The 115343-nt window shown below is 42.2% G+C and carries 87 protein-coding genes, 1 tRNA gene and 5 pseudogenes (1 of these 93 running past the window's edge); 53 read left to right on the top strand and 40 right to left on the bottom strand.

What is annotated here, in order from left to right; all coding sequences use genetic code 11:
• Positions 1 to 1052, top strand: the 3' portion of a protein-coding gene (locus N0824_RS01940) for a DNA cytosine methyltransferase (RefSeq protein WP_002794406.1). The gene continues 94 nt to the left of window position 1, outside the view; only the last 1052 of its 1146 coding nucleotides appear in the window; its start codon lies off the left edge, out of view; the stop codon is at positions 1050 to 1052.
• Here the strand turns inward: N0824_RS01940 and N0824_RS01935 are convergent.
• Entirely contained in the window at positions 1027 to 1764 is a 738-nt protein-coding gene (locus N0824_RS01935; protein WP_002794405.1) for a hypothetical protein, read from the bottom strand. The two genes, N0824_RS01940 and N0824_RS01935, sit on opposite strands and share 26 nt — an antisense overlap.
• Positions 1742 to 1993, bottom strand: coding sequence for a helix-turn-helix domain-containing protein (locus N0824_RS01930; protein WP_002794404.1), 252 nt, complete (start codon positions 1991 to 1993; stop codon positions 1742 to 1744). Before N0824_RS01930 ends, N0824_RS01935 begins: the two co-directional genes overlap by 23 nt.
• Positions 1994 to 2145: 152 nt before the next feature.
• Between N0824_RS01930 and der the strand changes: the two genes are divergently transcribed.
• The 4 genes and pseudogenes from der (at position 2146) to N0824_RS01905 (ending at position 6662) form a co-directional block, all read left to right on the top strand.
• Positions 2146 to 3504 carry a ribosome biogenesis GTPase Der gene (gene der / locus N0824_RS01925; RefSeq protein ID WP_108935495.1) on the top strand — a complete coding sequence of 453 codons (1359 nt, stop codon included), beginning with the start codon at positions 2146 to 2148 and terminating at the stop codon, positions 3502 to 3504.
• A gap of 3 nt (positions 3505 to 3507) precedes the next feature.
• Entirely contained in the window at positions 3508 to 4383 is an 876-nt protein-coding gene (locus tag N0824_RS01920) for an energy-coupling factor transporter transmembrane protein EcfT (protein WP_046661350.1), read from the top strand.
• A 283-nt stretch (positions 4384 to 4666) separates the two neighbouring features.
• A pseudogene (locus N0824_RS21685) lies at positions 4667 to 4750 on the top strand (RNA polymerase sigma factor SigF); the annotation flags it as partial.
• 772 nt (positions 4751 to 5522) lie between these two features.
• Entirely contained in the window at positions 5523 to 6662 is a 1140-nt protein-coding gene (locus N0824_RS01905; RefSeq protein ID WP_108935493.1) for an ATP-binding protein, read from the top strand.
• A 208-nt stretch (positions 6663 to 6870) separates the two neighbouring features.
• On the opposite strand, the gene N0824_RS01900 is transcribed toward N0824_RS01905, so the two are convergent.
• Entirely contained in the window at positions 6871 to 7326 is a 456-nt protein-coding gene (locus N0824_RS01900) for a peroxiredoxin (RefSeq protein WP_108935492.1), read from the bottom strand.
• A 49-nt stretch (positions 7327 to 7375) separates the two neighbouring features.
• Positions 7376 to 9070 (bottom strand): ABC-F family ATP-binding cassette domain-containing protein, encoded by a 1695-nt coding sequence (locus N0824_RS01895; RefSeq protein WP_108935491.1) that lies wholly within the window; start codon positions 9068 to 9070, stop codon positions 7376 to 7378.
• 135 nt (positions 9071 to 9205) lie between these two features.
• Between N0824_RS01895 and N0824_RS01890 the strand changes: the two genes are divergently transcribed.
• A complete protein-coding gene (locus tag N0824_RS01890; protein ID WP_108935490.1) occupies positions 9206 to 10849 on the top strand; it encodes a CocE/NonD family hydrolase in 1644 nt (547 codons plus the stop codon).
• Here N0824_RS01890 and N0824_RS01885 read toward each other — a convergent pair.
• From N0824_RS01885 to N0824_RS01875, 3 genes are all read right to left on the bottom strand, one after another.
• On the bottom strand, positions 10832 to 11407 hold the full coding sequence (locus N0824_RS01885; RefSeq protein ID WP_108935489.1) for a hypothetical protein: 576 nt from the start codon (positions 11405 to 11407) through the stop codon (positions 10832 to 10834). The genes N0824_RS01890 and N0824_RS01885 overlap by 18 nt on opposite strands.
• A gap of 110 nt (positions 11408 to 11517) precedes the next feature.
• Complete coding sequence (locus tag N0824_RS01880; RefSeq protein WP_108935488.1) at positions 11518 to 12477, bottom strand: aldo/keto reductase; 960 nt, start codon at positions 12475 to 12477, stop codon at positions 11518 to 11520.
• A gap of 358 nt (positions 12478 to 12835) precedes the next feature.
• Entirely contained in the window at positions 12836 to 14335 is a 1500-nt protein-coding gene (locus tag N0824_RS01875; RefSeq protein WP_108935487.1) for an SLBB domain-containing protein, read from the bottom strand.
• Positions 14336 to 14465: 130 nt separating this feature from the next.
• On the opposite strand from N0824_RS01875, the gene N0824_RS01870 reads away from it, so the two are divergent.
• Positions 14466 to 16664, top strand: a complete 2199-nt coding sequence (locus tag N0824_RS01870; RefSeq protein ID WP_108935486.1) for a transketolase — start codon at positions 14466 to 14468, stop codon at positions 16662 to 16664.
• 74 nt (positions 16665 to 16738) lie between these two features.
• On the opposite strand, the gene N0824_RS01865 is transcribed toward N0824_RS01870, so the two are convergent.
• Entirely contained in the window at positions 16739 to 17668 is a 930-nt protein-coding gene (locus tag N0824_RS01865; RefSeq protein ID WP_108935485.1) for a 2OG-Fe(II) oxygenase, read from the bottom strand.
• Positions 17669 to 17752: 84 nt separating this feature from the next.
• Between N0824_RS01865 and N0824_RS01860 the strand changes: the two genes are divergently transcribed.
• The 3 genes from N0824_RS01860 to N0824_RS01850 all read left to right on the top strand — a co-directional run bounded on the left by N0824_RS01860 (position 17753) and on the right by N0824_RS01850 (position 23375).
• Positions 17753 to 18880: an ABC transporter permease gene (locus N0824_RS01860; protein ID WP_108935484.1), complete on the top strand. Its 1128-nt coding sequence runs from the start codon at positions 17753 to 17755 to the stop codon at positions 18878 to 18880.
• Between the two features lie 133 nt (positions 18881 to 19013).
• Positions 19014 to 20240 (top strand): glycoside hydrolase family 10 protein, encoded by a 1227-nt coding sequence (locus tag N0824_RS01855; RefSeq protein WP_108935483.1) that lies wholly within the window; start codon positions 19014 to 19016, stop codon positions 20238 to 20240.
• A gap of 255 nt (positions 20241 to 20495) precedes the next feature.
• On the top strand, positions 20496 to 23375 hold the full coding sequence (locus N0824_RS01850; RefSeq protein WP_108935482.1) for a UPF0182 family protein: 2880 nt from the start codon (positions 20496 to 20498) through the stop codon (positions 23373 to 23375).
• Positions 23376 to 23524: 149 nt separating this feature from the next.
• On the opposite strand, the gene N0824_RS01845 is transcribed toward N0824_RS01850, so the two are convergent.
• Both N0824_RS01845 and uvrB read right to left on the bottom strand, forming a co-directional pair.
• Positions 23525 to 24556 (bottom strand): flagellar assembly protein H, encoded by a 1032-nt coding sequence (locus N0824_RS01845; protein WP_108935526.1) that lies wholly within the window; start codon positions 24554 to 24556, stop codon positions 23525 to 23527.
• 4 nt (positions 24557 to 24560) lie between these two features.
• Positions 24561 to 26564, bottom strand: a complete 2004-nt coding sequence (gene uvrB, locus N0824_RS01840; RefSeq protein WP_108935481.1) for an excinuclease ABC subunit UvrB — start codon at positions 26562 to 26564, stop codon at positions 24561 to 24563.
• Positions 26565 to 26756: 192 nt separating this feature from the next.
• Between uvrB and N0824_RS01835 the strand changes: the two genes are divergently transcribed.
• Positions 26757 to 27248 (top strand): hypothetical protein, encoded by a 492-nt coding sequence (locus N0824_RS01835; protein ID WP_008197799.1) that lies wholly within the window; start codon positions 26757 to 26759, stop codon positions 27246 to 27248.
• Between the two features lie 80 nt (positions 27249 to 27328).
• On the top strand, positions 27329 to 28078 hold the full coding sequence (locus N0824_RS01830) for a class I SAM-dependent methyltransferase (RefSeq protein ID WP_108935480.1): 750 nt from the start codon (positions 27329 to 27331) through the stop codon (positions 28076 to 28078).
• A 156-nt stretch (positions 28079 to 28234) separates the two neighbouring features.
• On the opposite strand, the gene N0824_RS01825 is transcribed toward N0824_RS01830, so the two are convergent.
• Positions 28235 to 31348 carry a hybrid sensor histidine kinase/response regulator gene (locus N0824_RS01825; protein WP_108935479.1) on the bottom strand — a complete coding sequence of 1038 codons (3114 nt, stop codon included), beginning with the start codon at positions 31346 to 31348 and terminating at the stop codon, positions 28235 to 28237.
• A 106-nt stretch (positions 31349 to 31454) separates the two neighbouring features.
• On the opposite strand from N0824_RS01825, the gene N0824_RS01820 reads away from it, so the two are divergent.
• Entirely contained in the window at positions 31455 to 32117 is a 663-nt protein-coding gene (locus N0824_RS01820; RefSeq protein ID WP_108935478.1) for a class I SAM-dependent methyltransferase, read from the top strand.
• A gap of 104 nt (positions 32118 to 32221) precedes the next feature.
• Here the strand turns inward: N0824_RS01820 and N0824_RS01815 are convergent.
• Positions 32222 to 32308: transfer RNA gene (locus N0824_RS01815), tRNA-Ser, on the bottom strand.
• A 61-nt stretch (positions 32309 to 32369) separates the two neighbouring features.
• On the opposite strand from N0824_RS01815, the gene N0824_RS01810 reads away from it, so the two are divergent.
• The 7 genes from N0824_RS01810 (at position 32370) to N0824_RS01780 (ending at position 39874) form a co-directional block, all read left to right on the top strand.
• Complete coding sequence (locus N0824_RS01810; RefSeq protein ID WP_108935477.1) at positions 32370 to 33311, top strand: homogentisate phytyltransferase; 942 nt, start codon at positions 32370 to 32372, stop codon at positions 33309 to 33311.
• Positions 33308 to 35557 (top strand): hypothetical protein, encoded by a 2250-nt coding sequence (locus N0824_RS01805; protein ID WP_108935476.1) that lies wholly within the window; start codon positions 33308 to 33310, stop codon positions 35555 to 35557. Before N0824_RS01810 ends, N0824_RS01805 begins: the two co-directional genes overlap by 4 nt.
• Positions 35558 to 35722: 165 nt before the next feature.
• Positions 35723 to 36091 (top strand): 2Fe-2S iron-sulfur cluster-binding protein, encoded by a 369-nt coding sequence (locus tag N0824_RS01800; protein WP_108935475.1) that lies wholly within the window; start codon positions 35723 to 35725, stop codon positions 36089 to 36091.
• A 14-nt stretch (positions 36092 to 36105) separates the two neighbouring features.
• Positions 36106 to 36927 (top strand): inositol monophosphatase family protein, encoded by an 822-nt coding sequence (locus N0824_RS01795; protein WP_108935474.1) that lies wholly within the window; start codon positions 36106 to 36108, stop codon positions 36925 to 36927.
• 36 nt (positions 36928 to 36963) lie between these two features.
• Positions 36964 to 37905 (top strand): J domain-containing protein, encoded by a 942-nt coding sequence (locus N0824_RS01790; RefSeq protein ID WP_108935473.1) that lies wholly within the window; start codon positions 36964 to 36966, stop codon positions 37903 to 37905.
• A gap of 37 nt (positions 37906 to 37942) precedes the next feature.
• Positions 37943 to 39160 (top strand): ATP phosphoribosyltransferase regulatory subunit, encoded by a 1218-nt coding sequence (locus N0824_RS01785; protein ID WP_108935472.1) that lies wholly within the window; start codon positions 37943 to 37945, stop codon positions 39158 to 39160.
• Positions 39161 to 39379: 219 nt separating this feature from the next.
• Positions 39380 to 39874: a dihem cytochrome c family protein gene (locus tag N0824_RS01780; protein ID WP_108935471.1), complete on the top strand. Its 495-nt coding sequence runs from the start codon at positions 39380 to 39382 to the stop codon at positions 39872 to 39874.
• 222 nt (positions 39875 to 40096) lie between these two features.
• Here the strand turns inward: N0824_RS01780 and N0824_RS01775 are convergent, their stop codons facing one another.
• Positions 40097 to 40960: a RodZ domain-containing protein gene (locus tag N0824_RS01775; RefSeq protein ID WP_108935470.1), complete on the bottom strand. Its 864-nt coding sequence runs from the start codon at positions 40958 to 40960 to the stop codon at positions 40097 to 40099.
• A gap of 233 nt (positions 40961 to 41193) precedes the next feature.
• On the opposite strand from N0824_RS01775, the gene N0824_RS01770 reads away from it, so the two are divergent.
• Positions 41194 to 41697 (top strand): molybdenum cofactor biosynthesis protein B, encoded by a 504-nt coding sequence (locus N0824_RS01770; RefSeq protein ID WP_108935469.1) that lies wholly within the window; start codon positions 41194 to 41196, stop codon positions 41695 to 41697.
• Position 41698: 1 nt separating this feature from the next.
• Here the strand turns inward: N0824_RS01770 and N0824_RS01765 are convergent, their stop codons facing one another.
• Positions 41699 to 42310, bottom strand: coding sequence for a hypothetical protein (locus N0824_RS01765; protein ID WP_108935468.1), 612 nt, complete (start codon positions 42308 to 42310; stop codon positions 41699 to 41701).
• Positions 42311 to 42444: 134 nt separating this feature from the next.
• Here N0824_RS01765 and N0824_RS01760 point away from each other — a divergent pair, with 134 nt between their 5' ends.
• The 3 genes from N0824_RS01760 (at position 42445) to hpsU (ending at position 44876) form a co-directional block, all read left to right on the top strand.
• Positions 42445 to 43110, top strand: a complete 666-nt coding sequence (locus N0824_RS01760) for an urease accessory protein UreF (RefSeq protein ID WP_108935467.1) — start codon at positions 42445 to 42447, stop codon at positions 43108 to 43110.
• Positions 43111 to 43338: 228 nt separating this feature from the next.
• Positions 43339 to 44289, top strand: coding sequence for a glycosyltransferase family 2 protein (locus N0824_RS01755; protein WP_108935466.1), 951 nt, complete (start codon positions 43339 to 43341; stop codon positions 44287 to 44289).
• Positions 44290 to 44294: 5 nt separating this feature from the next.
• Positions 44295 to 44876 carry a hormogonium polysaccharide biosynthesis acetyltransferase HpsU gene (hpsU, locus tag N0824_RS01750; RefSeq protein ID WP_108935465.1) on the top strand — a complete coding sequence of 194 codons (582 nt, stop codon included), beginning with the start codon at positions 44295 to 44297 and terminating at the stop codon, positions 44874 to 44876.
• 148 nt (positions 44877 to 45024) lie between these two features.
• Here the strand turns inward: hpsU and N0824_RS01745 are convergent.
• A pseudogene (locus N0824_RS01745) lies at positions 45025 to 45090 on the bottom strand (hypothetical protein); the annotation flags it as partial.
• A gap of 245 nt (positions 45091 to 45335) precedes the next feature.
• On the opposite strand from N0824_RS01745, the gene N0824_RS20455 reads away from it, so the two are divergent.
• Positions 45336 to 45527 (top strand): hypothetical protein, encoded by a 192-nt coding sequence (locus N0824_RS20455; RefSeq protein WP_146184255.1) that lies wholly within the window; start codon positions 45336 to 45338, stop codon positions 45525 to 45527.
• Between the two features lie 55 nt (positions 45528 to 45582).
• Here the strand turns inward: N0824_RS20455 and N0824_RS01735 are convergent, their stop codons facing one another.
• Entirely contained in the window at positions 45583 to 46539 is a 957-nt protein-coding gene (locus N0824_RS01735) for a glycosyltransferase (RefSeq protein WP_108935464.1), read from the bottom strand.
• Positions 46540 to 46807: 268 nt separating this feature from the next.
• Between N0824_RS01735 and N0824_RS01730 the strand changes: the two genes are divergently transcribed.
• Positions 46808 to 46999 carry a DUF2949 domain-containing protein gene (locus N0824_RS01730; RefSeq protein ID WP_002758191.1) on the top strand — a complete coding sequence of 64 codons (192 nt, stop codon included), beginning with the start codon at positions 46808 to 46810 and terminating at the stop codon, positions 46997 to 46999.
• 283 nt (positions 47000 to 47282) lie between these two features.
• On the opposite strand, the gene N0824_RS01725 is transcribed toward N0824_RS01730, so the two are convergent.
• The 3 genes from N0824_RS01725 to N0824_RS01715 form a co-directional block, all read right to left on the bottom strand.
• Positions 47283 to 47741, bottom strand: coding sequence for a nitrate reductase associated protein (locus tag N0824_RS01725; protein WP_108935463.1), 459 nt, complete (start codon positions 47739 to 47741; stop codon positions 47283 to 47285).
• A 78-nt stretch (positions 47742 to 47819) separates the two neighbouring features.
• The gene (locus tag N0824_RS01720) at positions 47820 to 48656 is read right to left on the bottom strand and encodes a prephenate/arogenate dehydrogenase (protein WP_108935462.1); all 837 of its coding nucleotides are present in this window, start codon (positions 48654 to 48656) and stop codon (positions 47820 to 47822) included.
• A 5-nt stretch (positions 48657 to 48661) separates the two neighbouring features.
• Positions 48662 to 49024 (bottom strand): cupin domain-containing protein, encoded by a 363-nt coding sequence (locus tag N0824_RS01715; RefSeq protein WP_108935461.1) that lies wholly within the window; start codon positions 49022 to 49024, stop codon positions 48662 to 48664.
• A 104-nt stretch (positions 49025 to 49128) separates the two neighbouring features.
• On the opposite strand from N0824_RS01715, the gene N0824_RS01710 reads away from it, so the two are divergent.
• The 10 genes from N0824_RS01710 (at position 49129) to N0824_RS01660 (ending at position 58660) form a co-directional block, all read left to right on the top strand.
• Positions 49129 to 49581, top strand: a complete 453-nt coding sequence (locus N0824_RS01710) for an SRPBCC family protein (RefSeq protein WP_108935460.1) — start codon at positions 49129 to 49131, stop codon at positions 49579 to 49581.
• A gap of 337 nt (positions 49582 to 49918) precedes the next feature.
• Entirely contained in the window at positions 49919 to 50749 is an 831-nt protein-coding gene (rfbF, locus tag N0824_RS01700; protein ID WP_108935458.1) for a glucose-1-phosphate cytidylyltransferase, read from the top strand.
• A complete protein-coding gene (gene rfbG, locus N0824_RS01695; protein WP_108935457.1) occupies positions 50734 to 51861 on the top strand; it encodes a CDP-glucose 4,6-dehydratase in 1128 nt (375 codons plus the stop codon). Before rfbF ends, rfbG begins: the two co-directional genes overlap by 16 nt.
• A 211-nt stretch (positions 51862 to 52072) precedes the next feature.
• A complete protein-coding gene (locus N0824_RS01690) occupies positions 52073 to 53314 on the top strand; it encodes a class I SAM-dependent methyltransferase (RefSeq protein ID WP_108935456.1) in 1242 nt (413 codons plus the stop codon).
• The gene (locus N0824_RS01685; RefSeq protein WP_108935455.1) at positions 53314 to 54258 is read left to right on the top strand and encodes an NAD(P)-dependent oxidoreductase; all 945 of its coding nucleotides are present in this window, start codon (positions 53314 to 53316) and stop codon (positions 54256 to 54258) included. Before N0824_RS01690 ends, N0824_RS01685 begins: the two co-directional genes overlap by 1 nt.
• A 78-nt stretch (positions 54259 to 54336) precedes the next feature.
• On the top strand, positions 54337 to 55494 hold the full coding sequence (locus tag N0824_RS01680; RefSeq protein ID WP_108935454.1) for a class I SAM-dependent methyltransferase: 1158 nt from the start codon (positions 54337 to 54339) through the stop codon (positions 55492 to 55494).
• A gap of 51 nt (positions 55495 to 55545) precedes the next feature.
• Positions 55546 to 56364, top strand: coding sequence for a transketolase (locus tag N0824_RS01675; RefSeq protein WP_108935453.1), 819 nt, complete (start codon positions 55546 to 55548; stop codon positions 56362 to 56364).
• The gene (locus N0824_RS01670; RefSeq protein ID WP_108935452.1) at positions 56361 to 57284 is read left to right on the top strand and encodes a transketolase family protein; all 924 of its coding nucleotides are present in this window, start codon (positions 56361 to 56363) and stop codon (positions 57282 to 57284) included. Before N0824_RS01675 ends, N0824_RS01670 begins: the two co-directional genes overlap by 4 nt.
• A 66-nt stretch (positions 57285 to 57350) precedes the next feature.
• Positions 57351 to 57731 carry a GtrA family protein gene (locus N0824_RS01665; protein ID WP_108935451.1) on the top strand — a complete coding sequence of 127 codons (381 nt, stop codon included), beginning with the start codon at positions 57351 to 57353 and terminating at the stop codon, positions 57729 to 57731.
• Complete coding sequence (locus N0824_RS01660) at positions 57728 to 58660, top strand: glycosyltransferase family 2 protein (protein ID WP_108935450.1); 933 nt, start codon at positions 57728 to 57730, stop codon at positions 58658 to 58660. The genes N0824_RS01665 and N0824_RS01660 overlap by 4 nt, the downstream gene beginning before the upstream one ends.
• A 151-nt stretch (positions 58661 to 58811) precedes the next feature.
• Here the strand turns inward: N0824_RS01660 and N0824_RS20645 are convergent.
• Positions 58812 to 58961 (bottom strand): annotated as a pseudogene (locus N0824_RS20645) (ISKra4 family transposase); the annotation flags it as partial.
• Between the two features lie 185 nt (positions 58962 to 59146).
• Between N0824_RS20645 and N0824_RS21680 the strand changes: the two are divergent.
• Positions 59147 to 59328 (top strand): annotated as a pseudogene (locus N0824_RS21680) (hypothetical protein); the annotation flags it as partial.
• A 188-nt stretch (positions 59329 to 59516) separates the two neighbouring features.
• On the opposite strand, the gene N0824_RS01650 reads toward N0824_RS21680, so the two are convergent.
• Both N0824_RS01650 and N0824_RS01645 read right to left on the bottom strand, forming a co-directional pair.
• A complete protein-coding gene (locus N0824_RS01650) occupies positions 59517 to 59912 on the bottom strand; it encodes a hypothetical protein (protein WP_108935449.1) in 396 nt (131 codons plus the stop codon).
• A 282-nt stretch (positions 59913 to 60194) separates the two neighbouring features.
• Positions 60195 to 60509, bottom strand: a complete 315-nt coding sequence (locus tag N0824_RS01645) for a hypothetical protein (protein WP_002758945.1) — start codon at positions 60507 to 60509, stop codon at positions 60195 to 60197.
• Between the two features lie 290 nt (positions 60510 to 60799).
• Here N0824_RS01645 and N0824_RS01640 point away from each other — a divergent pair, with 290 nt between their 5' ends.
• From N0824_RS01640 to N0824_RS01630, 3 genes are all read left to right on the top strand, one after another.
• Positions 60800 to 61303: a hypothetical protein gene (locus tag N0824_RS01640; protein WP_002735260.1), complete on the top strand. Its 504-nt coding sequence runs from the start codon at positions 60800 to 60802 to the stop codon at positions 61301 to 61303.
• A 452-nt stretch (positions 61304 to 61755) separates the two neighbouring features.
• Entirely contained in the window at positions 61756 to 62970 is a 1215-nt protein-coding gene (locus tag N0824_RS01635; RefSeq protein ID WP_108935448.1) for a hypothetical protein, read from the top strand.
• A gap of 48 nt (positions 62971 to 63018) precedes the next feature.
• Positions 63019 to 63618: a hypothetical protein gene (locus N0824_RS01630; protein WP_108935447.1), complete on the top strand. Its 600-nt coding sequence runs from the start codon at positions 63019 to 63021 to the stop codon at positions 63616 to 63618.
• A 21-nt stretch (positions 63619 to 63639) separates the two neighbouring features.
• Here the strand turns inward: N0824_RS01630 and N0824_RS01625 are convergent, their stop codons facing one another.
• The 6 genes from N0824_RS01625 to N0824_RS01600 all read right to left on the bottom strand — a co-directional run bounded on the left by N0824_RS01625 (position 63640) and on the right by N0824_RS01600 (position 69093).
• Positions 63640 to 64845, bottom strand: a complete 1206-nt coding sequence (locus N0824_RS01625; RefSeq protein ID WP_066029973.1) for a tetratricopeptide repeat-containing serine protease family protein — start codon at positions 64843 to 64845, stop codon at positions 63640 to 63642.
• Between the two features lie 28 nt (positions 64846 to 64873).
• Complete coding sequence (locus tag N0824_RS01620) at positions 64874 to 65779, bottom strand: serine protease (RefSeq protein ID WP_108935446.1); 906 nt, start codon at positions 65777 to 65779, stop codon at positions 64874 to 64876.
• Positions 65780 to 65885: 106 nt separating this feature from the next.
• Positions 65886 to 66509, bottom strand: coding sequence for a COP23 domain-containing protein (locus N0824_RS01615; RefSeq protein WP_108935445.1), 624 nt, complete (start codon positions 66507 to 66509; stop codon positions 65886 to 65888).
• A 160-nt stretch (positions 66510 to 66669) separates the two neighbouring features.
• Positions 66670 to 67758 (bottom strand): isocitrate/isopropylmalate family dehydrogenase, encoded by a 1089-nt coding sequence (locus N0824_RS01610; RefSeq protein ID WP_002774283.1) that lies wholly within the window; start codon positions 67756 to 67758, stop codon positions 66670 to 66672.
• Between the two features lie 377 nt (positions 67759 to 68135).
• On the bottom strand, positions 68136 to 68372 hold the full coding sequence (locus N0824_RS01605) for a NifU family protein (protein ID WP_002735229.1): 237 nt from the start codon (positions 68370 to 68372) through the stop codon (positions 68136 to 68138).
• A 73-nt stretch (positions 68373 to 68445) separates the two neighbouring features.
• On the bottom strand, positions 68446 to 69093 hold the full coding sequence (locus tag N0824_RS01600) for a DUF3386 domain-containing protein (RefSeq protein WP_072927656.1): 648 nt from the start codon (positions 69091 to 69093) through the stop codon (positions 68446 to 68448).
• 340 nt (positions 69094 to 69433) lie between these two features.
• Here N0824_RS01600 and N0824_RS01590 point away from each other — a divergent pair, with 340 nt between their 5' ends.
• The 3 genes from N0824_RS01590 to N0824_RS01580 all read left to right on the top strand — a co-directional run bounded on the left by N0824_RS01590 (position 69434) and on the right by N0824_RS01580 (position 71994).
• Positions 69434 to 69670: a type II toxin-antitoxin system HicB family antitoxin gene (locus tag N0824_RS01590; protein ID WP_002753114.1), complete on the top strand. Its 237-nt coding sequence runs from the start codon at positions 69434 to 69436 to the stop codon at positions 69668 to 69670.
• Positions 69663 to 69905 carry a type II toxin-antitoxin system HicA family toxin gene (locus N0824_RS01585; RefSeq protein ID WP_072927660.1) on the top strand — a complete coding sequence of 81 codons (243 nt, stop codon included), beginning with the start codon at positions 69663 to 69665 and terminating at the stop codon, positions 69903 to 69905. Before N0824_RS01590 ends, N0824_RS01585 begins: the two co-directional genes overlap by 8 nt.
• 97 nt (positions 69906 to 70002) lie before the next feature.
• A complete protein-coding gene (locus tag N0824_RS01580) occupies positions 70003 to 71994 on the top strand; it encodes a formylglycine-generating enzyme family protein (protein ID WP_108935444.1) in 1992 nt (663 codons plus the stop codon).
• 653 nt (positions 71995 to 72647) lie between these two features.
• Here the strand turns inward: N0824_RS01580 and N0824_RS01575 are convergent.
• Together N0824_RS01575 and N0824_RS01570 are read right to left on the bottom strand one after the other, a co-directional pair.
• Positions 72648 to 72962: pseudogene (locus N0824_RS01575) on the bottom strand (Rpn family recombination-promoting nuclease/putative transposase); the annotation flags it as partial.
• 76 nt (positions 72963 to 73038) lie between these two features.
• Positions 73039 to 73551, bottom strand: coding sequence for a DUF29 domain-containing protein (locus N0824_RS01570; RefSeq protein WP_233256334.1), 513 nt, complete (start codon positions 73549 to 73551; stop codon positions 73039 to 73041).
• A 127-nt stretch (positions 73552 to 73678) separates the two neighbouring features.
• Here N0824_RS01570 and purL point away from each other — a divergent pair, with 127 nt between their 5' ends.
• On the top strand, positions 73679 to 75949 hold the full coding sequence (purL, locus tag N0824_RS01565; RefSeq protein ID WP_108935443.1) for a phosphoribosylformylglycinamidine synthase subunit PurL: 2271 nt from the start codon (positions 73679 to 73681) through the stop codon (positions 75947 to 75949).
• 137 nt (positions 75950 to 76086) lie between these two features.
• The gene (gene purF / locus N0824_RS01560) at positions 76087 to 77550 is read left to right on the top strand and encodes an amidophosphoribosyltransferase (protein ID WP_108935442.1); all 1464 of its coding nucleotides are present in this window, start codon (positions 76087 to 76089) and stop codon (positions 77548 to 77550) included.
• 8 nt (positions 77551 to 77558) lie between these two features.
• On the opposite strand, the gene N0824_RS01555 is transcribed toward purF, so the two are convergent.
• Both N0824_RS01555 and aroA read right to left on the bottom strand, forming a co-directional pair.
• Positions 77559 to 79274 carry an ABC transporter ATP-binding protein gene (locus N0824_RS01555; protein WP_108935441.1) on the bottom strand — a complete coding sequence of 572 codons (1716 nt, stop codon included), beginning with the start codon at positions 79272 to 79274 and terminating at the stop codon, positions 77559 to 77561.
• Positions 79275 to 79469: 195 nt separating this feature from the next.
• Complete coding sequence (gene aroA / locus N0824_RS01550; protein ID WP_108935440.1) at positions 79470 to 80810, bottom strand: 3-phosphoshikimate 1-carboxyvinyltransferase; 1341 nt, start codon at positions 80808 to 80810, stop codon at positions 79470 to 79472.
• Positions 80811 to 81203: 393 nt separating this feature from the next.
• On the opposite strand from aroA, the gene N0824_RS01545 reads away from it, so the two are divergent.
• Both N0824_RS01545 and N0824_RS01540 read left to right on the top strand, forming a co-directional pair.
• Positions 81204 to 81746 carry a peroxiredoxin gene (locus N0824_RS01545; RefSeq protein ID WP_108935439.1) on the top strand — a complete coding sequence of 181 codons (543 nt, stop codon included), beginning with the start codon at positions 81204 to 81206 and terminating at the stop codon, positions 81744 to 81746.
• 441 nt (positions 81747 to 82187) lie between these two features.
• Positions 82188 to 83528: an AAA-like domain-containing protein gene (locus tag N0824_RS01540; RefSeq protein ID WP_108935438.1), complete on the top strand. Its 1341-nt coding sequence runs from the start codon at positions 82188 to 82190 to the stop codon at positions 83526 to 83528.
• Positions 83529 to 83573: 45 nt separating this feature from the next.
• On the opposite strand, the gene N0824_RS01535 is transcribed toward N0824_RS01540, so the two are convergent.
• Positions 83574 to 84671, bottom strand: a complete 1098-nt coding sequence (locus N0824_RS01535; RefSeq protein ID WP_108935437.1) for a WD40 repeat domain-containing protein — start codon at positions 84669 to 84671, stop codon at positions 83574 to 83576.
• Positions 84672 to 85134: 463 nt separating this feature from the next.
• Here N0824_RS01535 and N0824_RS01530 point away from each other — a divergent pair, with 463 nt between their 5' ends.
• Positions 85135 to 86265 (top strand): glycosyltransferase family 1 protein, encoded by a 1131-nt coding sequence (locus N0824_RS01530; protein ID WP_108935436.1) that lies wholly within the window; start codon positions 85135 to 85137, stop codon positions 86263 to 86265.
• A gap of 16 nt (positions 86266 to 86281) precedes the next feature.
• Positions 86282 to 87352, top strand: a complete 1071-nt coding sequence (locus N0824_RS01525; RefSeq protein WP_108935435.1) for a glycosyltransferase family 1 protein — start codon at positions 86282 to 86284, stop codon at positions 87350 to 87352.
• A 119-nt stretch (positions 87353 to 87471) separates the two neighbouring features.
• Here the strand turns inward: N0824_RS01525 and N0824_RS01520 are convergent, their stop codons facing one another.
• Together N0824_RS01520 and N0824_RS01515 are read right to left on the bottom strand one after the other, a co-directional pair.
• Entirely contained in the window at positions 87472 to 88425 is a 954-nt protein-coding gene (locus N0824_RS01520; RefSeq protein WP_108935434.1) for a site-specific DNA-methyltransferase, read from the bottom strand.
• A gap of 243 nt (positions 88426 to 88668) precedes the next feature.
• Entirely contained in the window at positions 88669 to 89451 is a 783-nt protein-coding gene (locus N0824_RS01515; RefSeq protein WP_108935433.1) for an MBL fold metallo-hydrolase, read from the bottom strand.
• Positions 89452 to 89728: 277 nt separating this feature from the next.
• On the opposite strand from N0824_RS01515, the gene gnd reads away from it, so the two are divergent.
• Entirely contained in the window at positions 89729 to 91150 is a 1422-nt protein-coding gene (gene gnd / locus N0824_RS01510; RefSeq protein ID WP_108935432.1) for a decarboxylating NADP(+)-dependent phosphogluconate dehydrogenase, read from the top strand.
• A 238-nt stretch (positions 91151 to 91388) separates the two neighbouring features.
• Here gnd and N0824_RS01505 read toward each other — a convergent pair whose 3' ends face one another.
• The 5 genes from N0824_RS01505 to N0824_RS01485 all read right to left on the bottom strand — a co-directional run bounded on the left by N0824_RS01505 (position 91389) and on the right by N0824_RS01485 (position 99377).
• A complete protein-coding gene (locus N0824_RS01505) occupies positions 91389 to 93050 on the bottom strand; it encodes a GUN4 domain-containing protein (protein ID WP_108935431.1) in 1662 nt (553 codons plus the stop codon).
• Positions 93051 to 93161: 111 nt separating this feature from the next.
• Positions 93162 to 93647, bottom strand: coding sequence for a hypothetical protein (locus N0824_RS01500; protein WP_108935430.1), 486 nt, complete (start codon positions 93645 to 93647; stop codon positions 93162 to 93164).
• Between the two features lie 51 nt (positions 93648 to 93698).
• A complete protein-coding gene (locus N0824_RS01495; RefSeq protein ID WP_108935429.1) occupies positions 93699 to 95711 on the bottom strand; it encodes a phospholipase effector Tle1 domain-containing protein in 2013 nt (670 codons plus the stop codon).
• Positions 95712 to 96076: 365 nt separating this feature from the next.
• Positions 96077 to 97246 (bottom strand): DUF6014 family protein, encoded by a 1170-nt coding sequence (locus tag N0824_RS01490; protein ID WP_046662632.1) that lies wholly within the window; start codon positions 97244 to 97246, stop codon positions 96077 to 96079.
• A 61-nt stretch (positions 97247 to 97307) separates the two neighbouring features.
• The gene (locus N0824_RS01485; protein ID WP_066029983.1) at positions 97308 to 99377 is read right to left on the bottom strand and encodes an ABC transporter ATP-binding protein/permease; all 2070 of its coding nucleotides are present in this window, start codon (positions 99375 to 99377) and stop codon (positions 97308 to 97310) included.
• Between the two features lie 463 nt (positions 99378 to 99840).
• Here N0824_RS01485 and N0824_RS01480 point away from each other — a divergent pair, with 463 nt between their 5' ends.
• The 3 genes from N0824_RS01480 to N0824_RS01470 form a co-directional block, all read left to right on the top strand.
• The gene (locus N0824_RS01480; RefSeq protein ID WP_108935428.1) at positions 99841 to 100494 is read left to right on the top strand and encodes a sulfotransferase family 2 domain-containing protein; all 654 of its coding nucleotides are present in this window, start codon (positions 99841 to 99843) and stop codon (positions 100492 to 100494) included.
• Between the two features lie 78 nt (positions 100495 to 100572).
• Positions 100573 to 106968: a non-ribosomal peptide synthetase gene (locus N0824_RS01475; protein ID WP_108935427.1), complete on the top strand. Its 6396-nt coding sequence runs from the start codon at positions 100573 to 100575 to the stop codon at positions 106966 to 106968.
• On the top strand, positions 106965 to 115343 hold an 8379-nt coding region (locus tag N0824_RS01470; RefSeq protein ID WP_146184253.1), incomplete at its 3' end, for a non-ribosomal peptide synthetase. The genes N0824_RS01475 and N0824_RS01470, both read left to right, overlap by 4 nt.

Genomic DNA, 115343 nt, shown 5'->3' with positions numbered 1-115343 from the left:
TAAATGCGAAAGCATTAGCAACCTATCAACATAATTATCCTAAAACACGCACTTTTCAGGAAGACATCCGCAAAGTTAATCCATCAGAACTGCGCTTATACTTAGGTTTACAAAGAGAAGAATTAACCGCCCTTATCGGGGGTCCACCCTGTCAAGGATTTTCACGAAATATCCCGGCTGGGTATCGCTATCTTAATGATTCTCGCAATCATTTATATAAGTCTTTCTTAGGATTTGTTCAAGAGTTTCGTCCTCTTCATGTAGTCATGGAAAATGTTCCTGAAATTTTGAAAGCTTATGGCGGTATCATCAGAGATGAAATTGTAGCACATTTAGAATCTTGGGGTTATCAAGTAGTTACTACTTCCCTAAACGCCGCTTATTATGGAGTGCCACAAACTCGCTCAAGAGCCTTTTTTTTAGCTAGTCTAGATCGTTTACCATCCCTTCCCCAAGCAACTCATTCTGGTGATATCAGAAGTGATTATAAAGCTGTAAAATCTTGGACACAGCTTACTTTACTAGAACCAAATATTGCCCCAGTTACTACTGTTAAAGATGCCATTAGTGATTTACCTACTTTAGAAGCAGGACAAGCTTATGATCACGAAATTTATACTAGGGAACCCGAGACCATATATCAACAGAAGATGCGTGAGCAAAGTCAAAAAATTGTTAATCACATTGCCCGTGCTTTAACACCAATTCAAATGTCAAGAGTGCAAATTCTGGCGGAAGGACAAGATGCGAGAGATTTACCTGCTGAATTAGCACCGAAAAAACACTATAGCGGGGCCTATGGTCGACTTTCTTGGGATAAACCAGCAAGAACAATTACAAGGTGGTTTTTTCATCCCGGTTCTGGCAGATTTTTTCATCCGACGCAGAATCGGACAATCACAATTCGTGAAGCAGCAAGATTACATTCTTATCCCGATCATTTTCACTTTTTAGGGACTTATACTGATATGGCCTCTCAAATTGGAGAATCTGTGCCACCACTGTTAGGCAAAGTGGTAGCAGACTCTATGGGACAAAATCTTGAGTATTAGTTTGGGTTTGTAGCGCTGCAAAAATTGTCTCCACATATCGATCTATTGTCAGACGAGTTCTCTCAATTTTCAGACGAATAGCGGCAGCGGGGATTGTTCTGCTTCTAAACAACTGTTTCTGATTTTTGTACCAAACTAACTGAGTTTTGCCAGCGATGCTTCCCTGTAAACCTGCCCCTACTTCTCCAGTTTTTTTATCTATTGCCCATGCCCAAGAAAAAACATTAGGATCAAGAGGATTAAGGGGGTATTCACAGTAAACATATTCATTGCCCTCTCGGTTTTTTAGCAATATTCCCTCATAGCTGTTGATGACATTTTGAGCAGTTTGACTGGAGTGAATCTTCTCGTTCCAGTGTTGAATAATGGCGGTTCCCAGTTGTACGGGGGAAGATTGCAGATTCAAAGAGGGAACCCCAAGTTGAATGGCTTTTTTGATAATATCTGCTCGTTGAATTACGAACAAAAAGGTATTATCTGTAGTTAAACTATTCATTTGTAGAGATTTGAGCGACCAACCACTGGCAGTTTTACTGTCCACTGCATCGTAGAGTAGTTTGCTTCTGCCTAGGGCAGGATCGGATAAAGGAATATTCTTGATATAATGAAAAATTGCTTCCCAGCTATAATCCTCGATCGAGCCAATCAATGGTGAGGCAATTGCGGCTAGAATGGCCTGCTTTAGTCTTTTAGTCTCGTCGTTCGTTAACACTTAGGGATTCCTCTACGGAAGAAAAAAATTCACTCATCCTCAGACCTAAAGCATTAGTAATATGACTAAGCACTCTCACCGATGGACTTTTTAATCCTCGCTCTAGTTGACTTATGTAAGTTCTATGCAGACCTGTTACTTCCGCCAAATACTCTTGCGACCACCCTTTTTCTTGGCGATAACGCTGTAGCTCTCGTCCTAAAATTTGCTCTAGTTGACCAGATTGCATAACCTGAATTCTAGTCTTTTGTATACCAAAGTTCTACAGACTAAAGTATTCAATGTCTCAGTGCCGAACAGAAACAGATAAATCAACCAAGGTCGATCGCAAATCGCTATGATAGAATATTGGGTCTTTAATTTCCGTCCCCTCCCCCTCTTATGAAACTGCCTGTCGTCGCTATTATCGGTCGTCCCAATGTGGGCAAATCTACCCTCGTCAATCGTATCGCTGGAGATCAACAGGCGATCGTTTTTGATCAACCCGGGATTACCAGAGATCGCACCTATCAACCAGCTTTCTGGTGCGATCGAGATTTTCAAATTGTCGATACAGGAGGGCTAGTTTTTAACGATGACAGCGAATTTCTCCCTTTAATCCGCGAACAGGCTTTAATCGCCCTAGCAGAGGCAAGTGTGGCGATTTTTGTCGTCGATGGCCAGGCAGGAATTACCGCCGGCGATCGAGAAATTGCCGCTTGGTTACGACAGCAAAATGTGCCGATACTTTTGGCAGTTAATAAATGTGAATCGGTGGAACAGGGTATCCTGCAAGCGACGGAATTCTGGGAATTAGCCATCGGTGAACCCTTCCCCATCTCGGCCATTCACGGTTCAGGTACAGGTGAACTACTTGATACTCTGATTAAATATTTGCCACCCGGGGCGGAAATTCCCGAAAATGAAGAGATTAAAGTGGCAATTATCGGTCGTCCTAACGTGGGTAAATCCAGTCTTCTCAATGCTTTAACCGGACAGCAACGGGCGATCGTTAGTCCGATTTCGGGAACCACCAGAGACTCGATCGATACTTTAATTGAACGAGAAGGACAGGTGTATCGGTTAATTGACACCGCCGGTATTCGCCGTAAGAAGAATGTGGACTATGGAGCCGAATTTTTCAGCATTAACCGTGCTTTTAAGGCAATTCGCCGGTCTGACGTGGTGCTATTCGTCATCGATGTGCTAGATGGTGTCACCGAACAGGATTTAAAATTAGCGGGGCGAATCATTGAAGAAGGGCGTGCGGTGGTGCTAGTGGTCAATAAATGGGATGCGGTGGAGAAAGACACCTACACCATCAATACTTATACCAAAATGCTCCAAGATCGGCTGTATTTTATGGATTGGGCAGAAATGATCTTTGTCAGCGCCATGACGGGGCAAAGAGTCACTAAAATCCTCGAATTAGTCGATATTGCCGCCGAATCTCACCGTCGTCGCGTCAGTACCTCGGTAATCAACGATGTGATCGAAGATGCGGTTAAATGGCACAATCCCCCCACCACCAGGGGCGGAAAACAGGGGAAACTATACTATGGCACGCAAGTATCGAGTCAACCCCCCACGATCGCCCTTTTTGTTAACGATCCCCAGCGCTTTAATGATAACTATCGCCGTTACATCGAAGGGCAATTCCGGCAACAGTTAGGCTTTAAAGGAACCCCGATCCGCTTAATCTGGCGCGGCAAACCGGCGCGAGAAGTGGAAAAAACGGTTAATAGAGCCACCAAGGTCTAATTTATGGATTTATTGCGAAGTTTGCCCATCGGTCTTTATCTCGATCAACCGATTACCCGACTACATCAACTGGATGCACGGGTAAAATTTATCTGGTTAATGGCTTTTTTAGCAGCACCTTTATTGGCTAATCCTTGGTGGCGTTTAGCTTTGGTGGGATTGTTAATGTTTTTAACCCTGCTTGCACCTATTCCCCCCCGCGTCTGGCGGCAACAGATGGGCTGGCTGATATTTTTGGCGATTATCGTCTTTCTGATTACTGCTATCACTCCCGATGGTTTAGCGGTGAGTATTCAGCCGCGTTTACCGGAGGAAGGGCTGAATTTACCGCCAGCAAGTGATTATCAGTATGTTTTATGGGATAGAGGCCGTTTATTTGTTACCCGACGTTCTTTGGAATTAGCAGTGAGAATTAGTACGTTAGTTTTTACTTTAATTTATAGCACTAATCTCTTTTTGTTGACGACGGCCCCGGAAGAAATTACCGAAGGGTTAGAGAATTTAATGAGTCCTTTACGGCGATTTAATGTGCCGGTGACGGAAATTTCTCTGACTCTTACCCTGTCTTTGCGCTTTATTCCTCTGGTTTTAGAAGAAGTGCAAAATCTAGCCAGGGCAGTGCGAACTAGGGCGATAGATTGGCAAAAATTAGGGATTAAAAGAAGTTTAAATGTCTGGTTAACAGTAGTGGAAAAATTACTAGATAATTTGCTTTTACGCGCGGAACAAATAGCGATCGCTATGGAGGTTCGCGGTTTTACCAGTCCCAATCAGCATCAAGTGCGCTGGCACCAATTACAGTTAAGATGGGCTGATTTTATCGCTTTATTTTTGTTAATTCCCTTTTGGGCAGCCCGATTAGTTTGGGGTGGTTTATAGCAGTTATCAGTTATCAGTTCACTCATTACTGTTCACTGTTCACTGAAAATACTTCCCATTGCCCTTGATTGACTGGGTTTTAGCCTACTTGTGTCTTGAAATACTTCCTTTGCTGTCTGAAATCACACAAGTCCTGATATAAAGACTGTATGATCATAGTCGGAGTAAATTACATTGTGGCGATTGCTTCCCGGCTCTAATCTAGACTGTATCGGGATTTGTCATCGCTAATTGTAATGGTGATCTTTGACAGCCAATGATTTTTTAAGTCTGTTAGCACGCTATGTCTATTCTAAATCAAGAAAATCCTCAGCTAAAAACTCTCAGCCTGTTTCAAAAATACCAAAAAACAGGGGATAATAAGTTATATTATCGGATAAAGGTAGAGGCTAGTACACTGTCTGTCACAACTAAAGAAAAAAGGTATTAGCCTTGCAAATTAGGGCATTCTCAAAACCGACAGGCTCAAGAATAACAACGAAGGGAAAAGGGTTCTTCTGGTTTCTCTGTGAAAACGAGGTCTATACTGATAGTCTCTTCGGCAAAATAGTCCTAAAAGTATTGCCCGATAAGCATTTCACGATTCCCTAAGCAAAAACGATTACACAAAGTCGAGAAGAGCCGCAATTTCCTACTAAAGATAGATATTTAAACACATCAAAAATACTATTTATAAAGGTAAGTTACAGCGTTTCTTATCAGGATGGAGTATGACGGGATTTGGCATTGGGCAAGGCGCATCTAATTTTTGTAAATCCACTAAGTTGGGATTTTTAAAGGGAAACTCCCCGCTAAAATTGGGTGTTAATTCTAATTTTATCACTCAATCCAAGCCTTTGGGCGGTTCTACCTCCCCTAAACCCCCCCCTCCGTGGACGAAGTGCCTCCCCCGAACGCCAAATTAGATCGGTTGTATTATTTTTTCCGGGAAATGCTTACAAGCAGTTGTTGAGGTGTTTGTAATCATTTCAGGGTCACTGATAATTGCTGATTGTCGATGTTCCTGCAAATCTCCGATGCACCCATTTGGCATCATCTCCAGAGGACTGCTACTGTTCCGACGTTCCCCAAAACTAGAGATTTCCTCCCTAACCATCAAGATAACCGCTATAGCTACAGCAACTAACAACTAAACAACTATGATCAATCCAGATATTCGCCATAGTGCCTATTCACCCTCATTCACGACTAAACAGCATCCGCGAAAAGTAAATCAGCAATTAGAAGCCCGAATGAGGCAAAACAATCAGGAGTTAGCAGAGGGATTACAAAAGCTACAATCCTACCCAGAAAAGCAGACTTTAGCTGTAGAAGTGGCAAATGTGGGACTATGGGATTGGGATCTAACCACTGCCCCAGAATACCCCCCCCTAGACGGGGAAAAACTAGCAGACCTAATCCAGGGCGCTTGTACTCCCTACAAAAAAGAATATATAAGACCCGATGGTAATATAGTTCCCGTGATCATGGGTTACGATTTGGTAGCTACAAAAAGAGGGGAAATGGTGGCGATTCCCCTTAATTTAATCCCTGTTAAAGATACAGGGCTACAAATGCAGATTTTGAATGCGACTTTGACTAAAATTAGCCAACTTTTAGTCAAAAGAAACCAAGAATTAGAAAGTTTTGCCTATGTGGTTTCCCACGATTTGAAAGCACCTTTACGAGCGATCGCCAATCTTTCCCAGTGGCTAGAAGAAGACTTAGAAGAAAATCTCACCGAAGAGACGCGCCACAATCTGCGGCTACTTCAGCGGCGAGTTTATCGTCTCAAAACCATGATTGAAGGTTTGTTAGACTATTCTCGCATCGGTTTAAATTCTCTACCAGAAGAAACGGTAAACCTGACAGAATTAATCGAGGAAATTATCGCAAGTTTAGCAGTACCTCCTGATTTTACTATCGAAGTCAAGTCACCTTTACCAACTCTTGTCACTAAACGTTTATTGTTATCTCAAGTATTTTCTAATCTAATTAGTAACGCCATTAAACACCATCAGGGCCATCAAGGACACGTTGAAATTCAAGCTATCGATCGAGGTGATTATTACGAGTTTAGCGTCAAAGATGATGGGCCGGGTATCGCCCCCGAACATCAAGAAAAAATTTTCCAGGTTTTCCAGATACTAAATTCGCGAGATCAAAAAGAAAATACAGGGATAGGTCTATCAATTGTCAAAAAAATTCTTGATAATCAAGGAGGGAGAATTTGGATAGAATCCCAAGCAGGTGAAGGGGCAACTTTTTATTTTACTTGGCATAAAAATTATCCTAGTTAAACCCCAACTAAGTGGAGAAACGTGGTTTTTCCTCCTCTGTTTTAAAATGAGTTTTGACCCATAAGCTCTCAGCTAAAACCAGAGGAAAAGTGCCAATTCAGACTTGAATTGGCGTATTTTTAATTCAGAATCAGCACAATTACTGGATAGATGTTGTAATTTCTTTCCAGGTAATTATCTGATCGGGATTTCTTTCATAATCATCAACTTAAAAAGATTTAATCGTGTTTAAAGATTCGGTAACGTGAGCTTTAAAATCTAACATAGAATCAAAAATATGTCTGACGATTCCCTCTTTATCAATGATATAGGTAACTCGTCCGGGGAGGACGAATAAGGTAGAGGGAACACCGAATAATTTCCGCACTCGGTTATCGCTATCACTTAAAAGAGTGAAGGGAAGATTATATTTTTGGGCAAATTGTTGATGAGATTGGGGACTATCGGCACTAATACCAATAACTTCCGCACCCGCATCGGTAAACACTTCATAACTATCGCGGAAAGCGCAGGATTCTGCGGTACAACCCGGAGTGTCATCTTTGGGATAGAAATAAATTACTAGGGATTTTTTACCGATTAAATCGCCGATATTAACCGTTGCCCCTGTTTGGGAAGGGAGAGAAAAATTGGGAACTTGATCGCCTACTTTTATAGCTGCCATAAGATTAATTAATCGATAGATAATTGTGGATAGGTTGATACTTTACATTCTAACCTTTTTTGGCCTTTTGTTTAGCGCGTTTAGCGGCAGCTTTGGCCGCTTTTTCCGCTTCAATGCGTTTTTGTTCGGCTTTTTGTTTTTCTTCGTCTAGTTTTTCTAGATAATAGTGATAATCTCCAGCATAGGCAATTAATTCGCCATCCCGAATCTCGACAATTTTGTTAGCTACCTGGGAGATAAAATAACGATCATGGGAAACAATTAAAACCGTGCCTTCATAAACTTTTAAAGCCGATTCTAACATTTCCTTGGCGGGAATATCGAGGTGATTGGTGGGTTCATCGAGAATTAATAAGTTAGCGGGAGCAAGTAACATCTTGGCTAAAGCAAGACGCGCTTTTTCCCCACCACTCAAAGATTCTACTTTTTTTAATACCGTTTCCCCACTGAATAAAAATCGCCCTAAAAGACTGCGAACTTCCACATCTTTCCAATCGGGAACTTCATCATGAATGGTATTTAAAACAGTTTTAGTTAGGTCTAAAGCTTCCGCTTGGTTCTGCTCAAAATAACTAGGAATAACGTTATGTTTACCGATTTCGATCGAGCCTTCTGTGGGTGGTTCTAAACCAACAATTAAGCGTAAAAGCGTCGATTTTCCCGCCCCATTCGGACCTAAAAACGCTACTCGATCGCCCCTTTCTATTTCCAGATTTGCTCCCAAAAAGAGAATTTTATCATCGTAAATGTGAACAAGATTTTTGATAGTTACCACTTCTCGACCACTACGCACTGCTGGAGGAAACTGGAATTTTAAGGTACGCACATCGGCGATTGGTGCTTCAATTTTTTCTACCTTTTCTAATTGTTTTTCCCGGCTTTTTGCTTGGGTGCTACGGGTGGCACTGGCCCGGAACCGATCCACGAAAGCCTGCTGTTTTTCTAGTTCTTTTTGTTGACGTTCGTAGGCACTTAACTGAGCGGATTGTTGTTCGTATTTTTGCTGTAGGTAGGCAGAATAATTACCTAAATAAGTGGTAGAAACTCCCCTTTCAGTTTCGACAATTTTGGTACAGAGGCGATCGAGAAATTCCCGGTCGTGGGACACTATGACCATGGGAGTGGTTAAATCCTTGAGGAATTTTTCTAACCATTCAATGGTTTCTAAGTCTAAATGGTTAGTGGGTTCATCGAGGAGTAAAATATCGGGAGTTTGTAGGAGAATTTTGCCTAAACTCATCCGCATTTGCCAACCACCACTAAAGGAACTTACCAAGCGATCGCCGTCATCAATAGTAAAGCCCATTTCTGGTAAAATTTTCTCGATGCGTGCTTCTAATCCGTAACCATCTAACCCTTCAAATTGTCTTTGTAAGCGATCCAATTGATGAATTAAGCGATCTAATTCTTCAGGATCGGCTTTTTCCATGTGCTGGGGAATTTCTATTAGTTGATGGTGGACTTGATTCGCTTCTTGAAACACCGTCCAAAATTCCTCGCGTACCGTCCGACGGGGATCCACTTCAAATTCTTGGGTAAGATAGCCGATATGGAGACTGGTAGGACGGATGATCTCTCCGGCGGTGGGTTCCACTTCCCCCATAATAATCTTTAGTTGGGTGGATTTTCCGGCCCCATTGACTCCCACCAACCCGATGCGATCGCCAGTTTTTACTTCCCAAGTGACATCTTTTAACACTTCTCCCGTCGGGTAAATCTTACTAATTCTCTCTAGTCGTAGCATCGCTGATTTTTCTCCAGTCCTAGGCCGGTGAGGCAGTCCGCCTTTATTGTAACATTTAGTTAAGCTTTATCTGGTCTTTGTCAAGTTTTCTCGATTGAGCCACCCGACAGTATTTTTGATCTGAAAGAGATAATAATGCTTAATCCCTATCCCATAAAAAAAGAAACGGCTAGTTTAATCACCAGAGATGGAATTAGTTTAGCTGCCGATATTTATCGTCCCGATAGTAGGGAATCTTTGCCCATTTTACTAATGCGACAACCCTACGGAAAAGCGATCGCTTCTACGGTGGTTTATGCCCATCCTAGCTGGTATGCACGTCAGGGTTATATTGTAGTAATTCAGGATGTCCGGGGCCGGGGAAACTCGACGGGAAATTTTAATTTATTTGCCCATGAAATTAGGGACGGATTAGAAACCATTGAATGGGTTTTAACTATTCCTAATAATACGGGTGTGGTGGGAATGTATGGTTTTTCCTATCAGGGAATGACCCAATTATATGCCGCTGCCAATGGTCATAGCGCTTTAAAAACTATTTGTCCGGCGATGATTGCTCATGATTTATATCGAGATTGGGCCTATGAAAATGAAGCATTTAATTTACAATATAATCTCGCTTGGGCAATACAATTAGCGGCGGAAACAGCTAGATTAAAAGGGGACGAAATAGCCTATCAAAAACTCTGGGTAGCTTCCCGAAATTTACCCCTTTTTGATCCTATTGCAGCCTCTCCCCAAATTCTACAAGATTTAGCCGCCGATTCCTTTTATCACGATTGGATTACTCGTTATCTTCCCGATGACTATTGGCAAAAATTATCACCGCAAAACCTTTTAAAAAATATCGATTTACCGATGTTACATATCGGGGGTTGGTTCGATCCTCATCTCCGGGGAACTTTGAGTTTATACCAAGAAATGCAAAGTCGTTCTATTTATCCCCAACGGCTAATTATTGGTCCTTGGACTCATCTACCCTGGGGGAGAAAAGTAGGAGAGATAGATTATGGTCAAGAGGCAATTAGTCCTGTGGATAAAATGCAGCTGCAATGGTTTGATTATTTCTTAAAAGGTCAGGAAACGGAGTTATTTAAAAATCCTTCCGTGTATCTATTTCAAATGGGATCTAATCAATGGCGATATCTGGAGAAGTTTCCAGGAGAAAATCAGCAAATTTATTATCTTGCTAGTCAGGGTTTAGCCAATCTGCGCGAGGATGAGGGGAAATTAAGCGCGATTTTGTTAGAACCTGCGATCGAGGATACCATCGTTCACGATCCTTGGCGACCGGTCCCATCTTTAGGAGGTCATAGCGCCCTACCGGGGGGAATATTCGACCGCACCATGCTAGACTGTCGCAGTGATGTGATTACCTACACTTCTCCCCCCCTAGAGAAGGATTTAACGATTTTGGGTAGTCCCCGTCTGGATTGTTATTGTCAAGCAGACGCGGTTAGTTTCGATATCTGCGCGGTGGTTTCTCAAGTTACCCCCGATGGTCGAGTTTTTAATATCACTCAGGGTTATAAACGGGTAAATAATCCCGAATCATCCCTAAATATGGCCATGCAGGCCACTTTTATCACTATTCCTCAAGGTCATAGCTTGCGTTTGAGTCTCAGTGCCTCTTGCTTTCCTGCACATCCCGTCAATGCGGGGACCGGCAGCTATCCCCACCAGAGTCGAGCGATCAATTTTTCTATTATCACAATTAAGGTTTTTTGTCAAGGAAATTTTCCTGCAAAATTGCTATTACCTTTAGTCGGGGAAAGCTAAACCGCTGCGAGGATCGCGAATATATAAACCTAACACCAGGGAGGAGATAACCGTATCCCAGACGGGGGTGAATTTTTCCGCATCATTGACCCAATAATCCATAGTAATTAAACATTGAACCCCAGAACCAATACCCACAGCAATGCGCGAATAAGCTGGCCGATTTTCTTGGGGATCGATGAATTGAATTTCCACCCAAACAATGCGGACAGTTTGGCGTTTTTCTTGGATAACTTCGCCAATTTCGTGAGGATTGCGGCTATCTTCGCGAGCTAATTTTTTGACCATTCCTTTTAGGGGTAATTCTTTCCAATCTCCGGGGGGAAGTAAATTATAGGAAACCTCTAAACGACAATCATCATCGGGGGGTTTTCTATCTAAAAAACGAAAGGAATTATCATCGGGTTCAAAATGCCAATCCTGAGGAACTTCAAAGCGCACTGCACCGCGACCAGCTACAAAAATACTGTTACCCGGACTAGATTTCCAGTTATGATCTGGATTTAAGTCGAGGGTTTCTTTGATCCATTGCAGATTGTGTTTTTTCGATTTAGCCATAGCTATAATCCTGCGGTAAGAATCGGACTATAGCTATTATTATACAGGCTTTTTCCTGAGAAGTAACCAAAACTTCTATCTTCACCCTTAGGATAACTGCTGCATAATTTTTAGAAATTCCACAGCACAGGATTATCATCTAGGAAATCAGTTACCTGTTTACCAATATTATCAATTAATTTTAGGTCTTCTGGGGTTAAATTAATTGTCATTGCTTGAGCGTTATTAACTGCTTGAGCGGCATTTCTTACCCCAGCTATTGCATTAGTTTGGGGTTGTTTAATTAACCAAGCAAGAGATAATTGAGCTAGGGAACAATTATAGCGGTTAGCAATCGGTTCTAATTGATTTAAAGCCGCTTGTACTCTCTGAAAGTTTTCGCCATGAAAGAGTTTATTTTTAATTCTATGATCCTCGGATGCCAACTGATAACCATTTCTAAATTTTCCTGTTAATAAACCTTGGGCAAGGGGAGAATAGGCCAAAATAGAAATATTATTTTCTATACAATAGGGCATAATTTCCTTTTCTACCGAGCGCCAAAAGAGAGAATAGGGAGGTTGAATACTCTCAATTCTGCCGTATTGACCAGCTTCTTCCAGTTGAGAGCGGGAGAAATTGGAAACCCCAATAGCGCGAATTTTTCCCTCTGCTTTTAGATAATTAAGAGCGGCCATAGTTTCAGAAATAGGCACTATTTCCGTGTTCCATGAGCCACTAGGCCAATGAATTTGGTAAAGATCTATATAATCGGTTTGGAGGTTTTTTAAAGAGCGATGACAAGCGGCGATAACTTGCTCATATTTGAGGTGATTAGCAAAGACTTTGGTGGCATAAATTACCCGTTCTCGCACATCGGCCAAAGCTTGAGCGACAATCAATTCTGAGTGACCTTCCCCGTAGATTTCGGCTGTATCTATAGTGGTAATTCCTGCCTCAAAAGCGGCACGAATGGCTTTAATGCTTTCCTCATCTTCAATACCTGCCCACATCCTTTTTCCTGCTTGCCAAGTACCCACGAGAAGGGGAGTAATTTCTATATTTGTCTGACCGAGATAGCGTTTTTGCATAACAGTTTTTTTGATAGGTGAGGTATGCTCGGGGTTTTAGTCGAGTTTAGGGCTGAAAATCTCAGCTAAAGAGGACTAAGGTGACAAGAATAAAAACTTTTACCAGTAGGGGTGTAAAGAACAAACTTAATAAGCCACAAAAAAGACCCAATAAGCGGGTACTGAGGCTAATTATTTCGCCGTGAACATTGTAGCTAATCGACAGGGAGATTAGGGCTAGAGTAAGGAGAAAAATCATAGTTTTCTTTCCTGAGTCTATCGAGCAGAAAAGCCGTGACCGCTCACGACTTTTCGCCGTTTCTATATCTATTATTAGCTCGATTACTTAGCTAATGACATCGGGTTAAAGTTAACTTTTTTAACGGAAAAGATTTAAAAATCCGTTGAAGAGGCCTGTCAGACCGGTAAAGGGACTTAAAACCGTGCCGAGGGTGTCGGTGGCAGAGGCCAGATTGCTACGATGAACCACAACCACATCATTATTGCGGAGAATCGGGTTAGTTTTCTCGTTGATACCTTGGGAAAAATCGATGTTAATTGAGGTTTTGGTGACGGTTCCGTTAGGATTGAGACGAATTAATTCCACTGTGGACTGATTGGCCCGACGCTTATCAAAGTCTCCTGCGGTTAAAATTGCCTGATTGAGAGGGGTATTGGGAGGAACTTCAATTATCCCCGGTTTTTTCACCTCCCCGACCACTTTCACGTTAATGGTTTTAGGGGCAAAACTGGCCGATGCTAGGGTTTCTGATTCCTTGGCCGAGATTTCAGTCGCGGTGGGGATAATTACCGTATCCCCTTCTTGAAGAAAGATATCGCCGGTCATATCACCTTTATCGAGCAAACTCCACAGATCTACCGGGATTTTCTGCTGGGAACCGTCACGAGTATAACGCAGCACTTGCACCTGTCGGATATCGGCGAGGGGTTTGATGCCTCCCGCTTGTTGGATAGCTTGGGTTAGTCGGGCCGGTTTCCTGGTGCCGCCGCGATCTTGGTCATTATTATTGTTATTGTTATTATTGGCAGTGGGGACAATACGATGGGACCCCGGACGATAAACTTCTCCCACCACAGTAACATTAATTTCTCGATCGCTATCTAGTCCAAAATTGGCATCGGCCAATTGATTGACTTCCCCGACGCTAAGGGTCGTTTTAGTGGGAATAACGATGCTATCGCCATCTCTAAGGCTAATATCCTGGGTTGTATCGCCTTTTTGGATTAATTGCCAGAGATTGGCTTGTATTAGCTGTTCTTGTCCCTTGAGGTTGCGTCGGATTTGAACTTGACCAATATCGGCCACCGTAGTCACTCCCCCCGCTTGCCGGATTATTTCGGTCAATAGGGGCGTTTTTTGGCTTTGTTCGGGGTTAATTGTATAGGTCCCCGGACGATTGACTTCCCCCGCGATGGCGATTTGCAGGGGCCGGGGGGTGAGAACGCTAACAGTAACCACGGGACGCTTGAGATAGGTGGTGTAACGTTTGGCGAGGGTTTGGCCGGCTTCGGTGACGGTCATTCCTTCCACTTTGACGCTACCAATCAGAGGTAAAGTTAGGGTTCCATCGGCTAAAACGAGGAAATCGCCGCTTAAATCCGCCACTTGGTAGATGGTGACGCGCACTTTATCCCCTTCTCCTAGGGTGTACTCTTTGCTTTCTGCGACAATAGGAGCAATCGCTTCTTTAGGGGGGGCAGCACTGCTCGGAGGAGTGGCTTGGACTGGGCGGGCTTCTAAGGAAGTTAGGGGGGCAATAGTGCCGATAATTAATAGATAACGCAGTGATTTGCTGATTAAATCCTGTAATTGGCTGCTATTTAACATTATCAATAGGACTAATTTTATCGTTGACATTGGCGATCAGTGTAGCACAAATAGTCGATCGCCTATGGAAACCCCTTGTAATATCGTATCTATCGAGAGTTACCGCTAACTGTAAGATGGTTTTAACGATTGCCTGTATGTAAAGGGGTATATTAATTTTATGACAGCTACTAGCACAATTCCCGATTTTTGTCAAGGGATAAAATATTTTGGGGCTTCCTTACCCGAATTTGATAAATATGCAGGAAAAGCCGCTATCGCTGAGGGAAAAACCGCTATTATTGCCGCTAATGACCCAAATGCTATCTATCAAACCCTCCTAGCCGCCGATGCTTTGCGTTACCTCACCCTACAAATCACCGCTACCAAAGAATCGGGACACCCCGGCGGTTTTGCCAGCGCTGCCGATGTGATTGCCTCTTTGATGATGTTAGGCCAGAAAAATATCTTCACCGAAGTGGGCCATCATGCCCCCGGTTTTTATAGTAACGTCTTTCTCGATCGCTCTCTCGAAGCCATGGGCATCAGCAACGTCAGGGAATTGGGAGAACGTTTTCGGGAAAAACACGGACTTTTAGGGCATCTTTCTGGACAAATCCCCGGACTTCTTGGGCCGGCCGGTCCTCTGGGCCAAGGACAACATTTCGCCATGGCGGCGGCCAAATTACACCCTAATACCCTTTTCCCTGTGACTATCGGGGATGGTGGTTTAGGAGAACCCTACATTATGAGTAGTTTTGGTCATTTTCACACTGCTTATCCAGAAATTACCAATTTTCTGCCGATTTTAGTCTGGAATGGCTATTCCCAAGAACACCATAGCATGGTTTCCCTGAAAACTAACGCCGAAATGGAAGCCTATTGGCGCGGTAATGGTTTCGAGGAAGTGATTCTCATTAATGCTAAAGACTTCGATGATGCTAATCAAAAAGGGGAATATGTAGATAGCACCAAATTCTCTTTTAACCAGCGTCTGGAGTTCATGAAAGCGGTGTTAATGGCCACGGATAAAGCCACCCAATTGGCTCTAGGTGGTAACCTAACGGTGATCATTATTAAACAACTTAAAGGGGCGGGAGTTCACAAACGGGGAGCGGCTTCCCATAATCTTTATCCAGGAGATTCTTTAGAAAAAGATTATATCGTTACTGCCTTACAGGAACGCGCTTTACCCCCTGAAGCTTGGGCAATTGTTCGTACTAATTTTGATCGCTCTGGAGGCGGTCCGGCAGTGGAAACAGTGGTAACGGAAAAAGTCTTCCCGCTGCCGGATTTAGGAACCTTACCGATGACCGAATATACTGTGGGTGGTGATAAAAAAGTGGCCACCACTGCCATGGGGGAATTAGTGGTAGCTGTGGGTAAAGCTGACCCCAATTTTGTTGTCACTAATGCTGATGGTAATGCCGCTTCGGGAATTAATAATATTAACGTCGGTTTAAAGATTATTCACCCCACCACCGATGATGCCTATTTCCAAGCACCTAACGGTCAAGTTTATGAGCCTTTAAGCGAGGATGCCTGTGCTGGGTTAGCCGTCGGTTTATCTCTCTTGGGAGGGCGGACTTTATGGTGTTCCTACGAGTCTTTTGCTATCAATGGTTTACCGATTTGGCAGACTGTAACCCAAGCGATGGCCGAGTTACGTCGTCCCACCCCTTCTACTATTACTTTATTCACCGCCGGAGCCTTAGAGCAAGGGCGTAATGGTTGGACACACCAACGCCCAGAGATTGAAAATTATTTCGCCGCTATGATGCGAAATGGTAATATTTTTCCTCTCTTTCCCTGCGATGCTAACAGTATTCAAGTCTGTTATGAATGGGCGTTAGGAACCAGCAATAAAGGCATTACAATCACCGCTAGTAAATCGCCTTTACCGGTGCGAACCACCTTTGAGCAAACTCGTCAAGCTTTGGAAAAAGGCGGCGTAATTCTCCACGAATCGGAAGGCAGCAAAAAAGTCGTTTTTGCCGTCATTGGTGATATGACTTTATTACCCGTCTTTGAGTCTGCACAACAGTTAGAAGCGGCGGGAATCGGGGTAAAAATCGTCTCGGTAATTAATCCCCGTCGTCTCTACCGTCCTAGCGATGTGATGAGTGAAACTAGCTCGGAAGCTGATAATAATTTCCTTGATGATGCTGGTTTTGACAGTCTCTTTGCCGGTGATGCTTTAATCGGAGTAACCGGTGGTACAAGCGCCATGTTAGAACCGATTATGTTACGCAGTAATGCGCGTCGGGATGTCTTCGCTTGGAAACGGGGAGAAACCACCGCCAGTGCTGGGGAAATTATGGCCTATAATGGCTTAACTGCCAATGCTTTAACTGCGCGTGCTACCCAGTTATTAGGTTAAGTTCCCAGTTAGTTTTTTTGATTATTCCCTACTCTCTCTGATTGGAAAGTAGGGATTTTTTTCTCAGGTCACTTTTACCAACGAGGTAAACTTTTAATAATTTTCCATAGGCGAGGGTATTGGAGAGATAGATAGCGCTTAATATGGGATTTTAAACTAACTAAATCCTGAGATTCTTTCAGTTCTCTATCTTGATAAAAACGAATTAAATCATCCCGTCTTTTCAGTAAAATTTTAATTTGTTGGTAATCTTCCGAGCTTAAAACTTGATGGGGTTGAATATTTTCTGGCAGCGGGCGCGGGATGTAAAAAGTTGTATGAGATGGTGATAATTCTTCGATAGGACGTTCTTTGGTATAGAGATAGATAGAAAGAGATTTCCGGGATAAATGCCGTTGATTTTCTGGTAAATTAATCTGAGAAAATCCATGCCATGAATGTTCATTGGTTTCAAAAATAAGACAACGATTAAAGATAGGTACAAAAGATTTAATCCTATTTTCTTCTGGTTGACGGGGATTGGAATGTAACTCTAGATTCCCCCCCCAATCTGCTTGCCATTGGGGATTTAAATAGATTAATAAATTCAAGCGGCGATGATACCAGTGACGCTCATCGAGGTTAAAATCAATGTGAGGGTCTAATTCTTGACCGTGTAAATTTTCGTGGGTTCCACCCCCATAAAAACTAGGGTCTGGAATTAAATTATCGATACCAGTTAATTGGGAAATTAACTCTAAAAACTCTTGAGCTTGAACGTAGCGGCCAAACTGTTGATAAACACCCCCTAAACCGATTAAATCCTCATTAACTGCCTTCCCGCCAACTTTTCCTAACTCACTAATGGCTTTTTGCGGATTAAAACTGGGAAAATTTTCCAGCAAAATTTGCGCTTGCTCCCTCACTAAAAAATTATCGATGACCAAATGCTTAAACGGTTGCGCTGTCTCAAAATCTTGACGATAGACAGGAGATTTCTCATAAACAAGGGGATTAATAAACATTAGACAGCTTTTTTGTTGGTATGATGAATTGTAGCAATCAAACTGACAAAATAAAGATTAACTCTCCTATTGACCTCATCGCCTATGGACTGGTGGCACAAACTCAAAGATAATCCTCTCGCTCGTTGGGGAGCAGTTTTACTGTTAATCTTCTATTTAAGCGTAATGGCGGCGGATTTTGTCGCTCCCTACTCTCCCTACTCCTCCCAACCCGGTCAGTCTCTCCTACCCCCCACCGAAATCTTTTGGCGCTCGCAGTCGGGAAGTAATAAGGGTGAGTGGATTGGCCCCCACGTCTATCCCACCACTCAAAGTGCTATTAATATAGAAACTGGTGAGCGGAAGCTAATGAGAGATTTTAACAACCCCTTGCCGCTGAGTCTCTTTGTTCAGGGTGAAACCTATAATTTCGGTCAAATTCGCCTACCTTTGCCGCCAAAATGGGAGGAAGTAACTTTATTCCCCGGTATCCCTCTTGATCTCCATCTGTTCGGGGTGATCGGCGATGGTAGAATCAATATATTGGGAACTGACGAATCGGGACGCGATAGTTTTAGTCGCCTGATTTTCGGAGGCAGAATTAGTTTATTTATCGGTTTGGTCGGGATTTTAATTTCTTTCCCTATCGGTTTATTTGTCGGTGGCGTTTCTGGCTATTTTGGCGGTTGGTTAGATGCGATTTTAATGCGTTTTGTGGAAGTTTTAATGACTATCCCCGGCATATATTTACTCGTGGCCCTAGCGGCCGTTTTACCCGCAGGATTAACCAGCACCCAGCGCTTTTTATTAATCGTCCTGATTACTTCTTTTATCAGTTGGTCGGGATTAGCGCGGGTAATTCGCGGTCAAGTTTTATCCCTGAAAGAACAGGAATTTATTCAGGCCGCCAAAGCTATGGGAGCAAAACCCCTTTATATTATTCTGCGTCATGTGCTGCCCCAAACTGCCAGTTATATCATTATTTCTGCTACGTTAGCCGTGCCGGGATTTATCGTGGCCGAATCGGTTTTAAGTTTAATTGGTTTGGGAATTCAACAACCGGATCCTAGTTGGGGAAATATGCTTTCTTTGGCTACCAATGCCTCAATTATTGTTCTACAACCCTGGTTAATTTGGCCAGCTGCTTTGTTAATTATTCTCACCGTTTTAGCTTTTAATTTACTCGGTGATGGTTTACGCGATGCCCTAGATCCTCGCAATTTAGAGAGATAATTTAGTTATTTTAACAGTCAGGAGGCGGTCGGCATGAGTCAGGAGATTATTTTTATTTATTCTCCCTTCTCCCTTCTCCCTTCTCCCCAATTCATAATTCATAATTGATAATTTATAATTCCCACTTCCCATTATGAATAAAATCAGTAAAACCTTTAATAATTTCGCCGATAGTTTGGTGATTTATAGTCAAAGATACGGAAAAATAAGCTGGTTAATATTTTTAATTATCTTTGCTTGTATCATGACGATAACCTTTAATTATCCAGCACAATCGACCAATAAAACCCAAGAAAAACCCGAAATTCGTGGAGTTTGGTTAACTAATATCGATAGTGAGGTATTATTTAAACCAGAAATCCTAAAAGATGCCCTTGATAGGTTGGCCGATTTAAACTTTAATACTATTTATCCCACGGTCTGGAATTGGGGTTATACACTCTATCCTTCTAAGGTAGCAGAAAAAGTGACGGGACGAGCGCTCGATCCCCATGAATCTTTAAAAAATCGCGACTTTTTAAAGGAAATAATTAGCCAAGGTCATCGGAAAAAATTAAGAATTATTCCCTGGTTTGAATTTGGTTTTATGGCTCCTGCGGATTCAGAATTAGCCAAACGACATCCCGATTGGTTAACCCAAAGACAGGATAAAAGCGTAATTTGGTGGGAAGGAAAAGTGCATCAACGTGTGTGGTTAAATCCCTTACATCCGCAGGTACAAAACTTTATTACAGATTTAGTCAGCGAGATTATTACTAACTACGATATAGAAGGAATTCAGTTTGATGACCATTTTGGTTATCCCGCCGATTTTGGCTATGATGAAACTACAATTAAACTCTATCAAAGGGAACATTCTGGACAATTACCACCGCAAGATTACCAAGATAAAGCATGGATTCAATGGCGGGCCGATAAAATTACTGACTATATGAATAGTTTAGCCCAGACGATTAAAAAGCAGCAACCTAGAGCGATTATTTCCCTATCTCCTAATCCTTACACTTTCTCCCTAGAATCCTATCTTTTAGATTGGCAAAAATGGCAACAAAAAAACTTGATTGATGAGTTGATAGTGCAAGTGTATCGCACAGATATGAACGCCTTTGATTGGGAATTATCCCAACCAGAATTACAGCAAGCTAGGCAATCTATCCCCGTAGCTATTGGGATTTTATCTGGTTTAAAAGGTCGTCCGATTCCGATGGTTAATATTACTCAACAAGTGAAAAAATCGAGACAAGAAAATTTTGGTGTTTCTTTCTTTTTCTACGAAACTTTATGGAATATGAGTAACGAATCTCCTTCCTATCGACGCAGGATTTTTCGGGAAATACTCCAGTCTGCTAATCCTCGCTAAAATTGCTGACTTTAAGCGAAATTATTGCCCTAACCTGGCTATAGTTTCTTAAGTTTATCTTTAAATTAAGTAGGGAGGCACAATTATTTGTAGGATGGGTTAGCAGTAGCGTAAACCATGCAGGCGTTGGGTTTCATGCTTCAACCCAACCTACGTTCATCTTATATTTAATTCTACCCACCTACTTAAGAAAAAGCAGCAGGGAGAAACTAAAATCGCTAGAATGAAAAAAGACTCTCCCTTATCACTTTATTTATGCTGATCAGACATAACCGAAGCTCGATCGCTAAACCTATTTTACTGTTTCTTGGCTGCCTTGTGATCGGGCAGTTGGGGGTATTAGTGGTAGCCAATAGCCTCTGGTTTACCGAGATGGGTTATTTAAACACTTTCCTGAAACAATTATCTTGGCAACTAGGATTAGGTTGGGGAAGTGCGATTCTTTCTCTACTCTTTATTTTTACTAATTTACGTTTAGCCCAGCGTTTTCGTTGGCAAAAACCCCAGGAAGATAGTTATCCTCTTAGTCCTCAATCTCCTAGTATTAATTTACTCGGTCTTTTGATTATCGCAACGGGAATTGGAGCTTGGATTGGGTCAATGTTATTGTATTACAGTAAACTAGCCCTCAGTCTCTGGACACCAGATTTTAATCTCCCTAACCTTAGTTCTTCCCTCAATTCTCCTCTGCAAATAGCTTGGATTAGGCAAGTATTAACCGATATTTCCAGTAATCTTTGGCAAGGGTTAATTATCTCTCTTTTAGTCTTGGGATTATTAATTAAAACCGAGTATTTTTTGCGAATAATATCTATAGTATTCACTGTAATGCTATCTTTTATTATTGCTGGGCAGTGGGCGAATTTTTTAAAATATTTTTATGGTGTTCCTTTCAATATTAACGATCCTCAATACGGGAATGATTTAGGTTTTTACATCTTTCAATTACCCCTGTGGCAGTTACTAGAATTATGGCTCAGTGGTGTGGGAATATATACTCTTTTTGCCGTTAGTTTAACCTATCTTTTTTCAGGTGATAGTCTTTCTCAGGGAAAATTCCAGGGGTTTTCCCGTCCGCAACTGCGTCATTTATACGCTCTGTGGAGTGGGTTAATGGGGCTGCTAGTATTACACCATATTATTCAGCGTTACCTGCTACTTTATTCTCCCGAAGGAGTAGTTTATGGTGCGGGTTATATCGATGCTCATGTTGGTCAATTTATTGAAATTATTCTGGGAATTATTGCAGCAATAACCTCTATATGGTTAGGAGAAAAAGCATTATTTGGTAAAAGAAACCGTCGCAAATTACACAAAACCGCCAAGAAAAAGTTGTTATTTTTCCCCTACTTAGTTCCTGTATTTCTATATTTAATTGTTTGGAGCAGTGGCACAATTATCAGTGGAGGATTACAAAGAATAATCGTACAACCGAATGAATTAGTGAGAGAAAGACCCTATATTGAAAGAAGTATTCAATCCACAAGAGCGGCTTTTTCCTTAGATAGAATTGATGCCCAAGTTTTCGATCCACAGGCCGAATTAAATGCCGAAGTTTTAGAGAGAAATCATCTAACTATCGATAATATTCGTCTTTGGGACACCAAACCACTGCTAGAAACTAACCGACAATTACAGCAAATTCGCTTATATTATAAATTCCCCGATGCTGATATCGATCGCTATCAAGTGCGATTAGGAGTGCCTGAAAAAATCGAGGAACGTCAAATATCTGAAAAACAACAGACCATTATTGCCGCTAGAGAATTAGATTATAGTGCGGTTCCCACTTCTGCTAACACTTGGGTGAATAAACATCTCGTTTATACCCACGGTTATGGGTTCACTCTTTCCCCGGTTAATTTAGTAGCTGCCGGGGGTTTACCCTACTATTTTGTCAAAGATATCGGCACAAATAAAGACGAAGGAGCCCTACAAACCTCTAGCGAATTAATTGATTATAGTATTCCCATTGGTAAACCCCGCATTTACTACGGGGAATTAACTAATAATTATGTGATGACTCCCACCACCGCAGAAGAATTGGATTTTCCTAGCGGGGATGGAAATGTCTATAATACCTACGATGGTAAGGGAGGAATCCTAGTGGGGACGGGGTGGAGACGTTGGCTATTTGCCCTTTATCTGCGGGATTGGCAAATGTTATTTAGCCAAGATTTTACTCCCGAAACTCGCTTATTAATGCGTCGTGATGTCCAAAATCGTGTGCAAACTATTGCCCCTTTTTTAAGTTATGATCGCAACCCCTATTTAGTAGCGGCAGATGTGGGCGATAGTAGTAGTAAATTACATTGGATTATTGATGCTTATACTATCAGCGATCGCTATCCCTATTCTGACCCGGGGAAAGATAAATTTAACTATATTCGCAATTCGGTCAAAGTGGTAGTGGATGCCTATCATGGAACGGTGAATTTCTATGTTGCCGATGAAAATGATCCAATTATTCAGACGTGGAGTAAAATCTTTCCTCATCTTTTTAAATCTTTAGCAGAAATGCCGAAAACTCTCCGCAGTCATATCCGTTATCCCGAAGATTTATTTAGTACCCAAGCGGAAAGATTATTAACCTATCACATGACCGATCCGCAAGTATTTTATAATCGGGAGGATCAATGGGAAATTCCCCTAGAAATTTACGGCACAGAACCCCAGGCCGTATCACCCTATTATTTAATCATGAAACTGCCAGATTCCGACAAAGAAGAATTTATTCTCCTCCATCCCTATACTCCCTCTAGTCGGCAAAATTTAATCGCTTGGTTGGCAGCTCGTTCAGATGATAGAGAGTATGGTAAGTTATTACTCTATCAATTTCCTAAACAAAGGTTAGTGTACGGACCGAATCAAATTGAGGCTTTAATTAACCAAGATCCAGATATTTCTCAACAGATTTCCCTTTGGAATCGGGACGGTTCTAAAGTTTTGCAAGGACACCTATTAATTATTCCCATTGAACAATCGCTGCTTTATGTAGAACCTTTGTATCTAGTGGCAGACCAAAATAGTGTCCCTACAATCGCTAGAGTAACAGTTGCTTATCAAAATAAAATTGTCATGGAACCAACCTTGAAGGAAGCTTTAGAAAAGCTATTTCAAGGTGATCATAGCTAAATTGCCGCTAATTTGTGGCCAATTAGCAAGAAAGCTGATGCTGGTTCCAGAACAATCCTCAATATCCCCAAATTCGCCCAGAAAATTGCCTGCTCTGGTTAATCAGCCAATTTTAAAATCCACTATCATCAAAGGATTGAGTTATTCTTTTAATTAGAAAATTGGGCAATTAATTCTGTGCGAGATGAATTAATTATTAAAGGGGTAAACTCCTCCACCGGTAATAATAAAATGCGATCGATAATTACGGATAAATCTGGGTCTAAACTACCAAAACGAGCTTTCAATAAATTTTCTATCACCAGACGTTCTCCCTGTTGAAGACCCTGTTGAAGACCCTGTTGAAGACCCTGTTGAAGACCCTGTTGAAGACCCTGTTGAAGACCCTGTTGAAGACCCTGTTGAAGACCCTGTTGAAGACCCTGTTGAAGACCCTGTTGAAGACCCTGTTGAAGACCCTGTTGACGGCCAGCATCCAGTTCTTCCTGAAGACGGGAAGTGTATAAAGGTGATAATCTCATAATTAACTCTCTGTCCTCCTGTTCAAGCTCTTGATCGTTAGTTAAAGAGGTTCTCAAGTTTAATAATAATTCTAGAGCATTTACCCGAAAAGGATGATCCTCTGGTAACGATTCTAGCTCATCGATCGCCCTTGCTTGTACTTTTCCCCGGCCTAAAATTCTTAACCAGAGAGTTGCTTCTGTTGGGGGTAATTGATGGATAACGGTGATTGCCGTGCGTAAAGAGGGAGCTAAAAAATAGATACCCTCCCCCCAATTCTCCTCATCTAATTTAGCTCCGAATCCTCCTAACAGTTGCGCGGAAGCGGTGGGAGTCAAAATCCAGAGACGGGGGATTTCCCCATCGTTAACATTCGTTTTCTGACGATTTGCTTGACGATTAATTTCCCCTTCCACTTGCAACAATTTTAACAGACAAGTCCTAATTTCTGCAGGGGTAACAGGATTGCGAAAGGGTTCAAATAAACAGGGATTAATCGCCATTTTTCCCAGTAATCCCAGCAGCTCTCTAGGATTATTATCGAGAATATTCGGTGAAAACCAGACATCGATTTCTCGTACTTCTCCGCGTACAACCCGTGCCGATTTTACCTCTCCCAGAGAAGATAATAATTCTTCGAGATAATCTTTAGCAAACTGGTCATGAATAAATCTAGTCATAGGTTTATCTAACATGATTTAATAACTTATCTCGCAATTGCTTAATCCGATCACGATATTTAGCCGCTGCCTCGAATTCTAGATTTTTAGCCGCTTCTTTCATTTGCGCTTCTAGTTGTTGAATTAACTCGGGAATTTGTTCCAAAGAAAGTTCTTCTATATTCTCACAAACCTGCTCTAATTGTTGGGAATTTAGACGACGGGAAATATCCAGAAAAGCCAAAATTGAATTACTCGACCTTTTAACAATCGGTTGCGGAATAATCCCATGTTTTTGGTTATATTCCTCTTGAATAGCTCGTCGTCTCTTGGTTTCTTCGATCGCATTAATCATACTATCGGTGAGATTATCTCCGTAAAGAATTGCCTGACCGCGAATATTACGAGCGGCCCGGCCGATAGTTTGAATTAAAGAGCGGGTAGCCCTTAAAAATCCTTCCTTATCTGCGTCTAAAATCGCCACTAAAGACACTTCCGGCAGGTCTAACCCCTCGCGAAGCAAATTCACCCCGATCAGCACGTCAAAGACCCCTTCTCGCAGGTCTTGAATAATTTCAATCCGTTGAATTGATTGAATTTCTGAATGTAGATATCTAACTTTAATTTCCCTTTCTTGCAAGTATTCGGTTAAATCTTCCGCCATGCGTTTAGTTAAAGTGGTAATCAAAACCCGTTCATTTAACCGCACTCGCTCCTTAATTTCCCCTAATAAATCATCCACTTGTCCCTCGGTTGGTCGCACAAAAATCTCCGGGTCTAAAACTCCCGTCGGTCGGATAATTTGTTCGACAATGCGATTTTCTGACTGTGCTAATTCCCAATCTCCTGGAGTGGCCGAAACAAAAATACATTGATTAACTTTCTGCCAAAATTCTTCCGACTTCAAAGGACGATTATCCGCAGCGCTGGCTAAACGAAACCCGTGATCGATCAAAACTTTTTTTCGTGATTGATCGCCATTATACATCCCGCGAATCTGCGGCACACTAACATGAGATTCATCTACAACTAATAACCAATCTTGGGGAAAATAATCCACCAAACATTCCGGTGGTTCCCCCGCTAACCTACCCGCTAAATGCCGCGAATAATTTTCCACGCCATTACAATAACCCACTTCCTGCAACATTTCTAAATCATAACGAGTCCGCTGATCCAAACGTTGCGCTTCCAGTAATTTGCCCGCTTTTTCTAACTCCAATAAACGGTTATCTAACTCGGTTTTAATATCCCGACAAGCCACCTCTAAACGTTCCTCTGGGGTAACAAAGTGACGGGCCGGATAAATACTAATTCGCTCTAATTTTTGCAAAACTTCCCCCGTCAGGGGATCGAGATAACGAATACTTTCAATCTCATCGCCAAAAAAATCAATTTTAATAACCCGATCCTCGTAAGCGGGAACAATTTCCAAAATATCGCCCTTGAGACGAAAACGACCGCGAGTTAACTCCAAATCATTGCGATTGTACTGCACTGACACCAAGGCCCGTAATAATTGCCTTTGGTCGAACTCTTGACCAACTGTTAAGGAAATCGCCGCTTTTAGGTATTCCGCCGGCATTCCCAAACCATAAATACAACTAATGGAAGCGACGACGATCACATCCCTGCGTTCAAACAGCGATCGCGTGGCCGAATGGCGCAGCATATCGATCTCATCATTAATCGAAGAACTCTTTTCGATGTAGGTATCGCTGACGGGAATATAAGCCTCCGGTTGATAGTAGTCGTAATAGCTGATAAAGTATTCCACGGCGTTATTGGGGAAAAATTGCCGCAATTCGTTGCATAATTGGGCCGCCAGGGTCTTATTATGGGCAAGGACGAGGGTAGGCCTGCCGATTTTCTCGATCACAGCGGCAATGGTGAAGGTTTTGCCGGTGCCGGTTGCCCCTAGGAGGGTTTGGAAACGCTGCCGGTTTTGCAGGAAATCTACCAATTTATTGATCGCTGCCGGTTGATCCCCGGTGGGTTGAAAGGGTGCTTGTAGTTGAAAAGCGGTCATTAGCGGCTAGGTGTAGAGAACAGGCAAAATAAATTATCAATCAAATTACCAACACTGATAGGGTTTTGGGGAAAGAAAGATGTATCTTAATATTAGAGAGGATTTTAAAAAAAGATTAAAAGTCTTCGAGAATACCCTAAACTTAAATCTTATCGTTTCCCCGAAGCTATTAACGGAAAGGAGTATCAGGTTATGACGGTGGAAAATCTAGAAACGAACGGGACTCAAACCCCAGCAACCACAGAAGAAAAGACCAGCAGCTCACGCGGTAAAGCTACTACGGCTAAAACCGCCAAAGATAAAGAAGTGGTCGCCCTTTCGGTGAAAAACAACGCTGAATCGGCTTCCAAAGCCTTAAAATTCTATCAACCTGAACATCGCTTACCCGAAAATCGTCCTGTTGGTACTAGCCATCTTCACTTCACGGAAGATGAAATGTTACCAGGGGGCCGTCCCGTGGAAGTTAGCCATCTGAAAGTGGTTAGTACCTATTCTTCCGTCGGTGGATTGCGTCCTGTCGGCTCTAGTGGTATGGAAGTCAGTAGCACTCTAGCGATTTCTGGCAATCGTCCGATCGCTCTCAGTCATCTGCACATTAGCGAAACCTATACAGTCATGGGTAATCGTCCCGTTGCTTCCAATGAAATCGATGATCCCGAAACTTTAATGGGATTTTTGGATTAATTGTTTTGTTGATCAAGATAGATTTTTTCCCTGTCCCGGACGGGGAATTTATTTTTTTTAGCCCACCGTTTTTAATCCCGATGCTGTTTAAGCAAAAATTGTTCTTAATTGTCTCGTTTCTAATAGTGGTTTTTTGCGGTTTCGGATTATTAAATCTTACCTACGATGCTTCAGTTTTAGCACCGCAGCAATATTATCAGATTCGATCGCTTCATAGTCGCGATGGTATCGGTAAATTTTATCTAGGACGGGAAATCGCTAAAGTCATGGGACACCAAGAAATGTTATGGTTAGAACGTCCTAGTCGCCGTTTCACAGAAAAACCCGATGATCTGATCACCGCACTACATCTAAAACCCACAGATCTAGTGGCAGATATCGGAGCGGGGACAGGTTATTTTAGTTTTCCTCTGGCGAATTTAGTAGAACAAGTTTTTGCCGTCGATGTGCAACCGGAAATGTTAGGGGCAATTGATTTTTTAGCCGAGGAAAATCAAGTAAAGAATATAACCACAATTCTCGCCACAGAAACCGATCCCAAATTGCCTATAAATGCGATCGATTTAGCTTTAATGGTCGATGCTTATCACGAGTTTTCCTGTCCCCGCGAGATGATGGAAAATCTGGTCAAATCCTTAAAACCCGCTGGTAGGGTGGTATTAGTAGAATACCGTCGTGAAAACCCTCTGATTGCCATCAAGGCCCTTCATAAAATGACCCGCAGACAGGTAGAAAAAGAAATGGCCGCCGTCGGTTTAGTGCCGGAAGAAATCATCGAGACTTTGCCCCAACAACATTTAATGATTTTTCAGAAAACAAATTCAAATTAGCGAGTTAAGTAGGTAGGCGTTAAAAACTATCAGATGCCCCCCTTATTAAGGGGGGACTAAGGGGGGATCGGCAACCCCCTTATTAAGGGGGGACTAAGGGGGGATCGAACCTAAAATCCATTTTTAATTTAATTATAACCAGCTACTTAACCTCAGCTAATCCACGGAATTTTCTTTTTGGATTAATACTTCACCAGCGATTAAACGTTGGGCTGCCGACAGTAAAACATCCTCAATACAGGGCTTGACAAAATAACCTTTTGCTCCTTTAGCGGCGGCGAGATGCTCCATTTTTTGCGTCCCTCGCGAGGTAATCATCGCCACTGGTATCCCCTGAAGTTGTTCATTCTCTTGCAGACGAGAGAGCAATTCTAACCCATTCAGGCGAGGCATTTCGATATCGCAGAGAATCAGATCACAAGCCAAACCGGCCCGTAATTTTTCCCATGCTTCTAAACCGTCCCGGGCCTGTTCAATGCGATAACCAGCTTTAACCAAAGAAATCGCTAACATTTCCCGCACTATTAACGAATCATCGACAATCAAGACGAGAGGACTCAATTGTGCCAACAAATTAGCTGGATTACTATCAATAATCGTTGTATCGGAGGATAAAGACTGATTAAGAGTCGCTTTAATACTATTAGCTAGTAATACTTCCCCCGCAATCATTCTTTCAGCTGCCGAGAGTAAATCTCTTTCCGTGTAGGGCTTGGTAAAATAACCACTAGCCCCTAATTTCGCCGCCACCTGACGATGACGTTCCGAGCCTCGGGAAGTCAATAAAGCCACGGGAATCGCCGCTAATCGGGGGGATTTTTGCAAATTAGACAGTAATTCTAGTCCATTCATGCGGGGCATCTCGATATCGCAGAAAACGATATCACAGGGCAAACCACCGCGTAATTTTTCCCAAGCTTCTTGACCATCCCGGGCCTGTTCCACACGATAACCGGCTTTAATAAAGCTTAAAGAGAGCAATTCCCGAACAGTAATCGAATCATCGACAATCAGAACCATAGCCTCGGATTTTTGGCTAGTTTCCACCGCTACGGGGGGGGCAGGTTGGCGCCAAAGACCACCGTTATCGATCCGCAGACGACCCCTGGCGATGTCGATTAACTCTAACACATCGCCGACGGGCATCACCGTACCATCGCCTAAAACCGTCGCCCCAGCAATCCCAGCCGTTTTCGGAATCGGTCCTTCGATCTGTTTGATGACGATTTCCACTTCACCGATCACTTGATCCACCTGTACCGCGAGAAGATTATTGCCACCGCGCAGGATCACGATCGAAAAAGAGTCTTCCTCCCGTTTGCCGGTGTAAAAACTACCGCGACTTAGTTGCCGATTGCAAGAAAGCAATTCGCTCAAGGGTTGGAAGGGTAGTAAAGTGTTTTGCCAGAAAACACAGGGCCGTCCCTCCCCATCTATTTGGATATCGCTGGCCCGGAAATCCTTCATATCTTCCACTCCGTCCATGGAGAAACCGATGCGAGCATGATTACTAACGCAACAGAGGGCCTTACAGATACTCAGGGTTAGGGGTAAACGGAGCGTAAAAGTGCTTCCTTTGCCCAGTACCGAGTCAATAGTAACGGTCCCGCACACATCGATTAAACTGGTACGCACCACATCTAAACCCACCCCACGACCGGAAAAATCATCGGCCTGATCTTTGGTAGTAAAACCGGGGTGAAGAAGAATTTCATAGACTTCTTGGGTACTGAGGTTTTGAGCTTCCCGATGGCTGATCAGGCCTTTTTCGATCGCCTTAAGTTTAATCAGATTAGCATCAATACCAGCCCCATCATCACTAACGGTGATCACGGTTTGATTTCCCTGTAGGAATGCCCCCACAGAGATCTTACCGAGGGCGGGTTTGCCTTTGGCCATGCGTTCTTGGGGTGATTCAATGCCGTGGGTGATCGCATTGTTGACCAGATGGATCATGGGACTATTGAGATGTTCAAGGATCATCTTATCGATGAGAACATCACCCCCTTCCACTTTTAATTTGGCTTGTTTGTGCAGTTTCAGGGAAATATCGTGAATTGCCCGGGGTAGATGATCGGCAGTTTGACTAAAGGGAACCATGCGTGATTTGGTCATCCCTTCCTGTAGTTGGGTGGTAGCCTGTCGCAGACTGCGCGTCACCTGATCGGTTTCATCGACGACAAATTGAATATCAGAGGCCGATTCTCGCACTCGCACGATCAATTCGATCATCTCTTGGGATAATAAGTGGAAATCGGTAAAACGGTCGATCTCTAGGGCATCTAGTTCCCCGGTCATGGCCGAATCGCCCTGATTTTCTCCCTTAACTCCACCGTAACCGATGGCACCGCTAGAATTGCCACTAGCCAGTAAAGCCCCTTCTAGGAGGGTTCTTTCATAGAGATCCTGCATCCGAGCGCCCACATCGCTGAGATTTTGAACTTGGTTAAGCAAATTATCTAAAAAGAGACGCAGGCGATCCTGTTCCTCTTCCAGGCGATTGCGTTTAATCACCAGTTCCCCGATCAGATTGCTGAGGTTATCCAATTGTTTGATCGGCACCCGCATGGTCTGTTCAAAAGCTTTACTGACAAGGGGACGCAGGTTATTTAACCCGACCGGTGGACTGAAACTAGCAGCCGGAGTCGCTGCCATCACCTGATTGCTTTCTTCGAGGAGTTTTTCTAAATCCTTGAATTCATCCTCTAGGAGGCTTTCTGGGGTAATTTCCAGTGATTCTAACCATTGGACAGGTTCCGCCGCCGCCACCAAGTCCCCTGCTGTGGATTTCGAGAGGAAGACCTCTAGGGATTCAAAGATGTCCGGCAGTGGCGATTGCTCTGGTGGAGTCGGTTTTTCCAGAAAAGCTTCTAAGTCTTCGAGGCTGTCGTAAAAATTCGGGTTGCTGATGGTTATAATTGCTTCTGAGTCTGGGATCGCTGCATTTCCTAGCAGCAGCGATTCCAGATCATCCCAATCTTCTGGTTCTGACTTGGGAGCGGTCCCACGGGTAGAATAAAAATCATTAGTGGCGGCTTCTTCCCAATTGATGCTATCGCCAAAAAGTTCCTCTAATTCCTGTTCTAAGGGCAAGAAAGACAGGGTTTGGTCAAGAGAAGCCCCATACCTGGCCGCTGGGGGGGAACTCTGCTCAAATAAAAAGCTGAGTTCGTCTAGGGTCTCGTCACCGTCGGTGTCTTTGTCTTCTAAACTCTCTAACAACTGTTCGAGATCTTCGTTAAAGAAATGATCCGAGTCCGGTTTCATCATGATTTGCTTCCTGCCAAGTCTTCCTTTTTGGTCAACCAATGCGCTCTCTCTGGCTTCAGATTACCGAGAATTTTACCCGATAACTCCATCCACTAGGAATTTTTTTATGGCCAATCAAACTCTTGGACTCGATCAACAATTTTATACCTATTATCAATCTATCTGTCTGCGAGAACCCCCGATTTTAGCTCAATTACGTCAAGAAACTGCCTCTCAACCCCTGGCAGTCATGCAGATTGCCCCCGAACAAGGACAGTTTATGGCTTTTTTGGTACAGGCGATCGGGGCGAGAAAAACCCTAGAAATAGGGGTTTTTACCGGTTATAGTGCGCTAGTGGTGGCCTTAGCTTTACCCCCCCAAGGCAAGTTGATCGCCTGTGATCTAAGGGAAGAATATACCAGTATAGCCCGCCGTTATTGGCAGCGGGCCGGTGTCGCCGCTAAAATCGATTTAAGAATTGCCCCGGCCCTGGAGACTTTAGATCAATTAATCGCCGGGGGAGAAGGTAATAGTTTTGATTTTGTCTTTATCGATGCCGATAAAAGTAATTATGATTGCTACTACGAACGGGCGTTACAATTGGTCAGAAGGGGCGGAATTATCGCTATCGATAATGTTTTTTGGTCGGGACGGGTAGCGGCGGCCGATAGCACCGATAATCGCACCAAAATTATCCGTTCCCTTAATGCCAAAATTCAGCAGGATGAACGGGTCAATATCAGTATTATTCCTATTGGTGATGGTTTGACCCTGGCCATGAAAAAGTGAAGAAGTTAAGGGGTATTAGAAAAGCTTTTGCTCTTGCGGAAACCACCCAGGACAACGCTATCTCCCTTAAAATCGTTAACGACACCACTAATTTATCAGTTCCACGGAGAGGGTGGGATTTGAACCCACGTTAGGTGTGACCCTAAAGCAGATTTCGAGTCTGCCGCATTCAACCACTCTGCCACCTCTCCACAGGGTTTGAGTCTGGATTATCATTCTAACAGATTACTTGCCCTAGGATTGATTTTTTTTATGAATCAAGCTCCTTTTCTTCCAGTTAACCATCCCCGGCCTAACTTTCTTGACCGGTTAGGGAGTCTCTGGAAATTTTCCCGTCCCCATACGATTATCGGCACTTCTTTCAGTGTTTTAAGTCTGTATTTAATTGCTTTGGGCAATATTAGCGATTTTTTTAGCCATTGGTCGGTTTTATTGCTCACTTGGCTTGCTTGTCTCGCGGGTAATGTCTATATCGTCGGTTTAAATCAGTTGGAAGACATCGACATCGATAAAATCAATAAACCCCAGCTTCCCCTAGCCAAGGGCGAATTTTCTCGGTTAACAGGACAGTTGATCGTGGGTTTTACTGGTATTTTAGCAATTATACTGGCTTTTATCGGGGGTTTTTGGCTGTTAATCACCGTGGGGATTAGTTTACTCATCGGTACTGCCTATTCCTTGCCACCAGTGCGTTTAAAACGCTTTCCCCTCTGGTCCGCCTTCTGTATTTTTACCGTCCGGGGTGTCATCGTCAATTTAGGTCTTTTTCGCCACTACAACACAGTTATTAATCAAAATCAGTCTATCTATCCCTCAGTCTGGGTTTTAACAGCTTTTGTTCTCGTTTTCACCGTTGCGATCGCTATTTTTAAGGATGTTCCTGACCTAGAAGGCGATCGCATTTACCAGATTACCACTTTTACCCTCCTTCTCGGCCCCGAAAAAATCTTAACAATTACCCTATTGACAATTTCCCTGTGTTATGCTGGTATGATTGCCGTCGGTCTCTTGGGGATAAGGGGAATTAATTCTCCTCTGGCCATTGTCGCCCATCTGCTCCTACTTGTTCTTCTTTGGTGGCGTAGTCGCAGGGTAAATTTAGAAGATAAAAGCGAAATCAGCCGATTTTACCAATTTATTTGGAAATTATTCTTCCTAGAATACCTGATATTTCCCCTAGCTTGTTTACTATGAAAATATCTCCTTTTTTAGCGGCGATTCCCTTACTTTTGCTAGGTGGTACAAGCGCACCTAGTCAGGAAACCATCGATCCGCAATTATTAACCGGCAACCTTCGTTTAACACTGAAAAATGGCGTTTGGAAACTGTGGCAAGATAAACCCGTTTATCAAAATCTTACCCTAGATTTAAGCTGCGATCGATCTGTTTGTCAGCCGTCGGTGTGGGGATACGCGCCGAAATTCAATAAAGAACTGGATCACCAAGGCACGGTAAAAGCGATTAAATTAGACAATGCTTGGCGATTACAGGTGAAAATGAACATTCAAACTCACCCTTGGCAAGCGGAAGTCAGGGAAGCTATCTATAATATCGAAATTGTCCCCTACCAAGACCAACTTATCGGCAGTTATCAAGGCACTTTAGGGGGAAGAAGACTACAAAACCAAGTTAATGGCACAATTTCCCCTTTATGGCCTAATCCTGTCCCTAATTACCAACCCCTACAAGCGCGAGAACATCCCCGTTTAATCTTTCGCAAGTCAGAATTAACTAATCTCAGAGAAAAAGCGAAAACTCCCATCGGTCAAACTATTATCGCTCAATTAAACAACAGTTTACAGCAAAAAATTTATTACGATGGTTATGTTCCTAATGGGGGTTATCATGCCACAGGTCATTGTTTTTTAGCAATTTTAAATCAAGATAGAAAATCAGCAGAAACCGCCTGGGAAATTCTCGAAAAAACCCGTAAAAATCGGGGCAGGAGAATCTTAGAACAATCCCCAATTGTCGCTGGAGTCGCTCTCGCCTACGATCTTTGTTATGATTTTTGGGGAGAAAAGCGCCAACAGGAAATTACTCGCTGGTTATCTAGTGAAAGTAAAAAACTTCTCAAAGGCGATTCACCCAAAAATGGCTGGAATGGAGACACAGTTAGTAACTGGAATGCGCGGGCCAGAGGTGCGGCAGGATTAGCCAGTTTAGCGATTCTCAAGGAAGATGTACCGCCCGATCCTCTCTATTCTCCCTCGGCACAGGTAGAAATGGCCAAACGTCACATCGAACGCTATTTTATCACAGCTATCGGCGATCGAGGATTTGGCACGGAAGGAGATCATTACACCACCGAACCCATGGTTCTCGCTGTTTTTCCCTTTTTGCAAGGGTATCGAAATAGTCTTGGACTAGACTTAGTAACTGGTTCTTCGGCAGCCCAATTGATCCCCCATTATTTAACCAGAATTGTCCCTAAAAATGGTCAATTATTGATTCCTGCTTATGGCAGACATCAGAGTTTTTTAGGAGTGTCTTTATTAACTATCGGATTGGGAATTACCGATAAATCATTGCTACCAGCAATAAAATGGCGATTACAAGGACAGGAAAAACAACTTTTTCACCCCCATTATCCCCATATTGCCCCTTTTCTTCTCGCTGCTTATCCATCTAATCTTATTCCAGAAAATCCCGAACGCCAACTTTCCAGGGTTTTAGTTGATCAACAAAAGGGATTTTATGCTTTTCGTAATCGCTGGCAAAATGAAGAGGATTTTGTCGCTAGTATCTATCTCAAACAGCAACCTTTTGTGAGGGGATGGTCTTTTCCCGATGTCGCTAGTGTGAGAATTTGGGGATTAGGAGGACATTGGGCGAGTTTTGAGGGGTCAGAAGGTGACTGGAACTCGGAAAATACGGTTATTTTCCCGAGAACACCGCCTTGGCGACAGGCAAAACCTATATCTTTTCAATCTAGTCCCGATGGTTCGGGAGTAATTACGTTAAAAACTGATAAAATTATGGTTAAAGGGGCTAATCCACCAGCAGGAGTCGCTCTAGTTCGCTCTTTCGCCGTCGATTACGGCCTGTCCTCCGGTTCCCCCGGATTATTCGTCTTGATGGATAAATTATTAGGTAAAGTCGATGAACCAGAATTTATTAATAAGACTTGGGTGATGAATACACAGGGAAATGTCACTCTCGGAAAAAATAGTTTTACTATCACTCAAAATGGGGCAAATATGCAGGGAACTTTTATCACTCCCGTGACTTTAAAAGTCGAGAAAACTAATACAGGTGAGCGCATTTTAGCCACAGGTAGTGAGGAGTTTTTTCTGGTGATGACCGTGCAGAAAAGTCGTCCCCCAGCAGTTAAAATTATCGGGAAGGGACTAGATGCGATCGTGCAAATTGGCTCCCAGGAAATCTCAATTATCGACGGTGCAGTTAGATTAAAAGAGATGAAGTTTCAAGAGCCATAAAAATTGACAAGTGACCCAAGAAAAGTTAACAGTTATCAAGTAGAATTTGTCAAGATGATGACTATTTGAGCAATGATTTATGATATAATCGAGATGGCTGATCAAAATAGACCCTAAATTTAGAACTATCTAGAATTGCATCGATAATTTCTGCCTAACTAAACTATGACTAAATATTATCAAATCACCGTTAACAATCGTCAGACGGGCGAAAAAATTACCACCACCGTTGCCGAGGATAACTATATACTACACAGCCTGGAAAAACAGGGCTATCAATTACCCTTTTCCTGTCGCAATGGAGCTTGTACCAGCTGCGCGGTCAGGGTATTATCAGGAGATATCCATCAACCAGAAGCGATCGGACTATCGCCGGAATTAAAAGCCAGAGGTTATGCTTTACTTTGTGTCAGTTATGCTCGTAGCGATATGGAAGTGGCCACCCAAGACGAAGATGAAGTCTACGAACTGCAATTTGGTCGCTTTTTTGCTCGTGGAAAAGTGCGTTTTGGTTTACCCTTAGATGAAGAATAGATTAGGGATTAATCGTGCCAGATACCAGCAGCCAATTAGAAAAATACCTAGACATTGCCAGCGAAGCCGCCCTAACGGCGGGAACAATTATCCTCGATAATTGGTGTAAAATCGAGACAATAGAAGAAAAAGGGCGATCAGGCGATTTAGTGACGGAAATAGATCGTCGAGCAGAAAGAGAAATTCTCAAAATTATTAGCCGTCACTTTCCCAAACACGGGATTTTAGCGGAAGAATCGGGAAAACGGCCAGGGACCGATAGCGAGTATCTTTGGGCGATCGATCCTCTCGATGGAACCACCAACTATGCCCACGGTTATCCCGTATCCGTCGTCTCCATCGGACTACTGATCGCAGGGAAAGCAGCAGTGGGAGTCATCTATAACCCCTTTAGAAAGGAACTATTTCGGGCAGCCCGGGGTTTAGGGGCCACCCTGAACCGTCGTCCCATCCATGTCTCCCGAACCAGTGAACTAGAAAAAAGTTTACTGGTGACGGGTTTTGCCTACGATCGCTGTCAAACCCCCGATAATAATTATGCCGAATTCTGTTATCTGACCCATCTGACCCAAGGGGTACGCCGCAGCGGTTCCGCTGCCAAAGACTTAACCGATGTGGCCTGTGGGCGCTTAGATGGTTATTGGGAACGAGGGATTAATTCTTGGGATATGGCCGCAGGAGTTATTCTAATCGAAGAAGCTGGCGGTAAAATTAGCGCCTACGATGAGAGTCCTTTTTTGATAGAAACGGGGCGAATCCTGGCTACTAACGGACAGATTCACACCCCCTTAAGCCAAGCTCTGCAAAAAGCTGCCTCTTGGAGTTTTCAGTTTTAATGCGATTATTATTTTAATTAGAGCAGGATACTCTCTATGACTTTTCCAATTTCCCAGGGATTATTTCAATATGATTTAATCGATCATTTCGCTATTTTAGGAGTCTCGATCGATGCCGAACAGGAGGAGATTCGCGAGCGTTACTTAAAAATCGCCTATAAACTCCATCCTGATACCTGTCGCACTCACACTCCCGATGAAAAGAAACTGGCTAATCAGTTACTTTCAAAATTAGTTAACCCCGCCTACGAACATCTGGGCCACGACCTATCTCGCGAAGAATTTCGGCTGGTTTTAGGACAAATGGGCAAGGCAATGGGGAAAGATTTGAGTAAAATCACCATCAGTAGCGAACCAGCTAGAAAACTAGCCCAATCTAGCGCTAACTATGAATTAGCCTATCAAAAAATCCTGAAATCTTTGGCGATCGATCAATATACTGCCCTGGAAAATACCTATCAGAAAATCGGCCAACTCAGTGAACTGAATCTGGTTTATCTGATCTTAACCGAAGGTCGGGGCAACAAGAAAACCAGCCCGAAAGTCTTTATCTCCCAGGGCAATACTAACCAGTCCGAGTTAGTGGGAACAGCTGTCACCACGGCAGCCCGGACTAGAGCCAAGGAATCGCCCCTAGAAGCCTATATTCGCCGCGCCCAAGCCTCTCTTGACCAAAATAACCCCGCCCAAGCTTTGCGAGAATTGCGCGATGCCCTGCGGCAAGAACCGGATAATGGCATCTGTCACGCCCTGCTCGGTTTAGCCTACCTGCGACAAAATCAACTGTCCATGGCCCGGGTTCATATCAACCGGGCCTGGAAAACCAGCCCCCAAGATGCGACGGTGATTAAGTGCAAACGGGAACTAGATAAAGTAGTTAATTCTAAGATTGAAATGCCAGACCAGAAAGAACAAAAAGAGGAAGGAGAGCGCAAGGGCGGTTTTTGGTCTCGATTTGGTGGTAAAAAGAATAAATAGGACTACCAGTGCCACCGATTTTGATTAGCAAACTCCCATGATTCATCAACCCCCGGCGGGGACAAGGGATTTATTACCCCTAGAAGTTACCCAAAAAGGCTGGATTAACGATCGCCTTCAGTCTGTCTTTCAGCGTTGGGGCTATCAAAGGATCGTCACCTCCACCATTGAATGGCTCGATACCCTCACCGCAGGCGGTACGATCGATCCCAGCACCGTGATCCAACTGCACGGGGATAGTCAAGGACTATCGGGATTACGCCCCGAATTAACCGCTTCCATTGCGCGTAGTGCCGTCACCCGCATGAGTGGGGAGTCCTATCCCCAACGTCTCTGTTATCGGGCTAACGTTTTTCGTCGCCCTAGCGCCAGTTATCACGGTCGTCAAGTGGAATTCTATCAAGCAGGGGTAGAACTGCTCTTTTCTGGCGGTTTACTAGCTGATGCCGAGATTTTACTGCTCCTGGCTGACTGTTTCGATGGTTTGGCCGTCCCTAACTGGCAGATTATTCTAGGAGAAGCGGGTTTGACTCGTTCCCTACTTTCCCCTTTTCCGGGTCCCTTGGGGGAACAGGTGAAACGCTGTTTAGCCCTCCTTGACTACGTTAGCCTCGAAAATCTTCCCTATCCCAATGAAACCCTCCGGCAGCAAGCCCGACAATTATTTCACCTGCGCGGTAATCCTCACGATGTCCTCGCACGAGTGGCAGTATTGGCCCGGGAAGAATCGGCCCAAAAAGCCGTTAATAACCTTAAATCCCTAGTAGAGCTGCTTAATGCCGATCGCTCTGAACCCTTTCCCCTAATTCTCGATTTAAGTCTGATTCAAACCTTTGATTACTACACCGGCATCGTTTTTAAAGCGGTTAGTGATCACCAACAAAATCTCAGTATTTTAGGCCAGGGCGGACGCTACGATCAATTATTGGGCGTTTTTCATCCCCAGGGTCAATCGGCTCCGGGTATCGGTTTTTCCCTGAATATCGAAGAACTGCACGAAAGTTTATTATCGGGGCAGACTTTACCCAGTCAAGCTCCCCCCCTCGACTGGTTACTTATCCCTTTGGGTAATAACGCCCAGATAGCGACTTTTAGTAAAGCTCGCTCCCTTCGCACCAGTGATCCGAATCTGAGGGTGGCGATCGATTTAGGTGGTCGCAGCGAGGCAGAAATTCGCACCTATGCCCGCGATCGAATGATTAAAAATCTCGCCTGGGTGCAAGAAGATGGTTCCGTGAGCGAAGAATCTCTCTAAAAAGGGTCAAAAGCGGCGAAAATACTGCCGCCCCCTGCTATAGGACTCTATAATTGTCTTCAATTACCCGTCATCCCAGTCATGCCTTCCAGCGGTCAAGTGATACTAAATCCGTTGAGTAACGCACAGAAAACGGGTTTCTCGGAGAAACCCGTTTTCTGATCATGCACTCATGCAAAAAGGGGAATAAATAATCAGTCTTTAATAACCAGATTTAGTATGAAATCGATTTTTTTTCTGATCCTCTTTCTCCTCAGTATTCTAGGGGGTATTCTACTGGCCTCGCTACTTCAACAACCAGCGATCGCCCAATCTCCTGCCTCGGATACAGTGCTGAATCGTTATCAAATTGGACAGCAAACCTATCTAGAAAATTGTGCCACCTGCCATATTGCCATTCCTCCCAGCATCCTACCGAGTCAAACTTGGAAAAAAATCCTAGAAAATCCTAATTCTCACTATGGTATCCGTTTAAAACCAATTGTCGGCATTAGTCAGCGTCTTATCTGGGATTATCTCAGTTATTCTTCCCGCCCTCTTAGCGAGACTACTTTTGTTCCCCTCCTAATTGAACAGTCCAGCTATGTAAAGGTTTTGCACCCTAGGGTCAATTTACCCACTCCTCTCGGTCACACCACCTGTGTCACCTGTCATCCCAACGCTTCCCGCTACGATTATCAAACCCTTACCCCCATCTGGGATGATGCAGCCTAATCAGTTATCAGTTATCAGTTATCAGTTATCAGTTTTCAGTTTTCAGCTTCTGAAGGCAAGGGGCAACAGGCAAGAGGCAAAAGACAGAATCTGACAATTCTCCTACCTAAAAAGAAGGTTAGAAACTAAGCACATCAAAGCTTTTAGCTTAACCAATTAGGTCTTAGATTCGGCCCTTGTTTTCAGATGTGAGTTTTTAGTTCACTGATTACTGATTACTGTTTACTGATCACTGAGAGGGGGTGCAGTGAGGGTGATTTCGCCGATTTGGCCCGCTTTACCCATTAATTGGGCAGGTTTTTCGTTAAGAGAGATTTTAACACCGCCGGCATTGCCCGATCGAATATTTAAACTCTTTTGGGCTGTCCAAGTTCGTTTGGTCCCGGGTTGGAGATTGCCTTCATGGACTTTTTTGCCATCGGCAATTACGCGTACCCAAGCGGCCTGTTCAATAGTTACTTCGGCTGAGAGAGGAACTTTTGGCTGAGGAGAAGGGGAAGGAGAGGCTACCAGTGGGGGAGGGACTACCGGCGCGGGGGAAACTACAGGGGAAGGAGAGGGAGTAACGGCAGGGGGGTTAGAGAGAGGGGGACGGAGGAAAAGATAGCCAATACCACAAAATATGCCCGCCAGCAAGCCTAACCAGAGATAAATCCCGAAAACGCCTGATTTAGCCGGTTGGGGGCTAGTCTCTGAGGCCGGTTTTTCTGGTTCCACCCGTTCCGCTTTTGGGGCAGCGGGTTCAGCCTTGGGGAGAGGGGTAGCTTTTGTGGGCAGTTTTTTGGGGATAGTTAGCTCTTGAGCTAATTGTTCCGCACTAGGAGACAAGCGATCGGCTAAAGCTTTACCATCAATTTTTAGGGCATCACCGTAGCGTTTGATAAATCCCTTGACATAAATTAATTCTGGTAATTTCTCCCAATTCCCCGTTTCCAACGCTTCTAGCATTGGTACTCTAATCATCGTCAGGGCGGCGATATCGTCCATGCTCAGGCAGCTTTCTTCTCGTTTTTGACGTAAATAAGTCCCGATTTCCTTGATTTGTTCGGCTTGTAGGGGACTGAGTTGACTCATAATTCCAGTCATAATCTATACCAACTTAGATGATAATCTCGATTTTGTTATTTTGGGATAATCTCTTCTCTAGAAGATCCTTATACCTTGTCATCATTACCAGGGAAAAGGTTCCAAAAACTGGCAAAAATCGGCAATACTTGCCAAAGTTAAGTTTTTTATTCCAGTGTGACTGCACTGACCAGATAATACATACATTTGTTCTTAATGCTTGTTTTTCTCGAACTCTCATCTGATCGCTAATTATGACCTTTATTCCCCATCCCGACACCACCCCCCTTCACCTTAGCTGTGCCGTAGTCACGGTGAGCGATACTCGTACCCCAGAGACGGATAGAAGTGGCCAAATAATTCAAGAGTTACTAACTCGATCGGGTCATGATATCGGTCTATACTTAATTATCCCCGATGAACCCTTACAAATTCAAGCAATCTTATCAGAGATTAGCAATCAAAATCGGATAAAAGTCTTAATTCTCAATGGGGGTACGGGTATTGCTCCCAGAGACACTACCTACGATGCTTTAGTACCTTTATTAAGGATTACTTTGCCCGGTTTTGGCGAATTATTTCGTTATCTCAGTTATCAGGAAATCGGCTCCCGTGCCATGGCATCGAGGGCAATAGCTGGGGTTTATCAAAACCTATTAGTCTTTTCTCTCCCCGGTTCCACTAATGCCGTTAAATTAGCCCTAGAAAAACTGATTCTTCCCGAAATCTTACATCTGGTTAAACAGATAAATGGGTAATTTATTGGGATTTGATCTTAGCTGAAATTTCTTGAAAACAGACATCCCCAAAATAGCTGGCTAGATTAACTGCGCTCAAAAGTTTAGGAATTCCTTCACTTAGACTGGCAAAACCTAGATTCTTAATTTGGAGAAAATCGATAGTAATCGCCAAAGTTAAAAGTGCTAAAGCGATGATTAAAATTTGGTAAGAAGTTTGTTTTATTCGCCGCCAAAATACTAAACCATAAATCAGAATTGCTAGACCATAAACAGAGATAGTCAAAAATTTGGGAATATTAAAATAGAGGAGAATGATATGAATTCTGAAGATTTCATTGATGGCAATTAGTCCCGTTATTATGCCAGAAAAAAGTAAAAACTGGCGAGAATTATTGAAACTTGCCTCCTGGCACAATAAAGCATAACTAAAAAGGCAAACAATCGGAGGTAAACAACAAAGCAATTGAAAAGAATGGGTTAGTAAACCAGCGATCGGAGTTGGGGGAGTAGCGGGAGGATAAAATAAAAGACTAGAGGGTAATTCTGCCCGATCAACCCCAGCAATCAAAGCTAAAACTAAGAGGAGAACGACAAGATTTATTCTCAGAAAATGCTGTTCTCGTGAGGACATAAGTAGAGTAGTTTATAATTGTGGCTATTAATCACGGTATAATTCAGAGACTGCCGCTTTCTACTGGCTCGATCTACATACCGAAGCTCCAAGCATTTCCCCAATTGTGTTAAGGACAATTTTCTCGGTTTTCTATGCTCGATCAAAAAGAACTTTTGTGTTTATTACAATTGGCTAGTCCCATTTTACCCGTGGGGGCCTATAGTTATTCCGAAGGGCTAGAAACCCTGGTCGAAAAGGGGATTATCTCTAATAGTGCCAGCTTAAATGATTGGTTAGAGCGATCGCTTTGTCAAGGCTCGATTCGCTTAGAAACGGCGGTTTTGCTAAGGGTATATCGTTGTTTTTGTCAAGAAGATTTTACAAAACTTAATTATTGGGATAACTGGTTATCGGCAACGCGGGAAACGGCCGAATTAAGACAGCAAAGCTGGCAAATGGGGCGATCGCTGTTAAACTTATTGCGGGAGTTAGCACCAGTCCGAGATAATCTACCAGAACAGGCTAATTATGCCACCGCCTTTGCGATCGCGGCAAGTCATTGGCAAATTGGGGAAGAATTAGCGGTTTTAGGCTATTTACACAGTTGGGCAAGTAATTTAATCAATGCAGGACTGCGTTTAATTCCTCTAGGACAAACCCTAGGACAATCGCTTCTGATCGGTTTACAGCCCAGTTTATTAACAGCAACAGCAGATATTATCAGTTTAGCCGATGAAAACCTGAGTAGTTGGAGTTGGGGGCTAAGTTTTGCCAGTATGAACCACGAAACCCAGTATAGTCGTCTATTTCGCAGTTAGAAGTTTAGATAGTAGAACATATGTATTGTTGTCGAATTTTTTGCTATTTTCCGGGGGAATATGCAAGTCTCTAGGGGTCACACTCTTGGGTTCAGGCTTAGGAATAGCGCAAAAAACCGAATAAGGTATAGTAAGATAAAAAAAAATCTTAAGTCCTAGTTCTCGCTTTCTGAGTAACTAAGGGTTTTAAGGAAAGGTGCGAACACCCTACCTAGCCACAGTGTACCAATGTTTAGTCAATCAGAAAAAATTCCCGTTTCGGTGTTGATTCCCGCCAAAAACGAGGAATCTAATCTTCCCGCTTGTTTAGAGAGTGTTGCTAGGGCTGATGAAGTGTTTGTCGTCGATTCCCAAAGTAGCGATCGCTCGATCGAAATATCTACCAACTATGGGGCTAATGTAGTCCAATTTCATTTTAATGGTCGTTGGCCGAAAAAGAAAAACTGGTCCCTCGATAACCTGCCTTTTCGCAATGAATGGGTATTAATCGTCGATTGTGATGAGAGAATCACCCCCGAACTATGGGACGAAATCGCCACCGTGATCCAAGCTCCCAACTATAACGGTTATTATCTCAATCGTCGCGTCTTCTTCCTCGGACAATGGATCCGTTATGGTGGCAAGTATCCCGACTGGAATCTGCGCTTATTTAAACATAAGTCGGGCAGATACGAGAATTTAAACACGGAAGATATCCCCAACACGGGAGATAACGAAGTTCACGAACACGTTATCCTCGATGGCAAAGTGGGATATCTGAAAAATGATATGCTGCACATCGATTTCCGCGATATCTATCATTGGTTAGAAAGACATAATCGTTATTCCAACTGGGAGGCGCGGGTTTATTACAATATTCTCACGGGTAATGACGAAAGCGGCACGATCGGAGCCAACCTGTTCGGTGACGCGGTGCAGAGAAAACGCTTTTTAAAGAAAATTTGGGTAAAACTGCCCTTTAAACCGCTGCTGCGCTTTATTCTCTTTTATTTTATCCGTCTCGGTTTCTTGGATGGCAAAGCTGGTTATATCTACGGTCGTCTTTTGAGTCAGTACGAATACCAAATAGGGGTTAAATTGTACGAATTACGGCAATTTGGCGGTAAATTAAACGTTAATGCCCATGATAATCCCCCGATTAACCCCTCGGAACCTCAACCGGTAGAAATGATTAAATAAGTCCTATGTCCCCAGAAATCCGCACCGATGAGGAAGCATGGCTAGATCTGCGTACCTACGATCAATCGTGGTTTGATCGCGGTCGTTCTAATCCAATTATCCTACTTTGGTGGTTAGTACAGGGGATTCTTTTCCCCCTCAGTTTGCACCAGATGGATAGCTTTCGCTGCGCTGTTTTGCGGCTATTCGGGGCTAAAATCGGCCTTGGGGTGAAAATTCGCCCGACGGTAAGGGTGACTTATCCTTGGAAAGTGGCGATCGGAGATTATACTTGGATCGGCGATGATGTGGTGATTTATAGTTTAGATAACGTTACCATCGGCAGTCATTGTGTGATTTCTCAAAAATGCTATCTTTGCACTGGCAGTCACGATCCAGGCGATCGCTCTTTTGGCTTAAAAACCACTCCCATCCTCATCGGTAATGGTACATGGATCGCGGCCGATTGTTTTTTGGCTCCGGGGGTAAAAATTGGCTCTAATGTCGTTATCGGGGCAAGAAGCAGCGTATTTGCCGATATTCCCGCTCAAAAGGTCGCTTGGGGCAGTCCCTGTCGTCCTCAATACGATAGAAATATGAATTCTTAATTGATCCAGAGGGTTCTTGACCCCAGAATCCTGAATCCTGACTCCCAACCAACCAGTACAGCCGATCGGGCTTTTAAAGATAATTCGCCCTATTCCCTAGGATCAAAATCTGGCGGCGTCCCCAGCTTGCGAATGGTCACTTTAACATCCATAGAGCGGCGGCTTTGGTTATACTTCCCCCATTCTCTACATAATCAATTACTTTTTTTCTCAAGTCTAGGCCCTAAGACATTTTTCTGTATGGGTTGCTCGTTTCTCCTTATTTTACCCTATTTTTTACTTGTATCATACTTATTTGAAATGACTATAGACCCGGATTTTTTCGATAACTCACCAAATGGGGGAATTCTTTCCCCCAGTTAGGTAGCACTTGCTTGAGGTAAAATTCCTTGAAGGTTTTGTATCCTGATCCCTGAAAGGCGATCACTATAGTCATTACCTGACTGAGACGCAGACGAGATGAACAGGGCTTTTGTTGGTTATCTGAGGGCAATTTCTTCTGATAATCGCTATTTCTGGCGAGATCTAATGTTGGTCATGGCTGAGATGGTCTTTGTTATTAGCATTCTGAAGTTTACCTCTCAGCCTCTTCTTTGGCTAGTTTTACCCGGTCAAACTCACGTTGATGAGCCTTTCTCTGTCAACTCTTAAGGCTGATGCGTTTCATTTTTGAATTGGCGAACAAACACTGAATCATGGATGGAAATCAGGAATAAATTGGGTCTTTTTCCAGCAATCCTAGCAATTTTTGCATTTTAATCCAAGCCCTTCTCATTTGCCAGAATTTACTTTTTTCCATGGCGGCTATTTTACTGTCAGCTTCTCGATAATCCAATTGGGTTTTTTGCAATTCTTGTTGCAATTCTTGTTCATGAATTTCTAATTGTTTAATTCGTTCTCTAGCCTGTTCCAACTGAGCGAATATATCGACTTTTAAGGTGACTAAAGCGGCAAAAATGGCTTGGATATTTTGGGAGTAAAGTTGGGGATGATTATAGAAAAGCTGCGTATAGGAATAAATATAGTGTTCTGCGGTCATTGAGCGACTCATAGAATCAGCTTTTTGTCGATAGAAAAATAACACTTCTGGGATACGATAGACTTCTCGACCTAATTCGATCAGAGATAACCAAAAATCGTGATCTTCCCAACCATAAATTAAATTAGTATTATAGCCCCCCACAGTTTCCCAGTCGGATTTCCGAAACAAACCGGAGCAAAATATCATATTATCTACTAATATATCTGGAAATTTATACTCAGGCAGCGGCCAAATTCCTTGTCTATCCCCAAAATACTCCGCTTCGCAATAAACTATCCCTAATTGCTCATTACTTTCTAGCAAAGTAACCGCTTTTTCTAGATAAGAATCGGCAATTTTATCATCGGCATCAAGGGGAAGAATATAGGTTCCTTGCGCTTGGGCAATTCCTAGATTTCTCGCTGTGGCAACCCCTTGATTTTCTGTGCGGATGATCCGGGTTTTTGGCTGTTGATAATCTTGTAAAATCTCGATGGTTTCCGGTTCTGTGGAGCCATCATCGATGACAAGGATTTCAAAGCTTTGGTATTTTTGTACTAAAACAGATATGATCGCATCATCAAGATAGCGACCTTGATTATAGCAAGGAATAATTACGGAAACTTGAGGAGCATGACTCATTGGGGCAATTCTCTCCTACTCGATCAAAAACTAGGTTATCAATAGCTTATCCCAAAAGTTCCCCTTTCTCGTTTTTCTACGTCAAGGAAGTGTTGATATCCCCACTAGCAATTTCGGGATAGTAGGACATATTCTGGATAAATCCTTAAATTATTCTGATGGTTGGACAAAATCACCCAATTGGGTGATCCCCGTGAGGGAAGCATCTCTTTTTAATAGAGGATAAGTTATTCAATAATCAGATTATCGTTACAAATGATCCTTAATCATGGAAGCTCATCAACAAAAACAACTCCGCACTTTCCTCTTGGAAAAATTAGCCATTTCCCCGCGTTCCTTCGATATGGCTGTGCGTCTCTGTGAAGCATCGGTGGGTTCTTTGCCGATGGTTTTATGGCAGTACGGTTTAATCGATTTGTCGCAATTGAATCAAGTTTTTGACTGGATGGAAACGGTATAATCAGTTTTCAAGAATAGGACATTAATTATCATTTTTATTAAGAGAGCAGCAATCTACTGCAATTTATTTAATTTTATACGCCTAGACTAAGTTCCGTTAAAGTTTACCATACTAGCGAACCTAACCTTTTCTGGGACTAATTAAACAGGCAACCATCCGCTATTTCCCCCGTTTTAATTTGAGATCGATCTGGTATAAAATACTAAATTTCTCGCCTTGCTCGCCTTTTGGCTTGTCATGACAGTAAGGTAGAAACAAACTTAATATGGCATAGGTTCTTGAGTTAGGCATCGACTATATGGAACTCTTTCAGGGCCGGATAGAAGTTGAGATTTTCGTGACTGGGACGACTGAGTTTAATCAGGGCAAAACGTTGGGATGGTTGCAATTTTTGCCATTGTTCTAAGCTAATTTCAATCTGTAATTCTCTAGCTTTTTCTAGGACTGTATCAGGAATCTGGCTATCATCTAGCCAAGCAGGATGGGTATCTATTGCTAGTTCTACTGCGGGATTGCCAGTTTTTTCCGTGATTAACTTTTGCAGAAAATCTCGATAGATTTTGGCTTCTGCTGCCGTCGTACAAGCCATATTAACTAATACCCTTCTTTCTGGTTGAGTTAACTGCATCCAATGGGATAATTTTAATTTAACTCCACAGGTATCTAGTTTCATTCTCACGGTCATTGGTATGCAACGTAAGGAGTCAACAAATTCGGATTCAAAGTCAAAAAAGGTATTCATATTATTGCATTGGTTGACTGAGGATAAATCCATAATACAGCACTGGGGTATAATTGCTGGGTAAAAATGTTATTTTGATTAAATAAAATTGGCTCGATATTTATGACTAGAGACGAGAATTTCCTCTAGTTCCTGCCATTTTTCTCCTGCAATATAGTCAATAATTTGATCAAGATTTTGCCGATAATTGGTCAAGGATATCAATAAAGCTTGACGATTGTATTTAGCCATCATTAAACCTAATTCGGGATTACCGCCACCGACGCGACTGGTATCGCGAAAACCAGAACTAGCTAAATTTTCCGCTAATTCGCGAATATTCAGGTCATGTTCTTTCGCACAAGCTTGGATTAAACTGGTACTAATCATTACTGGCAGATGGGAAATCCAAGCCACGGCTCGATCGTGTTCTTCGGGGGAGGAATAATAAATTTGACAGCCTAATTTTTGTACTATTTCGGTTAAGATTTCCACGGCAAAATTAGAAGTAGATTCAAGGGGAGTAATCACATAAGGGGTATTGACAAATAAACCCGATTGTGCCGCATTAATTCCCTGTTCGGTTTTCCCAGCCATAGGATGACTACCGACAAAATTTGGACATAATTGACTACAATTGTCCACAATTGCCCCTTTAACCGATCCCACATCGGTGACAATGGCTTGGGGTTTTAAATAGGGAGTTAATTTTTCCAAAGTTGGCACAATTAAATGTATGGGAGTACAGATAAAGATTAAATCAGCAGTAGCCAATAATTCTAAACTGGTACTAGATTCATCTACCACCCCTTTTTGTACAGCGATATCACAGGTGGATTGTTGACGAGAAACTCCCAAAACCTTATAACCTTGCGCTCGGAAATCTAACCCCAAGGAACCACCGATTAAACCCAGTCCAATAATCCCAATATTCATTAGTTTTACTCAAAGATAATTTCGTCTTCCACTCGCCAAGCAGGATCAACAATGCACAAAAAAATTAAGGTTTCCTCCCCACAATTATGAATATATTGTTTAGCTAGAGGAGGTATATAAATGGTGGCACCGACAGTCACTAATTGCACTTCCTCATCGATGTGCATTTCCCCTTGTCCTTGCAAAATATAATAAACTTCCGCCGTTTTTAAAGCGTGGGGAGTAGAAGTTTCCCCCACATCTACCTGGGCGTGGGCTAAACTATAACGTAGATTTAAGGGCTGTTTATCGGGATGCAATAACTCGCGCAATCGGGTATGATCACCAGCGATGAATTCCTCGCATTCGAGCAGTTTTCTGATTAACATAGTAAAATTAAACCTCGAAGATTGTTTTTATTTTATCATTGAGTCAAAAGCTAAAGACTAATAGCCGTTATCATAGAAATATTCAGCATCGCCAGAATTAACGAATGACTTGGTTAGAACATAGTGTACAGGTAGAAGTGGACGCGCCGATCGATCTGGTTTGGGAACTCTGGTCAGATTTAGAACAAATGCCCCACTGGATGAAATGGATCGAATCGGTGAAAATTCTCGAGGAGGATCCGGAACTTTCCCGTTGGAAGTTAGCCAGTGGTGGTCTAGAATTTACTTGGTTGTCACGGATAATGAAAATTGTCCCCCATCAGATGATTCAATGGGAATCCGTGGACGGGTTGCCTAACCGCGGGGCGATTCGTTTTTATGACCGTCATGGTAAGAGTATTGTGCGACTGACAGCAGCCTATGCTATACCCGGTTGGTTAGGAAAATTGATGGATAATCTTTTCCTCGGTCGAGTGGTGGAATCGACCCTGCAAGCTGATTTAGAGCGTTTTCGCCTTTATGCGCTCAATATTGTCAATAATACGCCGCCAAGGTGAGGTAATCATCGGCAGTAAGCTGTTGACTATCTAAATTACTCGTTAAGAGTCCATGGGAGCAGGGAGAGGGTAGTGAGCATTTGTACTAAAATCAATACCAGGTTTAAAGGCAGTATAGCTTATTGCTGACTACCGACGACTGGCTCCCCAAAAGGAAAACTTCGTACCTCACCATTAAGATAATTGCTATAAGATTTAAGGGACTGTTTAGCAATAAACTGGTTACACTCCCTCAACAAAATTTTTTTTAGACAGATACTGCACACAATCGGGAACCCTGTGTTAAACCGCCTGGATAAGATGATGTCACTCTCAAAGCCTTTCACTATATAATCTAATGGTCATACAATCGGTCAGTTTAACAGTTAAGGACTATAAGTCTAACATTCCCGTGGCCATCTTGTGTGGTGGCAAAGGAACCCGACTGCGGGAAGAAACCGAGTTTCGACCTAAACCGATGATTGCCATCGGAAATAGGCCAATTATTTGGCATATCATGAAAACTTATGCCCACTATGGCTTAACTGACTTTATGCTCTGTCTAGGGTATAAAGGGGAAATAATCCGGGACTATTTCTTTAACTATGATTGGAATCAAAGTAATGTCCTCTTAGAGTTAGGCAATAAAAAAGTGACCAAACTCGATAGTGGACACCAGGAGGAAGACTGGCGTATTTGGTTAATTGATACGGGACAGGAAACCATGACGGGAGGCCGTCTTAAACGTCTCACCTCTTATATAGATCAAAGCAGAAGCGAGATTTTTCTGGCCACCTATGGGGATGGTGTTTGTGATGTGAATATTGCGGATCTGTTGGATTTCCATTACTCCCATGGTAAATTAGCCACCTTGACGGCGGTTCGTCCTCCTTCTCGCTTTGGTGAGTTAGTGATGGAGAATAATCTAGTCAGTCAATTCCAAGAAAAGCCGCAAACATCTGAAGGATGGATTAATGGCGGCTATTTTGTCTTAAATCGCCAGGTTTTGGATTTAATTGAGGGAGATGCGACGGTTTTTGAGGCACAGCCCCTAAGAACCCTGGCCGCTTTGGGAGAACTCGCCGTCTATAGGCATGATGGGTTTTGGCAGTGCATGGATACTTACCGAGAAATGGAAGTACTCAATCACCTTTATGACACTGGACAAGCTAGATGGAAAATATGGTAAAGGAAGCATTTTGGCGGGGCAAAAAGGTCTTTATTACTGGTCATACTGGCTTTAAGGGGTCTTGGCTGGCGTTTTGGTTACTCCATCTAGGAGCAGAGGTAAAAGGCCTCAGTTTAGCTCCCAATACCACCCCCGCCTTATTCGACCAATTAGACTTAGCTCAAAACCTGAGTCATCATATAGGAGATATTCGAGAGGCTGAGTTAGTGGCTCGTTTAATCGCTTCATGGCAACCGGATGTAGTCTTTCATTTAGCGGCACAACCCTTCGTGCGGCTTGCTTATCTGGAGTCGGTGGAAACATGGAACACAAATGTTATGGGGACTATTCACGTTTTAGGGGCCCTGAAAAGCCTGACTAATCCCTGTGCCGCCGTGTTTATTACTAGCGATAAGTGCTATGAGAATCGGGAATGGGTCTATGGTTATCGGGAAAATGACCCCCTAGGGGGTTATGATCCCTATAGTTCTAGTAAGGCGGGGGCGGAATTAGCGATCGCATCTTGGCGAAATTCCTTCTTTAAAACCCCTCAAACCCCCATCGGTATTGCCAGTGCCAGGGCAGGAAATGTCATCGGTGGCGGAGATTGGTCCCTAGATCGGATTGTACCCGATGCCATGCGGGCCTTGATGAAGTCGGAAGCGATTCCGGTGCGTAACCCTCTAGCGACTCGCCCTTGGCAGCACGTTTTAGATCCTTTAGGGGGCTATTTACGGTTAGCTGAGTCGATTTATGAGCAGTTGACGACGGCTAATTGGCAGCAAGACAGCCGGGGGTTATATGGGGCGTTTAATTTCGGTCCGTCTCTGACTTCTAATCGTCCAGTTAAAGAGTTAGTTGAGTCTATCCTACAACTTTGGCCGGGGACTTGGCTCGATCAAAGTGATCCGAATGCTGTTCATGAGGCCAAATTGCTTAATCTAGTTACAGATAAGGCTTTCCATACCCTAAAATGGCAACCCGTCTGGGATTTTCGGCAAACCCTCAAGGAAACGGTGACATGGTATTATCAAGCGGCCCAAATGGACTCTGAAGATAAAGCACAATTGCAAGACCTTACTCGCCAACAAATCGAATATTATCAAAGTTGTCTTACAACTGGGAAAACCTAGAGCTTATCTTGGGACAATGTGGGTATTGCTTACTCAGAATCCGGCTCTTCTCGACTTTGTGTGATAATTTTTGCTTATGGAATCGTGAAATGCTTATCGGGCAACACTTTTAGGACTATTTTGTTGAAGAAACTATCAGTATAGACCTCGTTTCCACACAGAAATCAGAAGAGCCAGAATCCTTTAATTTATACATGAACATCGCAAATTTATGAAAGCTAAAATTCACCTAAAAAATCACTGCCGAATCTGTCAATCAGAGAATTTAAAGAAAATTCTCACCTTGCCTCAAATGCCATTTACGGATGAATTTATCCTTCAAGAAGAATTAGGCAGAGAATTTAAAGCCGATATTCCTATCCATCTTTGTTTAGATTGTTATACAGTTCAAACTCAACATGATGTTGATGTAACTGACTACTATGAAGACTATCAATACTCAGTAGGAACATCAAAAACAGCCAGTAAATTTATGGAAACTTTAGCCAAGTCCTTAATTGATAAATACTTTATCGAGGACAAAATTAAAGTTTTAGAAATTGGCTCGGGAGATGGAGGGCAATTAATTCCTTTTCAAGCAATGGGGGGTAAAGTTCTCGGTTATGAACCTTCCTCGTATTTGACTAAAATTGCTGAAGATCAAGGGATCAAAACCATTCAAGGATTGTTTAACGAATCATCTATTGAAAAACTGCCTGAAGATTTTAAGAAAGTCGATATTGTGCTGTTATCCTATACCTTCGATCATCTGCCAGATCCCGTCAACTTTCTGGAGACTGTTTTGGAAATACTTAATCCTGAAAAGGGAATTTTAGTAGTAGAAGTTCACGATTTAGAAAAAATTTTTGACCGACGAGAGTATTGTTTATTTGAACATGAACACTCAATTTATTTAACTTCCTCAACTGCTCAATCGTTAATGGAAAGAATGGGCTATGTAATTATTGATTTTAATATTGTTCCTGAGTCAATCCGCCGGGCAAATTCTCTACTTTTTGTTGCTACTCCCAAAGGCTCTATTTTCGCTAATCAAGCTTTACCCAAGGTAAAACTTGATAACTTTGAGGAGCTTAATTTTTATGAAACTCAAGTCCAAAGAATCTATCAAGGGATTCAGAATCTAGATGATTATTTAGAGAAAAATAGCCAAAAAGGAAAAAAAATAGCTGGCTATGGTGCTGGTGGTCGTGGTGTGATGACTCTAGCAGCTATGAATAAGGCTCATTACTTAGAGTATTTAGTGGATAAAAAACCGAAAGGGCAGGGAATTTACTGCCCCAAATCGGAAGTTCCTGTCTTTGGTATTGAAAAACTGCAAGAATCACCCGTTGACGATATAATTGTCTTTAGTTTCGGTTATCTAAAAGAGATTCAAGAGGATTTACAAAAATTTGGCTATTCATCGGAGCAACTTCACTCGATGCTTGATGTCTTAGAAGGGAGGGAAATGTAATGGGACAATCTTCTCAAGAAAAAGTTATCATCCTAACTGGAGCATCAGGATTTGTTGGGGCTGCTGTACTCAAACAAATCCTCAAAGATGGCAATCTTCCCCTAGTATTACAACGACCTTCTTCCAATCCGTTTCGACTCAAAGATTTAGAAGGGTATCCTACTTTTGTTTATCAAAGTCTAACGGATGAGCAATTAATTGAAAAAATAAAGGATTATCAGCCACAGATTCTGATTAATCTCGCTTGGCGAGGAGTGGCAGGAAAAGATCGCAATGAATTACATCAAATTCAAAATAATCTTCCCTTAACTTTACAGAGTGTTGAATTAGCTAAATCAGTCGGGTGTTCACAATGGATTGGCATCGGCTCTCAAGCCGAATATGGGAATCCTAACCGTCAAGTGGATGAACAATTTCCTACCTATCCCACCACCCTTTACGGGAAAGCTAAATTAGCAGCCTGTTGGGCAGCCCTAGGATTATGTCAAGCTTATAATATTCAAGGTTCTTGGATTCGTCTTTTTGATCCCTATGGACCTGGGGATGACTCCTACTGGTTAATTCCCTATTTGATCCGAGAAATCGCCTCGGGCAATAGCCCTAAATTGACAAAGTGTGAGCAATTATGGGATTATCTGTATGTTGAGGATGCCGCTAAAGCTATCTTAAGTGTAGCTTATACTCAAGCAACTGGGATATTTAACCTTGGCTCGGGCGTAGCTATACCTTTGAAAGAAGTTGTAGAAACCCTTAAAAATTGTGTCAATCCCACTATTCAACCCGAATATGGTGCGGTTCCCTATCGTCCAGATCAGGTGATGCACTTACAGGCGGATATTACCCGCATCAAAACCTTGACGGGATGGGGGCCTAAAATTACTATTGAGCAAGGATTGCTAGAAACAGTTAAAGGGATATTAAAACAATTAAATAAAAGCAAATAAATTCAGAAAATTAAGTAATCTTGCAGCAATTAGCCGATTATTAATCTAAAATATATCCATCAAGAAAAAACTAATTTTATGATTGAAAAATGTAGACTATGCTACTCAAACAATTTGGAAAAATGCTTGTATCTGCCCCATTCATCGCCCAATATCTCTAAATTGCTCAAAAAAACGGAACTAAATCAGGATAAACCCATTGATGTCCATGTTTATAATTGTAAACAATGTGGCTTTGTGCAAATTGCTGACATTTTAGAATCTAGTTATTATGATGATTATCTGATGACTATAAGTCACTCACCACAAATGAGAACTTATCAGCTTTCTCAAGCATCAAACTTTGTCCAGAAGTATAACTTAGTCGGAAAGCGTCTAGTAGAAATAGGGTGTGGAGATGGTAATTATCTAGGATATTTGCGGGATTTAGGCACAGTTTCACTAGGTATTGAACCTTCAGCCTCTTTTCGAGATTTGGCGATATCAAAAGGATTAAAAGTATTTTCGGGATATGTGAGTTGTGATCACTTAATTCCCGAATCGCCTTATGACGCTTTCGTGACCCGTCAAGTTTTAGAACACATACCGGACATCCATCAATTTCTACAAGGCATTCGCTTATCCATGAGAGAAAATGCGGTGGGATTGGTTGAGGTTCCTAGCTTAGAGCAAGCTATAGAAAACAGCCGCTTTTATGACTTTTTTCCAGATCATCTCAACTACTTTTCCCAAAGAACCCTGCGATATGCACTCTTAAGCAACGGTTTTTCGGTTTTAGACCTGAGACGAGGGATGAATGGAGAATATCTTGAAGCCATTGTCAAAGTCGATCCTCAACCGAGTTTTCAGGCTCTACAGGAATCTGTGGAGACTTTGACTCGGGATATTGCTTGTCTATTAACTCAAGCTCGAAGTCAAGGGAAACGAGTAGCCATTTGGGGGTCTGGTGCTAAGGGAATTACTACTCTTGCCGTTGCTAGAGTTAGCGGAATTGAGTATGTTATAGATTCTGACCCTTACAAACAAGGTCTATTTACCCCTGTTAGTCACCTGCCTGTGGTTAGTCCAGAAGAATTAAGGAAAAATCCCGTTGATATAGTCATTATCACAGCAATGGCTTATCGGGATGAAATTATCAACCAACTTCGGAACAATTTAAAATTTACAGGGGCCATCTCTTTCTTGGGAAAAGGATTACAATTTTGGGTCGATAGCGATACTGTTGTTGATTCTTAGGGTTCTCCCGGAATTTCAGACCCCTTATATTTTCTACTTTGTCAAAGAGCAATGATTCAAGCAAACACAATCAAACAATTAGCTCAATCAATCCGTCTTCAGGCTTTACGGATGGTTCATCGAGCTAATGCCTCTCACATTGGCAGTTGTTTAAGCATGGCTGATTTATTAGCCGTACTCTATGGCAAAATTCTCCGAGTTGATCCGACTAACCCAAATTGGCTAGACCGCGATCGATTTATTCTCAGTAAAGGTCATAGTGCGGCTATTCTCTACGCGGTACTGGCTGAACGGGGATTTTTTCCCCTAGAATGGCTAGAAACCTATTGTCAAGATGGTTCTAAGTTAACCGGTCATATCAGTCATTATCTACCCGGAATAGAAGCCTCTACCGGGTCTTTAGGTCATGGTTTACCTATCGGTTGTGGTATAGCTTTAGCTGGTAAACGTGAAGATAAACCCTACCGAGTATTTGTTCTAGTTAGTGATGGGGAAATAGACGAAGGCTCAAACTGGGAATCAATTTTATTTGCGCCTCAGCATCAACTCGATAACCTAGTTGTTATTGTGGACTATAACAAGATTCAGAGTTTTGGCACGGTCCAAGAAGTGCTTGACCTTGAACCCTTAACAGCTAAATTCCAGGCATTTCGTTGGTCAGTGCGAGAAATTGACGGTCATAATTTCCAGCAGATTGAAGACGCTTTCAATAGTGTTCCTTTTGAAAAGGGCAAACCTAGCTGTATTATCGCCCATACTGTTAAGGGAAAAGGAGTCAGTTTTATGGAAAATCAACTGGCTTGGCATTACAAGTCACCTAATATAGAACAATTAGCCCAAGCGATCGCCGAAATTGAGGAGAGATTATGAGAACAGCATTTATAGACACTCTTTGTGAAATGGCCGCACAGGAACCGAGAATTTGGCTTCTGTGTGCTGATTTAGGCTATTCAGTTTTGGAAAGATTTGCTGACCGCTTTCCCGATCGATATGTCAACGTGGGAGTAGCCGAACAAAATATGATGGGAATTGCGGCTGGACTAGCGATGAGTGGCAAAATTGTCTTTACTTACTCTATTGTCAATTTTCCTGTTATGCGATGTTTTGAACAGATTCGCAATGATGTCTGTTGTCACAATCTCAATGTTAACATCGTTGCTGTTGGTGGCGGACTGAGTTATGGTTCTCTGGGTTATACCCATCATGGCATAGAAGATTTAGCGGTGATGAGAGTCTTACCTAATATGACGGTTATCGCTCCGGGGGATCCTCTAGAAGCTAAGTTAGCGACTCAAGCTATTGTTAACCTATCTAGTCCCTGTTATTTAAGATTAGGGAAAGCCGGTGAGCCTCAAGTTCACCCCAGGGAGCCTCAGTTTGAAATTGGTAAGGCAATCGAGTTACAGTCGGGGACAGATTTGACCTTAATCAGTATAGGGGGAATGCTAGATTTAACCGTTAAAGCGGCTGAAAAACTGACGATGCAGGGTTATTCTATTGAAGTTTTGAGTATGCCGACTCTCTACCCTCTAGATGAACAATCTGTCTTACAATCTGCCGAAAAGACTAAAAAGATAATCACCCTAGAAGAACATGGAATTGGCGGTTTAGGAAGTGCAGTTGCAGAAGTTCTGGCACAGTCCGGCGAATCGGTGAAATTTAAACCTTTAAGGTTAAAAAGAGAAGCCGTTAAAACCGCTGGTAGTCAAACGGTTTTACGTTCCCAACAAGGACTTGATTTGGATGGCATTGTGCAATCGGCTCTGGCCATGCTACAAAGAGTGTATTAGCCATTTTACAGGTGAGGAGAAGGTCAAGACCAATGTAATCACTAATTGTCAAAATAAACTTGAAAAATGTATCTGTTCAAAAAAAGCAAATCTGTTAGATTTTTGTTAGTGGGGGTAGTTAATACCTTATTTGGTTATGGGGTGTTTGCCTTGCTGTTTCGTCTAGGATTAGATGAGCGCTATTCCTTACTTATCGCTACTATTTGCGGGGTATTATTCAACTTTAAAACTATCGGAGCTATCGTTTTTAAAGACCAAAATAATCGACTAATCGCTCGCTTTATTGGTGTTTATTTAGTGATTTATTTATTAAACGCTGAATCCTTACGAATTGTCAAGATGCTAGGAATTAATATGTTAGTGGCACAAGCTGTCTTGGTATTGCCTCTAGCAATTGTTTCCTATTTTTTAAATAAAACCTTTGTTTTTAGAGGAAATAGACCATGAAAAAAATTAGTGTAGTGACCCCTTGCTACAATGAGGAGGGGAATATTGAAGAACTCTATCCTCAAACTAAAGCAGTGCTTGATTCTTTATATGGTTATGATTGGGAACATATTTTTATTGATAATGATTCAACGGATAACACGGTAAAAATTCTCAGGGAAATTACCGAAAAAGATCCGCAGGTTAAAATCATTGTTAACGCGAGAAATTTCGGCGCAGTTCGTTCTACTTATTACGGACTTTTACAAGCTTATGGGGATGCGGTTATTTTACTCTATGCTGATTTACAAGATCCCCCCTCTCTCATTGATGATTTTGTCCGGGAGTGGGAAAAGGGTTATAAAGTGGTGAAAGGAATTAAGACTTCTAGCGAAGAAAGTTCTTTGTTTTATCTGATTAGAACCTTATATTACTTTTTTATTGGTAAGGTGGCAGAAGTTAAACTAACGGGGCATTTTACTGGGTTTGGATTGTATGATCAGGAAGTGATTCAAATTTTAAGAAAACTGGATGATCCTTATCCTTATCTGCGGGGAATTATTTCCGAATTGGGGATAAAAAGCGCAGAAGTTCATTATCGACAAAAGCAACGTCAAAGAGGCATTAGTAGCCAAAATATCTATAGATTGTATGATTATGCTATGCTAGGCATTACCAGCCATTCTAAAGTGCCTCTAAGATTAGCGACTATTTTAGGGTTTTTTATGGCAATACTCACTTTTATGGTGGGAATGGGTTATTTAATCGCTAAACTTATTTTTTGGAATAGTTTTCCTCTGGGGACTGCACCCCTAACAGTAGGGCTGTTTTTTATATCTTCGGTGCAACTATTTTTCATCGGTATTATTGGGGAATATATCGGATTAATGCACATGAGAATTTTAAAAAGGCCTTTAGTTGTCGAACGTGAAAGAATCAACTTTGAGTGAGTGACTGTATTTGTTATACTAACTTAATCTTGGAGGACAAATAGTAATGGTTAGAATGCAAGTTTCCTGAGAGTCTTTAATTGAAGAATTTGTAGGCAGACCATCTCACATTTACATCAAGTAAGAATGCTTAACGAGGTAAATAAAAAAGTTAAAAAAGAGAAGCATTTAGATAGGCACAGCGATGACGAAAGACTTGCGGTACATTGCCAGAATTCCACATTGCACTAGCAATTCTAACAAAAAAACCAATTTGTTTCACTTGAGATGAGCCGGGGCCAGAACCAATGGAAATTCCCTTGAAAATAACCATCATTGGTAATTCACCCAAAATACTTTTTACTCTTCTCGTCCAGCTGGCGGTTTCTTCTATACTTATTTTATACTAAATCCAGTTATCAAAGACTGATTATCTATTTCTCTTTTGCCTTTTGCGTTTTGCCTTTTGCCTCTCCTCATAAGTAACCTATACTCAACGGATTTAGTATCAAAGGCGACATCGGAACCCTAGACGCGAAGATAGAGGGTTTAAGCTGCAAGCAGATCGAGTTAAAGTTATAGAGAACGCGACGGGGAAAACCACCGATCTCGTCGAAAAAGTCGGGGAACTGAAAAACTGGAAACAGATCGGGGTAGTAGTGATCACCGCTTCGCTCAGTTCGATCTAGTCCTAGGTTTTAAAAGTTACCCAAAAAGACAGGAAATAATTATCCCCAAAATACTCTAGGGAGTAACCTAAATAACCAACCTTAAAAAAACTCTCTGCTAAACTTGAGTCAGTAGATGCACCCTGATGAAAAAGGAGAGTCAAAGAAAGCTCTCCTTTTTTTTTGTTGAGAAAGCAATCCCGGGGGATTTAGCCGCGGTTAGCAGGTAATTTCGCCTTGCGCGCCATATCTTTGAAACCATTCAAACTTGGACCAGGGCGACGGCGAGACATACTAGGAGTAATCAAGTATTTTGTCGCAAATTCCACTTCTTGCGGCTCTACTTTACCGTTAGTGGGGGCTAAGGGGGCCGGTGCGCTCACAGGAGCGGCGGGAGTTTCTTTTGCTTGCTTTTCTTTCTTGATAGAAGTTTTTTGGGCTTTTTTCTCGGCTACAGGGGCGGCAGCAGACTCGACAGCAGCGGCGGGCGCTTCCACAACAGGGGCGGCTGCTGCCGTGGTTGCTGTTGCTTGTTGTTCACCATCGGTTTCTTTTAGTTCTAGGTAAAAGTCAGATTTTTTGCCACCAAAGAGATTTTTTAACATCGGGGATCACTCCGAGAGTTGGGAAAATGTAAAAGACTGAGTATTTTAAAATTTATCATTGACCGGGATCAGGCAGCAAACAAGATTATTGTCTTGACAATTTCTCTGCTTCATCTATTTTTCTTTGGATAATCACTACCAGAAAAAGGGTTTAAAAACAAGTTAAATTTACAAAATTTTACAAAAATTAAGGACGAGAAACCCCGACGCAAACAATGGCAAAAACTGCTAGAGACGTTGTCAGCAACGTCTCTAGATTATTTATTGGGGATTTGGTCGGATTTAGCCGGCTGCGGGTACACGGCTGCCGCTAACTCCGGGTACAGGACCACGACGAATATTGGTTTCCGTTTCGATGGGAACGAATTCAATATGATTGAGGAGGGTAGTAACAAAAGCAAAGAGTAAAAAAGGCAAAGAGAGGACGACGACTAACCCCACGGTAGCGAGGGCAAAAATTTGTCTAGTGCTACTCCAAAGAGCTAGAGTGGAAGCCAGAGTAAGAAAAATAACGATTAACCAAACGATTATTTGTCCGTAAATATCTCCGAAGGTGAGGGTGCAAACCATGCGATAGTTACGAAAATCCTTATCCATAACAGTAAACCCCTAGATAGTTAGTTATTGTTTTAGGGTAAGTCTATAATTGTCAACTTGGTCAATATTTAAAGGTTTTTATAAACACTTGTTGATAAATCTTTACAATTCTGCGCCGAGCGGGTAGCCAAATCTAGAGGTAAGAGCGGTATTGTTTGGTTGCCCTTCCGGAAAACTAAGTTGATATTATAAGAATTGCTAAGAATTGCTAAGAATTACCAAAAAACTGGCCAAAATTTTGGCGAACGCTCTTTACAATTAAGTTAGAAAGGCAAGGAGGAGCAAGCCTAATGAAAACTTTTGTTGAGCGTTATCGGTCTTGGTTTAATTGGACAACCCTAGCCATGGTTGTTCTTGGTTTCTGGTTAAGTGCCAGTTTCGTCATCGATTTAATCATTATCCCCAGCTTATCCGTAGCTGGCATGATGACACAAAATGGCTTTGCCAGTGCCGGTTACTTGCTATTTGGCATTTTTAACCATCTGGAATTAGTTTGTGCGGCGATTGTGCTGTGTAGCTTTGTTGTCTTCCACCGCTATCATACCTTAATCCATCTCCCCGAACATCGATCGCTCCTATTCGCCGGTGTTCTCTTAGTAATCACCCTAATTTACACCTATTTTCTCACTCCCAATCTGAGTGCTATGGGTTTACTGGCTCCCGTTACCGCGTCGGGAATGTCGGGAGAAATGATGTCCTTGCAGATTGGTTACTGGTTTCTAGAAGTGGTTAAAGGTTTGATAGCTTTTACCCTGTTGCGCTGGTGTTGGCGAGATGCCTTTAAGTTAGCTTAGTTGTTGATTACAAGCGGGGTTCAACCCGCTTTTTTTAGTTCTAGTGGTATAAGCCGCCTATTGGATTCATGGACGAAGAGGCACCACAACCGGCGAATCCAGGAATAGAGGTGGTAAATTTTTTACACTTCATTTAGGCAGACTAGGGCCAAAAAGAATCAAGGAAATTTTTAAACCATACTTTCAGTGAGGACAAGGATTTTCTTCAGTAATGCCGATGGGGTAGGCGAATTGACAATTGCAGACACCACTAAAGGAAAGATGGTTCTTCTCGTTTCTGTAGGGATAATTTTCTTTCCAGAAAGATAGTCTTCAAAGCCTTGCCTAGCAAGACTCCTACCAATGATAAGCAATGATTATCATACAGAGAACGCAACTTTGATAACTTGCTATCTAAGAATAAATCAGTTACAATTCTTGCAAATTAACTTCGTCTGTGAGGAAAGCTGGAAGTGTTGTTAAAAAAAGCCAAAAGAAACAGCCAGATGAGACACATATTTTCTGGAGGAATTTTCATTACCTCCTGTTTGGGTACAGCCATACTGTGCGATGGAGTGAAGGCCCTTCCTTCCCCCTTAGACATTGACGCTGCTTCTATTCGGGTATCCCAAGAAAAAATTATCATCAATTCCCCCGTGGAATTAGAGAGGACAGACAGAATTCTGACCACCAATTCCTTCTCGACAACAGAGGGATTAGCCGACAGTAATCTGCCCTCATCCTTAGAAAATAAACTAGAGAAATCTTCCCTCGATACTCTAGCAACAGAAAAGACCGGGACAATTTCAACCCTAGAAGAATGGAAGGCGAATCTAGGGACAATGCAAGCGAGTCAGCTTTTGCCGGCAGGGGGTAATAACTCTCCAGAAGTCGAAAAATGGCAAGCACAAGCATCTACCCCCGTTGATACCAATGTTTCTCCCGAATTGCAGCGTTTACGTCAAGAGTTTCTGATTGAGGAACCGCAAACCCTTTCTGCGAAACTGGCGGAAGTTGTGGTTGCCCCTGGTGCCAGTATCTCTACTCCCATCGGTTTTGGAGCAAGTCTTGGGCAGATTTTCGGTGGTTTCGGTTTCCAGTCGAGAACCCGTTTCACCAATCAAGCAGATGGTGGGTTATCCCTAGGGGGCGGTTTGGGAGACCCCCAGAAAATTGTCGGTTTAGATGTAACTCTGGCGATTTTGAGCCTTTTTGATGATAATGCTGGACGGGGTAGTTTTAGCTTTAAAATTCACCGTTCTCTGCCAGAAGGTTTTGCTGTGGCCCTAGGATTTGAAAACGCTATTAACTGGGGTGGGACAGATGGCGGTAGCAGTATCTACGGGGTGGTGAGCAAATTTTTTCAGTTAACAGAAACAACGAAAGAACCCTTTAGCCAATTGACGCTCTCTTTGGGTGTTGGTGGTGGTCGTTTTCGCTCGGAAGGAGCCATTGAAGATGGGGTAAACTCGCTCGGTGTCTTTGCTAGTGCGGGTTTACGAATTGTTGAACCTGTCTCGGCCATTGTCGAATGGTCGGGTCAAGATTTAAACGCAGGTATTTCCCTGATTCCTTTCCCGAAAATCCCCTTGACGGTTAACCTTGCGGGTGCTGATTTAACAGGCAATGCCGGGGACGGCGCTCGCTTCGTGATGAGTATCGGCTACAATTACTTTTTCCCCCGTTAGTCGGTTTTCACATTGTGTAACTTAGTTTTTTGAATGAGGATTAATACCATGTTGATGAAATGGTTGACTAATTGGCAAGTTTCCCTAGTGGCGGCGGTTTTGCTGACCAATGCCCTAGTCTCTCCTAGTATGGCGCAAACCGGCAACCAATCCGATGTCACCGGGCCGATTCTTTCCACCGGTGATTTTGCCGGTCAAACTATCCCCACCACCACCGTCACGGTGACGGGATTTCAGGGGGGAGAACCGGCTCAAATTTCTGTTAATCAAGCGGCGGCTTCTGTGAATACTCAGTTAGCTAATAATGGTTTAACCTCCCCCACGGGTACCCCGATTTCCCCAACCGTTCAGCAACCGATACTGAGCATCTTAACAGCAGATGCACAGGCGGGTAATAATATCACTGCTGTCACTGCCGCTCTTACCACTGTACCAGGCGCACCGCCTTTAAGTGTTATTCAAAACTTATTGGACGGCTTAAACGGATTAACCTCTGGTGGTGCGGTTAATCCAGCTAACTTGTTGGCGGCGGTGCAGACCTATAATGCGATGATTTTGGCCAGTAACGAAGCGTTTCTGGCAAGTCCTCCCGCAGAACTACGGGCAATTCAAGCATCCTTAGCTGCATTGGTGGAAGCCGCTCGCTAACCCGCATTTTCCCTGCTGACTTCACCATAGTCTCCTCGGATTAGAGGGCTGTGGTGAAGGCTCCACGGTGGGCGCGGTGGTTGGCTGTGAGGGGGTTAGAGAAGGGGTATTTCCTCCCCCTAAAGATTCTTGGAGCTTGTCTCGCAGTTTTTTGGCGGTATCGGAGTCAGGATTAATTTTGAGAGCTTGTTCGTAGGCGGCCAGCGCCTCTTGGTGGCGTTTCCAGTAGGTCAAGAGCAGACCTTTCCCGTACCAAGCTTGATAAAGTTGAGCATCGAGTTGCAAGGCTTTTTCATAGGCGGCATAGGCGAGGGCTAATTGTCCTAACCGCCACATTTTATTGCCTTGATTAAGCCAGTTTAGGGGATTAGTATCGTTCTTATTGGGAACTTCAAAAGCCTTGTATAATTCATCACCAATTTCTCGCAAAGATAAGGCATTGGGGGGCGAACTTTCGACATTTATCTGCCCTTGAATGCCAGACTGGGGTGCTAATTTCAAAAAAGTAGTGATGGGAATAGCGAGACTAAAGCCAATTGGCACGGGAACCTTTTCGATTTTTTCGGCTTCATTTTGTCCGTGAACCGCGATGACTCGTCCATTTATATCTAACACTGGACCGCCACTCATGCCCCCATAGGTGACACTGGTATAAACTATCTCATACCCCAACTCCGGGGGAAATATTTTCAGCAAGGGTGTAATGTCCTTGGGTAGCACTTTCCCCACATTGAACAATCGTTTCCGCTTGCCGATAAATTTCGGGTCGGGCCATCCAGAAGCAAAAATAAATTGTTCGTCAGCTACTTGATAGTTAGCCAAGGTCGCTAACTGATAATTTTGGTCGCTCTGAAACTGCACGAGAGCTAGATCTACTCCGGGTAATTTTTTGATGCTATTGTAATCGAGCGGATATTGCTTGCCATCCCAGGTAATAATTTTTAGTTGATCGTAATAGAACTTGCAGGCATCTCTAGCATCTTTACAGATTACATGACTAGCAGTAAGAACAGTATAAACCCTTCCTTCTTTGGCAATAATTGATCCAGAGCCATTAGCAGTAATTTTCCCATTCGCCCCCTCTTCTTCTGAGGGGATTAAAACGGTAATCTTTTCAGCAATTTTTTCTATCTGCTCAGTTGTTGATGCCTTAGCAATCTGAGGAGAAACCACAAACACCGCTATACTAACTAGGGCGGCGGAAATTTTCAAGAAATTGTTGCTCATCTGGTTTAAAAATACAGTTGAGTGGAATTTACCAGAGGGGTGTGGGAGCGGGATTCTTTTCTCTTGGGGTTGACGAGGATGGAGAAGGAAAATCTTCCGAGAAAGTGGGTTCTCTATGGGTGGGAAGCGATGGGGGTGACACTGCGGGCCGTTGCCGACTGGAAGCAGATGGAGAAGATGACCCCGATTTTAAAAAAGTCCCGATAGGAATCGCCCAACTTAATCGACTCATTTGTTCCCACAGTGCTGGTGAAGTCACTGTTCCATCAGCAAAAACGTAGGATTTACCCCAGAGAGGATAAGCATGAATCCCGTTAATACCAATAACTTTACCTTGCCGATTCAGCAGCGGTCCGCCACTCATGCCATTTTTAATCTTATTGGTGTAGCCGATTTGGTAGCCCCCCGAAAAGGATTTATCACTCAAAAGCGACACTTTACCAACGGTGAAGGTAAAATCAAAGGGATAGCCGGCGGCGAAAACTTCATCTCCGATAGTGAGATCATCGACATTAGCCAAATCAGCAATAGAATAAACTTGGCTACTGCGAAAAGAAACTAAGCCTAAATCATAATCATTCAAGCGAACTGTTCTGACCAACTCACCCCGATGTATCTTGCCGTCAGGGGTTTGTATTTGCCAAACCCGAGAGCGATACCGCCCTAAAACATGGTCATTCGTGAGGACTTTGTAGGAAGAACCCTGCTTTTCAACTAAAATGCCCGAACCCCAGCCTTGCCCTGATAACACCTTAACGGTAATTGCTCTGGCTAACTGAAGCAGCTGTTGTTCTGAAAGTTGCTGAGAGCTATGGGCATTGGCCTGGTTAGGTTCCAGAGCAGGAGCATAGCTTTGGACAGCAAGCAAAGGTGTGGACAGTCCCAATAATAAACTGCCCGCACCAGCCAAAATTCTTTTTATAGGCCGACTCACTTGATTACTATGCTCCTATCTATAGAACTAGAAAAGTTTACCAAACAGCGGGAGTTGGGTTGACGCAAGGAAACCCAACCTACCTTATCTATAGAACTAGAAAAGTTTACCAAGCAGAACCGCCTGATGGTTTTTGGGGCGACTGTTCGGGGGAAGTCCCCGGCGCCGGAGAAGAGGACGAACCCGTAGCGGGATTTGTTTCCACGGGAACGCTTTCTAGGAATTTGCTGAAATCGATAGTGGCAGAATCCGATGAGCTTTCAAACAAAGGACTGCTGCTGGCTCCTTGCCGGAGGCCAAATAACTGCGCAAGTTTTTGCCTCGCATCATCTCCTCTCTTGAGGGTAAATAATAGGTTAGCACTATTAGCCCGTTCTCGCCCACTACTGGAGACATAGATGACTGGTTCACCATTCAGATAGCCCGTGTTAATATTACCAATTCCGCCTGGTCGAGAGTTCAGGCTATTGAATCTTCCAGTTACTTCTTCACACCGTCGCATGGGAGTGTAACCGGAACCACTAAAATAATCAGAAGACCAACGAATCACCGCTCTGTATTCATTAGGGCCGGATTGGACAAAAGTTGTCGGAATTCCTATATAGGGACCCGTCACTGGCACAAGACACTCGAATCTTGGTTGAGCTTGGCTCGGTGATTGTAAGGTCAAGGCAGCTCCTACACCAATCAGACCAATAGTCAGAGTTTTTGTCAAAGTTTGTAATGTCATTGTTCTTATCCTAATCCTGCAAAGGGACTCTGTTACACACTTCAAAGGTAGCTGTTATTTTTCCGCAAAACAAACAAAAACAAGGCTTTTGCAACAATTCTTATTTTTTGGGATTACCCTTTCTTCAAACCACTTTAAGAGAGCAATCAGATGAGTTCGTTTACCCCAAGGCCGACCAAACTTCTAACTTACTGACCACGCGACGAATCACCTCATCGGTAAACTCACTCATGGTCATTTGGCCCCCTAAATCGGGGGTTTTTTTGCCCTCGTGAATAGTTTCAAAGACACTTTCATAAATTGCCCGAGAAGCTTTACGCGCTTCGCTAGTTTCGATATAACCTAACAAAGCTGCCGAGGCTAAAATCATCGCCATGGGATTAGCGATATTTTTGCCCTCTAAAGCCGGGGCCGTGCCGTGGGGAGCTTCTGCCATAATAGTTTTAACCGCTAGGGTCTCCTCATCAAATCCCAAAACTAAACTTTCGGCCCCGGCAATACTGCCATAGAGTTGCAAGACAAAATCGGATAATAAATCGCCATCGCGATTAAGTGCTGGAATCACCAAAGCTTCGCCGTCGGTTTGTAAAAGTAGGGCAAAAGTTGCATCAATTAACAGGGGTTGATAACGCACTTCCGGATGTCTTTGGGCTGCTGCGTCTAATTCCTCTTTAAACATCCCTTCGTAGGTGGCACTAACGGTGAATTTTGGGCCGCCAAATACCCGCGCCCCGGTTTTTTTGGCCTGTTGAAAGGTAAACTCGGCCACAGCGCGACTGGTAGCCCTAGAAATGCGCGAGGTGCGATAGGCAATTTCATCGCCGGTGGCGGTGGTTTCTCGCCATTCTTTGGCCCCGTAGGCATCGTCAACGGCCATGCGGACAATGGCAATGGGAGAATAAACACCCCCAATCGGACGAATACCGGGGATACGGCGACCGATACGGAGAATTACCTGAGAATTCATTGCTTCTCTTAAAATAGCGTTAGGACTGCCCACATCTCCTTTAATTTCTGGGGTAATAGTGGCAGCTTTGAGAGCTAATCCGGTTTTTAGAGTCGCTTCGGCGGCCTCATGAACCACTTGATTGTTACTCTGGCGACGCTGGGCTAAACTAAGATCAAAATCGGCAAAGTTAAGCGGTTGACGAATTATCGAGGGTTGTAATACTCTCAGGGCTTCTAGTAATAGTTCTTCTCCAGTTTGGTCCCCGTGCATGACCACAATGGTGGGGATATTTTCCGTCATAATTTTTGAGTTTTAATAAAAATTTTCGAGTATATGTTAATGCTTAATTGGCTGGTTAATTGGCTAAAAAAGATACTTTTTACCTTAATTAATTCTGTAATTTTATCAATCTTGTAAGTAGCTGGTTATAATTAAATTGAAGATAGATTTTGGGTTTGATCCCCCCTGCCCCCCTTGATAAGGGGGGTGCCGGTAGGCGGGGGGATCTACCCTTGATAAGGGGGGTGCCGATAGGCGGGGGGATCTACCCTTGATAAGGGGGGTTTCTGAAAGTTTTTAACACCTAGCCACTTAGAAGAAAATATATAATTAATATTATGCCCGATCGCTAATTAAATTAGCAATCGGGCAGTGGTGAGAATTAATTAACCCAAGATTTAGAAAGCTTGTTCAACTTCGGCAATTTCGGGAATCACTTCCCGGAGACGACGTTCGATGCCCATTTTTAGGGTCATGGTGGAACTGGGACAGGAACCGCAAGCGCCTTGAAGACGCAGTTTGACGACTGGCCCGTCGATTTCGACTAATTCCACGTTACCACCATCCGCCATCAGGTAGGGGCGCATTTCATCTAAAACTTGTTCGACGTTATTGGGAGTCAGTGTTAAAGACATAATCAGCCTCTGGTCAGAGATTTATTAGAGTGTAGTTACTTCGATCCTAACGCTTTTTGGGCGGGGATAACCCTTAAGATTCTAAAAGCTGTAGATTGATAAAAGTGAATTCTGTGGTGGATTTTTCGCCCCCCGCATCGATTGCGTTAATCACTTGACAGGAGGGTAAATAATAATTACCGATTTTTTCGTAGGTTTCCTTAAAGTCACGTTTTCCCTTTAATTCATCGGTTTTAGCATTGCGGAAAATGGCATTATAGCGAATAGAAATATAACCTTCTCCCGTATCGAGACTTTCCTCGGTATTAATAGTAAAAGCCATCGGTCCCATGACTCGACTGACTTGACAGATTTCCTGACCGCGGACCTTATAATTAGACCCCATCGCATCGCCGGTGACAAGAATTTCTACTGCACCGGTGGGATCATCTTGCCCGAAATTAAACTGGTTTTTGCCGTGGGAAGCCTCAAAATTGCCTCTTTTGCGGTGAGTAACGATGTCGCGCATTTGATTATAAATACTTTCTTGCACTTTCTCGTCATCAATGCCCGTTACTTCCACACTATAATCGGCATTAACTTGAATTTTGCCCGTATGGACTTCCTCTCCTTGGGTGAGGATAATATCAGCAGTGTAACCGGGGAATCCTTCATCCCAAGTGTAACGGTTTTCGTAGGCGGAGCGGAAAATATCTCGGGCGTTCGTCGTGGCTACAGTCATAATCGCTTTACTTGTGTTGATAACTCCATTTATATCATTGTCGCTGATTTTTTCGCCTCTGGCCGAGATTTCTAGAAAACTAGATGAATTTGACAACTTAGGGAAAAGTCGGCTCTCCCAGCTTTGGTGGGTAAAATGTATTCTAAGATACATTTCTCAAGAGCGAGGGGGTGGAACGAACCACAAAGACACAAAGGACACAAAGATCGATCGATCCTATGTCAATTAAACTTATCACACAGAACCTAGAAGAGCCAAAAGTCAGTTAGAATGGGTCAATGACCAGTCCCTTGCTCGATTGCCATAAATCTAAATAAGCAAAAAATAAACATGAGCAATTATGACAAAATTAAGTCCAAAAGTTACCGCAATTATTCGTTCTGGTGAACAACAAGGATATGTAGGTGAATGCGTGGAAATTTCGATTGTCACCCAGGGAAATACCTTAGATGAGGTGGTTAATAATCTCCAAGAAGCCATTTTACTGCATTTAGAGGGAGAAGACCCCAGGGAGTTCGGTCTAGTTGCCAAACCTTCTCTACAGATTATATTTGAGTTACAGCCAGAATATGCCTAAGCTGAAACAACTATCCGGCAAAGACATTATCAAAATTCTTGATCGATTTGGTTTTACTATTAACAGTCAACGAGGAAGTCACATAAAATTGCGTCGTGTCATCTCGGAGAGAAAGGAGACTTTAACTATTCCCAATCATCGGCAACTTGATCCCGGAACCTGTTACGCTATTTTTAGGCAAGCAAGTCAATATATTCCAGAATCAGAGCTTTATCCTTACTTCTATGACTTATAGAAAAGGTTAGGTAGTTGCTCGGGGCGTATCCCGATAGTATTTGATGATCAAAAAATCGGGCTAAAATAGAAAAAACTCACCCTCAGCGACCAAGGCGATGGCAGAAGAAACAGCAAAAATCAAGCTTTATCGGAAAACCTATCAACTTCCCCAACTAAATCGCCCCGATTTATTGGTTTTGCAGGATCAGATTCAAGAAAGACAGCAACTGATTAAAACTGGAAAACGGGTCCGCCATACATGGCTAGGATTAAGTAAAAAAGAAGAACCCCTCAATTTCGAGGAAACTTTTCAAGAATTAGAAAGATTAGTCGGGGATTATAACCAGTTAATCGGATTTCTCGCCGACCATAAGGATGAATACCGGCGGTTTTTCCAGTCACTGACCGAGGAAATCAAGGAGGCAGTGGCGGTTAAATGCCAGAAATTGGCAGAAACAGAGCGAAAACGCCAATCTTTGGAGAATAGCATCGGCTCGGCCGACCTGCGAGATACCCTGAGACTACAGAAACAGCAGATTTTCCGCACCGTGATTCTTGTTGGTCGCGCCAGCTTGCTTATGCTCAAGAAAATCGACCTAATCAGCGAAAGTATCCAGAAATTAGCTGAAGATCAGGATACACAAAAACAGGTTTTCTCGAAAATGATCGGCGAGTTGAACGGGTACAAACAAGTGTATCAGTTGCAGCTGGAGTTAGATAGTCTGGAAAAAGAAGCGATCGAAATGGCCAAAGTAGCCATTAATCTAGAACAATACCTAAAACCAATTATCGGGCAGTTTCAAGGCTTAATCGATCGAGTAGTGACCATTGACGGGGAACTTTCCCGCAGTGTCAGCGAAGTGGAATCCCTCGTCCAAAACATTCTCAGTTCCGAATCGGCCGTATCTTTCCGCAAAAACGAGAATCTATCGGCTAGTTTGCTCAATTTCCTCGTCACCAGCGAAGAAAAGCGCGGCCGTTTAGCGATCGCATTAGAGCGAGCCGAGCAGGAAGGATGGCAATGGACGGAAGTGGAAATCCCCGACGAGGAAATCGAACTGGAAACCGCCATTCAACGCATCAACAACCATGTAATCGAGAGAGTCGGGAATTTTAGCACCTCCGTCGTCGGTGACTCTCCTATTCCTCCCCCTTCCCAACCAAAGACACCCCCAAGCAATAAAACTCCATTTACCGAAAACCTACCCAGCATCAACAACCATGTAATCGAGAGAGTCGTGAATTTTACCACCTCTGTCGTCGGTGACTCTCCTATTCCTCCCCCTCTTCGACTGGAGACACTCCTAGGCAATAAAACCCCTTCTTCTTCATCAGATTGGATGATTGCATCTAAATCTGCTCAACCAAAGACACCCCTAGACAATAAAACTTCATTTATCGAAAACCTACCCAATCGAGTCACACTAGAGATGGTGAGCTTACCAGCAGGTGAATTTCTTATGGGATCCCCTGACAGTGATCCCGATGCTTACCAGAACGAAAAGCCTCAACACCAAGTTAAATTAAACAGTTTTGCGATTGGCAAATATCCAGTGACTCAGGCACAATATCAAGCGGTAATGGGAAAAAATCCCTCTCGGTTTAAAAATAATCGGCAAAATCCAGTAGAACAGGTTAGTTGGGAGGACGCTCAAGCCTTTTGTAAGAAATTGAGTCAAATAACCGGGAAAACCTATCGCCTACCGACGGAAGCGGAATGGGAATATGCCTGTCGTGCGGGGACTACTACTCGCTTTTATTTCGGTGATGATGCTAATCAGTTAGGAGATTACGCTTGGTATGACGGAAGTTCTCAGAAGACAACTCATCCTGTGGGTCAGAAAAAGCCCAATGCTTGGGGACTCTATGACATGAGTGGCAATGTTTTGGAGTGGTGCGAAGACAATTGGCATAATACCTATGAGAATGCGCCAAGGGATGGCAGTGCTTGGCTGATAAACGATAATGATTATTACATAGTGCGGGGCGGTTCTTGGTTCATCAATCCGTCTTTCTGCCGTTCCGCTTACCGCTACTACGACTACCGCCGCGATGTCTTCATCAACTACGGTTTTCGGGTGGTGTGCGGTGCTGGGAGGACTCTATAACCCTTTGTTCTTTTGCTCTTTTGCCCTTTGTCTCCCGCCTAAGGGCGGGTCGATTTTTTTTGAGATTTTTAATGGCTTCCATTACTGTTAATATCTCAGATGAACAGTTGAAGACTTAATTAGGGTTTGCATAGAAGATTCGATTTTCAATTTCTGTCGATGGCGTTTGGAACAAGGGGTTAAGGCTTGTGTTCGATGCCATCAAATCATTACAGATATGCCAATAATCCCAGATGATAGAGAATAGATATTTCCGAAAATTAAATATGCGTAACCTGAAACCCTTGGTAGGGACAATTCATGAATTGTCCCTACATTTTTGGAGTATAAATCATGAATTGTCCCTACATTTTTGGAGTATAAATCATGAATTGTCCCTACATTTTTGGAGTATAAATCATGAATTGTCCCTACATTTTTGGAGTATAAATCATGAATTGTCCCTACATTTTTGGAGTATAAATCATGAATTGTCCCTACATTTTTGGAGTATAAATCATGAATTGTCCCTACATTTTCGGAGTACAATTCATAAATTGTTCCTACGTTTTCGGAGATTTCTAATGATGATACAGCTAGTCTCTCTGCTATAGTACAAAAGTAGTTTAGCATGATACGCTATCTAACCTTATTGCGATCGCGTTGAACTTTTCCTATTCCCCTTGAGTTGCTTGTCTAACCTGTTCGATCTCTAATTCTAAAGCTTGTGCTATCTGTTCAAAGTTCAATCCTAATGCCAATAAACGAGGAATAGAGGCTAATTTTGCCGCTAATTCGCCTTCTTGTCGGCCTTCCTCTCTACCTTCCTCTCTACCTTCCTCTCTACCTTCTTCTAAAGCTTCCTGATACACTTTAGTTTGTTTTAAATCACTTAAACTAAACATCGCTTCTATCTCCTTTCTACTGACTTGGGGTAACTTATAAACCAAGATTGTCTCTATCAATTCTAAAAGTTCTTGCTGTTGTTTGACTTACGGTGGCACACCATAAATCATCCTCTTGCCAAACAATAACTTTAATATTCATCTTTAACTTTTTTTGTCCTTATATGTCGAAGTAATGATCGATATCAATCGGGAACCATTCCCCATCTAATACCTGTTCGAGGGAGAAAGGAGGCTCTAGAGGAATCGCGTCGCGAGTGACTGCTTTCGCTTGTATTAAAGTTTTCCGAGCGTTCGAGTAGGCTTTTTGAAAATAATCCCGCGCGTGGTTGGTGAGAGTAGTAGTTTCTAGCCACTCTCCTAGTTGAGTTCGGAAACCGGCGATTTCTCCTACCCAGTGACAGACGTTGCGTTCTCGCTCCCGTTCCGATTTGTGATAAGCTAACTTAAACAGGTGTTCGATAAGTCGGGTTAATAAACTTTCTACAGCCCGTCTGTCACTTTTCCCCATGCACTCCACTTCCTCGATCAGATTTTCCCAGTCCACCTCATCAAACTTTTTTAGCTTTAAAAGTTCGGCGGTTTTTGAAGCCCAGAGAACAAAATCCTGATCGTATAAGGCTTTCATTGATAAAGCTGTTTCTACTGCCATAGTTTCGTTCCAACTGCTCATAAAACTATGTCTTCAGCTTAACTTGACTGGCGCAAACCTTTTTAACTTTTTTGTCTTTTACTAAGCATTGTAACTCGATCTCATCAGACGTTATACAATAAATCTTGTCCCTCGATCGCATTGTCCCATGACTACCCCCTTCACTGCCGCAGAAATTGCCTCAGAAGGCATCAAACCCGAAGAATACGAAGAAATAGTCAAAAGACTGGGAAGACACCCCAACAAAGCCGAATTAGGAATGTTTGGCGTGATGTGGTCGGAACACTGCTGTTATAAAAACTCCCGGCCGCTGCTCAAACAATTCCCCACCACCGGCGAAAAAATTCTCGTCGGACCGGGGGAAAATGCCGGAGTAGTGGATTTAGGCGATGGATTGCGATTAGCCTTTAAAATCGAGTCCCATAATCATCCTTCTGCGGTGGAACCGTTCCAAGGTGCCGCTACCGGAGTCGGAGGCATCCTGCGGGATATTTTTACCATGGGGGCCCGGCCCATTGCTATCCTCAACTCCCTCCGTTTTGGTAACTTGCAAGATGCCCGCAATCATCGCATTTTTGCCGGAGTCGTGGAAGGAATAAGTCATTATGGCAATAGTGTCGGCGTTCCCACGGTGGGCGGTGAGATATACTTCGATAATGCCTACAATGGCAATCCCCTCGTTAATGCCATGGCTTTAGGGCTAATGGAAACCGAGGAAATCGTTAAATCTGGGGCAAAAGGCCTGGGAAACCCGGTTTTATACGTTGGTTCTACCACCGGCCGCGACGGTATGGGAGGAGCGAGTTTTGCCAGTGCCGAATTAACCGATAAATCTATGGATGACCGGCCCGCGGTGCAGGTGGGCGACCCTTTTCTGGAAAAATCCCTGATAGAAGCTTGTTTAGAGGCATTTAAGACCGGCGCGGTGGTGGCGGCCCAGGATATGGGGGCCGCCGGGATCACCTGTTCTACTTCCGAGATGGCAGCCAAGGGAGGGGTGGGAATTGAATTAGATCTCGATAAAATCCCCGTCCGGGAAACTGGGATGGTCCCCTACGAATATCTGCTGTCGGAATCCCAAGAAAGAATGTTATTTGTGGCAGCATCGGGACGAGAAGGCGAATTAATCGAGATTTTCCATCGTTGGGGACTTCAGGCTGTGGTCGCTGGCCAAGTAATTGCAGAACCGATCGTCCGTATATTATTTAAAGGGGAAATTGCCGCCGAAATTCCTGCCACGGCCCTAGCGGATAATACTCCGATTTATCATCGGGAATTACTAACAGAACCGCCAGAATACGCCCAAAAAGCTCAATTATGGGAAGATGCTACTATTCCTATTCCCGAATCCCATAACGAGATTTTATTAAAACTGCTCGATAGTCCCTCGATTGCCTCAAAACGCTGGGTTTATCGTCAATATGATCATCAAGTCCAGAATAACACCGTTATTCTCCCCGGGGGGGCCGATGCGGCCGTGATTCGCGTGCGTCCTCTGGGTGCTAATCCCGCAAATTCTCGGCGAGGTGTAGCGGCGACTACAGATTGTAATCCGCGATACGTTTATCTTGATCCCTATAACGGAGCTAAGTTGGCCGTGGCGGAAGCGGCCAGAAACCTTAGCTGTGTTGGGGCTGACCCCATTGCTGTCACGGATAATCTCAATTTCGGAAGTCCAGAGAATTCAATCGGTTATTGGCAATTAGCCACTGCTTGTCAGGGGATTGCCGAAGCTTGTCGGGAAATGAATACACCGGTGACTGGGGGTAATGTCTCTTTGTACAACGAAACCGTTGACGCAGCTGGCAGCCCCCAGTCTATTTATCCCACTCCCGTGATTGGGATGGTGGGATTAGTGCCGGATATCGGGCAAATTTGCGGCCAAGGTTGGCAAAAAGCGGGGGATTTAATCTATCTTTTGGGTTTTTCCTTGCCAACTATCGGCGCATCGGAATATTTAGCCGTTATTCACGGTTTGGTGACGGGAAAACCGCCGGTAATTGATTTTGAGTTAGAAAGAAAGGTACAAGCGGCCTGTCGTTGGGGAATTCGCGCCGGTTGGGTGAAATCTGCCCACGATTGCGCCGAGGGAGGTTTAGCCACTGCTCTGGCAGAATGCTGTATTAGTGGGCAGTTAGGGGCGGAAATTGACCTTTCTTGGCAGCATCAAGGCCGTTTTGACGCGGTGTTATTCGGAGAGTTAGCTAGTTGCATTATCGTCTCCGTTTCCCCCGAAAATCAGCAAGATTGGGAAGAATACCTAAAGACACAATTGGGAGACTATTGGCAAATAACCGGCAAAGTTAGCGAAAAAAGCGATAATCTTCTGATTTTTGACCGGGATAAACAACCGGCGATCGATGTTAGTCTAGAAACTATACAGCAAGTTTGGTCAAAAGCGATCGAAAGAAGGCTGTAATCTTGAGGCCGTCAGCTAGATAAGATGGCCGATTATATCGGTAAATAAAGGCTGATAGCTGATCAATAAATCGTTAAAAGAAGATTAAGATCGGTTAAGATTTTGTTACCAAAGTATTCTGCAGCCCCAACCCTCCCATGTCTAGCCATCTCGACTCATATCTATCCCTGAATCGTATCGATAAGCCTGAAGAAGCCTGTGGAGTTTTTGGACTCTATGCCCCCGAGGAAGAAGTAGCAAAACTGACCTATTTTGGACTCTATGCCCTGCAACACCGAGGACAGGAATCGGCAGGTATTGCCACCTACGACGGGGAAACGGTGCATTGTTACAAAGAAATGGGCTTAGTTTCCCAAGTTTTTAGCGAAACTGTCCTTAAAACCTTGCCGGGTACTCACGCCGTCGGTCATACTCGTTACTCTACCACCGGTTCTAGCCGTCGCGCCAATGCCCAACCTGCTGTGATCGAAACCCGTTTGGGTAAACTTTCCTTAGCACATAACGGCAATTTAGTCAATACTTTTGAGTTAAGAAATGTATTAGAAAAGCGCGGTTGTGATTTCGTCACCACCACCGACTCGGAAATGATCGCCGTCGCTATCGGTCAGGAGGTGGATAGTGGCAAGGATTGGATACAAGCGGCGATCGATGCCTTTAGCTATTGTAGCGGGGCTTACAGCCTTGTTATCGGCACACCGACGGGAATTATCGGGGCGCGGGATCCCAATGGTGTCAGACCGTTAGTAATTGGGGTTTTGCAAGAAGAAGGCAATCCCTCCCGTTATGTTTTGGCTTCGGAAACCTGCGGATTAGATATTATTGGGGCCGATTATCTGCGGGATGTGCAGCCGGGGGAATTAGTTTGGATTAGTGAAGATGGCTTATCTTCGGTGGATTGGGCCATGAAACCGGAGAAAAAATTATGCGTTTTCGAGATGATTTATTTTGCTCGTCCCGATAGCATTGTTCACGAGGAATCTTTATATACTTATCGGGTACGTTTGGGGGAACAATTAGCTAAAGAGTCGCCGGTAGAAGCAGATATGGTGATGGGAGTTCCCGATTCGGGTATTCCGGCTGCGATCGGATTTTCGCGCATTTCTGATATTCCCTACGCGGAAGGATTGATTAAAAATCGTTATGTGGGACGGACTTTTATTCAACCAACCCAACACATGAGGGAGTCGGGGATTAAGATGAAATTGAATCCTTTAAAGGATGTTTTACAGGGAAAAAGAGTTATTATTGTTGATGATTCGATCGTGCGGGGAACCACTAGCCGGAAATTAGTTAAAGCTTTACGCGATGCTGGAGCAAGAGAAGTTCACATGAGAATATCTTCTCCTCCGGTGACTCATCCCTGTTTTTATGGCATTGATACGGACAATCAAGAGCAGTTAATTGCGGCAACTAAATCGGTGGCGCAAATTCAGGCACAAATCGGGGTGGAGAGTTTAGCTTATCTCAGTCAAGATGGAATGTTAACAGCAACGAAGGAAGATCCGAAAACCTTCTGTACTGCCTGTTTTAATGGCGATTATCCGATTCCTGTACCTGATAATGTTAAGCGATCGAAGTTGATCTTAGAAACAGTTAAATAGCCTCAAGGCTAAATCCTCTGAAAACAATCGGCAATTTCTTGGGGGGTTAAAAGAGAATTAGGATAACCAGAAAGTTGTCCTAATTTTTGTGCTAATAAAACTGCTTGGGGTGGAGTTAGATAGGTTTTGGCTAAGAGATCGGTTTGATGATAAGCTTGCCGGATTGGGGCATCTAAAAGGATAGTTCCTTGACCCATAATAATTACTCTTTCGGCGTATTCTGGCATTAAATAGAGATGATGGGTGATCACAATCACCGTTTTGCCCATCTGGTGTAATTGACGACTCACCTCTAAAATTGCCTTAGCCCCTTGGTAATCTTGGCCGGTGGTGGGTTCATCAAAGACCACTATACGCGGTTCCATGGCTAAAATTGCCGCAATCACTACCCGCGCTCGATCGCCTTTCGGTAAGGAGAGAGGATGATAGGAGCGATATTCTAGCAATCCCATGGCTTCTAGACTTGCTTCCGTGCGTTGGGTGACGATTTCTGGAGAATAACCGAGATTAGTCAGGGCAAATGATACTTCTTTCTCGACAGTGGTGTTAAAAATCTGATTATCGGGATTTTGGGCTACATAACCGATCGAACGAGCTAAATCACTGACAGAAAAGCTATTGATTGAACGTCCGTCAATCATAACTTGACCGGTGGTTGCCGAGAGAAGATTGAGAAAATGCTTGACTAAAGTGCTTTTTCCTGCGCCATTTTGACCGATAATCAGCAGATATTCCCCTTCAGCAATATCGAGGGACACATCCCGCAAAGCGGTAGTACCATCGGGATAGGTATGGCAGAGATTTTTTACCCTCAGTATGGGGTTTAAGGGGTCAGAAACCGACGATAAGGGAGGGTTTGGTGTTATTTGATGGTAAAAGGACTTAAGCTCGTTTAAACGGGCAAAACCGCGGTCTAGGGTGACAGGAATGGACTCAATCGCCCCGATTTTCTGCTTGATCAAGGCAAAAGTAGTGGCCACTTGCGGGGGACGCAGGGCATTTTCCTGTAAACGTTGTACTTGGGAGTAGATCTCTGCTGGGGTTCCCATGGCTTCGATCGCACCCTCCCTTAATAGTACCAGGCGATCGGCATATTCGGCCATTTCCTCGGCCGCGTGGGAGACCATCACAATAGTGACACCGAGATGGCGATTTAATTCCTTAATGGTGGCGAAAACTTCCTGGGATCCCACCGGATCCAGTTGGGAGGTAGGTTCATCGAGAATTAACAAAGCGGGCTGAACTGCGAGGGCAGCGGCGATCGCTAATCGTTGTTTTTGTCCTCCTGATAATTCCCCCGGGGATTTTTTTTCCATTCCCTCTAACCGGACTGCCGCTAAAACTTTGGGAATACGCGCTTTAATTTCCTCTCGCGGTAGCCGTAAATTTTCTAAGGTAAAAGCGATTTCATTTTCTATCGAAGTGGCTAAAAGTTGCGTTTCGGGATCTTCAAATACTGCCCCCACATAGCGGGCCAAGGTGCTAACGGGATGGGTTAAAGTATCTAAACCGGCTACTGTTGCATAACCAAAAAAACGCCCTCCGTAAAATTGGGGGACAATACCGTTAAGAGTTAAACAGAGAGTAGTTTTTCCTGCACCTGTGGGCCCGATAATACCTAAAAATTCTCCTCGATGAATTGCTAAAGAGATATTTTTAAGCACTAGATTGGAGGATTCGGGATAAATATAGGAAACTTTCTCTAATTGGGCGATGATTTCCATTATCGGTGGGGAATAGAAGACGGGAGTGGAGTAGATAGGGAGATATTTTTCAGGGAAATTTGAATGAGGGACGCTTCTATTTTCCGCTATTTCGATCGATGAACTCGATTATCACACAGGTGGCCCACTACTCTGTGATTTATCCTGCAATTGTACCAGTTACCTCTCACCCACTCGCAGAAAAACTTAATATTTCTACTCTTGACAAATTTGCTGTAAGGTGCTAACAAAATCGGGGTAGGAAATGCCGGCCGCTTCAGCGCGATGGATAGTGGTGGGTTGACGGGAATTGAGGGCAGCGATCGCTAGACTCATGGCAATGCGATGATCGGTAAAACTGTCCACTTCCGTGCCGACTAGGCCCGTACCGCCGGTAATCTCTAAACCATCGGGTAATTCCCTTACTTTTGCCCCTAGGCGATCGAGTTGGGTGGCCATCACCGTCAGGCGATCGCTTTCCTTCACCCGTAATTCCTCGGCATCCTTGATAATTGTCGTTCCTTGGGCAAAAACCGCCGCTACTGCCAAAATCGGAATTTCATCGATCAGACGGGGTATAATCTCACCGGCGATCGTGGTTGCCTGTAGTGGACTGGATTTCACCCGCAGATCCGCCACCGGTTCCCCCGTCACCACCCGTTGATTTTCGAGGGTGATATCTGCTCCCATTGCCTGTAAAACCTGTAAAACTCCGGTTCTAGTCGGGTTTATTCCCACATTTTCGATTAATAACTCGGAATTAGGCACGATTGCCCCCGCTACCAACCAAAAGGCCGCCGAACTGATATCTCCCGGTACAATCACCGTTTGTCCAGTTAAAGTGGGATAACCCGTCACCGTGACGCTATTAGTCTCCCCATCCACCTCAATATTTGCCCCAAAAGCGCGCAGCATCCGTTCACTGTGATCGCGAGATAAAGCGGGTTCCGTGATTGTGGTTTTCCCCTCCGTTAACAGTCCTGCGAGGAGAAGACAGGATTTCACCTGTGCAGAAGCGACGGGAGAATAGTAGTGGATCGGTTGCAGAGATTCCCCAGAAACGGCTAAAGGAGCCAAAGAATTGGCTTTTCTGCCCCAAATTTGCGCCCCCATTTCTTTGAGGGGTTTCACCACCCTGGACATGGGACGCGATCGCAGGGAAGCATCACCGGTAACGACAAAAAAACGGTCCCGATGACCGGCCAATAATCCTAACATTAAGCGGATCGTCGTGCCGGAATTGCCCGCGTCGAGGATTTCTAAAGGTTCCTCAAGATTGCCTAAACCCCTACCTTTGACGATCACTTTCTCGCTGTTGAGTTGGGAAATTTCCACACCCATGGCACGAAAACAACTAGCGGTACTGCGGGGATCTTCGCCCAATAATAACCCATGAATAACGGTTTCCCCTTCGGCGATCGCCCCTAACATCAGGGAGCGATGGGATATGGATTTATCGCCTGGGATGGTGATTTTTCCCCGTAATCCCGTGATTTTGGCTGGATCGATGACTAAATCTTGATGGGATTGAAGGGGGTTAAGGGTGACAATAGACATGATCGTTAGGCAGATGAAGACAAGCTCGATCTATTTTCCCTCTTTACCTCGCCCTTTCCTTGTCAAGTTATGTAAAGAATATTAAGCTAGAAGCATAACCCCTTGTCCCCTAACCCTAGGATTTTTTACTAAAATGACTGCTATAATCATTTCAGATAAGTCTGATACAATCTATAGCGTTTCTGATTCACAAGAGGTACATTCCCGATCCTGAACAGCTTAATCAGCAAAGGTTTAAGTGTGCCACACAGATGCGAAAACCGCTATAGACCAGTTAAACCCTTATGAACTCTGGCATTGATATTCTCAATCTTAGTTGAAATGACTATAACTGATAACTGATAACTGATAACTGATAACTGATAACTGATAACTGATAACTGATAACTGATTATGTCTCGTCGTCAACTGTTGAGTTTTTTAAGCGTAGTAATTCTGGCATTTTTTGCCATTATTCCCGATGCTAACGCTTTAGGTGGCCCCCAACCCCCTTTAAATCAACCGGCACCCGATTTTACCCTACCGACTAACACGGGAGAAGGGAATATTTCCCTATCGGATTATCGGGGTAAGTGGGTAGTTTTGTATTTTTATCCCAAGGATTTTACCCCCGGCTGTACCCTAGAAGCGCGGCGTTTTCAGCAGGATTTGCCGAAATATATGGCTAAAAATACGCAAGTTTTAGGGGTAAGTGCCGATGATGTCGATTCTCATGCGGAATTTTGCGACTCGGAGGGGTTAAAATTTCCCTTACTGGCAGATACTACCGGAGATGTTAGTAAAGCCTATGGTTCTTGGATGGGTTATGTTTCCCTGCGTCATACCTATCTTATCGATCCGCAAGGGATTTTAAAAGAGATTTATTTAGGGGTAAATCCTGCCATTCACAGTGCCGAAGTTTTAGCACGTTTAGAGGAATTACAGGCGACTTCTTGAGATAATTGGTCTTGAATCTAGAAATTATCTTGATAAAAGCTATCTGCAGCCGATGAGATAAAAAAAATCCCGACCACGATTTTTTCATCGGTGGGGGATATAGACTAACAACCTTAACCGAGATAATCAGGACTAATTGCAATTATCGTCCTTATCACCCTTACAGTCACGGTTTTGTAAAATTAGCGGCGAAGAGGAACGGTCAAAATGGTTATCTTGACTATTAACCGCTAAAGTGTGAGGAAGAAAACCTAACAGCAAGGAGACCACAACAAACAAGGTTAACGAGATTTTCATGGTTTTACTCCCTTAGACACCATCAGGTAATTGACCTATTTTTACCATAGGGCTTTTTCTCTCGGATGTCAGTCCCATTGCCAAGAGGGAAAAAGGGGTTAACATGGAAAAAAAGGGAATATAAGTAGAATAAAGTAGAACGGGATGAAACCACAGGGATGGGACGAGTTTCTCAAACATCTAGCTAGAGAATACGGTGTTCAAGGCAAATTAAAGGAGATTTTTTTAGTTCGTTTTGCCTACGAAAATTGGCGTAAACCCGATGAGGAAATTTGGGAAATGGCTGAGGCTGCCAGCCATGAAACCTATAAAAAACAAATGACCAAAATCTATAGCTATTTCTCGGCAGATAAAGATAATGGCTGTCCCGAACTCGAATTAGGTAGTAAAGGGCCGGGTAAGTTCCAAATCCTCCGAGAATGGTTCAAAGATATCAAATATCCTGAATGGAGAAATCAACCCGTCCCGATACTAGCAGAAAAATCGGTTATAGATAGTTATATTAGCCGCCCTCCCGTCGAAAGCGACTGTTATCAAGAAATTAATCGTCCGGGGTCACTCATTCGCATTAAATCCCCCGAAAAGACCGGTAAAACTTCTCTGCTTAAACATCTGCTCGCTCAGGCAGATAGTTGGGGACATAGCACAGTTTATATTAATTGTCAAGTGGCAGAAAAGGCGATGTTTGCCAGTTTAGACCGATTTTGTCGCTGGTTTTCGGCAAATGTTAGCCGAGAATTGGGTTTAAAGCCGCAATTAGATGAATATTGGGATGAGGAACTATTTGGCAGTTTAATCAGTTGTCAAACCTATTTTCAGTCCTATCTTTTGGAACAGATTAACGGGCCGCTCTTTTTGGCCCTAGATAATTTAGACAGAATTTTCGAGTATCCGGACATCGCTAGGGATTTTCTGCCGCTTTTGCGCTGTTGGCACGAAGAAGCTAATAATTTGGAAATCTGGCAGAATTTGCGGTTAGCGATTGCTAATTCCACGGAAATCTATATTCAATTGGACGCTAATCAATCTCCCTTTAATGTCGGTCGTGCGATTAAATTACCCGGTTTTAGCCTCGAACAACTGGAAAACTTGGCTAGTAGCTACGGATTGCCCAAAAATGACGATAATCAGCGTTTTCTTAGGGATTTAATTGCTCTAGTCGCTGGTCATCCCTATCTTAGCCGTTTGGCCCTGGAAGCGCTGGTGCGCGGGGAAAAAAATATTCTCCCTAATGCTGCTACCCAAGGGGGAATTTATGCGGCACACCTGCGTCATCACTGGGATAATCTGCAAAAACAGCCGGAATTATTGACGGCGATGGGGGAAGTGGTTAATTCTCCCGATAAGGGAGCGCGATTAGAACCGATTACTGCCTATAAACTGGAAAGTATGGGTTTAATTCAGTTAAAAGGCGACCTAGCCCAGCCTAGCTGTCAATTATATCAGCTTTACTTCCGAGAGGAACAGACCGGCAGCAATCTCTAGTGGATAATTAGACACCGATAAGCATCTGGTGCGCTCAAAGATTGTTCAACTTGCTAAAGATTGTAGTTCGGAAGTGGCATAAACTCTAACGATTTTGTCTTGGCAGGCCGTGGCGATATAATTACCGTCGGGACTAAAACAAACCGCATAGATTTTCTGGGGATGGGGAATAGAAATAATTACTCTTCCTGCTGCTTTTAAATCCCATAATTTTAAGCTTTTATCATCACTACCACTGGCTAATAGTTGATTATTAGGACTAACACTAACTGAATTGATATGATCACTATGTTCGCTGAGAGTTTTTACCTCTGTACCTCTTTTAATATCCCAGATTTTAATAGTTTTGTCTTTGCTGCCACTGGCTAAAAATTTGTTATTACTGCCGAAATCTACCGATAAAATACCTCCAAACCAATCGGAATGACCTTTTAAGGTAATACTGCTCTTTTCTCCCAGATTCCAAATAATTACCGTTTTGTCATTTTCGCCGCCACCACTGGCTAAAAGTTGACCATTTTGACTAAATTTAACTGTTAGGACTTTATCGCTATGACCTTGTAATGTGGAAAGAATTTCTCCAGTTTTTACTGACCATATTTTCACCGTTTTATCTTCACTGCCACTAGCAATAATTTCCCTATCGGGATGAACAGCTACTGCTGTAACTTTGTCTTGGTGTCCCGTTAAGGTAGAGATTAGTTCTTTAGTTTCCAGTGACCAAATTCTTACGGTTTGATCATCTCCTCCACTGACCAAAAATCCTTGACAGGGACTAAAAGCAACAGAGTTGATTCTTTTATGTCTATGTCTTGGAAATATATCATCAATCTCCGAAATCTTTACTTGAGGTGGTTTTGAGAATATATCATTAATTTTAGGTATAGCGATTCCACCCTTATTTCCAAATATATTTCCAATCCCCTCCTCTAGATCTCCAAACATTTTATTTATATCATCTTCAAAAACTTGATCAATTTTTTTATTTAAATAAAACTTCTGATTTTTTCTCCATTCCCAGATTAGAATATTACCATCATCTCCAGCACTAGCCAAAAATTTACCATCTTGGGAAAAAGTTAGACATTTAACCTCACCTTCATGGCCTTCTAAAGATTTAAAAGATACTAAGCGATTAAACATAGTGAAAACATTAGTTAGTTAATCAGTATTTTTCAGCATTACCCGATGTTAGTGATTCTGTAGGGGACTAAGCCATCCCTGAGATAACTTTTGAGAAATCTCCGCTCACCACAAGTACGGGGAAGCCATTCTTCCCTAATTATAACTAATTACAGCGTTTCTCGTCAAGGAGATTCAGCTAATCTAAGGATAGGCGATTAAAATAGGTCTTAGCTTATAAGTACCCGTTGACAATCATAGTAATAGGGTAGGTGAAGGGACAATAATCGAAAAAATTGCCCGATAAATTAAGTATTCGCCGTAACCTAGCCCAAAAAGGCTGCTATTTAGGGACGTTATAGGGTAAGATTAACTATTAGGGTGGAGTTTATTGCCGATTTTAATCTTGTCCTAAGCGAGCAAGATTGACAATTGAATGTGTAATGTTAAAAATATCTATCCCGTCAATCTCATCTAACCGCAAATGCTTAAAATTTTAGTTGATGGTACACCAATAAGACAAAATCCTAGCGGAATTGGATTATATGCTTATCACCTGATTGCCGAATTAGCTAAATTACAAAACCAAGAAAACTTTTCCCTGTCCCTCTGTTTTCAACCATCGGTAAAAAACTGGCTGCGGGGTAATCTTTCTATTCCCGAAAAACTGCAATCCTATCCAGAGGTTAAATGTTTACCAATTCCCGTCAGTCTTAGCAATATCTTAACCCGATTTCCTAATCCTCTAATTCCCTATCTAGAAAACTTTCTTGATTCTCCCGATATTCTCCACGGATTGGATCATGTGGTGTATCCTTGTCGTCAGAGTCGTCAAGTTATGACTATTCATGATGTTACTTTTATGAAATATCCTGAGTTTGTCACGGGGATTGTCAAAACCTACACCCAACGCATTAAACAATCTCTACAATGGACAGATTTAGTTATTGCTAACTCCGCAAGTACCAAACGAGATATTATCGAATATTTAGATGTGAACCCAGAGAAAATTTTTGTTACTCCCCTTGCAAGTCGTTATTCTTCCCTCCCCAATTCTCCCTCATCTCTAACTATCACTAAACCCTATTTACTCTTTGTTAGTACCCTAGAACCACGAAAAAATATTATTAATCTTATCGATGCTTTTAACTATCTCAAGGACAGGTATAAATTAGACCATAATCTGATTCTGATTGGCAAAAAAGGATGGAAGTATCAACCAATTTTTGAGAAAATATCTCAGTCTCCCTTTCGAGATAGTATCCAACATCTTGATTATCTTGCCGATGACTTAGTTGCAGATTATTATCAAAAAGCCGATGTTTTTATCTATCCTTCCTTTTATGAAGGTTTTGGATTACCAGTTTTAGAAGCGATGACTTTAGGTTGTCCCGTGGTAACTGCTAATACTGCATCCTTACCCGAAGTCACGGGAGACTCGGCAATATTAATTAATCCGGATAATCCCCTAGAAATTGCTGCGGCAATCTATCAAGTTATTAGTGATACCTCTCTCCGTCAAGAATTAATCACGAAAGGAAAAAAACAAGCGGCAAAATTCTCTTGGCAAAAAACTGCACAAGCTACTATAAAAGCTTATCTTTCTCTTTTATAATAACTAGCAAATATCTATGAATAAAAATTATCAATTATTAATCAATCTCGCTTTTCTAGGTACTAAATATACTGGATTAACTACCTATACTAAAAATCTCATTCCCCAATTAGCCAACTTAAATCCTACCCTAATCACTTCTAATAGTTACCCAGATTTTAACACCTATCCTGTGTCGGCAAACCTCACCCAGGAACAGGGAACTCAAGGCAATATTAGGCGCTTAATTTGGACAGAAACCCAACTCTATCAAACCTATCAACAATTAAAGTCTTCCCTGCTATTTACCCCCATTCCCGAAGCACCTATTTATGGAAATTGCCGCTATATTGTCACAGTCCATGATTTAATTCCCCTGCGATTCCCGAAATTTTCTCCGCTAACTTTTTATAATAAATACTATTTACCCCAAGTCCTGAAAAAAGCCACGCATATTATCGCTGTTTCCCAAGCAACGGCCGCCGATATTAATAAGTTTTTTAACATACCTATTGACAAAATAACCGTGATTCTTTCTGGCTATGATTCTCACAATTTTCGTCCGCTAAATCTGGCGACTCGTCCCTATTTTCTCTATCTTGGTCGTTATGATCCTCATAAAAATCTCGGTCGTTTAATTACTGCTTTTTCCCAAATCGATCCCGAATATCAATTATTAATTGTCGGTCAATTTGACCCCCGTTTTACGCCGGCTCTACAGCAACAGGTAGAAGCATTATCAATCTCTCAAAGAGTGCAATTTTTAAACTATGTTTCCTATGAAAAATTGCCGCAACTTTTAAACCAAGCAACTGCTTTAGTTTATCCCTCCCTTTGGGAAGGTTTCGGATTACCTGTACTAGAAGCGATCGCCTGTGGAACCCCTGTCATTACTTCTAATCTTTCCTCTCTCCCAGAAGTCACAGGAGAGGCGGCAATTTTAATTAATCCCTATAGTATCGATGAGATGAGAGAGGCAATGCAGCAAATCGCTAAAAATAACCAATTGCGTCTTAAATTAAAATCCCTGAGTCGCCAACGCGCCGAGCTTTTTAGTTGGGCAAAAACTGGACAAGAAACCGCCACAATTCTGCAAAGTTTTCTCTAAAAATGGTGACAAAAAAACTTATCAATCATTGCCGGATGGGTTAGACGGCAGTAAGCATTAAAACCCAAGGATATGAGAGCAAAAACCTGTACTCTCCTGGGGAGATTCAGTGTTAATTACTATATATTATTGTGCCATTCTTGGGGAATTTGAGCAACTTTTTCTTGACCAGTAGGCTGATGAATAGGTTTTCCTAAAGGACGAATTTTGAGATTTCCTTGCAAATAAGCGGCGATTCTTTCTTGGGCAATTTTCACATATTCTGCTTCTTTTTCACTCCCCATCACTCGACGATTGTGCATAATACTAGCAATCAGAGAAGTTCCAACCCCAGCAAAAGGATCGAAAACCCAATCCCCCTCATTTGTCAAGGCTAAAACACATCTTTCTACTAATTCGATTGGATATTGACAAGGATGGATAGTTTTCTCTGGATGATTAGATTTAACGTTAGGAATATCCCATAGTAACTCATCCCATTCTTGTGCTAAAAACTCCCAAACATCGCTGGGATTTTTCCCTAAAGGATTACCAGAGGGTTTACCGATATTTTTACCTTTAAAATGGCGCTTACCAGGGTATTTAGCGGGGATTCTCACTGGATCAAGATTAAAAGTATATTTATCGGTTTTTGTCAACCACAAAATAGTTTCATACCTGCCAGAAAATCTTTTAGAGGTATGTAGTCCATGGCCAAAATGCCAGACAATTCTATTTCTTAAAAAGAAGCCCATTTGTTTAAATAGCTGATAATAAAAAATATCTAAAGGATAAACTTCTCCCTCTTGAACGAAATTTCCCACCTGCCAGCAAATACTGCCATTATCTTGCAAGATTCTAGAGAATTCTCGCATAATTTTGGTTTGGGTTTCCAGATAAGTATCCAAAGAGATTTTTTTTTCGTAGTCTTTTCCTAAATTGTAGGGAGGAGAAGTAATAATCAAGCTCACAGAATTATCTGGTATAGTCTTGATAAAATTATTGGTATCTCCTTGATAAAGAATTATTTCGGCATCAGGTTGATAAAAGTCTCGCACTGATTTTGACTGAGAAAATAAGGGCAACTGATTCATAGAAAATTTAGCAGAGAAGAGCCACTTTTAATTAGGGTTTGCTGAAAAAGTTTTTCCTGGGGGCAGGGTGTGGGGTGTGGGGTGTGGGGTTTTACCCATTTTACATCTAATATTCAAGAGAGCCAGTTTTTTCAAACAATTAATGTCATCTGTAGCCAGCAAAGATATAACAAAAATTCTACTTTTTTAGATAAAAATCGGGAAGAAAGTTTTAACTTTTTTCTATTCTTCCCTTAACTCAGATTAGCTCAAACCAGAAACGCACTCGCCTAATTCCACTGTAAAAGGTTGCCAAGGACGAGGATCAATTACCTTTGTCGGCAAGTCATGGGATGTTAATAATTCTTGAAAAGATTCGGGACTACCCTCAGCACTTAACACCGCCATCAATAACCCTTTAAACTCGATATCACCACCAGCAGCCGTAGAAATAATATATTGAGGCTGCAAGCGTTGACAGACTGCTAAGGCGCTTTCTTGTCCTTTGATTACCGGTCCGAGGAAAGGTATTTTTAAGTCAATCAAAGGAGTGATAATAACATCAATTTTACCGAGAGAATCGAGGCTAGGAGAATGATAACCGTGGGGTTCGTAGTAGATACTCTGATTTGTCGCTAATTCCTTGATAACATAACCATTTTCCACCAGAGTCGGCCCGACTGGAGAACCGGGGACGGCAGTAATTTCGATCGCATTGTCAAAGATATAACGAGAGCCGTGGGTTAAAGAAATGCGATGGGTATAATTAAGCGCTCGAACCACTTTTTCGGCATTAGGAGAAGCCACCACGGGAATTTGGCGATCGAGTACCTGTAAAGTAGGAGGATGGGCGTGATCTTCCAAACCTTGGGAGAGAAGAATCAGATCGATATTTTGGGGAATGGCATGATTAGCGGTTTTTTTGCCCTCAAATAGCCAAGTTAAATTACCAAAAGTCAGGGAACCTACCAACCAAGGGTCGAGAAGCAGGCGTTTTCCCCCGATTTCGATTAACCAAGAATTACTATCAAGCCAAGTTAACTGCATATAACAAGAATGAGGATTTTCTTAATTTAATTTAACATTAGCATTAATTTTTTTGAGGAATTATGAATTATGAATTATGAATTATGAATTGGGGAGATGGGGAGCAGGGAGTTGGGAGAATAAAAAAATAATCTCCTATCTCCTGACGACCGGCTACTGACTCCTATCTCCTGCCTCCTGATTAGTCAAGGCTTAAGAAATAGGGAAAGTTTAGCTATCTTAGGGAAAGTAGGCGCTAAAAGGGGAGGAAGAACGCATCAGCCGAGACTGAATTTCTATGACTAAACGTACCTTCGGTGTTATCGGACTAGCTGTCATGGGAGAAAATCTCGCTCTCAATGTGGAGAGTCGGGGTTTTCCCATCGCTGTTTACAATCGCACCGCCAGCAAAACTCAAGAATTTATGGAAACTCGCGCCGTCGGCAAAGATGTCAAGGCGGCCTATAGTTTAGAAGAATTCGTCCAAATTTTAGAGCGTCCCCGCAAAATTCTGGTCATGGTAAAAGCTGGCCCGCCGGTGGATGCCGTGATTGAACAATTAAAACCCCTTCTCGAAGAAGGAGATATGATTATCGATGGCGGTAACTCCCTCTACGAGGACACGGAAAGACGCACCCGCGACCTAGAATCGACCACTAAACTGGGTTTTGTCGGGATGGGGGTCAGTGGTGGCGAAGAAGGCGCTCTGCACGGTCCTTCCCTGATGCCGGGGGGTACAGAGTTCGCCTATCGGGAATTAGAGCCGATTTTAACCAAAATTGCCGCCCAAGTCGATGATGGTCCCTGTGTCACTTACGTTGGCTCCGGGGGGGCAGGCCATTATGTGAAAATGGTTCACAATGGCATCGAGTACGGCGATATGCAGTTAATTGCGGAAGCCTACGATGTGCTGAAAAATGGTCTAGGACTAAGCAATCAGCAGTTACAGGAAACTTTCGCCGAGTGGAACCGCACCGATGAGCTTAATTCTTATTTAATTGAAATTACCGCCGATATCTTTAAGTATGTTGACCCGGAAACTGGTCATCATCTGGTGGATTTAATCCTGGATTCGGCGGGACAAAAGGGAACAGGACGCTGGACTGTGTTAAGTTCCTTAGAGTTGGGGGTGCCAATTCCGACCATTTATGCTGCGGTTAATGCTCGCGTGATGTCCGCTTATAAGGATGAACGGGTGGCAGCCTCAAAAGAGTTACCCGGACCCGGGGAAACCTATCCGGGGGATGCGGCACTATTTGTGGATAAGGTGCGTGATGCTCTTTACTGCTCGAAAATGTGTTCCTATGCCCAGGGTATGGCTTTAATCGCTAAAGCTTCTCAGGAGTTTAACTATAATATCAGTCTGCCGGAATCGGCCCGGATATGGAAGGGCGGCTGTATTATTCGGGCCGGTTTCTTGGATAAAATTCGCAAGGCTTTTGCGGAAAATCCGGGCCTGCCGAATTTGTTGTTAGCACCGGAATTTAAGCAAAGTATCCTCGATCGCCAAGAGGCATGGCGTGAGGTGTTAGTCTTAGCTAATAAGTTGGGAATTCCCGTCCCGGCTTTTAGTTCTTCTTTGGACTATTTTGATAGTTATCGTCGAGCTAATTTACCGCAAAATCTCACCCAAGCACAACGGGATTATTTTGGCGCTCATACCTATGAACGTACCGATAAACCCAGAGGTGAGTTTTTCCATACGGAATGGATGGCCTAAACGGCAAGGGACTTAAGAGCTTTTTCCCTCCTTTTCTTCGTGATCAAAGGGGGGATTTTTTGGCGATATTTTTCTGATTAAGAGTTATACTAAATCCGTTGAGTAACGCACAGAAAACGGGTTTCTCGGAGAAACCCGTTTTCTACTCATGCACTCATGCAAAAAGGGGAATAAATAATCAGTCTTTAATAACCAGATTTAGTCTGATAGCAAATCAGTTTTTAATAGGATAATGGCTTTAAAAGTCAGATAGAGGAATAATTCCACAGGCTTGAATTTTGCTGAAAACGAGGTGAAGTTGCCACAATAACCAATTGCCAACTCTCCAGAAAGCCACGGAGTTTTGATGGTCAGCCACCTCGGCAGATGGATAACAAAGATTTTCCTCAAAAATCAACCAATGAACCGGTAAATGACCGAGGGGAGAATTCGGCTCTAATTGAAAGTTTAGTTGCTCATAATTGAGCCATTGACCTTCCTTCCGCCAACCTAGGCGATCGCCTAGTTTCTTTTGGGTTTCATAATCCACTAAACCACCGAGACTAGAGAAAATAGCCTGCTGAATACTAAACCCAAAATGACCATGACTATAATGAAGCCAAAGTTGATCAATTTTTTTCAGTTCCGAACAAGGTAATTGAGCAATATCTTGAGGATAAACCTCATTCCAGTAGGTCCTACCCAAAATTTTCAATAGTAGTTTAGTCGTTTGGCGATCAGCCGCTTGCCACTGTTGCTTTCTTAGCAAATCTTGTAATTGATTATAATCAAGATCCGCCGATTCTTGAGTTAAGATATTTGGGGAAGTCTGGGGATTTTTGGAACTAGAAGATTTGTCAATATTGTTTTGAGTGAATTGAGAGACAACTATTTCTAGGGGAGTTTTTAGAATAGTGTCTTTTTGACAAACCTCTTGTTCTGCTAAATGATGAGATAATTTATTGATGGTTTTTTCTAGGGAAATAAATTGTGCTGACCATTCACTTTCAGTGAATAAGTAATCATTAAATTGATCAGAAGAAAAAGCATCTTTTAACCTTGCTTCTTTCTCGTAACCAGTCGCCAGAAAATTCAGCAAAAACTCAGAATTTATTGCTGAATCTGACGTTTCTAACAGATCAGGCTGAGGTATAAAAATATTATCTACCAAATACTTAATTTCTCCAACTGTTGCATAAAATTCTTCATCCACCTTAATAACTTCTTCTATTAATAATTGAAAAGGAGCAAAATAGTCCTGTAAGTAGGTTTCAAAATTAATCGCATTTTGGGCAAGCTCAGCAATTTCTTGGCGAACTCGTTGAGATTTGAGTTGATAATGATTTAATTCCTCATAAATTTTGAGTTCTTGAATAATTGCTTGCACAATTTTTTTCTGCTTTTGAGTATCCTCGGCTAATTTCTGAACTCCTTCCCCTAGTAATTTGGTTTTTTTCAACATCAAAAAAGATGTTTTTCCCAGTAGTAAAATTGCCCGAAAATTTTCCTGTTTTTCCAACTTGAGCTGCTCGAGAATGTTTTGATTATTATTATTTTTAATCTCTAACTTTATTCTCTCGTAGTCTAAGATTTTTAATTCTTGATATTTTTGGGAAAATAAATTTTTGAGATTGTCACTGAGTTGGAGTAAAAAACGATAATATCCGTCTTGATAGATTTCTAGTCCATTAATTAATAAGTTATAGTCTTTAATTAATAACTGCGTCTCGATTAAGATTTCCTGTTGAGTAATTTTTTCTTTTCGTTTGATAATCTTACCAAAATAGTAATGGTAGCGAACTCCTTCCTTAATTAATTTCCGACGTTCCTTGATGATTTTCTGAAAATTTTTTAAGTATCTATTTTTAAAAACAGGAAGTTGATAGCTTTGCTCATAAATGGCAATTTTTTTATAGGTCATCAGATGTTGAGAGTTCCTATTTAGCATAGCTATCTTAGACCAAAAAATTTCTCAATACTTATCAACAATTATCCTCTGCTCCCAGCTATGGCAACAGGGAGCAATACCTAATTAAACATTTTCCACTTCAACAACAACCGGTTCATTTTCAACAACCGGTTCATTTTCAACAACCGGTTCATTTTCAACAACCGGTTCATTTTCAACAACTGGTTCATTTTCAACAACAACTGTTTGAGGACTTTCAGGAGTTGGCTCAGTTACCGTTTCTTCCTGTTTTACTGTCTGTTCTTGATGGTCAGTCAAGTATTTTTTAGTTTTTAATTTCAGGTCATCAGTCAGAGGTAAAGCATCAATTTCAGACAAAAGTGTTTCCAGGGATTCTTGTTTACTTCGCTCGGCGTAAAAAGCATTCAGAACCGCTTCAATTCCGTACTGAGCAATTGCATCTCCTAGGACAGTAACCAACCCCATCGCTCCAATACCCAGAAAAACTACAAAGGGTTGTCCGAGGGTCAGAATTAGCACGATGACAGCAATAATAGCCGAAGCTAAATAAGTACCTGCCACTTTTTTGATAATGTTATCGAGTTCCATAAAAATCACCTCAAATTTCTAGCGAAGGATTAGTTTAATTCTAAAGCAAGGTTAATCTGTCTGTTGATCGTCGTCAAGTAAAGCTTGAAGAAAAGGTTCAAGACTTTTGGGACGATAATCGGAAAAAGCCTTTAATCGTTTTACCACACTGTGATGAACAGTGACAACTTTGGCATTGAAATATCGCCATTGCTCACCTCCCAAGGCCGACAATCCTTTAACAGTATTATCGAACTTGATGGTCGGGTCTAGTTTAATTGGGAATTCCTCAAATTCAGAGGTGGTTGAGTCAAACTCTAATCCCAATTTTTTGGCTTGATTAATCATCCATTGTAACGGGTAATCGGAAAGTCCTTGATATTCTTTTTTGCCACCACCTAGACAGGTATGTTCACCCACAAATAAAACTTCTTTGACAACTTGTTCGGGATTTTCTGGATTGGCTTTTATCGGAGTGGAAGGGAAGTTTTTCCGTTTTTCATCAATGGCAACAGCATGAAAAGCATTCTGGATAATCGGACTTAATTTTGTGTTACTAAATTCATATTTTTTATGATAAAACTTAGCCAGGGGAAACCAAGGAGTTAAATCAGGAATACCAAAATTGCCAACTGTATCCCAACAACCTAACATCTTAACTGGAATACGATCTTGAAAATCTTCCTTTTCTGTCTCAATTTTTTTAGCATTAGCGGCACGGAATTGTTGAGCTTTGGCACTATCGGAACTAACGGTGTGGTCTCGATATAGTTGATAAGCTAGGGGAATTTCTTTAATCTTAGAGCGTTTTAGGATTCCACATTTATCGATAAAACTAGCCAAACAACGAACGATATATGCGCCTCGACTAAAACCTAACAAATAAATTTCATCCTCGGTTGTGGGATTGTAGTTAAGGACAAGAAAACGATAGGCATCTTGAATCATTCGATCAAGGCCCCAGCCAAAAGTTTCATTCCCTAAACTTTTAATAAATTCGTTATCTTCGGGGGTGCCAGAACCTGACAAAAAGACGATTTGTGGGGTTTGATCCTCGGCAATATACTTAATAGATTCGGCGAATTTAACCACATTGGTGGGGTAAGCACTGGTAGAGTCTTCCCAAGAACCATCACAGCAAATAATTAACCGTTTTTTCTGGTTTGAATAAGTGAGGATATCCGGTTCAGAAATTGCAGTTTCAGTAATCTCCTCAATTTCATTTTTGGGAAGAGCAGCTTCTTCAGGGATTATAATTGATTCTGGATTCTCTTCCGGGGAAGGTTCTTGATTTTCAGCTTGAACAGCCTGTTCAACCACTTCGGTTTCTTCCAGGGAATTAAAAATTGCGTTGACCATTGTTATCCTTCTGGCATTCTTTCTAGCTTTACTGCTAGTCTGAATTTTTGATTTAGGGATCGAGGTCGGTTTAGAGGGAAGACTATCTAGTTGCCAGGTTGTCCCATAAAGAATACCATGATTGCTATAACTTGTTTGATCCTCGGCACTGCCATTGAGTGATAAATAAGTAACTAAGCCAAGGTCATCAACCCGGGGAGATTGATACATCGCTTTTTGGATTTCTTCTTGGCTACGCGCTTGATTCCAAAGAGAAAGTTCTGCAAGACAACCTTGCCAATAATGGGAGAGATTAACAGAGGCTCCCAAGATGATTTTTTCAACCCCCGTTAAGGCACGGTTATGACCGTTGCCACGATGCCAAATGATACCATTGCGATAGATCAGCATTCGGCCCGTGGTCGCATTTTTGACAAAGGCCCAATGAGTCCAATTATTATAATCTTTAAGCTTGACTTTTTTTTCAATTCGATCAAAACCTTCTTCATTTCCCGCATCCCAAAAAATAGCAGGTTTCACGGGATCGCCCCAGGGCAAGGTAATATGTAGAACGCGGTTATTTTCCTGATTAACAGCTTCTAAAAGAGTGGTTTCTGTAGCTAAATTATTTTCCCCTTTTGCCCAAAATGTAATGGTAATACTCTGATCGATGTCAAGAAATCCGTGGGATAAATCAATATGATCATCAATGCCATTAAATTTTAGTACAGAGCGTTGTTCAGCCATTGGTTTTGTCATCGACTGGGGAAAAAGAGGGAATGCTACCGCCTAGCTTAACACATTTTAGTTATCTAGCGATATATATAAATAAATGTGTAAGTAGATGGGCGTAAAAAACTCTAAGATACCCCCGCCTGTCGGCACTCCCCTTATTAAGGGGGGCAGGGGGGATCGAGTGCAAAACCTATCTTCTATTTAATTGCAAACAGCTACTTAGGAGTCAACGACTAATATTCCAGAGCCGGCACTTGCTGGGGCCAGAAACTCAGAGTAGTTGACCCCAATCCCTATCGCCATCAATAGGCTTTGGTGGGATGCTCATGGCTGATTAACATCCCTCCCGGGGCCTGTTAACAGCAAACCCTAGGTACTTATTGTAACTCTGACCAAATTCCGCGGCATCGCTCTACAATTAGTCCCTGAAAAATTAATTGGGTTGCGGGATGAATCTCTACTTTATACAGAGCAAAAAGACCTGTTGGACTATTTAGATTCAACTCCCTTCGCGTTAGAGATAAAGCTTTTGTTCGGTGTATTTCCACCGCTTTTAGTAAGCCTGGATAACTAATATTACGCAGGGACAATTGACCATTTTTTGTGAGATAAATAGCATCATTCTGCAAGAGATATTCCAAGCTGATCAAACTAGCGTGGACATCCACATCTTTTTCTAAACCCCCTAAACGGTGAGCATCTAAACCAAAGCGAATGCAGAAATTAACAGCGACTAATTTTCCCGCTTCTTCGGCAGGTAAAGCACAATCGGCAAATTCAAAGCCTAAACTATCTGAGCGCCACTCCTCGACTCCGGCATAGGTATAGTTTTGAAACAGTTTATTTTTGAGTTTCAAGTCAAATCCCAACCCACTAGCATGACCCGCTTCATGGAATTGGGTATCGAGATGACGATAGCGTTCACCATTAATTTGATCCTCTAGGGGTCCTAATAGTAAATCGGCCGTTTCTGGCTCAAAAATTTTTCGGATACATTCGTAGCTAGAGCCAGAAAAGCGTCTTTTTTGCTCACTGGCATTATTTAAAGCTGGCCCTTGAACACTATTGGGAAAAGTCCACCTATGGGGAACGATAAAAGCCTCCCCCTTTTCACCTTTAATCGTGCCACAACTGGCAATTTCAGTAAAGGATAAATTTCTGGGAATCGGTTGTCTTAGACTGCCAAATTTTTCACGAGTTAAGCTTTCTAGTTGTTCGATAGAAGGTTGACTATTTTGGTGAATTTTTCCGTAAATCGCACTCAAAGTGAGTTGTCGTTCTCCCTGACGATTGATGCGATAGGGAGCAATCATCAGAAAATAACCATTTTTGCCGATAAAATTCAGATTAATGAAATCTTCTGATAAAATGCTCCAGTCGTTGGTTTCTAAAGCCTCTGCTGTTTTCCACAGCCACTGAGCCGGAATTTCACAGCTATCTGCTTCCTGTTGACGCAGTTTTTTCGCCGCAATCGCAATTTTATTTTGTTCGATATCTTGGACGATTTCTTGGAAGAACTGTTGTTGATTGACCAGAGTTTGATTCATTTTTTTGGTAGCTAAGTTGGTGTAATGGTTTAACGTTGTTTTTTGACCCGTCTCTCATCGGCTAAACTCTTAGCCATTTTAAGATTTTAGGGTCTTTGTCATAGCGATAGGTCAGTCCATCTTTCGCCGTAATTGATTTTCCCTGACTGGCTTTGTTTCTAATGCTACTGAGGGAATAGTCGCTTAATTCCTTCATTTGTGCATGGGAAAGTCCCTCTTCGACTTCTGTTAAGATTGTTGTCGTTGGCGATTCGGGGGGGGGTTCCCCGGCAGAATTGATTTTAGGATTGACCTCGGTTTCCTGATTCGCTAAATCTTCGAGCCTATCTTGAGAATTATCGACAGAAATATTAATAATTTCTTTCACTTTTTGTCGGCGATATTCCTCCACTGTAAGCAGTTGCCAATGGGAATTACTAGAGAGTTCTAAAACCCATTGATGATAGTTAAAGAGACTTTCACGATGTCCGACACTAATAAAAGTTGTGTGAGTTTTCTGCAATTGCCGATATAAATTTTCCTCATTGTTTAAGTCCAAAGCACTTGTGGCTTCATCGAGGATAGTAAAACTGGGACGGGTAATTAAGACCCTGGCAAAAGCCAAACGTTGTTGTTCTCCCAGGGACAAAATGTTTTCCCAAGGCTCTTCTGTATCAAAGCTATCGACTCGATTTAGTAAATTTTGGAGATTGACTTCTTGCAAAACTTCCCTTAATTTTATCTCATTGGTTTCTTGATTGCGATTGGGATAAAGTAACTGTTCTCGCAAGGTTCCTAATATTATATAGGGACGTTGGGGCAGAAACAATACTTCTTCTAGGGGGGGACGAACTAATCGGCCTGTGCCTGCATTCCATAAACCGGCAATTGCGCGTAGCAAGGAACTTTTACCCCGACCGCTCGGACCGACAATTAATAAACCTTGTCCTGGCTGAACAGAAAGGGAGAGGTTTTCGACAATTACCTGTTCATAATCGGGAGTTTGCAAGGTGACATCTTCAAAGGAAAATTGGGTTTCTTCGATAGTTGTAATCGTGCTTAAATTTTCTGGTTGTTTAATGACTTCTTCTAAGGCTTGGGAAAATTGCGATAGACGTTCAACATAACTGCTAAATTGTGCCGAAGTGCCAAATTCACTAATTAATTCCGCCAGCGCCGTAGCAAACAAATTAGCCGCTAAACAGGCTTGCCCGACCTGTCCGAAACTAATGCCCTCACTATTGATATACAAAGGACCCAAAATGACAAAAGTAAATACTTGAATTGCCGCCTGATAGCCTCGACTAAAAATTTCTGTGCCTCTCTCCCAATCAATTTTACGTTTAGCACTGTCTAAGAGTTTATTAAATCTCCGCTGAATAATATTTAATTCCTGATTTTCTCCCTCAAAGAAAGCGATCGACTCCGCATGATTACGAATATGAGTTAGAGCATAATTATAGTTAGCCTTAAGTTCTAATTCTTCTTGAGTAATTTTATTTAAAGCTTGGTTAAAATAGATAGCAATGACGTTACCGAGAATTGTCCAAACGACTAAAATAATGGCGACAGAGGAAGAAATTGACCAGAGAATCACTAAAAAAGTGATCATATCTAGGACATTTTCTAGGGCAACGGCAAAAAAGGAGAGAGCTTTACTGGTAATCGGCTCAATTTCCTGGGATAAACGCTGATCTGGGTTGTCGATATCGGATTTAAAATTAATTCTGTAATAGGCGCGATTATGCAAATATTTGTTGAGAATCCAGTCGTTGAGCCAAGCATACCAATCCAGGGCGATTCTTTTCCTGAGAAATTTAAGCAAGCCAACCAAAAGGGTGACAAAGAGCAGTCCAACCGCAAAAACTACCAAAGTTTTGACAAATTTATCAAAATCACTTTTTTCAAGAATGACATCAACTAAGTAATTACTAACAAAGCTATTGAAGGCATTTAATCCCACAACTCCTAGGATTACCCCGATTAGTAGGATGAGCATTGCCCAAGCTTGAATCACATCGGCAAAAGTCCTTCCCCCCGACTCGGTAGGATACCAATAGGGAGCAGCGATCAGCTTGACACTGTGCCAAAATTTGCTGACATCGGAGATAATATTAGTCGTCGATCGATCTTGAGGGACTTTGGCGGACATATAGCATTTATATTTGAGTTGTGGACATTTTGCTGGAATGATTTTAGATTTTGGCTGGATTGGCGGAGTAGAAGGCAATTGGCGAAAATATAATGCTCCCCGACAATTTTAAGGTTATTGTACTTGATTTGTGGTAACATACTCCCGTCGCTTTATCTGTCAGCATAGAGTGATCGCTTTCTCAGCCCCCCTGCTACTGCTTTTTTAACCCTCGTTATCTTACTACAAGTAACCATTGTTTTGATAGCTAGAGCTAGTGAGCGCTTCTCAGACTACCACATATTACCGAATTTCGTTGACCATGACAAATTGTTTTCTGTGACAAGTTTTTTTTCTCTGTGATCTGTGATATGATTTCAGGGGACGAGGGTCGGCTATGCTCCTCCTGTGCTGCTTGCTACCCTTAGCTTCTTGTTTTGCTTTTCTCAACTTTGTCTTTCTGTCGCCTTTAACAGACTAACTCATGCCAGTAATGCCAGCCTTTGCTAATCAGAAAATAGAGTTTACAGATATACTATATATTCCCTATTATGTCGGTGAACAAGTTAAACTTTTGCGTCAACGCTATTTTGGCAATGTTGTCTTTATTCATATTAATAAGACAGGTGGCAGAAGTATTGAGAAATCTCTAAATTTACCTTTTGAGCATAAAACTGCTTTAGAAAAAATTGACGAAATGGGCAAACAAAGGTGGGAGCGAGTATATAAATTTACAAGTGTTAGAAATCCTTGGGACAAAGTTATTTCTCACTTTCATTATCGTGTTGAAACCAATCAGACAAATTTAAGGACAAAACCAATAAAATTTAAAGAGTGGGTTAAGTTGACCTACGGGAATAAAGATCCTTTCTATTATGACATCCCTAAAATGTTTATGCCTCAGTTGGATTGGATTACAGATCATGAAGGGAAAATTTTAGTAGATTTTATCTGCCGTTTTGAAAATCTTAATAACGACTTCAGTGTCCTATGTGAAAAACTTGGTAAAAATGCGACTTTACCTCATATTAATTCCTCAAAACATGGCAACTACCGTGAATATTACGATGATGATACTATTGAGATTATCGCAAAATCCTTTAGCAGAGATATAGAGAAATTTGGCTATAAATTTTGATATATTGGATTAACTAGGAAAACCGTTTGAAGATAAAATCAGATAGACTTCGTATTGTCGCTGCCAACAGAGTAACCCATGCCAATAATGAAAGCCCTTGCTAATCATAAAATCGTTATTACAGCTACATTTACCAGTGAACCAGTGGAGGATTCCCTGTCATATTGGCTCAAAAAAATAGGATTTCCTTATTCAATAGAATTTGCTCAGTACAATCAAGTCTTTCAAGAATTACTCAATCCTGCTAGTCTTTTAGCGACTAATCAAAATGGGGTTAATGTGATTCTGGTTAGGTTTGAAGACTGGGAAGGAAGTAAAAACAAGGCCGAATTGACCTTAGAGCAAACCCTTAGAGACTTTGGTAATGCCTTGAAAACGGCGACAATGCGCTCACCAATTCCCTATTTAGTCTGTGTCTGTCCCCCCTCTCCAACCCATGATACAACGTTCAATAGTTTACATGAGAAATTACAAGAACAATTAGACCGTGATCTCCAGAATATCCCTAGCATATATCTAATTAAAAGTCAAGCATTACTCAAGACTTATCCTGTACAAGATTATTATGATCCTTATGGAGAAGAACTAGGAAATATTCCCTATACCTTGGCTTTTTTTGCGGCTTTGGGGACAATATTAGCGCGAAAAATCTTAGCCTTGATAAACTCTCCTTACAAAGTGATTGTCCTTGACTGCGACAATACATTATGGCATGGCGTTTGTGGAGAAGATGGAGTTAAGGGAGTGAAAATTGATGCTCCATTTCGAGCTTTACAAGAATTTATCATCGCACAGCAAGCAGCAGGAAAGTTAATCTGTTTATGTAGCAAGAATCAACCAGAGGATGTCTTTGCCGTTTTTGAAGGACATCCCGATATGTTGCTTAAGGAAAATCATTTAGTAAATTGGCGCATTAACTGGCAAGAAAAATCTCAGAATTTGCAGTCCTTAGCGGAGGAATTACAACTAGGATTAGATAGCTTTATTTTTATTGATGATAATCCGGTTGAGTGTGGGGAAGTTAGAGCAAACTGTCCCGAAGTTTTGACATTACAACTTCCTGAAAATTGCGATCATATTCCAAAATTTTTAGAACATATTTGGGCTTTTGATCAACTCAAAACCACTCAAGAAGACCAACAAAGAACTAATCTTTATCAACAGAATATTCAGCGTCAGAATTTACAAAAATATTCCCTTTCTTTTGAGGATTTTCTCGGCCAACTCAACTTAGAAATAGAGATTTCCCCGATGCAAACGGAGGAATTGACGCGAGTTGCCCAACTTACTCAACGTACTAACCAATTTAACTTAACAACTATCCGACGCTCAGAATCCCAAATTCAAAAACTTTGTGGTCTAGGGGAATTAGACTGTCGAGTGGTTAAAGTAAAAGATCGTTTTGGGGATTATGGTTTAGTTGGTTTGCTATTATTTACTGCTCAAGAAAAATCCCTGATTGTCGATACATTTTTGCTCAGTTGTCGAGTATTGGGTCGCGGTGTAGAACATAAAATGTTAGCTTATTTGGGTACAATTGCTCAACAAAAAGGGTTAGAACAACTCAAACTTATTTATAAACCTACCCCCAAAAATCAACCAATTTGGGATTTTTTAAGGACTGTTGGTCAAGAATTTCAGCAGGAAAAAGAGGAGAGATATTTATTTAATTTTCCTAGTTATATTGCGTCTAAAGTTAATTTCACTCCTCTCGGTGATGAACATAAAATAGCTACTAAAAATTCATCTAAAACAGTTAAGAGAATTATCCGATCAGAGTTTTTTGAAGAGATTGGAAATAACTTATATGATGCTCAACTAATTCTGCGAAAAATTAATTCTCAAAACCAGCGTCAACGGACTCAGTTAGACACAGAATTTATTGCTTCTCGTACTCCTCTAGAAAAAGTGATTGCTTCTCTATTCGCAGAAGTCCTTAAACTTGACAGAGTGGGGAGAGATGACGATTTTTTTGAGCTTGGTGGTGATTCAATTCGGGGAGCAATTCTAATTAATAAACTGCAAGCACAACTAAACGAAATTATTCACTTTATTGTTTTATTTGACAGAAAGACTGTTAAGGAATTAGCCGGATATATAGAGGAACATTATCCAAAAGCAGTTACCAAAATACTAGGTAAAGAAAGAACCGAAATTAACAACCTACCACAGGAGCGCATTGCTGAAGCTAAAGTGTTACAAATGCGCTCCCTAATTCCTGCTCTTAGCAGCCCAATAGATGATGACAATAGCAAAAATCCACCAGCTATATTTATCCTTTCTCCTTATCGTAGCGGTTCCACCTTACTCCGCGTTATCTTAGGAGGAAATCCACAGCTTTTTGCACCTCCAGAATTGGAACTACTAGGGTTTAATACCCTTGGGGAAAGAAAGGCGAAATTTTCTGGCCGTTACAACTTCTGGATGGAAGGAACAATTCGCACCATCATGGAAATTAAGGGGTGTAATGCTGAAAAAGCGATCGCAATTATGGAAGAATTAGAAGAGAAAAATCTGACTAGCAAACAGTTTTACCGTCTTCTACAGGGATGGTTGGGAGATAAAATCTTAGTGGATAAAACTCCATCCTATTCTCTAGATTTAGAAACTCTAAAACGAGCAGAAATAAATTTTGATAACCCTCTATATATTCATCTGGTGCGTCATCCTTTAGGAATGATTAACTCTTATGAAGAAGCTAAAATTGAGCAAATATTTCCCTATCAAAATCCTTTCAATAATCGAGAACTTGCCGAACTCGTTTGGCTGATTAGCCATCAAAATATCTGCGAATTTTTACAACAAGTTTCTCCCCAACGTCAGTATCAAGTTAAATTTGAAGACATCGTTAAGCAGCCACAGAAAACCCTAGAGAGTTTATGTCAGTTTTTAGGAGTAGAATTTAATCCTGATATGCTGCAACCCTACCAAGAGAAAAAGCATCGTATGACTGACGGTATTTATGCCGAATCTAGAATGCTAGGAGATGTAAAATTTCATCAACATCAAAGCATTAATCCTAACACCATTGAGCAATGGAAAGATGACTACAACACTGACTTTTTAGGTAATGTAACTTGGCAACTAGCAGAGTCTTTTGGCTATCCGAAAAATAACAATAATATCCCCCAAATTAGTAGAAAAAATCCCGCCGAACCTCAGACTTTTCCAGTTTCTTTTGCTCAACAGCGACTATGGATTTTAGCGCAATTAGAACCAGACAGCCCTTTTTACAATATGTTTAAAGCGGTTCATCTTCAGGGACGTATAAATATAGAAATTTTAGAACGCAGTTTCAACGAAATTGTCCGTCGTCACGAAATTCTACGCACTAATTTTAAGGAAGTAGCAGAAACTCCAGTACAGGTAATTGCTCCCCGCGCAACTCTGAAAATTTCGGTTGTGGACCTACAAGGATTATCAGGACAAGAACAGTCACAACAATTACAACTTTTAGCAACTGAGGATCAATTACAACCTTTTGACCTGACTACGGGAATATTGCTAAGAGTCACCTTAGTGCAACTTAAATCAGAATCATCAGCTTTGTTATTGACCATGCACCACATTATTAGTGATGGTTGGTCAATGGGAGTATTGCTCAAAGAATTGTCAAGTTTATATCAAGGATTTTTGCTTGATGATGGTTCTGTTCTCTCAGAATTGCCGATTCAATATGCCGATTTTACAATTTGGCAACGGCAATGGTTACAAGGAGAAACTCAAGGTTTTATCACCATCCAAAACCAAATTAATTACTGGAAACAACAGTTAGCCGCAGCCCCTCCTTTGCTAGAATTACCTACGGACAGACCCCGTCCCTCTGTGCAAACTTTCCGAGGTGGATGTTTTTCCTTCCAGTTAGATGCCAAACTGACAGCATCTCTAAAAGAACTCAGCCACAAATCAGCAACTACCCTATTTATGACGTTGATGGCGGCTTATGTTACTCTATTATTCCGCTATAGTGGTCAAGATGATATTCTGGTAGGAACACCGATTGCTAATCGCAACTATCAAGAATTAGAAGGATTAATTGGCTTTTTTGTCAATACCCTAGTGATGCGAACTCGCTTAGAAGGTAATCCCAGTTTTGAAGAATTATTAAGACAAGTGCGTTCTGTTTGTACGAATGCTTATGCTAACCAAGACGTTCCTTTTGAGCAGATTATCGAAACTTTGCAAATAGAGCGCAGTCTTAGTCACAGTCCTTTGTTTCAGGTGATGTTTGTTTTACAAAATGTGGCAATGGAGGAATTAGAAAATCCTGAGTTTAAAATATCGCATCTACCTCTAGATAATGTTAACGCCAAGTTTGATATCACCTTACAAATGTGGGAAACAAATACAGAAGAAGGCAACTCTCTCCAAGGATTTTGGCAATATAATACAGATTTATTTGATCAAAACACAATTGCTCGCATGACTGGTCATTTTCAGACATTATTAGAGACAATTGTTACTAATCCGCAAGAGTCGGTAGGAACCTTGCAATTACTAACAAAAAAAGAGCGTTATCAACTGTTATTAGAATGGAATAATACTGATACACCATACAGTTATACTCAGTGTATTCACCAGTTATTTGAAGAGCAGGTAAAACGCACACCCGAAGCGGTAGCAGTTGTATATTCAGATCAACAATTAACCTACAATGAATTAAATAATCGAGCTAATCATTTAGCGCATTATTTGCAATCTTTGGGAGTAAAACCTGATCAATTAGTGGGTATTTGTCTTGAGCGTTCTTTAGAGATGATTGTGGGGTTATTGGGGATATTAAAAGCGGGTGGTGCTTATGTTCCTCTTGACCCAGAATATCCGATTGAACGGTTAAGCTTCATGTTAGAAGATGCTCAATTATCAGTGCTGTTAACGCAACAAAAGCTAGGAGAAACTCTCCCTCAACATCAAGCGCAGATTATTTATTTAGATACCGACTGGGAAAAAATTGCCGAAAACAGCCATTCAAATCTAGAAAACAGGGTCACTCCAGATAACTTAGCTTATGTTATCTACACTTCCGGTTCCACAGGTAAACCGAAAGGGGTGTTAGTCAATCACTGCAATGTCGTGCGATTATTTGCCGCTACAGATGCTTGGTATAATTTTAATAGTCAAGATGTCTGGAGTCTATTTCATTCCTACGCTTTTGACTTTTCGGTGTGGGAAATGTGGGGAGCTTTGTTATATGGTGGACGCTTGGTAGTTGTACCCTACTTAATAACTCGTTCCCCCGAAGCATTTTATCAGCTATTGTGTCAAGAAAAAGTAACAATTCTTAATCAAACTCCTACCGCTTTCCGTCAGTTAATTCAAGCTGAAGAATCCTTAAAAGGAAGTTTTCCCTTATCAAGGGGGGATCGTTCATCGACAACAGATAACGATTTAAGCTTACGTTTAGTTATTTTTGGAGGAGAAGCTTTAGAAATTAACAGCTTACAACCTTGGTTTCAGCGCCATGGCGACCAATGCCCCCAATTAGTTAATATGTACGGAATTACGGAAACTACCGTTCATGTCACCTATCGACCATTAAGTATGAACGACTTGGATAGTACAGCTAGTGTGATTGGTCGTCCCATTCCCGACTTACAAGTATATTTACTAGACCAACATTTACAACTTGTACCGGTTGGTGTACCCGGGGAGATGTATGTGGGAGGTGCAGGAGTAACAAAAGGTTATCTCAATCGTCCTGAATTAACAACAGAAAGGTTTATTTCTAGTCCTTTTGAGAAGGATGAAGTGATCCCCCCAACCCCCCTTAATAAGGGGGGCAATGAGCCGTCAAAATTATATAAAACGGGAGATTTAGCCCGTTATTTACCTAAGGGAGAATTAGAATATTTAGGACGCATTGATAATCAAGTTAAGATTCGGGGTTTTCGGATTGAGTTGGGGGAAATCGAAGCATTATTAGCATCTCATCCCCAGATTTGGGAAACAGTAGTAATAGTGAGGGATGATACAACAGGAGATAAGCGTCTTGTGGCCTACATTGTGCCACAATCGGAAAAAATAATTACCATTAACGAAATACGGCAATTTCTGAAAGCTAAATTACCCAGTTACATGATACCTAATGCTTTCGTTATTTTAGATGCCTTACCCCTTACTGCTAATGGAAAAATAGATCGTCGAGCTTTACCACCACCAGAATCTAGTAGTGAACCATCAGAAAAATATGTTGCTCCGCGTAACCCGATCGAGGATATATTAGTAACTGTTTGGTCAGAAGTGCTAAAAGTCGAGAAAGTGGGTATAAATGATAACTTCTTTGAGTTGGGAGGACATTCCCTACTAGCCACTAAATTAGTAGCACAGATACGCGATCGCTTGAAAGTTGAACTTCCCTTACGTCAGTTATTCAACTCGGCCACACTAGCAGAATTAGCCCAAGGGATTGAACAGTTAAAACAGGAAAAATCCGATACCATCGTTCCAGCAATTTTACCAAGAAAAAGAAAATGAATTTTGAAGAATTACCCCTATCTTATGCCCAACAGCGTTTATGGTTCTTAGATCAATTAGAACCAAACAGTCCCTTTTATAATATTTCCCTGGCCTTGCATTTAGCAGGAAATCTCCAGGTAGATGTCCTCGAAAAAAGCCTACAAGAAATTATTCAGCGCCATGAGTCCCTCCGCACAAATTTCGCCACTATTGAGGGAAATCCTGTACAAATAATCAAACCAGAAAGTAATTGGCAATTAACGCTTGTCAATGGGAAAGACAGCCCAAAATATCGAGAAGAGCAGGAAATAAAAAAATGGCTAGAAATTCGCAGCCATCAACCCTTTGATTTAGCCAATGACTCCCTAATTAGAGCCACCCTACTTAAGTTATCAGACACAGAACATTTTTTGCTAATTTGTCTGCATCATATTGTCTCTGATGGTTGGTCAATGGGGGTATTTATTGAGGAATTGACAACCCTTTATAATGCCTATACTAAAAGTTTAGAACCTCTTTTACAAGAGTTACCAATCCAGTACGCAGATTTTGCAATTTGGCAAAGGGAATATTTGCAGGGAGAAATCCGACAAAATCAGTTAAATTACTGGCAAAAACAGTTAGCAGCCGCACCCGCTTTATTAGATCTACCTACGGATTATCCCCGTCCTCTAGAACAAAGTTTTCAGGGAGATCGGATAAAATGTATCCTTTCTCCAGAACTTAGTCAAGGCTTAAATAAGCTGAGTCGGGAAAAAGGTGTCACCTTATTTATGACCCTCCTGACCGCATTTAAGGTTCTACTCTATCGTTACACAGGACAAACAGACATTTTAGTCGGTACTCCCATCGCTAACCGTACTCGTAGTGAATTAGCTGGGTTAATCGGCTTTTTTGTCAATACCTTAGTCTTAAGAACAGATTTAGCCAGAAATCCCAGTTTTAGCGAGTTATTAAAACAGGTACGAGAAACAGCAACGGATGCTTACGACCATCAAGATTTACCTTTTGAGATGTTAGTAGAGGCCCTACAACCTGAAAGAAACATGAGTTATACTCCTTTGTTTCAGGTGATGTTTGGGTTAGATAATGAAATTGTAGATAGCATAGATTTAGAAGGAATAAAAGCCACTCGTCAGCCTTTAGAATTTAAGACATCTAAGTTTGACTTAAGTTTATCTATACAGGTAAAAGAAGCTGGATTAACTGCGATTTGGGAATATAATACAGATCTGTTTGACAAAAGCACAATTGAGCGACTATCAGAGCATTTTGTTAACCTATTAACTGGGATCATTGCTAATCCAGAACAAGTAATTGGTCAATTACCTTTACTAACAAAAAGCGAGAGTAATCAGTTATTATTTGATTGGAATCAGACTAAAATTGACTACAAAAATGATTTATGTCTGCATCAGTTGTTTGAACAACAAGTAAAACAAAATCCACAGGCGATCGCTGTTAGACTAGAAGATGAATTTTTAACCTACGAGGAGTTAAACTGTAAGGCTAATCAGTTAGCCCATTACCTACAATCTTTGGGAGTAAAATCCGATAGCTTAGTCGGGATTTTTGTTGAACGTTCCCTAGATATGATAATAGGAATCCTGGGAATACTTAAAGCTGGGGGAGCTTACGTTCCTTTAGATATTAATTATCCAAAAGAGCGAATTACCTATATTCTTGAAGATACTCAACTTAGTATTCTCCTGACTCAATCACAACTTCTGGAACAATTACCAGCATTTCAAGGAACAACCATCTGTTTAGATCAAGACTGGTCAACAATTGCCAAACAGAGTACAGTTAGCCCTCTGGTAGCAGTTGATCAGCACAATTTAGCCTATATTATCTACACCTCCGGCTCCACAGGTCAACCCAAAGGGGTAATGATTGAACATCGCTCAGTAGTCAACTATATACTGACTACTATTCGAGAGTATGGTATTACCTCAGAGGATCAAATTCTGCAATTTTCCTCTATCTGCTTTGATGCTTCTGTTGAAGAAATCTTTGTTAGTTTGTTATCGGGTGCGACCTTGGTATTGCGAACAGAAGATCTGTCGCGTTCTAGTGAGGATTTTTGGCAATGTTGTCAAAAATGGCAATTAACAGTTTTGGGTATTCCTACTGCTTATTGGCATCAATTAGCCGCTGAATTAACCCTTGATAATCTGCGAATTCTCTCAAATATTAAACTAATTGTCATTGGTGGGGAAGCCATTCAACCCGCAAAGATCCAGCAATGGCAAACAATTACGGGTCAATATTCCCCTCTTCCTCGACTATTAAATGCTTACGGACCAACGGAAGCAACCATTTCGACGACTTTATACCAATTTACTTCACCAACTACCACCAATGTTCCCATTGGGCGACCCATCAGTAATACTCAGGTTTATATTCTTGATGCTTTCTTACAACCTGTTCCTGTGGGGGTAGCTGGAGAATTACATATTGGCGGTCTCGGGTTAGCCAGGGGTTATCTCAATCGTCCAGAATTAACTCAAGAGAAATTTATTCCTAATCCTTTTGAGAAGGATGAAGTGATCCCCCCAACCCCCCTTAATAAGGGGGGCAATGAGCCGTCAAAATTATATAAAACGGGAGATTTATGTCGGTATTTACCCGACGGTAATATTGAGTATTTAGGACGGATTGACAATCAAGTAAAAATTCGGGGTTTTCGCATTGAATTGGGAGAAATTGAAACCGTTCTTAGTCAGCACAGTGCGGTAAAAACGGCTGTTGTTATTGCCCAAGAAGATGAGACAAATCAGAAACGTTTAGTCGCCTATATTATTCCCCAAATAGAGATTATTTCCGCCCCAAAAGAGGAAAATTCGCTTAATGTTACTGAACTGCGGCAATTCCTGAAAGCCAAGTTACCAGAGTATATGATTCCTAGTGCCTTTGTCATTTTGGAATCCCTACCCTTAACGCCCAATGGTAAGATCGATCATCGTGCTTTACCGTCCCCCGAATTCCAAAGCCAAGAGCAGTATATCGCGCCGCGTAACCCCATTGAGGAGATATTATCCTCGATTTGGGCAAAAGTGCTAAAAGTTGCACAGGTGGGAATTCACGACAACTTCTTTGAGTTAGGTGGACATTCATTATTAGCAACGCAACTAATTTCGCGCATCCGTGAGGCTTTTCAGGTAGAAATGCCCTTACGCGAGTTATTTGTTGCACCGACAATCGCCGAATTAGCCCAGGAAATACAACGGATTTCCGAAGGAGAACAACTAACTGAACTGCCGATTTTACCCAGGGACAAAACAGCAGAATTACCCTTATCTTTTGCTCAGACTCGTCTCTGGTTTTTGGCTGAATTTGAGTCGAATAGTTCTTTTTATAATATCCCCCTAGCCTTGCGTTTAGAGGGAACTTTAAACTCAGAAATCTTAATCCAGAGTTTAGAAGAAATTTGTGATCGCCACGAAGCTTTACGCACCAACTTTATTACCGTTGATGGTATCCCTACCCAGGTTGTACAAACACGAACCTGGACAGTTACGGTTGTGGATTTACAGCATTTATCTGGTAGTGAAAAAGTAATTGCATCCCAAGAGTTAGCACAAAACCAAGCGATTCAACCCTTTGATTTAGCTGGTGAACCCTTAATCAGAACCACTTTAGTCGTGTTATCTGAAACGGAACACCTTTTGTTAGTCTGTATGCACCACATTGTCAGTGATGGCTGGTCAATGGGGGTATTTTTTCAGGAACTAACCGCCCTCTATAATGCCTATATTCAGGGTTTATCTTCGCCTCTAAATCCCCTATCTATCCAGTATGGAGATTTTACCCTTTGGCAAAGACAATGGCTGCAGGGAGAGGTATTGCAACAGCAACTAGATTACTGGCAAAAACAGTTAGCCGGCGCACCGGCCCTCCTATCTTTACCAACAGATAGACCTCGACCCAATCAACAAAGTTTTGCTGGGGGACATTTACCCTTTAGCCTTTCCCTAGAATTAACCGAAAAACTGACCCAATTAACCCAGGAACAGGGTGTCACCTTATTTATGACCCTGTTAACAGCTTATGCTGTCTTACTTTACCGTTATACAGAACAGGAAGACATCTTAATTGGTACTCCCATTGCTAACCGTAATCGCAGTGAACTTGAAGGTTTAATCGGCTTTTTTGTCAATACTTTGGTTCTGCGAATTGACTTGTCAGGTAAGCCCAATTTTAATCAGTTATTGGGTCGAGTACGGGAAATGGCAATGGATGCCTATGCTCATCAGGATTTGCCCTTTGAAATGTTAGTAGAAGTCCTACAACCTGAACGAGATCTAAGTCACGCGCCTTTATTTCAAGTGGATTTTCTGCTGCAAAATAGTCCTCCGTCTCCCTTGGAACTAACAGGATTAACCGCCACTCCCCTCACCACGGAAAATGACACCGCCAAATTTGATCTAACCCTGGCGATGGAGAATACCGGTGCAGAATTAAAAGGCGTATGGGAATATAATACCGATTTATTTGATCGCAGCACCATTGAGCGATTAACAGGAAATTTCATCACCCTACTAGAAGCATTGGTTGTTAACCCGCAGCAGCCAATTTTCCAACTACCATTATTAACCGAAGTAGAGGCAAAAGAATTATTAAAAGACTGGAATGCCACCGAAAAAGACTATCCTTTCCATCATTGTGTTCATCATTTATTTGAAGAACAAGCGGCACGAACACCAGCTGCAGTAGCAGTGGTATTTGAAGGTCAAGAATTAACCTATCAACAATTAAATATCCAGGCGAATCAATTAGCCCATTATTTACAATCTTTGGGGGTAAATTCAGAAGTTTTAGTTGGCATTTATCTAGAGCGGTCGCTGTTAGTTATTGTCGGATTATTAGCAGTTCTCAAAGCTGGAGGAGCCTATATACCTTTAGATCCAGATTATCCCCAGCAACGGTTGACTTATATGTCAGAAGATGCCCAAATTTCTCTACTGCTAACTCAAGAAAGTTTACTCGATTCTTTGCCAGTAGAAGATGTGGGGGTAATTGTCTTAGATAAATTAGCCGAGATTTTGACAGTTCAAAGTCCAGAAAATCCCCTCAGTGAAGTGGTTCCAGAAAATCTACTATGCCTATTATATACATCTGGTTCAACCGGTAAACCTAAAGGAGTGATGTTAACTCACGCAGCCTTAGTTAATCATAGTTGGGGCATTAGTGAAGTATTCGGTTTAACAGAATCTGATCGCGTTTTACAGTTTGCTTCCTTTGGCTTTGATGTCGCTGCCGAAGAAATTTTTCCCACTTGGTTAAAAGGTGGCACAGTGGTTTTAAGACCAGGGCAAATGTTCCCAACTTTGACTGATTTTGCCGATTTTATTGAACAAGAAAGCCTCACCGTTTTAAATATTACCCCCGCCTATTGGCATGAATGGGCAATCGCCGTTTCCCAATCATTAGCTACTGTACCATCCAGTCTGCGGGTCGTCGCCGTGGGAGGGGATGCAGTGTTACCAGAAACCGTCAATATTTGGCGACAAATGGTCGGGAAACGGGTTCAATGTATTAACGTCTATGGCCCCACAGAAGCGTCTGTAACCGCCATAGTTCATGACTTGCTAGATTATCAGTCAGAGAAAATCAATTCAGTGCTGATTGGTCGTCCTATTGCTAATACAAAAGCTTATGTACTAGATCAAAATCTGCAACCTGTACCCATTGGAGTTAAGGGAGAATTGCATCTATGCGGTGTTCGTTTAGCGCGGGGTTATCTGAATCGGCCCGAATTGACTGCTGAAAAATTTATTAACAATCCCTTTGCTCATTCACCGTTCAATCGTTTGTATAAAACGGGAGATTTAGCGCGTTATTTACCCGATGGTAATATTGAATGTTTTGGCCGGATTGACAATCAGGTTAAAATTCGCGGATTCCGTATTGAGTTAGGAGAAATTGAAGCGGTACTTAACCAAAATATTGATGTACAAACATCTTGTGTAATTATTCGGGAAGATACTCCGGGGGATAAATATTTAGTCGCCTACATAGTAGCTCATTACGAACGGATACCGATGATTAGTGAACTGCGTCAGTTTCTGTCCAGTAAATTGCCTTTGTATATGGTTCCTCAAGCTTTTGTTTTTCTGGAATCTTTACCCCTTACTACTAATCGTAAGGTAGATCGTCGCGCTTTACCCGCACCAGATAAAATAGGAAATCGCCGGGATCAATATGTAGCACCACGCAATGGAATTGAAGAGATGTTGGTGCAAATTTGGACAGAAATACTCAAAATAGAGCAAGTGGGAATTTATGATAATTTCTTTGAAATTGGCGGCCATTCTCTCCTCGCAACTCAATTAGTTTCTCGGATTCGGAGTTTATTTAAAATAGAACTACCTTTGCGGAGTTTATTTGGTGCAGCTACGGTAGCCGAATTAGCGCATCTTATTGGACAATTACAGCAGCAAAATCTCACTCTAACAGTACCCCCGATTTTACCGAGAACTAAGGATACAGAATTACCTCTATCTTTTGCTCAACAGCGTTTATGGTTTTTAGATCAATTGCAACCAAATAGCGCTTTATACAATATACCGATGGTGTTGCATTTCCGAGGCAACCTCAATCAAAAGGCCTTAGAACAAAGTTTACTAGAAATCTGTGATCGCCATGAAGTATTACGGACTAATTTTGTCACGATTGATGGACAACCGACTCAGATTATTCAAACAACAAGGGAGACAATATCGGTCGTTGATTTACAAGATTTACCCATCCAGGAGCAAGCAGAAAAAACAGAGCAATTAAAGCAAAAACAAGCCACTCAACCCTTTGATTTAGCCAAAGAATCCTTAATCAGAATCACTTTAGTGGTGCTATCGGAGACGGAACATTTCTTATTAGTGTGTATGCACCACATTATTAGTGATGGTTGGTCAATCGAAGTATTTATTCACGAATTGACCAGCTTATATAATGCTTACACTCAAAATCAACCTGCAAATTTAGCTCCCTTACCGATTCAGTATGCAGATTTTGCACTCTGGCAAAAACAATGGTTACAAGGGGATGTCCTACAAAGTCAATTAAATTACTGGCAAAATCAACTAACAGCTGCACCCCCTTTATTATCGCTTCCCACAGACCACCCTCGACCTGCGGTGCAAAGCTTTGTCGGTACTCAGCAAGAATTTTCCCTTTCCCCCAAACTTAGCCAAGCTTTGACCGAATTAAGTCGCCAACAAGGGGTGACATTATTTATGACGCTGTTGGCTGCTTTTGATGCTTTATTGTATCGTTATACAGGGTCAAGTGATATTTTAGTAGGAACTCCCATCGCTAACCGGAATCGCGGCGAAATTGAGGGTTTAATCGGCTTCTTTGTTAATACTTTAGTGATGCGGACGGATTTATCAGATAATCCGAGTTTTAGTCAGTTATTAACCCGTGTTCGGGAAGTGACAATGGATGCTTACGCGCATCAAGACTTACCCTTTGAAATGTTAGTCGAAGCGTTGCAACCGGAACGGGATTTGAGCCATACTCCCCTATTTCAAGTCGCTTTTGTCCTGCAAAACACACCCAAGTCTCAGATTGCAATGACGGGATTAACGGTGACAGATTTGCCACCGGAAAATACTACAGCTAAATTTGATTTAACCTTAGCTATGGTTAACACCGATGATGGCTTAAAAGGTGTCTGGGAATATAATACTGATTTGTTTGAGAGTAGCACTATTGAGCGATTATCTGGGCATTTTCTCAACTTATTAGGGGGAATTGTGGCCAATCCTCAAGCGCGGATTTCCCAATTACCCTTACTGACAGAAAGTGAGACTAATCAGTTATTAATTGAGTGGAACAATACTCAAGTTGACTATCCTGAGTATAAGTGTATTCATCAATTATTTGAGGAACAGGTAAAACGCACACCCGACGCGGTAGCGGTGGTCTGTTCAGATCAACAATTAACCTACAATGAATTAAATTGTCGTGCTAATCAATTAGCTCATTACCTGCAAAAATTAGGAGTAAAACCAGATGAATTAGTGGGGATTTGTCTAGAACGTTCCTTAGACATGATTGTGGGATTATTGGCTATTCTTAAAGTCGGTGGAGCTTATGTTCCTATTGACCCAGATTATCCCCAAGAACGCATTAGCTTCATGCTCCAAGATACCCAAGTTAAAATAATATTAACCTGCGAATCTTTACAGAATTCCTTGCCAAATCATCAGACTATTGTTATCTGTTTAGACAAAGATTGGCAACAAATTAATCAGGCAAGTCTGGAGAATCTGAACAGCACAGTTTCTGCGGATAATTTAGCCTACGTTATTTATACTTCTGGTTCTACAGGAATACCCAAGGGTGTTATCGTCACTCATCAAGCAGTTAATCGACTGGTATTAAATACT

It is taken from the genome of Microcystis sp. 0824, from assembly GCF_003112475.1.
GTDB lineage: Bacteria > Cyanobacteriota > Cyanobacteriia > Cyanobacteriales > Microcystaceae > Microcystis > Microcystis aeruginosa_C.
This window is presented reverse-complemented; position numbering and strand designations above follow the sequence as displayed.

Coding starts and splice junctions, on each gene's coding strand:
- N0824_RS01720 (WP_108935462.1), bottom strand. CDS start 48,656: ATGAATATTGGGATTATTGGACTGGGTTTAATCGGTGGTTCCTTGGGG.
- N0824_RS01585 (WP_072927660.1), top strand. CDS start 69,663: ATGCCTAAGCTGAAACAACTATCCGGCAAAGACATTATCAAAATTCTT.
- N0824_RS01630 (WP_108935447.1), top strand. CDS start 63,019: ATGTTGATGAAATGGTTGACTAATTGGCAAGTTTCCCTAGTGGCGGCG.
- N0824_RS01520 (WP_108935434.1), bottom strand. CDS start 88,425: ATGAATCAGTTGCCCTTATTTTCTCAGTCAAAATCAGTGCGAGACTTT.
- N0824_RS01555 (WP_108935441.1), bottom strand. CDS start 79,274: ATGGAAATCATCGCCCAATTAGAGAAAGTTTCCTATATTTATCCCGAA.
- N0824_RS01530 (WP_108935436.1), top strand. CDS start 85,135: ATGCTTAAAATTTTAGTTGATGGTACACCAATAAGACAAAATCCTAGC.
- N0824_RS01875 (WP_108935487.1), bottom strand. CDS start 14,335: ATGTCAACGATAAAATTAGTCCTATTGATAATGTTAAATAGCAGCCAA.
- N0824_RS01785 (WP_108935472.1), top strand. CDS start 37,943: ATGATTCATCAACCCCCGGCGGGGACAAGGGATTTATTACCCCTAGAA.
- N0824_RS01580 (WP_108935444.1), top strand. CDS start 70,003: ATGGCAGAAGAAACAGCAAAAATCAAGCTTTATCGGAAAACCTATCAA.
- N0824_RS01540 (WP_108935438.1), top strand. CDS start 82,188: ATGAAACCACAGGGATGGGACGAGTTTCTCAAACATCTAGCTAGAGAA.
- N0824_RS01895 (WP_108935491.1), bottom strand. CDS start 9,070: ATGCTACGACTAGAGAGAATTAGTAAGATTTACCCGACGGGAGAAGTG.
- N0824_RS01490 (WP_046662632.1), bottom strand. CDS start 97,246: ATGAATCAAACTCTGGTCAATCAACAACAGTTCTTCCAAGAAATCGTC.
- aroA (WP_108935440.1), bottom strand. CDS start 80,810: ATGTCTATTGTCACCCTTAACCCCCTTCAATCCCATCAAGATTTAGTC.
- N0824_RS01675 (WP_108935453.1), top strand. CDS start 55,546: ATGATTCAAGCAAACACAATCAAACAATTAGCTCAATCAATCCGTCTT.
- N0824_RS01710 (WP_108935460.1), top strand. CDS start 49,129: ATGACTTGGTTAGAACATAGTGTACAGGTAGAAGTGGACGCGCCGATC.
- N0824_RS01615 (WP_108935445.1), bottom strand. CDS start 66,509: ATGACATTACAAACTTTGACAAAAACTCTGACTATTGGTCTGATTGGT.
- N0824_RS01755 (WP_108935466.1), top strand. CDS start 43,339: ATGTTTAGTCAATCAGAAAAAATTCCCGTTTCGGTGTTGATTCCCGCC.
- rfbF (WP_108935458.1), top strand. CDS start 49,919: ATGGTCATACAATCGGTCAGTTTAACAGTTAAGGACTATAAGTCTAAC.
- N0824_RS01600 (WP_072927656.1), bottom strand. CDS start 69,093: ATGACTGTAGCCACGACGAACGCCCGAGATATTTTCCGCTCCGCCTAC.
- N0824_RS01765 (WP_108935468.1), bottom strand. CDS start 42,310: ATGTCCTCACGAGAACAGCATTTTCTGAGAATAAATCTTGTCGTTCTC.
- N0824_RS01865 (WP_108935485.1), bottom strand. CDS start 17,668: ATGTTTATTAATCCCCTTGTTTATGAGAAATCTCCTGTCTATCGTCAA.
- N0824_RS01725 (WP_108935463.1), bottom strand. CDS start 47,741: ATGAATACCTTTTTTGACTTTGAATCCGAATTTGTTGACTCCTTACGT.
- gnd (WP_108935432.1), top strand. CDS start 89,729: ATGACTAAACGTACCTTCGGTGTTATCGGACTAGCTGTCATGGGAGAA.
- N0824_RS20455 (WP_146184255.1), top strand. CDS start 45,336: ATGAACAGGGCTTTTGTTGGTTATCTGAGGGCAATTTCTTCTGATAAT.
- N0824_RS01545 (WP_108935439.1), top strand. CDS start 81,204: ATGTCTCGTCGTCAACTGTTGAGTTTTTTAAGCGTAGTAATTCTGGCA.
- N0824_RS01660 (WP_108935450.1), top strand. CDS start 57,728: ATGAAAAAAATTAGTGTAGTGACCCCTTGCTACAATGAGGAGGGGAAT.
- N0824_RS01475 (WP_108935427.1), top strand. CDS start 100,573: ATGCCAATAATGAAAGCCCTTGCTAATCATAAAATCGTTATTACAGCT.
- N0824_RS01930 (WP_002794404.1), bottom strand. CDS start 1,993: ATGCAATCTGGTCAACTAGAGCAAATTTTAGGACGAGAGCTACAGCGT.
- uvrB (WP_108935481.1), bottom strand. CDS start 26,564: ATGACCGCTTTTCAACTACAAGCACCCTTTCAACCCACCGGGGATCAA.
- N0824_RS01680 (WP_108935454.1), top strand. CDS start 54,337: ATGATTGAAAAATGTAGACTATGCTACTCAAACAATTTGGAAAAATGC.
- N0824_RS01800 (WP_108935475.1), top strand. CDS start 35,723: ATGACTAAATATTATCAAATCACCGTTAACAATCGTCAGACGGGCGAA.
- N0824_RS01610 (WP_002774283.1), bottom strand. CDS start 67,758: ATGACGGAAAATATCCCCACCATTGTGGTCATGCACGGGGACCAAACT.
- N0824_RS01790 (WP_108935473.1), top strand. CDS start 36,964: ATGACTTTTCCAATTTCCCAGGGATTATTTCAATATGATTTAATCGAT.
- N0824_RS01605 (WP_002735229.1), bottom strand. CDS start 68,372: ATGTCTTTAACACTGACTCCCAATAACGTCGAACAAGTTTTAGATGAA.
- N0824_RS01845 (WP_108935526.1), bottom strand. CDS start 24,556: ATGACTAGATTTATTCATGACCAGTTTGCTAAAGATTATCTCGAAGAA.
- N0824_RS01485 (WP_066029983.1), bottom strand. CDS start 99,377: ATGTCCGCCAAAGTCCCTCAAGATCGATCGACGACTAATATTATCTCC.
- N0824_RS01780 (WP_108935471.1), top strand. CDS start 39,380: ATGAAATCGATTTTTTTTCTGATCCTCTTTCTCCTCAGTATTCTAGGG.
- N0824_RS01495 (WP_108935429.1), bottom strand. CDS start 95,711: ATGGCTGAACAACGCTCTGTACTAAAATTTAATGGCATTGATGATCAT.
- N0824_RS01760 (WP_108935467.1), top strand. CDS start 42,445: ATGCTCGATCAAAAAGAACTTTTGTGTTTATTACAATTGGCTAGTCCC.
- N0824_RS01730 (WP_002758191.1), top strand. CDS start 46,808: ATGGAAGCTCATCAACAAAAACAACTCCGCACTTTCCTCTTGGAAAAA.
- hpsU (WP_108935465.1), top strand. CDS start 44,295: ATGTCCCCAGAAATCCGCACCGATGAGGAAGCATGGCTAGATCTGCGT.
- N0824_RS01640 (WP_002735260.1), top strand. CDS start 60,800: ATGAAAACTTTTGTTGAGCGTTATCGGTCTTGGTTTAATTGGACAACC.
- N0824_RS01505 (WP_108935431.1), bottom strand. CDS start 93,050: ATGACCTATAAAAAAATTGCCATTTATGAGCAAAGCTATCAACTTCCT.
- N0824_RS01805 (WP_108935476.1), top strand. CDS start 33,308: ATGAAAATATCTCCTTTTTTAGCGGCGATTCCCTTACTTTTGCTAGGT.
- N0824_RS01570 (WP_233256334.1), bottom strand. CDS start 73,551: ATGAGCAGTTGGAACGAAACTATGGCAGTAGAAACAGCTTTATCAATG.
- N0824_RS01500 (WP_108935430.1), bottom strand. CDS start 93,647: ATGGAACTCGATAACATTATCAAAAAAGTGGCAGGTACTTATTTAGCT.
- N0824_RS01590 (WP_002753114.1), top strand. CDS start 69,434: ATGACAAAATTAAGTCCAAAAGTTACCGCAATTATTCGTTCTGGTGAA.
- N0824_RS01885 (WP_108935489.1), bottom strand. CDS start 11,407: ATGGCTAAATCGAAAAAACACAATCTGCAATGGATCAAAGAAACCCTC.
- N0824_RS01535 (WP_108935437.1), bottom strand. CDS start 84,671: ATGTTTAATCGCTTAGTATCTTTTAAATCTTTAGAAGGCCATGAAGGT.
- N0824_RS01850 (WP_108935482.1), top strand. CDS start 20,496: ATGCTGATCAGACATAACCGAAGCTCGATCGCTAAACCTATTTTACTG.
- N0824_RS01480 (WP_108935428.1), top strand. CDS start 99,841: ATGCCAGTAATGCCAGCCTTTGCTAATCAGAAAATAGAGTTTACAGAT.
- N0824_RS01770 (WP_108935469.1), top strand. CDS start 41,194: ATGACCTTTATTCCCCATCCCGACACCACCCCCCTTCACCTTAGCTGT.
- N0824_RS01525 (WP_108935435.1), top strand. CDS start 86,282: ATGAATAAAAATTATCAATTATTAATCAATCTCGCTTTTCTAGGTACT.
- N0824_RS01835 (WP_008197799.1), top strand. CDS start 26,757: ATGACGGTGGAAAATCTAGAAACGAACGGGACTCAAACCCCAGCAACC.
- N0824_RS01625 (WP_066029973.1), bottom strand. CDS start 64,845: ATGAGCAACAATTTCTTGAAAATTTCCGCCGCCCTAGTTAGTATAGCG.
- N0824_RS01825 (WP_108935479.1), bottom strand. CDS start 31,348: ATGATGAAACCGGACTCGGATCATTTCTTTAACGAAGATCTCGAACAG.
- N0824_RS01735 (WP_108935464.1), bottom strand. CDS start 46,539: ATGAGTCATGCTCCTCAAGTTTCCGTAATTATTCCTTGCTATAATCAA.
- der (WP_108935495.1), top strand. CDS start 2,146: ATGAAACTGCCTGTCGTCGCTATTATCGGTCGTCCCAATGTGGGCAAA.
- N0824_RS01775 (WP_108935470.1), bottom strand. CDS start 40,960: ATGACTGGAATTATGAGTCAACTCAGTCCCCTACAAGCCGAACAAATC.
- N0824_RS01650 (WP_108935449.1), bottom strand. CDS start 59,912: ATGTTAAAAAATCTCTTTGGTGGCAAAAAATCTGACTTTTACCTAGAA.
- N0824_RS01870 (WP_108935486.1), top strand. CDS start 14,466: ATGACAGCTACTAGCACAATTCCCGATTTTTGTCAAGGGATAAAATAT.
- N0824_RS01830 (WP_108935480.1), top strand. CDS start 27,329: ATGCTGTTTAAGCAAAAATTGTTCTTAATTGTCTCGTTTCTAATAGTG.
- N0824_RS01890 (WP_108935490.1), top strand. CDS start 9,206: ATGCTTAATCCCTATCCCATAAAAAAAGAAACGGCTAGTTTAATCACC.
- N0824_RS01920 (WP_046661350.1), top strand. CDS start 3,508: ATGGATTTATTGCGAAGTTTGCCCATCGGTCTTTATCTCGATCAACCG.
- N0824_RS01905 (WP_108935493.1), top strand. CDS start 5,523: ATGATCAATCCAGATATTCGCCATAGTGCCTATTCACCCTCATTCACG.
- purF (WP_108935442.1), top strand. CDS start 76,087: ATGTCTAGCCATCTCGACTCATATCTATCCCTGAATCGTATCGATAAG.
- N0824_RS01645 (WP_002758945.1), bottom strand. CDS start 60,509: ATGGATAAGGATTTTCGTAACTATCGCATGGTTTGCACCCTCACCTTC.
- rfbG (WP_108935457.1), top strand. CDS start 50,734: ATGGAAAATATGGTAAAGGAAGCATTTTGGCGGGGCAAAAAGGTCTTT.
- N0824_RS01900 (WP_108935492.1), bottom strand. CDS start 7,326: ATGGCAGCTATAAAAGTAGGCGATCAAGTTCCCAATTTTTCTCTCCCT.
- N0824_RS01515 (WP_108935433.1), bottom strand. CDS start 89,451: ATGCAGTTAACTTGGCTTGATAGTAATTCTTGGTTAATCGAAATCGGG.
- N0824_RS01820 (WP_108935478.1), top strand. CDS start 31,455: ATGGCCAATCAAACTCTTGGACTCGATCAACAATTTTATACCTATTAT.
- N0824_RS01855 (WP_108935483.1), top strand. CDS start 19,014: ATGAATAAAATCAGTAAAACCTTTAATAATTTCGCCGATAGTTTGGTG.
- N0824_RS01670 (WP_108935452.1), top strand. CDS start 56,361: ATGAGAACAGCATTTATAGACACTCTTTGTGAAATGGCCGCACAGGAA.
- N0824_RS01665 (WP_108935451.1), top strand. CDS start 57,351: ATGTATCTGTTCAAAAAAAGCAAATCTGTTAGATTTTTGTTAGTGGGG.
- N0824_RS01685 (WP_108935455.1), top strand. CDS start 53,314: ATGGGACAATCTTCTCAAGAAAAAGTTATCATCCTAACTGGAGCATCA.
- N0824_RS01690 (WP_108935456.1), top strand. CDS start 52,073: ATGAAAGCTAAAATTCACCTAAAAAATCACTGCCGAATCTGTCAATCA.
- purL (WP_108935443.1), top strand. CDS start 73,679: ATGACTACCCCCTTCACTGCCGCAGAAATTGCCTCAGAAGGCATCAAA.
- N0824_RS01880 (WP_108935488.1), bottom strand. CDS start 12,477: ATGCAAAAACGCTATCTCGGTCAGACAAATATAGAAATTACTCCCCTT.
- N0824_RS01715 (WP_108935461.1), bottom strand. CDS start 49,024: ATGTTAATCAGAAAACTGCTCGAATGCGAGGAATTCATCGCTGGTGAT.
- N0824_RS01810 (WP_108935477.1), top strand. CDS start 32,370: ATGAATCAAGCTCCTTTTCTTCCAGTTAACCATCCCCGGCCTAACTTT.
- N0824_RS01860 (WP_108935484.1), top strand. CDS start 17,753: ATGGACTGGTGGCACAAACTCAAAGATAATCCTCTCGCTCGTTGGGGA.